General features: G+C 71.4%; 102 protein-coding genes (2 of these 102 only partly in view). 49 read left to right on the plus strand and 53 right to left on the minus strand.

Going from position 1 to position 114,974, the window contains the following annotated elements; all coding sequences use genetic code 11:
- Positions 1 to 706, minus strand: partial view of a LacI family DNA-binding transcriptional regulator gene (locus DEJ23_RS06255; RefSeq protein WP_111239414.1) — the 5' portion only. It extends 314 nt beyond the left edge of the window; only the first 706 of its 1,020 coding nucleotides appear in the window; it begins with the start codon at positions 704 to 706; its stop codon lies beyond the left edge, outside the window.
- Between the two features lie 282 nt (positions 707 to 988).
- On the opposite strand from DEJ23_RS06255, the gene DEJ23_RS06260 reads away from it, so the two are divergent.
- Positions 989 to 1,891 (plus strand): endonuclease domain-containing protein, encoded by a 903-nt coding sequence (locus tag DEJ23_RS06260; protein WP_111239415.1) that lies wholly within the window; start codon positions 989 to 991, stop codon positions 1,889 to 1,891.
- A 10-nt stretch (positions 1,892 to 1,901) separates the two neighbouring features.
- A complete protein-coding gene (locus tag DEJ23_RS06265; RefSeq protein ID WP_111239416.1) occupies positions 1,902 to 2,705 on the plus strand; it encodes an NAD(P)-dependent oxidoreductase in 804 nt (267 codons plus the stop codon).
- 176 nt (positions 2,706 to 2,881) lie between these two features.
- On the opposite strand, the gene DEJ23_RS06270 is transcribed toward DEJ23_RS06265, so the two are convergent.
- The 3 genes from DEJ23_RS06270 to DEJ23_RS06280 are packed head-to-tail and all read right to left on the minus strand — an operon-like array spanning position 2,882 to position 6,464.
- The gene (locus DEJ23_RS06270; RefSeq protein ID WP_111239417.1) at positions 2,882 to 4,951 is read right to left on the minus strand and encodes a YhgE/Pip domain-containing protein; all 2,070 of its coding nucleotides are present in this window, start codon (positions 4,949 to 4,951) and stop codon (positions 2,882 to 2,884) included.
- Positions 4,948 to 5,793 (minus strand): hypothetical protein, encoded by an 846-nt coding sequence (locus tag DEJ23_RS06275; RefSeq protein ID WP_111239418.1) that lies wholly within the window; start codon positions 5,791 to 5,793, stop codon positions 4,948 to 4,950. The genes DEJ23_RS06270 and DEJ23_RS06275 overlap by 4 nt, the downstream gene beginning before the upstream one ends.
- Positions 5,790 to 6,464 carry a TetR/AcrR family transcriptional regulator gene (locus DEJ23_RS06280; protein ID WP_111239419.1) on the minus strand — a complete coding sequence of 225 codons (675 nt, stop codon included), beginning with the start codon at positions 6,462 to 6,464 and terminating at the stop codon, positions 5,790 to 5,792. Before DEJ23_RS06280 ends, DEJ23_RS06275 begins: the two co-directional genes overlap by 4 nt.
- A gap of 158 nt (positions 6,465 to 6,622) precedes the next feature.
- On the opposite strand from DEJ23_RS06280, the gene DEJ23_RS06285 reads away from it, so the two are divergent.
- Together DEJ23_RS06285 and DEJ23_RS15640 are read left to right on the plus strand one after the other, a co-directional pair.
- The gene (locus DEJ23_RS06285) at positions 6,623 to 10,282 is read left to right on the plus strand and encodes a S8 family serine peptidase (protein ID WP_111239420.1); all 3,660 of its coding nucleotides are present in this window, start codon (positions 6,623 to 6,625) and stop codon (positions 10,280 to 10,282) included.
- 139 nt (positions 10,283 to 10,421) lie between these two features.
- A complete protein-coding gene (locus DEJ23_RS15640; protein ID WP_181429146.1) occupies positions 10,422 to 10,592 on the plus strand; it encodes a hypothetical protein in 171 nt (56 codons plus the stop codon).
- 78 nt (positions 10,593 to 10,670) lie between these two features.
- On the opposite strand, the gene DEJ23_RS06290 is transcribed toward DEJ23_RS15640, so the two are convergent.
- Positions 10,671 to 10,844 carry an antitoxin gene (locus tag DEJ23_RS06290; protein ID WP_111239421.1) on the minus strand — a complete coding sequence of 58 codons (174 nt, stop codon included), beginning with the start codon at positions 10,842 to 10,844 and terminating at the stop codon, positions 10,671 to 10,673.
- Between the two features lie 185 nt (positions 10,845 to 11,029).
- Here DEJ23_RS06290 and DEJ23_RS06295 point away from each other — a divergent pair, with 185 nt between their 5' ends.
- Entirely contained in the window at positions 11,030 to 12,334 is a 1,305-nt protein-coding gene (locus DEJ23_RS06295; protein WP_111239422.1) for an adenylosuccinate synthase, read from the plus strand.
- A 2-nt stretch (positions 12,335 to 12,336) separates the two neighbouring features.
- Positions 12,337 to 12,894, plus strand: coding sequence for a hypothetical protein (locus DEJ23_RS06300; protein ID WP_111239423.1), 558 nt, complete (start codon positions 12,337 to 12,339; stop codon positions 12,892 to 12,894).
- A gap of 57 nt (positions 12,895 to 12,951) precedes the next feature.
- Here DEJ23_RS06300 and DEJ23_RS06305 read toward each other — a convergent pair whose 3' ends face one another.
- Both DEJ23_RS06305 and DEJ23_RS06310 read right to left on the minus strand, forming a co-directional pair.
- A complete protein-coding gene (locus tag DEJ23_RS06305; RefSeq protein ID WP_111239424.1) occupies positions 12,952 to 13,950 on the minus strand; it encodes a nuclease-related domain-containing protein in 999 nt (332 codons plus the stop codon).
- Between the two features lie 171 nt (positions 13,951 to 14,121).
- On the minus strand, positions 14,122 to 14,853 hold the full coding sequence (locus DEJ23_RS06310; RefSeq protein ID WP_181429147.1) for a CPBP family intramembrane glutamic endopeptidase: 732 nt from the start codon (positions 14,851 to 14,853) through the stop codon (positions 14,122 to 14,124).
- A 152-nt stretch (positions 14,854 to 15,005) separates the two neighbouring features.
- Between DEJ23_RS06310 and DEJ23_RS06315 the strand changes: the two genes are divergently transcribed.
- From DEJ23_RS06315 to DEJ23_RS06335, 5 genes are all read left to right on the plus strand, one after another.
- A complete protein-coding gene (locus DEJ23_RS06315; protein WP_111239426.1) occupies positions 15,006 to 16,454 on the plus strand; it encodes a polysaccharide biosynthesis tyrosine autokinase in 1,449 nt (482 codons plus the stop codon).
- A gap of 92 nt (positions 16,455 to 16,546) precedes the next feature.
- Positions 16,547 to 17,416, plus strand: a complete 870-nt coding sequence (locus tag DEJ23_RS06320; protein ID WP_146240206.1) for a hypothetical protein — start codon at positions 16,547 to 16,549, stop codon at positions 17,414 to 17,416.
- A 161-nt stretch (positions 17,417 to 17,577) separates the two neighbouring features.
- A complete protein-coding gene (locus tag DEJ23_RS06325) occupies positions 17,578 to 19,014 on the plus strand; it encodes a sugar transferase (RefSeq protein WP_111239428.1) in 1,437 nt (478 codons plus the stop codon).
- Between the two features lie 31 nt (positions 19,015 to 19,045).
- The gene (locus DEJ23_RS06330) at positions 19,046 to 20,026 is read left to right on the plus strand and encodes a glycosyltransferase family 2 protein (RefSeq protein WP_181429148.1); all 981 of its coding nucleotides are present in this window, start codon (positions 19,046 to 19,048) and stop codon (positions 20,024 to 20,026) included.
- Positions 20,016 to 20,969: a glycosyltransferase family 2 protein gene (locus DEJ23_RS06335; protein ID WP_111239430.1), complete on the plus strand. Its 954-nt coding sequence runs from the start codon at positions 20,016 to 20,018 to the stop codon at positions 20,967 to 20,969. The genes DEJ23_RS06330 and DEJ23_RS06335 overlap by 11 nt, the downstream gene beginning before the upstream one ends.
- Positions 20,970 to 21,631: 662 nt before the next feature.
- Here DEJ23_RS06335 and DEJ23_RS06340 read toward each other — a convergent pair.
- From DEJ23_RS06340 to DEJ23_RS06360, 5 genes are read right to left on the minus strand one after another with little or no spacing between them, the layout of a single operon-like run.
- Entirely contained in the window at positions 21,632 to 22,720 is a 1,089-nt protein-coding gene (locus DEJ23_RS06340) for a glycosyltransferase (protein ID WP_111239431.1), read from the minus strand.
- Entirely contained in the window at positions 22,717 to 24,018 is a 1,302-nt protein-coding gene (locus DEJ23_RS06345; protein ID WP_111239432.1) for an O-antigen ligase, read from the minus strand. Before DEJ23_RS06345 ends, DEJ23_RS06340 begins: the two co-directional genes overlap by 4 nt.
- Positions 24,003 to 25,142 (minus strand): glycosyltransferase, encoded by a 1,140-nt coding sequence (locus tag DEJ23_RS06350; RefSeq protein WP_146240207.1) that lies wholly within the window; start codon positions 25,140 to 25,142, stop codon positions 24,003 to 24,005. Before DEJ23_RS06350 ends, DEJ23_RS06345 begins: the two co-directional genes overlap by 16 nt.
- Positions 25,143 to 25,147: 5 nt before the next feature.
- The gene (locus DEJ23_RS06355) at positions 25,148 to 26,629 is read right to left on the minus strand and encodes a lipopolysaccharide biosynthesis protein (protein ID WP_111239434.1); all 1,482 of its coding nucleotides are present in this window, start codon (positions 26,627 to 26,629) and stop codon (positions 25,148 to 25,150) included.
- Positions 26,626 to 27,795, minus strand: coding sequence for a polysaccharide pyruvyl transferase family protein (locus DEJ23_RS06360; protein ID WP_111239435.1), 1,170 nt, complete (start codon positions 27,793 to 27,795; stop codon positions 26,626 to 26,628). Before DEJ23_RS06360 ends, DEJ23_RS06355 begins: the two co-directional genes overlap by 4 nt.
- 634 nt (positions 27,796 to 28,429) lie before the next feature.
- Between DEJ23_RS06360 and DEJ23_RS06365 the strand changes: the two genes are divergently transcribed.
- Positions 28,430 to 29,902, plus strand: a complete 1,473-nt coding sequence (locus DEJ23_RS06365) for a DUF4012 domain-containing protein (RefSeq protein WP_181429149.1) — start codon at positions 28,430 to 28,432, stop codon at positions 29,900 to 29,902.
- Between the two features lie 440 nt (positions 29,903 to 30,342).
- Positions 30,343 to 30,912, plus strand: a complete 570-nt coding sequence (locus DEJ23_RS06370) for a hypothetical protein (RefSeq protein ID WP_111239437.1) — start codon at positions 30,343 to 30,345, stop codon at positions 30,910 to 30,912.
- Between the two features lie 79 nt (positions 30,913 to 30,991).
- Here DEJ23_RS06370 and DEJ23_RS06375 read toward each other — a convergent pair whose 3' ends face one another.
- Positions 30,992 to 31,852, minus strand: coding sequence for a VanZ family protein (locus DEJ23_RS06375; RefSeq protein WP_181429150.1), 861 nt, complete (start codon positions 31,850 to 31,852; stop codon positions 30,992 to 30,994).
- Positions 31,853 to 32,123: 271 nt separating this feature from the next.
- Between DEJ23_RS06375 and DEJ23_RS06380 the strand changes: the two genes are divergently transcribed.
- The 3 genes from DEJ23_RS06380 to DEJ23_RS06390 all read left to right on the plus strand — a co-directional run bounded on the left by DEJ23_RS06380 (position 32,124) and on the right by DEJ23_RS06390 (position 38,660).
- Entirely contained in the window at positions 32,124 to 32,453 is a 330-nt protein-coding gene (locus DEJ23_RS06380; protein WP_111239439.1) for a hypothetical protein, read from the plus strand.
- A 98-nt stretch (positions 32,454 to 32,551) separates the two neighbouring features.
- A complete protein-coding gene (locus DEJ23_RS06385; protein WP_146240208.1) occupies positions 32,552 to 32,881 on the plus strand; it encodes a hypothetical protein in 330 nt (109 codons plus the stop codon).
- Between the two features lie 247 nt (positions 32,882 to 33,128).
- Positions 33,129 to 38,660 carry an S-layer family protein gene (locus DEJ23_RS06390; RefSeq protein WP_111239441.1) on the plus strand — a complete coding sequence of 1,844 codons (5,532 nt, stop codon included), beginning with the start codon at positions 33,129 to 33,131 and terminating at the stop codon, positions 38,658 to 38,660.
- A 166-nt stretch (positions 38,661 to 38,826) separates the two neighbouring features.
- Here the strand turns inward: DEJ23_RS06390 and DEJ23_RS06395 are convergent, their stop codons facing one another.
- Both DEJ23_RS06395 and DEJ23_RS06400 read right to left on the minus strand, forming a co-directional pair.
- Positions 38,827 to 39,558, minus strand: coding sequence for an SOS response-associated peptidase (locus DEJ23_RS06395; RefSeq protein ID WP_111239442.1), 732 nt, complete (start codon positions 39,556 to 39,558; stop codon positions 38,827 to 38,829).
- Positions 39,559 to 39,739: 181 nt separating this feature from the next.
- Positions 39,740 to 40,414: a hypothetical protein gene (locus DEJ23_RS06400; RefSeq protein ID WP_111239443.1), complete on the minus strand. Its 675-nt coding sequence runs from the start codon at positions 40,412 to 40,414 to the stop codon at positions 39,740 to 39,742.
- 195 nt (positions 40,415 to 40,609) lie between these two features.
- Here DEJ23_RS06400 and DEJ23_RS06405 point away from each other — a divergent pair, with 195 nt between their 5' ends.
- Entirely contained in the window at positions 40,610 to 40,999 is a 390-nt protein-coding gene (locus DEJ23_RS06405) for a YchJ family protein (RefSeq protein ID WP_111239444.1), read from the plus strand.
- A 54-nt stretch (positions 41,000 to 41,053) separates the two neighbouring features.
- Here DEJ23_RS06405 and DEJ23_RS06410 read toward each other — a convergent pair whose 3' ends face one another.
- From DEJ23_RS06410 to DEJ23_RS15645, 4 genes are all read right to left on the minus strand, one after another.
- Positions 41,054 to 43,729: a M60 family metallopeptidase gene (locus tag DEJ23_RS06410; protein WP_111239445.1), complete on the minus strand. Its 2,676-nt coding sequence runs from the start codon at positions 43,727 to 43,729 to the stop codon at positions 41,054 to 41,056.
- A 106-nt stretch (positions 43,730 to 43,835) separates the two neighbouring features.
- Positions 43,836 to 44,486 (minus strand): response regulator transcription factor, encoded by a 651-nt coding sequence (locus tag DEJ23_RS06415; protein WP_111239446.1) that lies wholly within the window; start codon positions 44,484 to 44,486, stop codon positions 43,836 to 43,838.
- Positions 44,483 to 45,682: a sensor histidine kinase gene (locus tag DEJ23_RS06420; RefSeq protein ID WP_181429151.1), complete on the minus strand. Its 1,200-nt coding sequence runs from the start codon at positions 45,680 to 45,682 to the stop codon at positions 44,483 to 44,485. Before DEJ23_RS06420 ends, DEJ23_RS06415 begins: the two co-directional genes overlap by 4 nt.
- Positions 45,683 to 45,814: 132 nt before the next feature.
- Positions 45,815 to 46,681, minus strand: a complete 867-nt coding sequence (locus tag DEJ23_RS15645) for a shikimate dehydrogenase (protein ID WP_181429152.1) — start codon at positions 46,679 to 46,681, stop codon at positions 45,815 to 45,817.
- Between the two features lie 60 nt (positions 46,682 to 46,741).
- Here DEJ23_RS15645 and DEJ23_RS06430 point away from each other — a divergent pair, with 60 nt between their 5' ends.
- Positions 46,742 to 47,758, plus strand: coding sequence for an iron-siderophore ABC transporter substrate-binding protein (locus tag DEJ23_RS06430; protein WP_258375291.1), 1,017 nt, complete (start codon positions 46,742 to 46,744; stop codon positions 47,756 to 47,758).
- A 163-nt stretch (positions 47,759 to 47,921) separates the two neighbouring features.
- On the opposite strand, the gene DEJ23_RS06435 is transcribed toward DEJ23_RS06430, so the two are convergent.
- Positions 47,922 to 48,329 carry a DUF1304 domain-containing protein gene (locus tag DEJ23_RS06435; protein WP_181429153.1) on the minus strand — a complete coding sequence of 136 codons (408 nt, stop codon included), beginning with the start codon at positions 48,327 to 48,329 and terminating at the stop codon, positions 47,922 to 47,924.
- Between the two features lie 109 nt (positions 48,330 to 48,438).
- On the opposite strand from DEJ23_RS06435, the gene DEJ23_RS06440 reads away from it, so the two are divergent.
- The 3 genes from DEJ23_RS06440 to DEJ23_RS06450 are packed head-to-tail and all read left to right on the plus strand — an operon-like array spanning position 48,439 to position 50,359.
- Positions 48,439 to 48,762, plus strand: coding sequence for a chorismate mutase (locus DEJ23_RS06440; protein ID WP_111239449.1), 324 nt, complete (start codon positions 48,439 to 48,441; stop codon positions 48,760 to 48,762).
- A complete protein-coding gene (locus DEJ23_RS06445; RefSeq protein WP_111239450.1) occupies positions 48,759 to 49,910 on the plus strand; it encodes a beta-propeller fold lactonase family protein in 1,152 nt (383 codons plus the stop codon). The genes DEJ23_RS06440 and DEJ23_RS06445 overlap by 4 nt, the downstream gene beginning before the upstream one ends.
- Positions 49,907 to 50,359, plus strand: a complete 453-nt coding sequence (locus DEJ23_RS06450; protein WP_111239451.1) for a GNAT family N-acetyltransferase — start codon at positions 49,907 to 49,909, stop codon at positions 50,357 to 50,359. The genes DEJ23_RS06445 and DEJ23_RS06450 overlap by 4 nt, the downstream gene beginning before the upstream one ends.
- A gap of 67 nt (positions 50,360 to 50,426) precedes the next feature.
- Here the strand turns inward: DEJ23_RS06450 and DEJ23_RS06455 are convergent, their stop codons facing one another.
- From DEJ23_RS06455 to purS, 4 genes are read right to left on the minus strand one after another with little or no spacing between them, the layout of a single operon-like run.
- Positions 50,427 to 51,347: a 2-hydroxyacid dehydrogenase gene (locus tag DEJ23_RS06455; RefSeq protein ID WP_111239452.1), complete on the minus strand. Its 921-nt coding sequence runs from the start codon at positions 51,345 to 51,347 to the stop codon at positions 50,427 to 50,429.
- Positions 51,348 to 51,373: 26 nt separating this feature from the next.
- Entirely contained in the window at positions 51,374 to 53,755 is a 2,382-nt protein-coding gene (purL, locus tag DEJ23_RS06460; protein WP_258375293.1) for a phosphoribosylformylglycinamidine synthase subunit PurL, read from the minus strand.
- A 47-nt stretch (positions 53,756 to 53,802) separates the two neighbouring features.
- Complete coding sequence (gene purQ, locus DEJ23_RS06465; protein ID WP_111239559.1) at positions 53,803 to 54,498, minus strand: phosphoribosylformylglycinamidine synthase subunit PurQ; 696 nt, start codon at positions 54,496 to 54,498, stop codon at positions 53,803 to 53,805.
- A gap of 5 nt (positions 54,499 to 54,503) precedes the next feature.
- Positions 54,504 to 54,755: a phosphoribosylformylglycinamidine synthase subunit PurS gene (gene purS, locus DEJ23_RS06470; RefSeq protein ID WP_111239454.1), complete on the minus strand. Its 252-nt coding sequence runs from the start codon at positions 54,753 to 54,755 to the stop codon at positions 54,504 to 54,506.
- 147 nt (positions 54,756 to 54,902) lie between these two features.
- Here purS and DEJ23_RS06475 point away from each other — a divergent pair, with 147 nt between their 5' ends.
- Together DEJ23_RS06475 and DEJ23_RS06480 are read left to right on the plus strand one after the other, a co-directional pair.
- Positions 54,903 to 55,511 (plus strand): PadR family transcriptional regulator, encoded by a 609-nt coding sequence (locus tag DEJ23_RS06475; RefSeq protein WP_111239455.1) that lies wholly within the window; start codon positions 54,903 to 54,905, stop codon positions 55,509 to 55,511.
- Entirely contained in the window at positions 55,508 to 57,061 is a 1,554-nt protein-coding gene (locus DEJ23_RS06480; protein WP_258375295.1) for a DHA2 family efflux MFS transporter permease subunit, read from the plus strand. The genes DEJ23_RS06475 and DEJ23_RS06480 overlap by 4 nt, the downstream gene beginning before the upstream one ends.
- 143 nt (positions 57,062 to 57,204) lie before the next feature.
- On the opposite strand, the gene DEJ23_RS06485 is transcribed toward DEJ23_RS06480, so the two are convergent.
- The gene (locus DEJ23_RS06485) at positions 57,205 to 58,515 is read right to left on the minus strand and encodes an acyltransferase (protein ID WP_111239456.1); all 1,311 of its coding nucleotides are present in this window, start codon (positions 58,513 to 58,515) and stop codon (positions 57,205 to 57,207) included.
- Between the two features lie 184 nt (positions 58,516 to 58,699).
- On the opposite strand from DEJ23_RS06485, the gene DEJ23_RS06490 reads away from it, so the two are divergent.
- Complete coding sequence (locus DEJ23_RS06490; RefSeq protein ID WP_111239457.1) at positions 58,700 to 59,143, plus strand: Fur family transcriptional regulator; 444 nt, start codon at positions 58,700 to 58,702, stop codon at positions 59,141 to 59,143.
- Positions 59,144 to 59,316: 173 nt separating this feature from the next.
- Positions 59,317 to 60,843, plus strand: a complete 1,527-nt coding sequence (locus DEJ23_RS06495) for a catalase (protein ID WP_111239458.1) — start codon at positions 59,317 to 59,319, stop codon at positions 60,841 to 60,843.
- 71 nt (positions 60,844 to 60,914) lie between these two features.
- Here the strand turns inward: DEJ23_RS06495 and DEJ23_RS06500 are convergent, their stop codons facing one another.
- The 3 genes from DEJ23_RS06500 to DEJ23_RS06510 form a co-directional block, all read right to left on the minus strand.
- On the minus strand, positions 60,915 to 61,481 hold the full coding sequence (locus DEJ23_RS06500; RefSeq protein ID WP_181429155.1) for a GNAT family N-acetyltransferase: 567 nt from the start codon (positions 61,479 to 61,481) through the stop codon (positions 60,915 to 60,917).
- A 63-nt stretch (positions 61,482 to 61,544) separates the two neighbouring features.
- Positions 61,545 to 62,417 (minus strand): VOC family protein, encoded by an 873-nt coding sequence (locus DEJ23_RS06505; RefSeq protein ID WP_111239460.1) that lies wholly within the window; start codon positions 62,415 to 62,417, stop codon positions 61,545 to 61,547.
- Positions 62,418 to 62,470: 53 nt separating this feature from the next.
- The gene (locus DEJ23_RS06510; RefSeq protein WP_111239461.1) at positions 62,471 to 63,262 is read right to left on the minus strand and encodes an SDR family oxidoreductase; all 792 of its coding nucleotides are present in this window, start codon (positions 63,260 to 63,262) and stop codon (positions 62,471 to 62,473) included.
- Positions 63,263 to 63,431: 169 nt separating this feature from the next.
- Here DEJ23_RS06510 and lepB point away from each other — a divergent pair, with 169 nt between their 5' ends.
- The gene (lepB, locus tag DEJ23_RS06515; protein WP_258375297.1) at positions 63,432 to 64,061 is read left to right on the plus strand and encodes a signal peptidase I; all 630 of its coding nucleotides are present in this window, start codon (positions 63,432 to 63,434) and stop codon (positions 64,059 to 64,061) included.
- A gap of 99 nt (positions 64,062 to 64,160) precedes the next feature.
- Positions 64,161 to 65,357 (plus strand): PP2C family protein-serine/threonine phosphatase, encoded by a 1,197-nt coding sequence (locus DEJ23_RS06520; protein WP_111239463.1) that lies wholly within the window; start codon positions 64,161 to 64,163, stop codon positions 65,355 to 65,357.
- Positions 65,358 to 65,439: 82 nt separating this feature from the next.
- Here DEJ23_RS06520 and DEJ23_RS06525 read toward each other — a convergent pair whose 3' ends face one another.
- Positions 65,440 to 66,309 (minus strand): phosphoribosylaminoimidazolesuccinocarboxamide synthase, encoded by an 870-nt coding sequence (locus DEJ23_RS06525; RefSeq protein WP_111239464.1) that lies wholly within the window; start codon positions 66,307 to 66,309, stop codon positions 65,440 to 65,442.
- Positions 66,306 to 67,574 (minus strand): phosphoribosylamine--glycine ligase, encoded by a 1,269-nt coding sequence (gene purD, locus DEJ23_RS06530; RefSeq protein ID WP_111239465.1) that lies wholly within the window; start codon positions 67,572 to 67,574, stop codon positions 66,306 to 66,308. The genes DEJ23_RS06525 and purD overlap by 4 nt, the downstream gene beginning before the upstream one ends.
- A gap of 57 nt (positions 67,575 to 67,631) precedes the next feature.
- Between purD and DEJ23_RS06535 the strand changes: the two genes are divergently transcribed.
- Positions 67,632 to 67,994 carry a sterol carrier family protein gene (locus tag DEJ23_RS06535; RefSeq protein ID WP_111239561.1) on the plus strand — a complete coding sequence of 121 codons (363 nt, stop codon included), beginning with the start codon at positions 67,632 to 67,634 and terminating at the stop codon, positions 67,992 to 67,994.
- A 271-nt stretch (positions 67,995 to 68,265) separates the two neighbouring features.
- Here DEJ23_RS06535 and DEJ23_RS06540 read toward each other — a convergent pair whose 3' ends face one another.
- A complete protein-coding gene (locus DEJ23_RS06540; RefSeq protein ID WP_146240209.1) occupies positions 68,266 to 70,857 on the minus strand; it encodes a LuxR C-terminal-related transcriptional regulator in 2,592 nt (863 codons plus the stop codon).
- Positions 70,858 to 71,053: 196 nt separating this feature from the next.
- On the opposite strand from DEJ23_RS06540, the gene DEJ23_RS06545 reads away from it, so the two are divergent.
- Positions 71,054 to 71,488, plus strand: coding sequence for a hypothetical protein (locus DEJ23_RS06545; protein ID WP_111239467.1), 435 nt, complete (start codon positions 71,054 to 71,056; stop codon positions 71,486 to 71,488).
- Positions 71,489 to 71,574: 86 nt separating this feature from the next.
- Here the strand turns inward: DEJ23_RS06545 and purF are convergent, their stop codons facing one another.
- Complete coding sequence (gene purF / locus DEJ23_RS06550; protein WP_111239468.1) at positions 71,575 to 73,032, minus strand: amidophosphoribosyltransferase; 1,458 nt, start codon at positions 73,030 to 73,032, stop codon at positions 71,575 to 71,577.
- Positions 73,033 to 73,103: 71 nt separating this feature from the next.
- On the opposite strand from purF, the gene purM reads away from it, so the two are divergent.
- Complete coding sequence (gene purM, locus DEJ23_RS06555) at positions 73,104 to 74,204, plus strand: phosphoribosylformylglycinamidine cyclo-ligase (protein WP_111239469.1); 1,101 nt, start codon at positions 73,104 to 73,106, stop codon at positions 74,202 to 74,204.
- A 704-nt stretch (positions 74,205 to 74,908) separates the two neighbouring features.
- Here purM and DEJ23_RS06560 read toward each other — a convergent pair.
- The 8 genes from DEJ23_RS06560 to DEJ23_RS06595 form a co-directional block, all read right to left on the minus strand.
- Complete coding sequence (locus DEJ23_RS06560) at positions 74,909 to 75,130, minus strand: DUF3073 domain-containing protein (protein WP_111239470.1); 222 nt, start codon at positions 75,128 to 75,130, stop codon at positions 74,909 to 74,911.
- A 157-nt stretch (positions 75,131 to 75,287) separates the two neighbouring features.
- On the minus strand, positions 75,288 to 75,728 hold the full coding sequence (locus DEJ23_RS06565; RefSeq protein WP_111239471.1) for a DoxX family protein: 441 nt from the start codon (positions 75,726 to 75,728) through the stop codon (positions 75,288 to 75,290).
- Between the two features lie 118 nt (positions 75,729 to 75,846).
- The gene (locus tag DEJ23_RS06570) at positions 75,847 to 76,125 is read right to left on the minus strand and encodes a DUF3072 domain-containing protein (RefSeq protein WP_111239472.1); all 279 of its coding nucleotides are present in this window, start codon (positions 76,123 to 76,125) and stop codon (positions 75,847 to 75,849) included.
- Between the two features lie 58 nt (positions 76,126 to 76,183).
- Positions 76,184 to 76,939, minus strand: a complete 756-nt coding sequence (locus tag DEJ23_RS06575) for a hypothetical protein (RefSeq protein ID WP_111239473.1) — start codon at positions 76,937 to 76,939, stop codon at positions 76,184 to 76,186.
- A gap of 13 nt (positions 76,940 to 76,952) precedes the next feature.
- Complete coding sequence (locus tag DEJ23_RS06580) at positions 76,953 to 79,175, minus strand: APC family permease (RefSeq protein ID WP_111239474.1); 2,223 nt, start codon at positions 79,173 to 79,175, stop codon at positions 76,953 to 76,955.
- Positions 79,176 to 79,315: 140 nt separating this feature from the next.
- Positions 79,316 to 79,897 carry a PadR family transcriptional regulator gene (locus DEJ23_RS06585; protein WP_111239475.1) on the minus strand — a complete coding sequence of 194 codons (582 nt, stop codon included), beginning with the start codon at positions 79,895 to 79,897 and terminating at the stop codon, positions 79,316 to 79,318.
- Positions 79,894 to 80,745, minus strand: coding sequence for a DUF4097 family beta strand repeat-containing protein (locus DEJ23_RS06590; protein WP_111239476.1), 852 nt, complete (start codon positions 80,743 to 80,745; stop codon positions 79,894 to 79,896). Before DEJ23_RS06590 ends, DEJ23_RS06585 begins: the two co-directional genes overlap by 4 nt.
- A 40-nt stretch (positions 80,746 to 80,785) precedes the next feature.
- Positions 80,786 to 81,460: a YitT family protein gene (locus DEJ23_RS06595; RefSeq protein ID WP_111239477.1), complete on the minus strand. Its 675-nt coding sequence runs from the start codon at positions 81,458 to 81,460 to the stop codon at positions 80,786 to 80,788.
- Between the two features lie 61 nt (positions 81,461 to 81,521).
- Between DEJ23_RS06595 and DEJ23_RS06600 the strand changes: the two genes are divergently transcribed.
- The 3 genes from DEJ23_RS06600 to DEJ23_RS06610 all read left to right on the plus strand — a co-directional run bounded on the left by DEJ23_RS06600 (position 81,522) and on the right by DEJ23_RS06610 (position 87,229).
- Positions 81,522 to 82,973 carry a PLP-dependent aminotransferase family protein gene (locus DEJ23_RS06600; RefSeq protein ID WP_111239478.1) on the plus strand — a complete coding sequence of 484 codons (1,452 nt, stop codon included), beginning with the start codon at positions 81,522 to 81,524 and terminating at the stop codon, positions 82,971 to 82,973.
- An 86-nt stretch (positions 82,974 to 83,059) separates the two neighbouring features.
- A complete protein-coding gene (locus DEJ23_RS06605) occupies positions 83,060 to 83,719 on the plus strand; it encodes a DUF6518 family protein (RefSeq protein WP_111239479.1) in 660 nt (219 codons plus the stop codon).
- Positions 83,720 to 83,782: 63 nt separating this feature from the next.
- Positions 83,783 to 87,229 (plus strand): efflux RND transporter permease subunit, encoded by a 3,447-nt coding sequence (locus DEJ23_RS06610; protein WP_111239480.1) that lies wholly within the window; start codon positions 83,783 to 83,785, stop codon positions 87,227 to 87,229.
- Between the two features lie 66 nt (positions 87,230 to 87,295).
- Here DEJ23_RS06610 and DEJ23_RS06615 read toward each other — a convergent pair whose 3' ends face one another.
- Complete coding sequence (locus DEJ23_RS06615) at positions 87,296 to 88,381, minus strand: alpha/beta hydrolase (RefSeq protein WP_111239481.1); 1,086 nt, start codon at positions 88,379 to 88,381, stop codon at positions 87,296 to 87,298.
- 166 nt (positions 88,382 to 88,547) lie between these two features.
- On the opposite strand from DEJ23_RS06615, the gene DEJ23_RS06620 reads away from it, so the two are divergent.
- Together DEJ23_RS06620 and DEJ23_RS06625 are read left to right on the plus strand one after the other, a co-directional pair.
- Positions 88,548 to 89,402, plus strand: a complete 855-nt coding sequence (locus DEJ23_RS06620; RefSeq protein WP_258375300.1) for a polyphosphate kinase 2 family protein — start codon at positions 88,548 to 88,550, stop codon at positions 89,400 to 89,402.
- A gap of 267 nt (positions 89,403 to 89,669) precedes the next feature.
- Positions 89,670 to 91,757, plus strand: a complete 2,088-nt coding sequence (locus DEJ23_RS06625) for a DEAD/DEAH box helicase (protein WP_111239483.1) — start codon at positions 89,670 to 89,672, stop codon at positions 91,755 to 91,757.
- A gap of 199 nt (positions 91,758 to 91,956) precedes the next feature.
- Here DEJ23_RS06625 and DEJ23_RS06630 read toward each other — a convergent pair whose 3' ends face one another.
- Both DEJ23_RS06630 and DEJ23_RS06635 read right to left on the minus strand, forming a co-directional pair.
- On the minus strand, positions 91,957 to 92,466 hold the full coding sequence (locus DEJ23_RS06630; RefSeq protein WP_111239484.1) for a DUF664 domain-containing protein: 510 nt from the start codon (positions 92,464 to 92,466) through the stop codon (positions 91,957 to 91,959).
- Positions 92,467 to 92,502: 36 nt separating this feature from the next.
- Positions 92,503 to 93,042, minus strand: coding sequence for a MarR family winged helix-turn-helix transcriptional regulator (locus tag DEJ23_RS06635; RefSeq protein WP_111239485.1), 540 nt, complete (start codon positions 93,040 to 93,042; stop codon positions 92,503 to 92,505).
- 194 nt (positions 93,043 to 93,236) lie between these two features.
- On the opposite strand from DEJ23_RS06635, the gene DEJ23_RS06640 reads away from it, so the two are divergent.
- On the plus strand, positions 93,237 to 94,400 hold the full coding sequence (locus DEJ23_RS06640; RefSeq protein ID WP_111239486.1) for an exonuclease SbcCD subunit D: 1,164 nt from the start codon (positions 93,237 to 93,239) through the stop codon (positions 94,398 to 94,400).
- Positions 94,400 to 97,408: an AAA family ATPase gene (locus DEJ23_RS06645; protein WP_111239487.1), complete on the plus strand. Its 3,009-nt coding sequence runs from the start codon at positions 94,400 to 94,402 to the stop codon at positions 97,406 to 97,408. Before DEJ23_RS06640 ends, DEJ23_RS06645 begins: the two co-directional genes overlap by 1 nt.
- A gap of 16 nt (positions 97,409 to 97,424) precedes the next feature.
- On the opposite strand, the gene DEJ23_RS15650 is transcribed toward DEJ23_RS06645, so the two are convergent.
- Both DEJ23_RS15650 and DEJ23_RS06650 read right to left on the minus strand, forming a co-directional pair.
- Positions 97,425 to 97,601, minus strand: a complete 177-nt coding sequence (locus DEJ23_RS15650; RefSeq protein ID WP_181429164.1) for a hypothetical protein — start codon at positions 97,599 to 97,601, stop codon at positions 97,425 to 97,427.
- The gene (locus tag DEJ23_RS06650) at positions 97,598 to 98,404 is read right to left on the minus strand and encodes a class E sortase (protein ID WP_258375301.1); all 807 of its coding nucleotides are present in this window, start codon (positions 98,402 to 98,404) and stop codon (positions 97,598 to 97,600) included. The genes DEJ23_RS15650 and DEJ23_RS06650 overlap by 4 nt, the downstream gene beginning before the upstream one ends.
- Before the next feature lie 111 nt (positions 98,405 to 98,515).
- On the opposite strand from DEJ23_RS06650, the gene DEJ23_RS06655 reads away from it, so the two are divergent.
- Positions 98,516 to 99,034 carry a GNAT family acetyltransferase gene (locus DEJ23_RS06655; protein ID WP_111239488.1) on the plus strand — a complete coding sequence of 173 codons (519 nt, stop codon included), beginning with the start codon at positions 98,516 to 98,518 and terminating at the stop codon, positions 99,032 to 99,034.
- A 27-nt stretch (positions 99,035 to 99,061) separates the two neighbouring features.
- On the opposite strand, the gene DEJ23_RS06660 is transcribed toward DEJ23_RS06655, so the two are convergent.
- The gene (locus DEJ23_RS06660) at positions 99,062 to 99,970 is read right to left on the minus strand and encodes an EamA family transporter (protein WP_146240210.1); all 909 of its coding nucleotides are present in this window, start codon (positions 99,968 to 99,970) and stop codon (positions 99,062 to 99,064) included.
- A 35-nt stretch (positions 99,971 to 100,005) separates the two neighbouring features.
- Between DEJ23_RS06660 and DEJ23_RS06665 the strand changes: the two genes are divergently transcribed.
- From DEJ23_RS06665 to DEJ23_RS06680, 4 genes are all read left to right on the plus strand, one after another.
- Positions 100,006 to 101,190, plus strand: a complete 1,185-nt coding sequence (locus DEJ23_RS06665) for a CPBP family intramembrane glutamic endopeptidase (protein ID WP_111239490.1) — start codon at positions 100,006 to 100,008, stop codon at positions 101,188 to 101,190.
- Between the two features lie 9 nt (positions 101,191 to 101,199).
- Positions 101,200 to 103,056: a DNA helicase RecQ gene (gene recQ, locus DEJ23_RS06670; RefSeq protein WP_111239491.1), complete on the plus strand. Its 1,857-nt coding sequence runs from the start codon at positions 101,200 to 101,202 to the stop codon at positions 103,054 to 103,056.
- 106 nt (positions 103,057 to 103,162) lie between these two features.
- A complete protein-coding gene (locus tag DEJ23_RS06675; protein WP_258375319.1) occupies positions 103,163 to 103,876 on the plus strand; it encodes a 1-acyl-sn-glycerol-3-phosphate acyltransferase in 714 nt (237 codons plus the stop codon).
- 246 nt (positions 103,877 to 104,122) lie between these two features.
- Positions 104,123 to 104,980 carry an NAD(P)-dependent oxidoreductase gene (locus DEJ23_RS06680; RefSeq protein ID WP_111239563.1) on the plus strand — a complete coding sequence of 286 codons (858 nt, stop codon included), beginning with the start codon at positions 104,123 to 104,125 and terminating at the stop codon, positions 104,978 to 104,980.
- A gap of 7 nt (positions 104,981 to 104,987) precedes the next feature.
- Here DEJ23_RS06680 and DEJ23_RS06685 read toward each other — a convergent pair whose 3' ends face one another.
- On the minus strand, positions 104,988 to 105,212 hold the full coding sequence (locus DEJ23_RS06685; RefSeq protein ID WP_111239493.1) for a hypothetical protein: 225 nt from the start codon (positions 105,210 to 105,212) through the stop codon (positions 104,988 to 104,990).
- 9 nt (positions 105,213 to 105,221) lie between these two features.
- Positions 105,222 to 105,743: a MarR family winged helix-turn-helix transcriptional regulator gene (locus DEJ23_RS06690; RefSeq protein WP_111239494.1), complete on the minus strand. Its 522-nt coding sequence runs from the start codon at positions 105,741 to 105,743 to the stop codon at positions 105,222 to 105,224.
- A 147-nt stretch (positions 105,744 to 105,890) separates the two neighbouring features.
- Here DEJ23_RS06690 and DEJ23_RS06695 point away from each other — a divergent pair, with 147 nt between their 5' ends.
- Positions 105,891 to 106,784, plus strand: coding sequence for an alpha-E domain-containing protein (locus tag DEJ23_RS06695; RefSeq protein WP_181429156.1), 894 nt, complete (start codon positions 105,891 to 105,893; stop codon positions 106,782 to 106,784).
- A 110-nt stretch (positions 106,785 to 106,894) separates the two neighbouring features.
- On the opposite strand, the gene DEJ23_RS06700 is transcribed toward DEJ23_RS06695, so the two are convergent.
- Together DEJ23_RS06700 and DEJ23_RS06705 are read right to left on the minus strand one after the other, a co-directional pair.
- Positions 106,895 to 108,241 (minus strand): MFS transporter, encoded by a 1,347-nt coding sequence (locus tag DEJ23_RS06700; RefSeq protein ID WP_181429157.1) that lies wholly within the window; start codon positions 108,239 to 108,241, stop codon positions 106,895 to 106,897.
- On the minus strand, positions 108,238 to 108,657 hold the full coding sequence (locus tag DEJ23_RS06705; protein WP_111239496.1) for a MarR family winged helix-turn-helix transcriptional regulator: 420 nt from the start codon (positions 108,655 to 108,657) through the stop codon (positions 108,238 to 108,240). Before DEJ23_RS06705 ends, DEJ23_RS06700 begins: the two co-directional genes overlap by 4 nt.
- 97 nt (positions 108,658 to 108,754) lie before the next feature.
- On the opposite strand from DEJ23_RS06705, the gene DEJ23_RS06710 reads away from it, so the two are divergent.
- Positions 108,755 to 109,507 (plus strand): SDR family NAD(P)-dependent oxidoreductase, encoded by a 753-nt coding sequence (locus DEJ23_RS06710; RefSeq protein ID WP_111239497.1) that lies wholly within the window; start codon positions 108,755 to 108,757, stop codon positions 109,505 to 109,507.
- Positions 109,508 to 109,577: 70 nt separating this feature from the next.
- Here DEJ23_RS06710 and DEJ23_RS06715 read toward each other — a convergent pair whose 3' ends face one another.
- Both DEJ23_RS06715 and DEJ23_RS06720 read right to left on the minus strand, forming a co-directional pair.
- Positions 109,578 to 109,850, minus strand: coding sequence for a hypothetical protein (locus DEJ23_RS06715; protein WP_111239498.1), 273 nt, complete (start codon positions 109,848 to 109,850; stop codon positions 109,578 to 109,580).
- Positions 109,851 to 109,860: 10 nt separating this feature from the next.
- Positions 109,861 to 110,997: an inorganic phosphate transporter gene (locus DEJ23_RS06720; RefSeq protein WP_111239499.1), complete on the minus strand. Its 1,137-nt coding sequence runs from the start codon at positions 110,995 to 110,997 to the stop codon at positions 109,861 to 109,863.
- 99 nt (positions 110,998 to 111,096) lie between these two features.
- On the opposite strand from DEJ23_RS06720, the gene DEJ23_RS06725 reads away from it, so the two are divergent.
- The 4 genes from DEJ23_RS06725 to DEJ23_RS06740 all read left to right on the plus strand — a co-directional run bounded on the left by DEJ23_RS06725 (position 111,097) and on the right by DEJ23_RS06740 (position 114,138).
- On the plus strand, positions 111,097 to 111,966 hold the full coding sequence (locus DEJ23_RS06725) for an alpha/beta hydrolase (protein WP_111239500.1): 870 nt from the start codon (positions 111,097 to 111,099) through the stop codon (positions 111,964 to 111,966).
- Between the two features lie 109 nt (positions 111,967 to 112,075).
- A complete protein-coding gene (locus DEJ23_RS06730; RefSeq protein ID WP_111239501.1) occupies positions 112,076 to 113,125 on the plus strand; it encodes a biotin/lipoate A/B protein ligase family protein in 1,050 nt (349 codons plus the stop codon).
- A gap of 181 nt (positions 113,126 to 113,306) precedes the next feature.
- Positions 113,307 to 113,681, plus strand: a complete 375-nt coding sequence (locus DEJ23_RS06735) for a hypothetical protein (protein ID WP_111239502.1) — start codon at positions 113,307 to 113,309, stop codon at positions 113,679 to 113,681.
- A gap of 127 nt (positions 113,682 to 113,808) precedes the next feature.
- Positions 113,809 to 114,138, plus strand: a complete 330-nt coding sequence (locus DEJ23_RS06740; protein ID WP_111239503.1) for a hypothetical protein — start codon at positions 113,809 to 113,811, stop codon at positions 114,136 to 114,138.
- 21 nt (positions 114,139 to 114,159) lie between these two features.
- On the opposite strand, the gene DEJ23_RS06745 is transcribed toward DEJ23_RS06740, so the two are convergent.
- A complete protein-coding gene (locus DEJ23_RS06745; RefSeq protein ID WP_111239504.1) occupies positions 114,160 to 114,444 on the minus strand; it encodes a GNAT family N-acetyltransferase in 285 nt (94 codons plus the stop codon).
- A gap of 106 nt (positions 114,445 to 114,550) precedes the next feature.
- Here DEJ23_RS06745 and DEJ23_RS06750 point away from each other — a divergent pair, with 106 nt between their 5' ends.
- On the plus strand, positions 114,551 to 114,974 hold the beginning of the coding sequence (locus DEJ23_RS06750) for a site-specific DNA-methyltransferase (protein ID WP_111239505.1). It continues 524 nt past the right edge of the window; the window shows 424 of its 948 coding nt (coding positions 1-424); it begins with the start codon at positions 114,551 to 114,553; its stop codon lies off the right edge, out of view.

The raw sequence follows: 114,974 nt of genomic DNA on the forward strand, positions 1-114,974 counted from the left end.
CGACGGCCTCGGCGCCGGCCGCCTCGGTGGGTTCCCCGGGCATGACGCGGGTGACGAGTGAGGCGGGTGCCGTGGCGGAGGCGACCCCTGCCTCCAGGCCGGCGAGCCGTTCCGCGGAGGCGGCGGACCGTCCGCCGACGAAGCCGATGCGGGTGTGGCCGAGGGTGAGCAGGTGCTCGGCCGCCATCCGGCCGCCGGCGCGGTCGTCGTTGGCGACGGTGTCGGCGCGGGGCAGGGCCGCGCGGCCGCCGGCGACCACGACGGGCATGCTGGCCGGGATGGCGAGGTCGGTGTCCGGCTCGCCGGCGATGACGATGCCCTCGACGCGCATGGACAGGAAGCCCTCGACGGGGGAGACGTCGAGCCCGGTGTTGAGGAAGCGGTCGGCCACGACGAGGCGGTGGCCCTGGTCCTGCAGTGCCTCGCGGAGCCCGGTGAGCAGGTCGACGAACCACTGGTTCCGGAAGTCGTCGAGCACGACGCCGATCGTGCGGCTGCGGGTGCCGGCGAGCGAGACGGCAGCGGTGGACGGGCGGTAGTCGAGCTCCTGGATCGCCTGGAGGACGGCCTCGCGGCGCTGGTCGCTGACCTTCGGGGAGCGCTGCAGCACGAGCGAGACGAGGGACTTCGAGACGCCGGCGCGCGCGGCGACGTCGTAGATGGTCGCGGGCTTGCCGTCTGCGGTGGCGGGCGTGCCGTCTCCCATGATCTCCTTCGACCTGTCGTGGTGTCCCTCGATCGTAGCGGCGGCCGTGCGCCGCTGCCCTGCGGCCCTGCGGCCCTGCGGCCCTGCGGCCCTGCGCCCCGCGCTCCTGCGGCCTCGCTGCTCGCTGATGGAGCAGAAGACGTCGAGTGCCGGCACCCGACCCGACGTCTTCTGCTCCACGAACGGCGGTGCGACTCCTGCACAGGCTCACCGGACCCGGGCGTTCTGCACAGATCGGCCACGGATCGCCTCCGATCGGCCCGACTCGGCGACGCTCGGAGCATGCGCCCACGACCGCTCCCGAAGGACCTGCGCACCAGGAGCTTCGACGTCCACGCCGCGGACCGCGCGGCGGTGCACCGCGAGCGACTCCGTCGTCGTGACCTGGTCCGGCCGACGCGGTCCCTCCGGTGGCACCGACACCGACCGCTGACGGGCATCGATCGCATCCGCGCGTTCCGGCCGGTGCTCGGCCCCGGTCAGTTCATCAGCCACCTCTCGGCGGCGGTGCTGTGGGGCCTGCCCTTGCCGCGCGGTCACCCCGGTGACGATCCGGTGCACGTGACGAGTGTTCGACCGGCTGCACAGATGCGGCGCGCGGGTGTCGTCGGGCACCGGACCACCGAGGACCGCGCACGGGTCGTGACGCGGTGGGGCATGCCGACGAGCGCACCGGCGACGACATGGGTGGAGTGCGGTGCGGTCCTCGGGCTCGACGACCTCGTGGTGCTCGGGGACGCAGTGCTCGCGAGCCGCGCGTGCGCGACGTCGGTCGAGGACCTCGTGTCGGCGCTCTCCGCGCGGGGTCGGTGCCCGGGGGTGCGGGCACTCCGTGCTGCGCTGGTACTCGTGCGACCGGGGAGCGGTTCGCCGCAGGAGACCAGGGCCCGGTTGGGCATCGTCCGGGCGGGGCTCCCGGAACCCGGAGGACAGGTCGAGATCCGGGACGAACGAGGGCGGTTCGTCGGCCGCGCAGACTTCGCGTACCGCCGGGAGCGCATCGTCATCGAGTACGAGGGCGACCAGCACCGGACGGATCGTGCGCAGTGGGAGTCCGACCTGCGGCGCTACCGAGCGTTCGAGCGCCTCGGGTGGACGGTGCTGCGCTGGAGTCGGGCCGACATCACGACCCACCGCGTCGAGGCCCTCGCCGAGCTGGCAGGACTGCTGCGACGACGGGGGTAGCGTCCGGCGCATGGCGACGCTGCTGCTGACGGGTGCTGCTGGTCGGATCGGGACGGCGCTCCGTCCACGGCTCCGTGCAGCCGGCCACGACCTCGTGTTGTTCGACGAGCGGGAGCCCACGGAACCGGTCGTCGCGGGTGAGCGGCTCGTGACCGGCACCGTCGCTGACCTGGAAGCGCTCGACCTCGCGCTCGTGGGGGTCGACACGGTCGTGCACCTCGCGGGCATCCCGACCGAGGACGCCTGGGACGACCTGGTCGCGGTGAACCTGACCGGCACGAAGAACCTCCTGGAACGGGCGGCCGTCGCGGGAGTGCTGCGCGTAGTGCAGGCGAGCTCGATCCACGCGGTCGGTCGCGTGCCCGAGCCGGAGGCCGCACCAGACAGCGTCCCGGGCGACCGGCTGCCCCGTCCGGACACTTACTACGGCGTGACGAAGGCCGCGATGGAACTGCTCGGCAGTCTGTTCGCCGACCGGTTCGAGATGTCGATCGTCTCAGCGCGGATCGGAGCGTTCGGGGAGCGGCCGTCGAGTCGTCGTGCGTTGTTGATGTGGACCTCGGCCGACGACCTCGCCCGCCTCGTCGAGGCGACGGTCGCGCTCCGCGAGCCCGGGCACCACGTCGTCTGGGCGCTGTCACGCAACCAGGGGAGCCCGGCGGACCTCACTGCCGGCGAGCGGATGGGCTTCGTGCCGGTCGACGACGCGGCGACGGCCCTCGACGCCGACGAGCGCGCCGCCCTGCCCGACGAGGACATGCGCTGGCTCGGGGGAGCGCTCGCCGACGTCCCGCTCGGTCGTCGGGCGGGCTGACGCTCCCGCGACCTGGCCGCGGGCCCCGTTCATGGAGCAGAAGACGTCGAGTGCGCGGGCGCGACTCGACGTCTTCTGCTCCATGAACGGCAGCGGGGCCGGGCGCGCGGGGCCGGGTCGGTCGCGGGGCGCGGGCGCGCGACCGCGCCCGCGCCCGCACGCCCGCGCCCGGGCCGCTACCCGATCAGGCTCGGCCGCAGGTCGCGCAGCGTCCGCGAGCGGGTCTGCCGTGCCGTCACGACGAACGAGACGAGCAGCGCCCCGAGCAACCAGCACGCGAGCACCCCCGTGTCGGACCACACCGCCGCGAAGGACCCGCCGTACATCGTCTGCCGCAGTGCATCGACCGAGTACGTCATCGGCAGCGCGAAGTGCAGCGCCGCCAACGGCCCGGGGAGCGTCTGCCACGGGAAGGTCCCGCCGGCGGTCACGAGCTGCACGAGCATGAGCACCAGGCCGAGGAACTGCCCGACGGACCCGAGCAGCACGTTGAGCGCCATGATGATCGCCGCGAAGGTCGCCGACGCGAGCACCATGATCCCCACCGTGGCCCCGGCGTGCATGACGTCGAGGTCGAGCGCGAACCGCACGATCAGGAACAGCGCCGCCATCTGCACCACCCCGAGCAGCGCCGGCGTCAGCCAGCCGCCGAGCACCACCGACAGCGGCTTCCGCACCGCGGTGATCGCCCGCTTCGAGATCGGCTTGAGGATGAGGAACAGCGCGTACATGCCGATCCACGCCGCGAGCGAGATGAAGAACGGCGCGAGGCCGGCGCCGTAGTTCGACGCGGCGGCGATGTTGTCGTCGCCGACCTGCACCGGGTCCGAGATCACGGACGCCTGCGAGGAACGCTGCGACGCGGTGGACGCGGGGATCTTCGTGCGGCCCTGGTCGAGCTTCGTGGCGAGCTCCTTCGAGCCGTCCTCGAGCTGGTCCACGCCCGCCGAGAGCTGCGAGGCGCCCGACGCCGCCGACGCCGCACCGTCCGCGAGCGATGCCGCACCGGAGGACAGCGTCGGTGCGGCAGCGGCCAGCTTCGACGTGCCGGCCGCGACCTGCGACGAGCCGTCCGCGAGCTGCGACGCACCGCTCGAGGCCGACGCGATGCCGTCCGCGAGCGCGGGCGACGCCGAGGCGAGCTCGGACGTGCCGGCGGCGACCTGTGCCGAGCCGTCGCGGAGCTGGTCGACGGCCGACTTCGTCGACGCGTAGGTCTCCTTGGCCGATGCCCCGGCGCTGTTGACGTCGCCGACGGCCGTCGTGATGGCCTGCTGCTGCTCCTCCGTCAGCGTGACGCCCTCCGGCAGGTTCGCGGTGATCTGTGCGAGCACGGCCTGTGCGTCCACCGGCTGCACCGCGTCGACGTCGGCGCTGTACGAGTCGACCTCCTCGGCGAGCGCAGCGTTCCCTGCGGCCACCCGCTGCGCGCCGTCGTTCAGCTGCGCGGTCTGTGCCGGCAGCTGCGCCGTCTGCTGCTGCGCGTCCGCCAGCCCGGACGCCAGGGCCGAGGCCCCGGACGCGACCTGCTGGGCGCCGCTGTCGAGCTGCGCGGTCTGCGACGGCAGCGCTGCGGTGCCGGAGGCGAGCTGCGCGGCACCGGCCGACAGTTCCGAGGTGCCCGACGCGAGCGAGGAGGCTCCGTCCGCCGCCTCGGTCGAGCCCTTCGCCAGCTGCCCCGCTCCGTCGACGGCGTCGCCGAGGCTGTCCCGCACGTCGGCGAGCCCGACGAGCAGCGTCTTCGCGGCCTGCTTGCCGACCCGCTCGGCGACGGCGGTGCGCATGGTCTTGCCCGCCTGCTCCGCGATCGTCGACGCGAGGTACGAGTTCGTGTCCGCGGTCGTCATGACGAGTTCGGCCCGTTTCGGGTCGTCGCCCCGTGCGGACACCAACGCCTCCGAGAAGTCGTGCGGGATCGTCACGACGAAGTCGTAGGTGCCGTTCCGCACACCGGAGCGTGCGTCGGTCGCGGTCGTCTCGGTCCAGTCGAAGTCGGCGCCGTCGATCGCCTCCTTCGTGACGTCCTTGCCGTAGTCGACCCGGTCGCCGTCGAGCGTCGCGCCGGCATCCTGGTCGACGATCGCCGCCGGGATCTGGTCGAGCTTGGCGTAGGGGTCGCGGTTCGCCCAGAGGTAGGCGCCGCCGTAGAGCAGCGGCACCACCATGAGGGCGATGAACGCCAGCCGTGCGAGCGGCGTGGCGGTGAGGCGCGCCAGTTCGGCGCGGACGAGCGAGGGGATGGTCACGCGGGTGCCTCCGTCGGGACGGTTGCGGGTGCTTCGAGGTCGGACGGGAGGCGCGGCTCGCCCCCGTCGGGTGTGCCCACGCTGGCCGGTCCCGACGCACCGCGGAGCCTGCGGAGCGGTGTGGCGGTCGAGCCGGTGGGGAGGGTCGCGTCGTCGGGACCCCCGGTCTGGGTGCGGTCGGGTGCGCGGTCGGTGTCGTCGTCTGCCGTGCCGGTCGGCGGTTCGGCGCCGGGGGCGGCGACGGTGTCGAGCAGTTGCTCGACGGTGGCGGCGGCGGCCTTCGACGTCACGAGGACGACCGTGACGCCGCGCCGGGCGACGTCGCGCACCACGGCGAACCAGTCGGCCACGGCGCCCCCGTGCCGCTCGGGCGAGGTGAGCACGATGCCCGTGACCCCGTCCCGCAGCAGCGCGAGCTCCACGAGCAGCCGCACCCGGACATCGGTCGGGACCCGCTGCACGTGCGTGTCGGCGTGGTCGCGCATCCCGAGCTCGTCGAGCACGGTGTCGACGTGGTCGCGGGAGGGGCGCTGCCCGGCGAACGCGAGCTCCTCGCGCACGATCTTCCGGAGCGTCATGACGGGGAACGGCTCGGCGACCCCGGGGGTGTCCACGAGCGCGAACGTGCGGCGCACGGCCGCGGCGTCCTCGGTGCCGTCGAGCAGCACCCGACCCGTGTCGGGTCGCATCCGTCCGCCGGCGACGAGCGACGCGAGCACGGGCGCCTGCTCGGTCTCGACGGCAACCACGCCGGGGCGGCCCGGTGTGGCGACGGCGGACACGACCGGCAGTGCGGCCCCGGGCTCGTCGCCGATGCCGACGTGGTCGAGTTCGAGCGTCATGCGCGGGCCTCCGTGGGCGTCGTGACCGTGGTCGTGGGGGCGGCGGGCTCGGACAGCAGCGCGGTGCGCCAGTCGATGCCAGCGGTGCCGAGGGCCGACAGCACCACCATGCGCCGTCCGGCCTCGTCGCTCGTGCCGGAACGGGTGGCCTCGTCGAGGACGGCGATGCACGCGGCCTCGACGAGACGGGCGAGCGTGTCGGCGTCGACGTCGTCACGCATGGAGCCCTCGTCGATGCCGAGCGCGCACGCGGACCGGACCTGTGCCCGCAGCGGTGCGAACACCTCGGCCACGGACTCGGCGAACGGGCTGCGCAGGGCGACCCGGGCCATCGAGCGCACGTGGGAGACCTCGGCCCAGAGGGTCACCGCGATGGCCGCCAGCCGTGCGGCCGGGGGCAGGGCCGCGAGGTCCGAGGACGACGGCATGGCGCCGGCGATGCGGGCGGCGCCGCCGGTCACCACCTCGCGCACCAGGTCGTCGCGGGAGGGGAAGTGTCCGTAGACCGCACGGCGCGAGAGGCCCGCGGCGCTCGCGATGGTCTCGAGCGAGGCGTCGGGGTCCTGCTGCAGGACGGTGCGCGCCGCCTCGATCAGGGCGGCGCGGTTCTCGGTCGCGTCGCGCCGGGGCGCGCGTCCGGGCTGATCGCGGCTGGTCGTGGGGCTGGTCACGGGACGAGCGTAATAACCTGCACACACCTGTGCAAGTTAATAGGTGCTGTACCCCCGGACGAGGGACAGTCCTCCGAAGTGCCGACTGCGGTCCCTGTGAACGAACGCATAACTTCACAGGAATTCCCACCACGGACAGAGCCCGAGGAGTGCGCCCTGTGACACGTGCAACACCGAACCGTGCAACACCCGAACAACCATCCGCCGAGGAGCGCACCACGCGGGTCCGCGTCGCGCGGGTCCTGACCGCCGGCATCGCCGCCGTCGCCCTGACCTGCGGCGGTCTCGCCGTCGGTGGTGCGGCCAGCGCGGCCCCGAGCGGCCTGTCCGCCGCCGACCTCAAGCTCGCGGCGCCCCTGCGCGACGCGAAGCCCCAGAAGACGGTCGCCGCGTTCGTGCGCACGACCGGCCAGGGCGCGCTCGAGGTCGACGCGAAGGCGAAGGGCGGCGACCTGACGAAGTCGCGGACCCCGTCGTCGGCCGCCAGGGAACGCGTCAAGGCGATCACCTCGACCGTCGACGCGGTGCGTTCCGCCGTCAAGCGGTCCGACGCGGAGGCGACGGAGCTGTACTCGACCGAGTACACCGTCCCCGGTGTCGCGGTCGTCGCCGACGTCGACGCGCTCCGCGACGTCGCGGGCCGTTCGGACGTGGAGAGCATCATCCCGCTCACCCCGAAGAAGATCGTCGACCCGACCCCGGGTGACGCATCGGGGGCCCCGAGCGGCGTCGACCCCGACCTCGTGCAGCCGGGTGCCGACGGTGTCAGCCCGAAGAACGCGGCGAGCGACGTCTACACCCGCGCGCTCGACGCCTGGCAGCAGACCGGCCGCACCGGCGAGGGCGTCAACGTCGCCGTCCTCGACACCGGACTCGACTACACGCAGGCCGACTTCGGTGGCCCCGGCACGACGGCCGCCTACCAGGAGGCCCTGGCCAGCACGGACGCGCCGGACCCCAGCTGGTTCGACGCCGAGAAGTACCTCGGTGGCTACGACTTCGCCGGCCCGACCTACAACGCCGACACCAGCGACCCGGCCTACGACCCGACCCCGCAGCCGGACGCGAACCCGATCGACGGCAAGGGCGGCGACCACGGCACGCACGTGGCCGGCACCGCCGCGGGCTACGGCCTGACCGCGGACAAGAAGACCTTCCGCGGCGACTACACGAAGCTCACCAACCAGTCCGTTCAGGACATGTGGGTCGGTCCGGGCACCGCGCCCGACGCCGGCCTCTACGCCCTCAAGGTGTTCGGCGACCAGGGCGGCTCGACCGACCTGACCGGTGCCGCGCTCGACTGGGTCGGCCAGGCGCTGACCGAGGGCAAGGACATCAACGTCCTCAACCTGTCGCTCGGCTCCGACTACGGCGCGCCGGACGACCCCGACAACGCGAAGATCGACGCGCTCACCGCCCGCGGTGTCCTGCCGGTCATCGCCTCGGGCAACGCCGACGACTTCACCGACATCGGTGGCTCGCCGGGCAACGCCGAGGGTGCCCTGACCGTCGCCGCGAGCGCCACCGGGCAGTCGCTGTTCGACGGCGTGCAGGCGACCGCGCCGTCCGACGTCGCGGGGACCTACCGCGCGCAGTACTCGCAGAACTACCAGGGCACGCTGCCGGTCGAGGGCGACGTCGTCGTGCCGACCACGAACATCGACGGCTGCCAGGCGTTCAGTGCCGACGAGGCCGCGGACGTCAAGGGCAAGGTCGTCTGGCTGAAGTGGACCGACGGCGCCCTCGAGTGCGGGTCCGGCGTGCGCTTCAACAACGTCCAGGCCGCCGGCGGTGTCGGCGTCCTGCTCGCCGGCACGGTGACGAGCTTCGACTCCGGCGTCGCGGGGAACGCGACCATCCCGGGGGCCGAGCTGACCTCGGACAGCGTGGCGAGCCTCCAGGCCGCGGCGCAGGCCGGGACCCTGCACGTGCGGTTCGCACAGGAGCTCAAGGGCTTCCAGCTGGCGACCGACCAGGCGAACGTGAACACGCTCGCCCCGTTCACCAGCCGCGGCGTGCACGGCTCGTTCGACGACATCGTCAAGCCGGACGTCGCCGGCGCCGGGGTCAACGTGATCTCGGCGGCCAACGGCACCGGTGACGGCCGCATGTCGATGAGCGGCACCTCGATGGCGACCCCGCACGTGGCCGGCATCGTCGCGCTGACCTTCGAGTCGCACCCGTCGTGGACGGCGCCGCAGGTCAAGGCCGCCGTGATGAACACCGCGACGCACGACGTGCGTCAGGGTGACCAGGACGCGACGCTGCTCCGGCAGGGCACCGGCCGCGTCGACGCGCTGCAGGCGGTCACCGCCGGCACCACGGTGCGCAGCATCGAGAACGACCAGCTCGTCACCGCCTCGTACGGTGTCGTCGAGGTCAGCGGGAAGACCAGCGAGACCCGCACCCTGCAGATCCAGAACACGGACGGCCGCCCGCACACGTACGACGTGGCGTACCGGGCCCAGGTGGACCAGCCGGGTGTCGCGTTCTCGCTCAGCACGAAGCGGGTCACCGCTCCGCCGCACGGCACCGCGACCGTCAAGCTGACGTACACGATCGCCGACCCGACGCAGCTGCGTCGCGTCATCGACCCCACGCAGGAGTCGGTGCAGTCCGGGTACCAGCGTGAGTTCGTCGCGGCGGAGTCCGGCGTCGTGTCCTTCACGCCGACCGAGAAGAAGTACAACCCGCTGCGCCTCGGGGCGTACGTCGCGCCGAAGCCGGTCAGCGCCGTGCACGGCAAGGACATCGCGTTCTCGGGCTCGACCACGACCGCGGAGCTCACGCTCACCGGCCGCTCGGTCGACCAGGGCGACGCCGTCACCGGGTACCACTCGGTCGTCGCGCCGTTCGTGCTCGGCGGCACCGACCCGCAGGAGCCGCTGCCGGCCGGTTCGGCGAAGCAGTCCCTGCAGGCCGCGGACATCCGGGCCTACGGCGCGAACCACGACGAGGCCTCGGACACGCTGGCCTTCGGTGTGCAGACCGCCGGCGCCGACGCCAACCCGGGCGCGGTGACGAACGTCGAGGTCCTCATCGACACCGACCGTGACGGCGAGCCGGACTACCTGGTCTACGACGCCAAGTCGGCGACGGTCGACGCGACGTTCGCCACCACGGTGGACCTGGCGACCGGCGAGACCGTCGACTCGCAGCCGCTCAACGGCGGGACCGCGGGACAGGACGTCAACACGTTCGACAGCGCCGTCAAGGTGCTGACGGTGTCGGCGTCGACCATCGGTGCGACCGGTCCGTTCGACTACTCGGTCCTGACCGAGTCGGCGTACGCCCCGGCCCTCGCGACCAGCGGCTCGTACGTCGTGGACGAGACCGACCCGGCCACGTACGACCCGTCGGAGCCGGCGCTCACCTTCGCGCAGGGCGCCACCACCGGTGTGCTCTTCGCGGACCAGGGCTCGCTGCAGGTCACGCGGCAGGCGGACGCCACGAACGCCCGCGTGCTGCTGCTCCACCTCGGCAACGCGGTGGGCGACCAGGCGGACGTGCTCCAGGCGGCGCAGACCGCGCCGACGCTGGCGCTCCGCGAGGGCAGCGCCGTCACGATCTCGGGCACGCCGAAGGTCGGGAAGACGCTGAAGGCGCAGCACGGCTCGTGGGACGGCAAGAAGGTGTCGTACTCGTACCAGTGGCTCCGTGACGGCGTCGCCGTCGAGGGTGCGACCGACCAGCGGTACACGCTCGGCACCACCGACGCGGGTCACCGCTTCCAGGTGGAGGTCACCGCGTCGGCGAAGGGCTACCAGGACGGCACGGCGACGTCCGCCGCGACCGCGAAGGTCGCGCCCCGCCGGTAGACGTCGGACCCGCGATGCGCCCCGTCACCGCTCGGGTGACGGGGCGCACCGCGTTCCGCCCTGCCGCGCCCCGCGACGCCGAGTGCGGTGAGCGGACATGTAGTTAGGCGAACTAGCCAGTTGCTGGGAGCATGGCCCCATGCGAACGCACACCACCCTGATGCAGCTCCGGGCCAACCCGATGGAGTGGCGGCGCCGTGGGCTCACCCCGCCGGACGCGCTCCAGACCATGGTCGAGGAGCGCCTGGCCCAGCCGGGGCACGCCCAGCCCGTGGGGGACCCCTCCTACCAGGACTTCTTCCGCGCCTGAGCGCGGAACGTCACCCACACGGACGGGAGGCGCGGTGCCAGCTGGCACCGCGCCTCCCGTCCGTCGTCCTGGTGCGGACTACTGACCGATCTTGTCGTCCGCGGCCTGCTCGGCCTTGTCGACCTGGTCGCCGTGGCCACCGCCGGTCGCCTTGTCGGCTGCGTCGCCGGCCTTGCCGAGCCCGGCGTCGGTCGCCTTCTCGCCCTTGTCGCTGTCCGCGAAGTCCTTGGCCTTGTCACCGAGGTCACTCATGTGGTGCTCCCTTGCTCGTCGGATCTGACACGTCCGACGCTGCGCCGTCCGCGCCGGACGCGTTCCCAGGTCCGCGGGCTCGTCGTCCACGGGCAGGTGGCGCGGAGGTGACCAGTCGATAGACTCGGGTGGACCACCGGCCCAGCCCGCCGGTGCGGTCCTCCGCCAACGTGAGGAGAACCTCCATGCCCGCAGCAGTGATCATCGGTGCCCAGTGGGGTGACGAGGGCAAGGGGAAGGCAACCGACCTCCTCGGGTCCCGCATCGACTACGTCGTGAAGTTCAACGGCGGCAACAACGCCGGCCACACCGTCGTCGTCGGCGGGGAGAAGTACGCGCTGCACCTGCTGCCGTCCGGCATCCTCACGCCGGGCGTGACCCCGATCATCGGCAACGGCGTCGTCGTCGACCTCGAGGTCCTGTTCCAGGAGCTCGACGCGCTCCGCGCCCGCGGGGTCGACGTCTCGAAGCTCATGGTGTCCGCGAACGCGCACGTCATCACGCACTACCACCGCACCATCGACAAGGTGACCGAGCGGTTCCTCGGCAAGCGCCAGATCGGGACCACCGGCCGCGGCATCGGCCCGACCTACGCCGACAAGATCAACCGCGTCGGCATCCGCATCCAGGACATCTTCGACGAGAACATCCTGCGGCAGAAGGTCGAGGCAGCCCTCGACCAGAAGAACCACCTGCTCGTCAAGGTGTTCAACCGTCGCGCGATCGACGCGGACGAGGTGGTGGAGTCGCTCCTGTCCTTCGCCGACCGCCTGCGCCCGATGGTCGCCGACACCGCGCTCGAGATCCACCGGGCGCTCGAGCGGGGCGACACCGTCCTGTTCGAGGCCGGCCAGGCCACCATGCTCGACGTCGACCACGGCACCTACCCGTTCGTGACCTCGTCGTCCGCGACCGCCGGCGGCGCCGCGACCGGCTCCGGCATCGGCCCGGGCAAGCTCGAGCGCATCATCGGCATCGTCAAGGCGTACACGACCCGCGTCGGCGCCGGCCCGTTCCCGACCGAGCTGTTCGACGAGTCGGGCGAGTTCCTCCGCGCCAACGGCTTCGAGTTCGGCACGACGACCGGTCGCCCGCGTCGCTGCGGCTGGTACGACGCCCCGATCGCCCGCTACACGGCGCGCATCAACGGCGTCACCGACTTCGTGCTCACGAAGCTCGACGTGCTCACCGGCCTCGAGACCATCCCGGTCTGCGTGGCGTACGAGGTCGACGGCGTCCGCGTGGACGAGGTCCCCGTGAACCAGTCGGACTTCCACCACGCGAAGCCGATCTACGAGGAGTTCCCGGGCTGGACCGAGGACATCACCGGCGCCCGCTCGTTCGAGGACCTGCCGAAGACCGCGCAGGACTACGTGCTCGCGGTCGAGGCGATGTCCGGCGCCCGGATCTCGGCGATCGGGGTCGGCCCCGGGCGTGACGCGATCGTGGTCCGCCACGACCTGCTCGGCGCCGCGGAGCCCACCGCGTGAGCATGCGGATCCTGTTCGTCTGCAGTGGCAACATCTGCCGGTCGCCCCTCGGCGCCCAGGTGCTGACCGCCCGGCTCGGCCCCGATGCTCCGGCGTTCACGGTGGAGTCGGCCGGCACCATCGCGGACGACGGCGCCCTGATGGACGAGACGGCCGCTGCACAGTCGGCCCGTCTCGGCGGTGACCCGACCACCCACCGGTCGCGCTACCTGACCGAGCAGATCGCCGCCTCGGCCGACCTCGTGCTGACGGCTGAGCGCTCGCACCGGGCAGCCGTGGTGTCGCTCGCGCCGCGTGCCGCGAAGCGGGCGTTCACGATCAAGCAGTTCGCGCGGGTGCTCGACGGGCTCGAGCCCGGTGACCTGGCCGGCATCGAGACCGCGCAGGACCTGGTCGACCGGGTGGCCCGGCTGCGCGGGACCGTGCCGCCGCCCGCCGATCCGGCCGACGACGACGTGGACGACCCGTACCGCCGGTCGGAGTCGACGCACGTGCGGGTGGCCGACGAGATCGCCGCGGCGCTCACCCCGATCGCGGACGCCCTGCGCGCGCTGCGCTGACGCGACTGCTGCCACCGCTGCGCCGCGGCTGCCTCCGGGCGGCCGGGGCGCAGTCGCTCAGGCCTCGGGCAGCCGGTACGTGCCGATCGTGATCGTGTGCGCACCCTGGCCCGCCAGCCGCCGCACGACGGCGTCCGTGCGGGCGCGGTTCGGCACCGCGTGCTTGCCGGCGAGATCCGTGACCAGGCCGCGCAGCTCGTTGTCGTTCGTCACCACGGCGGTCGTCGCCGAGCGCCCCGTCGGGGTGGTGCTCGTGCTGCGGTCCTCGGCGTTCACGTACGCGGCGGCGTCACCCGAGTAGAACACGCACGAGTCGACCCACTGCGGGCCGTTGCCGTCCTCGTCCGCCAGGAACCGCTGCAGCCGGCGTGCCTGCTGCCGCACCTGGCGGGTCGGTGCGGTGCCGCCGGCCTGCACCCGGACCTGCCACCAGTGCTCGACCTCGTCGGCGGAGTCGAGCACGCGGCGGCTGCGCACCTGGATCGCGAACGACCCGGTCAGGGACGACTCGTCGAGCAGGTTCCGGAACGCGTGGTGCACCGAGCTCGGCTTCCGGCCGTCGAAGACGATGCCGTTCCACCGCTTGTTCTCGATGACGAGCACGTGCCCGGACTCGAGCACGAGCACGTGGTCGAGCTGTGCGGCGTAGCTGCGATCGCGGTCCCGCTCGCCCTGCGCCACCGGCACGAAGACGACGTTCGTGCAGAGTGCTCCGTTGATGCCGGCGGCCTTGCAGACGTCGAGGATGGTGCGCTGCGACGCCTCCTCCCACCGCATGCCGGTGCGGGCGAGGGCACGGGCGTGTTCGGCCTCGGTGTCCGCCTGCCGCCGAGCAGCGTCCGCGCCCGCGAGCTGTCGAGCGTGTTCGGCCTCCGCGGCAGCGGTGCGCTCGCGGTGCTCCCGTTCGAGCGTGCCGGTGCGGTGGTCGAGTCGGACCTCGGCGTCGGCGAGGGCGGAACGGCTGGTGGACTGGGTCCGCCGCAGGAGGATCACCAGGACGACCACGACGACCGCGAGCCCCCCGGCGACCAACCACGGCACGAGGTCGCTGGTCATGCGTTCACCTCACCACAGCCCGGAGCGCGCACGGTGCCCGGCTGCGGCGAGTCCGGCAGGACGTTCCGCGGACAGCGCTGCCAGGACGTTCCGCGGCCAGCGCTGCCAGGACGTTCCGCGGCCAGCGCTGCCAGGACGATCCGCGGTCAGCGCGGCCAGGGCGTTCCGTGGTCAGCGCGGCCAGGTCGCGACGACCGCGACGGCGTTGAACAGCACGTGCGCGACGATCGCACCGCCGACGCGGTTCGTAATCGCGACCAGCGTGCCGGTGAGCAGTCCGAGCACGAACGTCGTCGAGAAGACCTGGAAGCCGCCGAGCGTCGTCGTCGCCGACCCGAGGAACAGGTGCGCCAGGGCGAACAGGAACGCAGTCACGAGCACGGCCAGCCACCGGGTGCGCGGCGTGAGCTCGGCGGCGAGCAGGCGTTGGAACAGCCCGCGGAAGAACAGCTCCTCGAGCACGGGGCTCACGAGCACGATGCCGACCCCGGACACGAGCAGCAGCCCGATGTCGGGGGTGCCGAGCGTCGGAGCGGGCTGCAGACCGGTCGTCCCGGTGAAGGACAGCGCCAGCACGGCGTCGAACACCCGGGTCAGGATGACGATCCCGAGCGCGAACACCAGGTCGCCGAGCTCGATCCGGAAGCGTCCGAACAGGTCGCGGCCCGTCCGGCGCACGACCCAGATGATGCCGAACACGAGCGGGACCCACACCGCGACGTTGCCGAGCAGCACCTGCAGCACCTGCAGCACCGGCCCGGGCACGGCACCGCGCAGCGTCAGGCTGCTCACGATCCGAGCCAGCACGACCGCCACGACGAGGGCGATCAGCAGGGCGACGAGGTCACGTTGCCGGGCGCTCGAGGGGTCGGTGGCGGCGGTGGCTTCCGGCTCGGAGGTCATGGGGCGAGCGTAGAGGAACCGGTGCGCGGATCGGGGAAACAGCCGAGCAGGGCTCATCCGTGTGGCACTATTTGAATGCCGTCTGCTGGGACATGCCTCGCAGGACCTGTGTGGGACCACGGGAACGGCCAGGATCGGGGAAGGCGGGCCGCGTGGAACTGCGCGACTACATCACAGTGCTGCGGAAGGGGTGGGTCCTCATCGTCGTGCTCGCCCTGGTCGGCGTCGCGGCGGCGGCAGGGTTCTCCCTGCTGAAGAAGCCCGTGTACTCCGCCTCGGCACAGGTGTTCGTCTCGACCGAGACGTCGGGCAGTGCGAGCGACCTGGCACAGGGCAACACCTTCACGCAGCAGCGGGTGCTGACGTACTCGAACCTGGTGACGACGCCGATCGTGCTCCTGCCGGTGATCTCGTCGCTCGGGCTCGACATGAACGCGGACCAGCTGGCGACGATGGTGTCGGCGACCGCGCCGACGAGCACCACGCTCATCTCGATCACCGTCGAGGACACCGACCCGGTGCAGGCGACCGAGATCGCCAACGCCACCTCGCAGAGCCTGACCAACGTCGTGCAGGACATCGAGGCCACCGACGCGAACGGCACGAGCACGGTCAAGCTCACGCGCGTGAAGCAGGCCGACGTGCCGCTCAGCCCGGTCAGCCCGAACGTCCCCGTCAACATCGCCCTCGGCCTGCTCGTGGGTCTGGCGCTCGGCGTCGGCATCGCGGTCCTGCGCGAGACGCTCGACAACCGGGTCCGCACCGAGCAGGACGTCGAGAAGATCAGCGAGAAGCCGGTCGTCGGCGGCATCGCCTTCGACAGCAAGGCATCCGAGCGGCCGCTCATCGTGCAGGCCGACCCGCGCAGCCCGCGCGCCGAGTCGTTCCGCACGCTCCGCACGAACCTGCAGTTCCTCGACCTCGGCACCGGCTCGCGCACCTTCGTGATGACGTCGTCGATGCAGTCCGAGGGCAAGAGCACCACGGTCGCGAACCTCGCGATCGCCCTCGACAGCGCCGGCTTCAAGGTGATCCTCATCGACGCCGACCTCCGCCGCCCCCGCGTCGGCGAGTACATGGAGGTCGACAGCGCTGCCGGCCTGACCGACGTGCTCATCGGCCGCGCCACGCTCGAGGACGTCGCGCAGCCCTGGGGCCGCGGCAACCTGGTCGTACTGCCCGCCGGCCAGATCCCGCCGAACCCGTCGGAGCTCCTCGGCTCGAAGGCCATGCAGGACCTGATCACCGCGCTCGAGCAGCAGTTCGACTACGTGCTGTTCGACGCCCCGCCGCTGCTGCCCGTCACCGACGCCGCGATCCTGTCGAAGAAGGCGTCCGGCGCCATCCTCGCCGTCGCGTCCGGCAAGACCCACAAGGGCCAGCTCGCCGCCGCCGTCGCGTCGCTCGAGAACGTCGGCGCCCCGATCGCCGGCTTCGTCATCACGATGATGCCGGTCAAGGGCCCGGGCGCGTACGGCTACGGCCGCTACGGGTACGGCTACGGCTACGGCCTGGACGAGGCAGAGCCGCCCCAGCAGACCACCAAGGCACCGAAGAAGGCGCGGGGCAAGCTCGGCACGCTGCGCCGAGCCGACCGCTGAGACCGGGGGACGACATGCGTGCAGGCCGGGGGGCCCGAGGTCTCGGCGACCAGGTGAAGCGGAACACCCTGATCGGCGTCGCCGTCCTCGTGGTGCTCCTCGTCGTCGTCGACGTCGTGCTCGTCGCGATGGCGCTGGCGCGCACCACTCCGGAAGCCGTCGGCACGCCCCGTCCGGTCCCCACATTCGGCGCGTCCCCCGAGCGGACGCCGTCGGCGTCCGCCACCCCGACGTCGGGCGCGACCGCGCAGGGCGCGGTGGACGGGGAGAGCCGCCGCCTGCTGTCCGCAGTGGACGGACAGGAGGCATGGCGCGCCTCCAGTGCGACCTGTTCCGACGCGCAGGTGGTGCTGGAGCACACCGTCGACGGAGGAGCGACGTGGACGCCCGTCACCTTGGGCGACGACGTGCGCGCCGTGTGGGGCATGCGAGCAACCACCGCCGGCGTGTCAGTGGTCGCCGCCGTCGGCGACGACTGCGCGGCGACCGTCCGGACCTCCGTCGACGACGGTCTGACCTTTCGCGACGGTGACGTGAGCGCCGGCGGAGCAGGCATCACGCCGGAAGGCATCCTGCTCGGTGCCACCACCGCCGAGGCGCCGTGCCCCGAGCCCATCGACGCTTTCCAGGGCAGCACCACCGCGGTCGTCGTCTGCGACGGACAGCTTGAGTGGCGCACCGGGACCGCCGCGTGGGTGGATGTGCCCCTGTCCGGTGTCCGCGGCATCGCGGTCGATGGGACCACGTACACGTTGGCGCGGGTGGGCACCGAGACATGCGAAGGCGTACAGATCGAGACGATGCCCGCCACGGGCGTTACACCGACCACGACCACGACTCCCATCGGCTGCAACCCCGTCAACCCCGACAGCTCGATCGCACTCGACCGCGCCGGGCAGGACGTCTGGATGTGGGCGGGCGACGACGTGGCCGTGTCGGTCAACGGTGGTGCTAACTGGTGACCTGGTTATGCGACTGCTAGAGCGAGCAAGCTGCAAGGACGCGGACACCGCACTCGATAAGCTGCCTGCCGCTGCAAAGCAGGCGTCCCACATCCGGTCAGGCGAGGGGCTTCTCAATGTCAGATGAACCTTCACTCCAAATCAGACAGCCCGTTACCCTTATGCCGGGCGAGGACTGGAGGCGCAGGTACGCTTTCGGCGTTGCATTCACGGATGCACTTGTCCTGGTGTGGACCGTGTTCGGAGTGCAGATTGCATGGCTTGGGCTTTACCATCAGGCGAGCGTAGATCCAACCAGGGCTGACACTGCGGTCAGTTATACCGTCATTTCGTTGGCTCTCATCGTTGGCTGGATGCTCAGTCTCGCGGTATTCGGGACGAGAGCGCACAGGATCATCGGCGCGGGTGGCAGCGAATACAAGTATGTGATCGATGCTTCGGTGCGACTGTTCGGCGTGGTAGGCATACTCGCACTTCTCCTTAAACTAGATCTTGCGCGAGGTTATGTTCTCATTGCATTCCCGCTCGGAACGATCTTGCTCGTTGTCTCCCGATGGCTCTGGCGGCAGTGGCTCGGCGCACATCGAGAAGGAGGCCGTTACTCAGCGAAGGTGCTTCTCGTTGGGTCTGAACAGTCGGCGGCGCACATTGCGAATGAACTCGCGAGGCAGCCAAAAGCAGGGTACCGAGTCATTGCCGCTTGCGTGCCCCTCTCGTCGAACAGCACCCTCGCTGGGACGGCCGTGCCCATCATCGGCGGCGTCGATAAAATTCTCCCTGCTATGGCTCGAACGGGCGCAGACACCGTTATGATCACAAGCGCTGACGAGCTTTCGCCGGAGCGAGTCCGGCAGCTTAGCTGGGAGCTCGAACCAGGTCGTTATCATTTGGTGGTCGCACCGAGTTTGAGCGGGATCGGTGGTCCGCGTATACACACGCGTCCGCTGGTCGGACTGCCACTTGTGCATGTCGAAGCGCCTCGTTACGACGGAAGTAAGCTGTATGCGAAACGAGCCTTCGATGTGCTGCTCGCAATGCTACTGCTGATATTCGCCTCACCGGTCCTAGCCGTCACCGCCGTAGCAGTGAAGGCGACGAGTAAGGGGCCTGTGTTCTATCGTCAGGAGAGAATTGGCAAAAATGGCGCTGCGTTCCACATGCTCAAGTTCCGGTCGATGCGCGTAGGTGCCGATGACGAACTCGCGAGACTTTTAGCGGACCAAGGAACGAGTGACCGGCCACTCTTCAAGGTTCGGCACGACCCACGAGTCACGAGGGTCGGGGCAGTTATAAGGAAATACTCGATCGATGAGTTGCCGCAACTCCTCAATGTGCTGAAGGGAGACATGAGTCTTGTTGGTCCTCGACCTCAACGTGCGGGTGAGCGCGCCCTCTACGACAACCGAGCCGAACGGCGGCTGCTGGTGCAACCTGGCATGACTGGCTTGTGGCAGGTCAGCGGCCGCTCTGCGCTTTCTTGGGACGATGCCATACGTCTGGATCTCTACTATGTCGAAAACTGGTCTTTGACAGGAGACATTCTTATTCTCTTCCGTACGATCCGGGCGGTGATCGCTCCGGATGGAACTGCCTTCTGACGGCACTGCAGCTGCTAGCGCTGGGCCGTTCGTGTCCGTGGTGCTGACTTTCCACAACAACCTTGAGTTCGTCGATACCGCCCTTGAGCAGATGGGCCGCCTCACCTTCGAGAATTATGAACTGTTCATTATCGACGACGGGTCGACTGATGGCACGGACGAGGCTCTCGTGGCTTCTGTCGATCCGGACGCGAAGGTGCACTTGGTCCGGCACGGTGAGAATAAGGGGATTGCGTCTGTTCGCAATGATGCGGTAATGCGAGCCAAAGGCGAGTTTATTTGGTTCGTCGATTGCGATGACGAGTGGGAACCGCGCATTCTCGAGCGGTTGGTTGCGGCTGCTCGACAGACCGGCGCTGACTTGGTGGTGTGCGGAGCGAATGCGCGAAGGGGCCACAGGGTGCGCCCCCTCGAGCGGCCTCAAGGGCGACCGCTCGTGGACGGAGTGCAAGCTAAGAGCATGGTTTTGCGAGAAGAACTTCGCGGTTACTTGTGGAACAAATTGATCAGGCGCAGGGTGCTGTTAGCCAATCCCTTCCCGATCATGAAATCCATGTCGGATTTTGCAGGACTGACTGCCTACATTCAGTCGGTCAACCGAGTGGCATTCGTGCCGGAGGCACTGTACACGCATGTTTACCGCGCTTCGTCGATCACGAATCGCAAAGAGCGCGATTACGGGGATTTCGAGAGGTGTTGGCACCTCGGTCGGCAGATGGCCAGGACGTTGAGTCGCACCGAGCAGACGCGACGCGAAGTTCTCGCGTTCGATTATTGGGCTTATTATCTCAACGTGGTAAACACATCGCGCCGACTTGGAGCAAGCAGCGCTGAAGCGAAAGCGCGCGAGGAAGAGATTCGTAAGCTCATGAAGTGGCGCGACTTGCCACTGTTGGCGTTGATCCGCCCGAAGGTGGCTCTTCGCGCCAGTGCTTTCATCATTGCGGGCAGGAGCTACGGTAGACTGCACGGCTTTGTCACATCGCTTCGGAGGTTGCGCCATGGCGGCTGACCTTCTCATAAGTGTTGTGGTCCCTTCCACTCTGAGACCGAGCCTCGGGCGGACGTTGCAGAGCGTCGCTGCTCAAGATTGGTCTGGACGTTTAGAAGTTATTCTTGTAATCGATTTAGATGCCGAGACTCACCCCGTGGGCGTACCGAACGACTTTCCGTTCGCCATGACGATTCTCTTCACCGGCGGGCGGCGCGGTGGCGCGTCCGCGAGGAACATGGGAGTTGACGCCGCCGAGGGTGACTACATAGCGTTCCTCGACGACGACGATCTGTGGGAACCGAACAAGCTCTCATCCCAGATGAGCCTGCTCAGGGCGGAACTGCATGAAGACCGGGACCGACCGGTGATCGTTTCGAGCCAGATCAGGCACCAAAGGGATGACCTGCTCGATGATTCTGTCATTCCCAAGAGACTTATCGAGCCCGACGAGCGAGTAGAGGAGTATCTCTTCAGAGGGCGCACCCCGTCGAACCGTCGGCAGTCTCTCTACACTTCCACCCTCCTTGTCTCGGCCGAGCTCGCTCGTTCGGTGCGATGGGACGAGACGCTTACGCGGCATCAAGACTGGGACTGGCTCATCAGCGCTCAGAGGCTCGGCGGTGCGCGAATATTTCAAGTGCGGGAACCGCTCGTCCGGATCGTGGTCGGGTCCACTGGCAGCATCTCGGGCGGTTCGGACTGGGAGTCCTCGCTTGCGTGGCTCCAGCGGCAGCGCGAGTGGTCGCGACAAGCTCAGGCAGATTTCCTAGCGGCACAGACGCTGCGCTACGCGCTCCAGGCGCGATCGTGGCCGGGAGTTTTTTCGACAATCAGGGCCCTGTCGATGTCAAAGCGGCTTCCCAGCGCCGGCCCGGCGCTGATAGCCCTCGCGGGAGCACTACCCCGGCACACACTGAACAAGGTGCTCGTCAGGAACAGGCGCGCAACTTCTGTGCGTTGATGGTATAACTCCGGCATTGCAGCTGGCCCGATGCTGCGGAACTGTCGTGCGCCAGAGACTGCTTTGGGTATGGGGGGGTGCTGAAGGGTTACGCCGTCGGTTCCTTGTGAAGGGGTGTCGGCGTGGGGCAACAGTACCTGGGCGGGTTCGACCGTGAGCCGGTCGCGGTCGTGTGTCAGGGCGAGATGTAGAGGCGGCAGGTTACCGAGTAGATCAGCGCGACTGCGTCTTGTACGGACGACTGCCCGTGCCTGATGGAATGCGGCGCTGGTAAAGGGGCCACAGCATCGCTGGCAGCGAAACCGGGCGCGCATGCCGAATTGCGGCCAGCGTGGAAGTGGATCCGGTCGCTCGAGCAGTCCGTAGCGACGTCAATAGTCAAACCTCCTCTGGCCTCCCGGCAGCTATCGAATAGCTCGCTTGTACTCGCGTGTTCCGAAGAGAACGCGCGTGGGCCCGGCTCCGTTGGTTGTCACTACTGGTCGGCAGGACGTTCCGGATCCCCCAGTGCTCTGCGATGCAGACTCTTATCTGCCGCTGCGCTGCGTCAGCAGCTTTCGGTGATAGTTCCCACGAGCTGATGTCCATGTGGCGTCGTGATTTCCGTGAGCAAGCAGATCGGTCTTGTTGCGCGGCAATGTTCAGAGCCGCCGTTCAAAGCCTCAGTCCGCGTTCGCTATGGAAGTCAAGGTTTCCATCCATGATTCTCGGATCGACTGCAGGTCGATGAGCTTGCGCCTCTCACGAGCAGCTGCACGTAGCTCCTCTTCGTCGCGTGTCGTATGAAGCTCTAGGCGGAGAGCCGCTTCGAACGCTTCAGGGATCGGTTCGGACAACCGACCGGGAACCGCAACTCCTACGAAGTGCGACATGACGGCAGCGTCGACCGCTACTACCGGGACGGACGCCTCTGCTGCTTCGAAGAGTACTAGCCCAAACGTCTCACCAAGTGATGGATGTACCAGCAGATCAGTGGTTGCAAGATATTTTTGGACATCCGACGATGCCACGTGGCCTCGGAAGACGACATGGTCTTGGATGCCCAGCTCGCGTGCTAGTCCTTGGAGGTCGGCCCGCTTTGGTCCGTCTCCAAGAATAGTCAAGGTGAAGGGCCACCCAGCTAGAGCCAGTGCGCGCAGCAGAAGTTCCTGATTCTTTGTCTCCGTGAGGGAGCCGACCGCTAATAGCCGCTTTGGACCCGAGGTGCGTTCCCTGCTATTCCCAACGCGGCGCCCAATCGTCACTGGATTCGCAATCACGGCAACTCGATTGAGTCTCGAGTTGCAAAGGAAAGTCGCAACATCCTGGCTGACCGCGACGATATGCTCGGCACGCCTGTAGAGAAATCGAGCGAACCACCCCAGCACACGTAGCGGTCTCGAAGCTGCAGTCTTCGAGCCATTCAGTGAATGCTCCCAGACCACAACGCGCTGGGCGCGAGACTTGGCGACGAGGGACGGCAGAGCTGCCCAGATGCCACACAATATGAATACTTCACCCTGAGGCTCTTTGCGAAAGAATTTCCACATCCGGGCTACTGACTTCACACGGGAGAAACCTGTCAGGGCGTGACCGAGTGACAGGAGACGCACATCTACTGGGTATGCCTCGTCGGGTTCAGCTGGGCCCCCTATAGATATCACCCTCACGGAAAGGTTCTCTTCATTCAGGACGCCGACAAGGTCTCGTACACACCGCTCTAAGCCCAACTCAGGCGAGAGATGAGAGACAACGAGGTTGACACTTTTCATGAAGTTGTTTGCTCCAGCCGGATTGGTCGGGAACCTGTAGCGTCGAGATCTGGATGATGAGGAAGGTTATGGATAGGAGCACAAAGGGCGAGGCATGTCCAGAGAAGTCCGTCGAAGGCAAGGGGATTCCAGACCACTTCCGCAAGGCCGGTGCATAGGAAGACGGCAAGAAGGGATGGGGCTGCCATCACCGCAGCGGACGTCTGAGGGACGTGCCGAAGTACAGCGATGACGAGAATTATAAAACCAGCTATAGCAACAAAGCCCCCGAAGAACAGCAGGAGGACATACTCACTGTGGGGGTAATGATTAGGTAGTGTTGCGTCTGCTACTAACGCTTCCCATCGTTCAAGTCCTAGTCCCGTAGTGAAATGCCCAGAAAGCTCCCGGATCGCTCTCAACCAAATGTCACCACGATTGCTCAAGGTATTGCGCTGGGCTGTCGTGATCAGGTGTACGGCTGCGACCCCGAAGATGACGGGAATGATGAAGCGAATCAGACTCTGCACGCCGGTCACGGGCGAGGCACCGGGAGCTGTACGGCGTGCCAGATAGGTGGCGAAGTACACAGCGCAAGCTGTCAGGAAGGCAATCTGGGAAGTTCTCGACTCTGTCGCAAACAGGATGAGGACGACCAGGCCGAGGCCCGATGCCCTGAGCCATCCCCTTTGAGTCACCAACACTGCAACGCCGATGAAGGAGGCCTGGTAAGCGAGGTAGTTCTCCGACGAGAAGGGACCGCGGAGCATCCCTCCGAATACCCCGCATTTGAATTGGTCGCACGGGCGCCAAGCGCCGTCGACGAACGGCAGAGCCACACAGACCGCGCTCAAGCTCGCCAGGGCAACGATGGTCAAGGAGTTCAGCGTGAGCGGGGTCCTGCGCCACGTGAGGAGTACTGCGAGCCACAGGACTCCGGGGCCCAACCTTGACAGCAAGGCACCATCCGAGGCGGTGTAGTTTTGGACTACGTTGACGCCGAACAGCCAAGCCCAAAGCCCGAACATTATCGCGATCGCGGCAACATTCGGTTTGAGGTCCACGAGGCTTACGCCCGACGGGTAAAGGTTGCGAATACAGACGACGACCGCGAAGACCACAATCAGTGCCGCCACGAGCCACGCTCTGCCGGACAGTGCAACGGTGTCCGAAGCGATGCCCCCGCTGACCAGGAGTACTGCGGCTAGGTGGACCCCCGACCGCTGCCCGATCCGATTGTTGGTACGCACAAGCTTCCAACAACTGGCGAGCAGGATGATACCCGCCAGCGCCAGGAGCCAACTCACCGCTTCCTGCATGCTTTTCGCCTTCCTGTTGAGAATGCCTCGTGCTGATCGATCTTCTGAGCCACATTTCGTAGAACGTCATCGAACGCGGCTTCGACGAGTGCCTCTAGCTGCGTGGAGATATCAACCGAAGGTTTGGGAAGACCTTCGCGATCGAGGGTCGCTAAGACTTCGACGAGTGCTTCAGTAGGGGACTCGTCCATTCGGATCTCTATCAGTGCATCACCCGTAACGGGCCGGAGCAAGGCGAGCGCAGCGCTCTCGCGGGTCACGACTGGCCGCCCACTAGAGAGCCCTTGCCAAACCTTGTTGGCGATGACGGTAGCGGCCTTCTCGGAGGTGCCGAATATCCCTAGCACCACATCGTGCTCAGCGATGACGGGAGCAAGGTCGGGCTCGGGGACGGCGTCGAGGAACTGGCAGACTCGCTGTAGTCCCAGGCTCTCGACCAGGAACTCTGCAGCTGCTCGTCGTGGGCTGTTTCCGACTAGCGTGAGTTGCAGTCTATGGCCGGCGTCCCGACAGGAGGCCAGGGCGGCAAGGATCACGTCGATTCCGTGAAGCGGTACGTAGTTGCCGTAATAGAGCAACTTCAACGGTCGGCGCTCCAGAGCTTGACGGGTGGGTTGCGCCCACTCGGGCGAGCCAACCGGCAGGACAAGGGTTGCATCGGCACGTGACCTGAGCGAGTCCAACATCTTGGCGCGGGGGAACGTGTCCGTCAGTAGTACATGTGCGAACCGTGCGGCGAATTTGTCCGCTGCTCGGTACAGGGCCGGCTTGACCCCTCGTGGAGAGTTGCCCGGGTCGACTACCCTCGTTTCGTGTAATCCTACGAACCAATCAACGATGAAAACTGACCTAGTGAGGGCCGCAACAAATCGGAGTATCGGTGCGTACTGTAGCGCGAATTCACCCAGTACCAGGGCGTCGTATCGATTTTTTGGAGCCAGGAGGCCGGCAAGCACGAGGAGCTTTGCGCGGACGCCCATCCTGCTGTTGAGTTGCATTACCTCTACGTCCGCACCGCGCAATTCGAGAGCGGCACGAATACGGCGATTACGCGGGTAGTCGAACGTGCCACCGATCACGTAGACGACCCTACGTCCGGTCCAGTCTGATTTCAGTTCGCGCACGCTTCTCACTCCTTGTGATCCGTTTCATTCTTTACTGCACGCTCAAACTTGAGGGCTCTCGCCGCCAAGCGAATGGCAGAACGATGGGCAAAGAGCAGAACGATTGCGTATACGGCGACACCAGCACTTGTTCCGAGGACGAGGTGGGTCCAAGGTTCTTCGATCCAGAGTCCGAGGAGAAGGTAGACGGCGATGGCCCAAGCCGTTCCGTGGAGGGCCGGGATGACCGCTAGAATCTGAGCCCGGATCGGGAAATCCGCAATCCGTTTTTGCAGTACGGCGATGATTGGAGTCACCAGAAAACCCGCTAGCGTCAAACCCGCGGCAACACCTAAAATGCCGAATTGCAGCCCGATGATGATGCCAGAAATCTGGACAGTTGCAGCGACCAGGCTGAAACGAAGCGTGACGTCCGCGCGTCCCATGCCCAGCATGACGGCGGTATTGACGGTAGTCACAGACTGCCGCGCTCCACTGATCGCCAACACGGACAGCACAGGAATGACGGGCTCCCAGCTGTCACCAAGCAGCAACGGGACTGTGGTGCTGGAGGACACGGCCACGAGAGCCATAGCCGGAAAAGTGATGAGCGATATCCCCGTGATGGAGCGGGCTATCAGGGGCGCAGGGGATCGGTCGGTGTGGCGGGCCCGAGCAACGCTGGGAAAGAGCACTCTCGTGACCGCCTGCCCAATCATCTGGATCGGCGTTGTAAGTACTCGGTAACCAAGCGAGTAGTGCGCAAGGTCGACTGCGCCCATGAAGCGTCCGACGAGTACGTTGTCGATGTTTTGGACCGTGTAGGAGATGAGGCTACTGCCCAAAGCGCGAGAGCTGAATCCAAATGTCTCCTGTAGGAGTCTCAGCTGGAAATTCGGCACAGGTGGTCGAGCAAGGGCTGTCAGAAGGACCGCACTGATTGCGTCCGCGAGCAGAGTCTGTATCACGAGAGCCCAATAGTCCGCTCCGCCTAAGGCCGCGATCACCGCTACTGCACCGCCCACCGCGGCACTTGAAACGTCGACAACTGCTTGCCTGCGGAAGTTAAGCGACCGCGCAAGCAGGAGCCGCGGGACGATCGAGGCACCCTTGAAAAGCAAAGCACCAGCCAGGACCCAAAGAATGTGTGTGAGCTCAGGCGTCCTGAAAAACCCCGCCATGAGGGGTGCGGCGGCGAATGTGATCGCCCCCAGTACGGCAGCGAGGGAAAGGTTGATGGTAGCTGCTGCTCCGGCAAGTGGTCTGCTGACCGATCGCGCGCTGAGCAGGGCAGCGGAGATTCCTTGATCTAGGAGCAGCGTAGTCAGCGTCATGTAAACGGCTGCTTGCGCAACTACTCCGTACGCGTCCGGCCCAAGCATCCTGGCCAACGCGATCGAGAACGCGACAATGATCAGTTGACGGCCCGCGAGGCCGACGAAGCTCCAGACAAAGCCGCTAGAGGCGACCGGCCGAACGTTCCTGTATTCCGACGGAGAGTCCCTCATGCGAAGCGCCGTAGAAGGCGATGTGCCATCGGCTTAATCCCGCTGTCAACCGCGTTGCCAAGCGCCACCATTGACGGGGCTGCTTCGCGCTGCACTAGGCGCCGGGGCACGGTCGCTTGCGACGTGAGGGCGGCGCGCACTTGGTTCCAGTGCGCCGTCAGCCTCGTTTCGGCCAGCTTCAGATCGCGAGTATCAGCAGACCCTGGCCAATTTCCATCGGTCACTTCCTCGCGGGCGTCGGCCCATGAAGTCCGCAGGTCTCTCTCCCCGCCGACGTGTGACAAAAGCCCTGCAAATTTGTGCTGCGCCTTACCATCGGCGACGAGCAGGGCGGGTACGCCATATGCCACGGCCGTCACGTATCCATGCATGGATGAACCGATGTAACCGCTAGCGGCGGAGATTTCCCCCGCGACTTCCGCTGCGGCATGCGGAGTGCTAAGGACGATCGGATCTGTACGCATGAGACCAGCAATGTTCTCCGCGACGATGTCGTCGCCATGGCATGGTCCGATAGCTAGGAGGCAGATTCGGTCGCCGGAAGTCCGGGCAATGTCATCGAGGAGTGCGGCGATGCCGTTCTCTTCGAGGCCGATGTACCGCTCGTTCAGATGCACGACGATGCGTCCCGATGGTCTCTCGACGATGTCGCCCAAGACGCGAGGAATAGCTAGAGCGCTGTCAGGGGCCACGTGGACATCTGTGGCGCCGGCACGGCGGGCGATGTCCGCGCTGTACTCGTCACGGACGGAGAAGTAGGACGCTGTGTCGGCGAGGCCGCGGAGGAAACCTCGTGTTGCCCAACCGAACTTGCGGGGAATGCCAGGTGCGTTCAGGGCCAGGGGGATTGCTTGCTCTGCCGCCAAACGCGCAGCGGACGCCCAAAGCTGCGGGTAGGCAACTCGTGCTTTACCCGTGTACGCAGGTAGAGTAGTCGGGCGCGGATTGATGAGATTGCCGCCGCCAATCATCACCGCGTCGTATTCCTGGGTCAGGGCATCTTCGACAGCTATGCTAGCAGGGACATCCCCGTACACCTTTCCGCCTATGGGAGAGATGTGCACGATGTGGTCAAAGAGGTCGCCCAAGTGATGTTCGGCGATTAGGGGAAATAGAAGATCGCCATAGTTCGATATATCGAAGGTGCCGAAATGAGCGAGTCGCATGAGGTCCCCTCCTGATGTGGGCAAGGTTGCCCCGCGCTCGACTATCCGCTAGTACGCGCATGCCCGAGCGAAACCGTGAGATGCTGATTTGTGATTGTCCACCGCTGGATGGCGATCGGTTTGCTGAGACTTCTAGGCTCCGGATCCCGTCCCATGGATCTGAAGCGCGAAAAGGATCAAACTAAGCGCGGCCTGTATGTGATACACCAGATGACGAGCGGGTGGAACTACGCCGCGTCATCTACCGCAACCGAGGATAAGCCACTTTCGCCCCTAGGATGGTTCCATGTCCGACGAGCCCGAGTCGCCACACAGTTCAGCCGGCCGGGGAAATCTTCTCCGAACCGCGCTGTGGACCGTCGTGGTCGTCGTGTTTTTGCTGGTCGTCGCCGCCGCATGGGTGGGGATACGGGGCGTGCTCGCGAAGGGGCACCTGGAACGTGCGGTCGCCGATGTCAGCTTGTTGCGGGCGCAGGTGAGCGACGGCGATACGGAAGGTGCGCAGCGGACCGCGGGTCAACTCGAGGAGGAGGCGGCTGCTGCCCGCTCCCTCACTGGAGATCCGGTTTGGGGTGCATCTCAGTACGCGCCGTTCTTCGGGACGAACCTCCGCGCCGTCCGCGAGGTGTCAGTGGTGGTCGACGACATCGCGACGGGTGCGGTCAGCCCGGTGGCTGGTGTCATCGACGGCGTGGGGGCGGATTCGTTCGCGCCGAAGGACGGTAAGGTGAACCTTGATTCGCTCATCCGGGCGCAGCCGGCTGTCGAGCGCGCGAACGAGACGCTGGCGAAGGCGAAGCGTGACGCAGGTGCGATCGACACCAGTGGAACCCTGTCCCCGGTCACCTCTGCCGTGAACCAGCTGCGCAACGCGGTGCGGTCTGCGTCGGAGCAGGTGGAGACCGCGAACCGCGTCGTGCAGCTCGCCCCGGCGATGCTGGGCAACGACGGCGAGCGGAACTACGTCCTGCTCTTCCAGAACAACGCGGAGCTGCGCGCCGGCGGAGGCATCCCGGGCGCGGTCGCGCTGCTCAAGGTGCAGGACGGCGCGATCTCCCTCGGCGACCAGGCGGCCGGTTCGTCGTTCGGTCCCTACGACGAGTCGGTCCTGCCGCTCGAACCCGGCACGCGCAGCCTCTACGGCGAGATCACCGGCCGGTACATGCAGGACGTCACCCTGACACCCCGGTTCGACGTGTCCGCAGCGCTGGCGCGGGAGATGTGGAAGCAGAAGTTCGGCCAGCAGGTCGACGGCGTGCTCGCCATCGACCCGGTGACGCTGAGCTACATCCTGCGTACCACCGGGCCGGTGCAGCTGCCGACCGGTGACACGCTCACCTCCGACAACGCGGTGCAACTGCTCCTCAGCGATGTGTACGCCAAGTACCCGGACCCGGCGGTGCAGGACCTCTTCTTCGCGTCTGCGGCGAGTGCGGTGTTCGACAAGGTCTCGAGCGGCTCGTTCGACGCGAAGCAGTTCATCGGTGCCCTGACGCAGGGAACCCAGGAGGGGCGCCTCCGGCTGTGGAGCGCAACGAAGGCCGAACAGCAGCGACTCGCCGGCACGCCGCTCGCGGGCGAACTGCCGACGGCGACGGAGAAGACCCGCCAGTTCGGCGTCTACCTCAACGACGGCACCGCGTCGAAGATGGACTACTACCTCGAGAAGACCGTGTCCGTCGGCGCCTCGGTCTGCCGTGCGGACGGCCGTCCGACCTCTGCGGTCGAGGTCACGATCAAGAACACCGCCCCCGCCGACGCGGCGACGACCCTGCCCGCGTACGTGACCGGGGGCGGGGCGTTGCGCACGGAACCGGGCAAGATCAAGACGCTCATCGCCGTGTACGCGCCGGAGGACGCGATCTACCTCGGCTCGTCGCAGGACGGCAAGGAGGTCGGTGTGCAGACCGTGATGGACGGGGGCCACCCGGCGGTGCAGCTGCAGACGCTGCTCGCCCCGGGGGAGAGCACCACGTTCCGGGTCGCCTTCCTCGGCGACGCGAAGTACGCGAAGGCGGGCGTCGACGTCCTGTCGACGCCGGGAGTGCGGCAGAGCAAGGTCCTGCCGCTGCGCTTCGACTGCGCGGACCCGACCCCCGCTGGCTGAGCGCAAACCATAGCCCGCTGTCCGGCGCGGTACCGGGATCATCGGGCGTGTTGCGCCGGATGGCGCACTGCAGCACGTCCCCAGAACGAGGGTCACGTCAAGTTTCCTGAGTGGCTCGAACGGCTGCGGGCTGCTCGAGCAGAAGGGGCCGGACGTTCTGGCGCCGCGAGTCGGAAGCCCGTCCTGACCGGGTGTTCTCTTGTCGGGCTGGCGGCGCGGGAGTGCTCATGGCGGGTCGCCGGAGCACGCGGGGCGCTGTCCTCATCGCGTTACATCTCGCAAAACTTTCGGATCCAGTGACAACATCCTGAGGATCCGCGCTAGATTGAGGGAACTTCGCCATAGCGACCGCTTGCTCCTTCGCGGCACGTTCTGGGGGGAGTGCCAACGGGCTCTGGGCGTCAGGGTCTGCCGGATCAGATCTTTAGGGGAAACACTTCATGAAGAAGCTCATCGCCGCTGCCCTCATCGCGGGTGCGGCCTTCGTCGCGGTCCCGACCGCTGCCAACGCTGCGACCTCCGGCTACGCGCCGGAGACCGCTGGCACCGTCACGGGCGACTTCGTTGCCGGTGGCACCGCCATCGTGAACTTCAACGACAACGTCTTCGCTGCCGGCGAGACCGTCAACGTGCAGGTCACCGGTGCCGGTGCCGTCACGCTCGGCGCGCTGCCGACCACGACCGTGTCGGAGACCTACACGGCCGACGCCGAGGGTGGCCTCACCATCCGCGTCACGTTCCCGGCCGGCGGCTCGGGCACCTACAACCTGACCGCGACCGGCGCCACCTCGGGCACCGTCGGCACGGCGTTCTTCACCATCGCGCCGGCCGCCGGTGGCACCGGCACCACGGTCGGCTCGACCGGCAACACCGGCACCCCCGGTGAGCTCGCCTTCACGGGTGGCACCATCTCCACCCTCGGCCTCTGGGCTGCCGGTGGCGCGATCGTCCTCGGCGGTGGCCTCCTGGTCGTCCGCAAGTCGGTCCGTCGTCAGCACGACGCCGCCTGAGCTCAGCTCGACTGAACGGAACCCCCGGCACCTCGGTGCCGGGGGTTCCGTCTCGTCTGCGGGCAGAGTGCGCAGCACGTCAGCCGCGCCGCGCCCGCCCCAGCACCACGATCCCCACCAGCACCCCGAGCACCGCTCCCGAGGTGTTCGCCAGCACGTCGTCCACCGACGCGAACCGCGCCGGCAGGAACAGCGCCTGCACCGTCTCGATCGCGCAGCTCGCCACGAGGCCGCCCAGCATGCCGACCCACCACGCACGCGCCCCGAAGAGCAGCAGCACGAAGAACCCGAACGGCACGAAGAAGAGCACGTTCGCCGTGAACTCCACCGCGTCGTACCCGAGCCACCCCGGCGCCCCGAGTCGCTGCCCGGCCGCGATCGCCCGAACCAGCCACGGATGCACCCCGCCGTCGACCGGGGATCCCGCCGTCGCCACCAGGACCACCACGACCCCGTAGGTGGTCGCCAGGGTCCACGCCACACGCCGCGTCCGTCCGGACGCGTGCGCAGCCCGCTCCCGCGCGCCCCACGCCGCGTCGAGCAGTGCCCCCAGGGCCACGCCGACGAGTCCGGCCAGTGCCACCGAGCGGAACCGGTCACCGGGGGCGGACGCCTGGGCAGCGGCGACGCCGGCGAGCACCAGCACGACGGCACCGCTCGTGAGCGCGCGTCGCCGCACTCCGGCCGGCCGGGAGGCGCGGTTCGCCGCCGCCAGCACCAGCGGCAGCGGGGCGGTCGCCAGGCTCACCAGCATCGCCAGCACGAAGCGGTCGTCGAGTGCGAGCGTGCCGTGTCCGAGCGCGCGCAGCGCGCCGACGGCGCCCACCAGCAAGGACCGCAGCCGGTCTGCGAGGCCGGGCACGAGCAGCACCGTGACCACGATCACGACCGCAGCGGACACCACACTCCGCACGAGCGTGGTCCTCGTCGCGGTCCCCATGGGAACCAACGCTAGCGGGCCGCGCCTCCCGGCCGGTGGGCGGTTCCGCGAGCGGCGGGACGCACGACGAACCGGTTCATCCACGAAACGAGTACCCCGATCCGCGCCCTGTACCCCGTTCGTGTGTCCCCCATCCCCGGAAATCCGGGGCTGTACCCCGATGTGCATGCGCGGAAACCGTGAAAGCGCGGGCATCGCTGGCGGAGCCGGGGGACGTTCTCGTACGGTTGTCCCGTCAGCAGATGTACCCCGGATCGCGAAGGAGAGCGACATGAGCACCACGGTCAACACCGACACCCGCGCCGAGGTCACCCTCGACACCGACACCGTCGACGTCATCGCGGTCCTCGAGGCCGAGGCGGAGCACTCCGGCCGCGCCGCACGTGCCAAGACCACCTGGACGCAGGAGGACGACGGCGAGTGGGTGGCCAACTACGGCGGCTACTTCGGCGGCAGCGTCGACAAGCGCGACGGCCGGTACGTCGCCTCCGACACCTTCGGCCTCGTGGTCGGCGACTTCGCCACCCTCGAGGAGGCCCAGGCCAAGCTCGCGGACCAGCTCCACGTGATGCTGCCGTCCGTCATCCGACCGGTCGCGTAGTGCCTGACGACCATCCCGAGCCGCTCGCGGCCAGCACGACCAGCACCACCAGCTCGACCAGCACCGTCCAGTACCGCAGCAGCACGAGGAGCAACACCATGAGCACCAGCGTCACCAGCAGCCACCAGGCCGAGGTGACCGTGGACACGGCGACCATCGAGGTCATCACCGGCATCGCCGCCGGCGTCGTGTCCCCAGACGCACCGGCCCGGGCGCACGTCGTCTGGTCCGAGGCCGACACGGGGCTCTGGGCGGCCAACTACGGCGGCTACTACGGCGGCGTGATCGACCAGCAGGGCGCGCACTTCTTCGTGTCCGACACCTTCGGGCAGTACGTCGGTGACTTCCGCTCGCTGCACGAGGCGCAGGACCGCCTCGCCGAGTGCCTGCACGACCTGCTGCCGGACGTGCGCCGCACGCTCGACTGACACCGGGACCATCCAGACGGGAGGCCCGGATCACCTCCGCCACACGGCGGACGTGATCCGGGCCTCCCGTTCGTGTCCGGGGTACATCCGATGACCCCAGAACGGGTGGTCCCCCCTACTGGGGACCCGCGATGTCCCCTCCAACGCTCAGGGTTCTGCCAGGATCGAGACGACGCCAGCGACCGTCCCCCTGCACGGACCGTCCACTGAGCCTGGTGTCGGCATCGTCTCGACCCGAAAGTGACTCATGCTGCCTGTGCACCAGGGCACCGCTGTGCCCGGTGACGACCTCGCAGGTCGTCGCCCCCTGTCCGATCGCCGGCCCGGCCGCCGCCTCGTCGCGATGCTCGGCACGGCGCTGCTCGTCGGAGCCGGTGTCTCCGCGACCACCGCGGTCGTCGCCGCCGAGCCTGCTGCCGCCGTCACCGCGCTGAGCAACGGGCGCCTCGTCTGCGACCAGAACACGCTCTACGCGGTCAACGCCGCGGGCAAGGTCGTCGCCGTCGACATCACGCAGGGCTCGACCGCCGGCCAGAACGTGCCGGTCACCGACCTGGGCACCGAGGGCAACAACGGTCTCGGCATCTCCCGCGAGGGCGTCTCGATGTTCGGAGCGTCGAACGGCGGCAGTGCGACGATCAAGCAGTACGACCCGAAGACCGGACAGGTGCTCGCCACCATCCCCACCGACGGCGTCCACTCGGTCATCCGCGGTGCGGTCAACCCCGTCACCGGCATCTACTACTACGGTGACTCCACCAGGATCTGGGCGTACGACCCGACGGCGGGGAAGACCCTCGGCCAGGTCGGCACCCTGACCGGCATGACGACCACGAACTCGGCCGGTGGCACGAGCGTGAACGGCGACTTCGCGTTCAGCTCGCGCGGTCTCATGTTCGTCGTCGCCGCGCACAAGGTGTACCGCGTCGACACGACCGAGCTGCCGACGACGTCCATGCCGGTGAGCGGCCGTGCCCTCAGCACCACCGAGATCGGTCAGCTGCCGAGCGGCACGAACAGCCCCGGCATCGCGTTCTCGTCCGACGGGTACCTCTACGTCTCGTCGACGGCGACGGCCAACAACGTCAGCACGACGACCGTGTACCAGCTCGACCCGACCTCCGGCGCCGAGATCCGCCGTTTCGCCGTCTCGGGCAACTTCGGCGCGACCGACCTCGCGACCTGCAACTACGCGGACACGCTGACCGGACAGGCCTCCGTCGACGACCGGTGGAAGGACACCGACCAGTTCACCCTCGCGATCGCGGGCGACGGCATCAAGACCACGACGCCCGGCGCCTCCGGCACGACGACGGGCACCGCCACGGGCGTCCAGCCGAAGACCGCCGGCGCGCTCCTCACGACCCCGGACAAGGACTACACGGTCACGCAGGAGCCGGCCGGCACCACCGACCCGGCGCACTACCGCACGACGTGGCAGGCGGTCGACCTGTCGACCAAGCGCACCGTCGCGACCGGCAGCGGCGGCACGGCGACGTTCCGCTTCCCGCAGGCGGCGACCGCCGACGGCACCGACGTGGTCGTCACCTTCACCAACACGCTCGAGCTCACGCACGTCGCGACCAAGCCCGACTCCTACCGCACGCCGGTCGGCACACGGCTGGTCGTCCCCGCCGACGGCGTCCTCGGCAACGACTCCGGCACCGGCCTGACCGTGCAGTCCGCCGGTACCCCGGCGCACGGCTCCGTGACGACCTCGGCCGACGGCGGCTTCACCTACACGCCGGCGACGGGCTTCTCCGGGACCGACCAGTTCACCTACACCGCGGCCGACGGGTCCGGGCGGACCGCGACGAGCACCGTGACGGTGACCGTGTCGCCGACCGGCGCCGACGACGCCTTCTCGGTGCGCGCGGGGGCGACGACGACGGCGGACGCGGCCACGGGCCTCCTGGCCAACGACAGCGGCAGCGACCTGACCGTCACCGGCCACACCGACCCGGCCCACGGCACGCTCGTGCTCGGGAAGGACGGGTCGTACCGCTACACCCCGGCCCAGGGCTTCTCGGGAACCGACTCCTTCACGTACACGGCGACCGACGGCAACGGCACGACCACCACGGCGACCGTCACCGTGACGGTCCTGCCCTCGGCCGCTCCCGACACGATCACCGTCACCGCCGGCGGGCCGACCACCGCTGCGGCACCGGGCCTGCTCGGCAACGACCAGGGCAGCGGCCTGACCGTCACCGGCTCGACGCAGCCCGCACACGGCACCGTCAGCGTCGGGAAGGACGGCTCGTACACGTACACCCCGGCCGACGGCTGGTCGGGGGAGGACTCCTTCGACTACACGGTCACCGACGGCAACGGGAAGACCGACACCGTCACCGTGTCCGTGCTCGTACGCCCCGCGGCGACCGACGACACGATCACCGTGGCCGCCGGCGGCACCGCCACGGCGACGACCCGCGCGGACGGCGTCCTCGGCAACGACCGCGGCACCGACCTGACGATCCGCTCGAACACGCAGCCGACCCACGGCGCGCTGACGCTGCACCCCGACGGCACCTACACGTACGTGCCCGCGACCGGGTACTCCGGCACGGACACCTTCACGTACCAGGCCACCGACGGCGCCGGCACGGTCGTGAGCGGCACCGTCACCCTGGTGGTGATGCCCACGGCAGCCGCGGACGACGCCGTCACCACGGCGAACGAGCCCGTCGCGATCGACGTGGCCGGGAACGACACCGGCACCGACCTCACGCCGAGGGTCGCCACGGCCCCGGCCCACGGCACCGCGGTCGTGGACACCGACGGCACCGTCGGGTACACCCCGGTCCGCGACTGGTCCGGCACCGACACCTTCACGTACACGGTGACCGACGGCTCCGGCCGTACATCGGAGCCCGCGACCGTCACGGTCGCGGTCTCGCCGACCGCTCGTCCGGACGACACCGCCACGACGGCCGGCACCCCGGTCGCCGTCGCGCTGACGACCCTGACGGGCAACGACTCCGGCACCGGGCTGACCGTCACCGGCGTCGGCAGGGCCACGAACGGCACGGTCGCCCTCGACGGGGACGGCAACGCGGTCTTCACGCCCGCCGACGGCTTCTCGGGCACGGGCACCTTCTGGTACGACGTCCGTGACGCCTCCGGCCGCACCGACTCCACCTGGGTCGTCGTGGTCGTCGGCCCGCAGGCGTCCGCCGACGCCGCGTCCGTCCCGGCGTCCACCACGCTCACCGTCTCGGCGGCCGAGGGCGTGCTCGCGAACGACGAGGGCACCGGCCTGACCGCGGAGGCCGGCGAGCAGCCGCTGCACGGCACGCTCGAGCTGGCTGCGGACGGCTCGTACACGTACACGCCGGCCACCGACTGGTCCGGCACCGACCGCTTCACGTACACGGCGACGGACGCCGACGGGGAGACCTCCACCGGCCTGGTCGAGATCACCGTCACGCCCCGCACCGAGGACGACCGCATCCGCACGACGGCGGGGCAGCCCGTCACGGTGACCACGGGTGACCTGACCGGCAACGACCACGGCTCCGGCCTCGTCGTCACCGGCGTCGGCCGGCCCAGCGCGGGCACCGTCGTGCTGAACGCCGACGGCACCGTCACCTACACCCCGGCTCCGGGCACCTCGGGCGGGGCGACGTTCTCCTACGACGTCACCGGCGCCGACGGACAGCAGGCCACCGGCACCGTCACCGTGACGACCACGCCCGTGGTCGCCGCGACCGACGCCGACGCCACCGCCGACGGCACCCTCGTCGTCCCCGCGGACGAAGGCGTGCTCGAGGGCGCGACCGGCACCGACCTCGGCGTCACCGGCAACACCGAGCCGGGTCACGGCACGGTCGAGGTCGGGAAGGACGGCTCGTACACGTACACGCCCGACACCGGCTACTCCGGCAAGGACACCTTCGACGTGACGATCACCGACGGGTCGGGCGGCACCACGACCGGCACCGTCACGATCACCGTCGCGCCGAAGGCCGTCGAGGACACCGCCACCACCACGGCGGGCACCCCGGTCGACGTACCGGTGACCGCGAACGACAAGGGCAGCGCGCTCCGGGTGACCGGGGTCGGCACGGCCGCGAACGGCACCGTCCGCGTCGCCGGCACGGGCACCGACAGCACCGGTGTGACCTACACGCCCGCCGACGGCTTCTCCGGCACCGACACGTTCACCTACACGGTGACCGACGGCACCGGCTCCACCGCGACGGCCACCGTCCGCGTCACCGTCGCACCCACCGCGGCCGACGACGTGCTGCAGACCCCGTCCGGCACCGCCCTGCCGCTCGGCGGGACCGTGCTGACCGGCAACGACCGCGGCACCGGGCTCACCGTCACCGGCCACACCGCACCGCGCCGCGGCACCGTCACCACCGCGGCCGACGGCGCCCCGGTCTACACGCCGACCGCGGGATGGTCCGGCACCGACACCTTCACGTACACGGTCACCGACGCCTCCGGGCAGACCGCGACCGCGACGGTCACGGTGCTGGTCGGCAACGTCGCGACGGCCGACCGCGGCACCACCACCACGAACTCCACCCTGCGGATGTCCGCGGCCTCCGGCGTGCTGACCGACGACTCCGGCGCGGGGCTGTGGGCGAAGCCCGACCGGGAGCCGCGCCACGGCACCGTCGAGCTCGGCAAGGACGGCTCGTACGTGTACACGCCGGCGAAGGGCTTCTCGGGCACCGACACCTTCACGTACACCGCGGTCGACGCCGAAGGCTCCACGGCCACCGGTCTCGTGACCATCACCGTCACCCCGGTCGCGGCCGACGACCGCACCCACACCGCCGCCGGCACCCCGGTGACGGCGGTCGACCCGGGGGTGCTCGGCAACGACCACGGCTCCGACCTGCGGGTCGTGTCCGCCGGCACCGCGCACCACGGCACCGTGCGGATCGCCGGCGCGGGGACCTTCGTCTACACCCCGGAGCGGGGCTTCTCCGGCACGGACACGGTCACCTACCGCGACCACGACGCCGAGGGCCAGACCGCGGACGCCACCGTGTGGATCACCGTCGCGATCGACGCCGTCGACGACAGCGCACGCACGGTCGCCGGCACCGCGGTCGCCCGTGACGCCCGGCACGGTCTGCTCCGCAACGACCAGGGCGCCGGTCTGACCGCCGCCCTCGACCGGAAGCCGGCGCACGGCACGGTCTCGGTGCAGTCCGACGGCTCGTACCTGTACGAGGCCGCGGACGGGTTCACCGGCACCGACCGGTTCACCTACACGGTGACCGACGCGTCCGGCCAGGACACGACGGCCACCGCGGTCATGACGGTCGTCGCGGCCGCCACCGCCGCGGACGACTCGGCCACCGGTGCCGTGGACCACGCGGTCAGCGTCCGCCCGACCGACAACGACCACGCCAGCGGCGGCGCGCACTTCCTGCCCGCGACCCTGCACCTGGTCGACCCCGCCACCGGCGCACCGACCGACCGCGTCGTCGTCGGCGGCATGGGCACCTGGCAGGTCGAGCGAGGGCGAGTCGTCTTCACCCCCGAGCACGGCTGGGCCGCCCGCACCTCGATCGACTACACCGTCCGGGACAGCGCGGCGCAGCTGGTCCGGGCGACGATCGAGGTCTCCTACCCGACCGGGATCGCCGCGGTGGCCCACATCGCGAAGCTCGCCTTCACGGGCGCCACCGGGCTGGTCGGCCTCGGCCTGGCAGCCGCCGCGATGGTCCTCGCCGGGGCGTTCCTGGTGGTCCGGCGCCGGTCCGGCGACGGCTCCGCCGTCACGACGGGGGTGCGGCGCCGCTCCGGGTCCTGATCCGCGGGTCCCGACCCGCAGCACCGGGCGGGAGGCCCGGAGCACGTCAGCCGACAGGCGCACGTGATCCGGGCCTCCCGTCCGTCGCGCGTGGTCGCGCCCGGTGGGTTGCCGCGCGTCGCGCCGTGCTCAGGCGACCAGGGGTCGACCGCGCGTCGCGCCGTGCTCAGGCGACCGGTTCGATGAGCTGCGGGCCGTCGTTCCGGACGCTGTTCACCGCACGCGAGACCTCGTACTGCTCGAGCCCCGCCGCGACGGCGAGCGACTCGTGGTCGAGCAGGGCGAGCAGGTCGTCGGTGCCGAGGCCGCCGTCGAGCCAGTCGTCGTAGCCGTCGGGGGTGAGGAACGCCGGCATCCGGTCGTGCACCTCGCCCGGTGCCACGTGCGCATCACGCGTGATGATCGCGAGGGACAGCCGCCACTTGTCGGGGTCGTCCTCGGGCTTGGTCGGGTCCGGCCAGGCGCTCACGACGCCGGCCATCGCGAGCGCGCCGCCCGGCTCGTGGACGAAGTGGGGTTCCTTGCCGTCCTCGCGCACGACCCACTCGTAGTAGCCGAGCGCCGGCACGATGCAGCGGTTCGTCGCGAACGCGCGCTTGAACATGCCGCTCGTCGCGACCGTCTCGATGCGGGCGTTGATCGGCTTCGGGCGCTGCTTCTGGAAGTCCTTCGCCCAGCTCGGCACGAAGCCCCAGCTGATCTGCGGGAGCTCGCGCTGCCCGTGGCGCTGCCGGACGGCGTACACGGGGTCCGTCGGGGCGACGTTCCAGCTCGGAGCGAGGCCGGCGTGCACCTCGCCGGTGTCCTCGTCGACGTGCTCGGTGCGCGCGGCGAGCTCACCCACGAGCTCGGGCAGCAGATCGGCCGTGGTGTCGGAGACGACGAACCTTCCACACATGCGCCCAGTGTGCCCCGCGCGGCCGACAGTGGTGCGGGTGCGTGTGCGGGTGCGGGTGCGGGTGCGGCGCGAGCACTCTCTCACCGTGGCCCGCGCGCCGTCCATGGAGCAGAAGACGTCGGGTCCGGTCGCGCCACTCGACGTCTTCTGCTCCACGGACGCACGGCGACCGGCCCGGGAGCTACTCGGGGAGGTCCAGCTTCGAGCCGTGCGGTGTGCGGCGCCACGGAGGTCGGTGCTTCGGGGCCGGCGGATCGGTCTCGAGGGCAGAGAGCCGCGCGCGCTCCGCCCGACCGAGACGGACCACCATGTCCGGCAGCAGGAGCAGGTACACGAACGGCCACAGGACGACGAACACCTCGACCTGTCCGGCGGCCAGGCCCGCCGCGCCTCCGCTCGCCACCCCGAGCAGCAACGGCCCGAGCCGCGAGAGCCGCCGCACGAGTCCACGCTGCAGGAGCGGCACGTCGTTCAGGACGTGCTCGCGGTCCTCCGGGTCGACCGGGCGCGCTCGGCGTTCCAGGTACGGCTGGACCGACGCCCGCACGGACAGTTGCCCGTCGGGACGGATCTGACGTCCGTTGATCCGCAACTCCGGGCCGACCTCGCGCGCGGTCGGGAAGCACGAGTAGGCGATCGCCCAGACCGCGAGCGCCGAGAACGCGATCGTGAGCACGGAGCGGACGACGCCCGCTCCCGCCGAGCCGGACGGCCGGTCGACGACCGCGAGCACGACGAGCCCCGCGAGCGCCACGATGGCGATCGCTCCGGCGATCCAGGCGGCACGACGGGCACGGGCGGGGTCGACGACCTCTCCGAGGCGCCCGCACAACACCTGCCAGCCGAGCCGGAACACAGGTCCCTTCTACCCCGCACGGCTGCGAGCACCCGCCGCCCCGCCGCCCCTGCCGCCCCTGCACCCGCCCGGCCCGCTGAACATCGGTGTTCGTCGTGGGAACACCGCTTCCCGGGTGTTCGCAGCGGAAACACCGGTGTTCAGCGGGATAGGCCGCCCGGCGGGAGGGGTGCGCGCCGCTGCTAGCGTGCCGGGGTGGTCCCCGAAGACGAACAGCGCTGCCCCTGCCTGAGCGGCAACCCCTACGGCGAGTGCTGCGGGCCCCTGCACGGCGGCGCGGCAGCACCCACGGCCGAGCGGCTCATGCGCTCCCGGTTCACCGCGTTCGCCCTCGGCCTGCCCGAGTACCTGCTCCTGACCTGGCACCCGCGCACCCGCCCGGACGAGCTGACGCTCGACCCGGCCCAGCGCTGGACCCGCCTGGACATCGTGTCGACCCGGGCAGGAGGCCCGTTCGACTCCCGCGGCACCGTCGCCTTCCGCGCGTGGTGGCGCACCGACGACGAGCGCGGCACCCTCGAGGAGACCAGCGACTTCGTGCGCGAGCAGGGGCGCTGGTACTACCTGGACGGCGTCGTCGCCTGAGCGTGCCGCGGTCGTCGTCGGTCCGGTACGCCCGTCAGCGGCCGGGCACCTCGCTCAGCGGCCCGGTACCTCGCTCAGCGGGACGGGGACGAGCGCGTCGCCCTGGATCCGGAACGCCTGCTCGACGGCCGAGCTCTGCGGGATCGCGGTGTCCTCGCTCCAGCGCTGCAGGCGGTTCTGCGGCTCCCGGTGCATGAGCACGAGGTACTGCCCGTCGCGGTACTCGGTGCCGTCGAGCTCGCGAGCGAACCGGTAGCCGTACTCCTTGCCGCGGGTGGTGCTCGACGCGACCGTGGTGCCGTCCGCGGCGACGAGGTCGGCACCGAAGTAGTGGGCGTCGCCGTAGCGGCTGTGCGCAGCCGCGTGTTCGGTCACCGCCACGGAGAGCCGTGACCGTGAGGGGTCGAGTGCGAGGCCGTTGATCCAGTTGTCCGACGAGCCGAGGAACGAGACCATCGTGCCGCGGCGGACGTCCACCGCCGAGGCGTACGCGTGCACCGAGCCGTCGCGCTCGACGACCTCCGCCACGGCGCGTCCGGTACCGCGCCCGATGGTCGGCGCCACGACCGCGGTCCGCCCGCGCGAGGTCCCGTCGGCGAGCGTCACGTCGGCGTCGATGCTGTCGCCGAGGGCGTGCTGGCCCCACACCGCGGTGCCGGACGCCGTCACGGTGCTGTCGCTCACCGTCCGGGAGACGAGGTGCTCGACGCGGTCGGTCGGGCGGTGCCGGTTCGTGCTGATGTCGAACGACGGTGCCGGGTACCGCCGGAGCTGCTGCCGGGTCTCCGCGGTGAGACCGAAGCCCCACGCGTCGAAGAAGCCCGACAGGTCCTGGCCTGCGACCTGCGCGGCCCGGAGGGCGAACTGCTGCTTGCGGGCGTCCGTGTCGGTCGCGCTCGGGACCGGTGCGCCGAGCAGCCGCTCGACCCGGAACTGCTCGGCCAGGCGCGGGAAGAAGTCCTCGCCGTAGGCCCGCCGCAGCTGGTCGAACATGAGCAGGCGCACCCACTGGCCGGCTTCGTCGAACCGCCGCTGGTCGACCGGCTGCCGGAAGAAGGTCTCGATGCCGGCGGACTGCTCGTCCAACCGGTTCACCGGTCCCTGGTTGACGAGCTCCTGGTTCGCCAACGCCGGGACGTTCACGGAGACCTCCATCAGGCCCGACCAGTTCATCCAGTCCGGCTGGTACGTGTGCCCGACCTCGTGCCAGAACGCCCACTGGTCCTTCGGCGGCCGGGACAGCAGGTGTGCCATGGAGCCGGACCGGTTGTGGAAGGTGATGCGGTCGTGCGTGGCACTGGCGTAGGCGGCCCCGTCGTCGGGGTTCGTCACGAGGACGCGGTGCGGCGCTCGCCCAGCCGTGCCGGTCGCGGTCCGGTCGAGACCGAACACCGCGTCGGTCTCCGCCACGAACCGCTCGATCATCCGGATGCGTGGTGCTGCGTCGATGCCCTTGTCGATCAGGTTCCGCTGCAGCACGGGCTTCTGCACCTCGAGCATGACGTCGTCGCCGACGAGCATCGCGAACGGCGCGTCGAACTCGGCGACCTGCCGTTCGAACGTCGCCTCGTCGCTCTCGCCCTCGACGAAGGTCGCGACGGCGTCGCCGCCGGTCACGGTGACGACGGTGGTGCGGGAGCCCGCCGCCGACCGGTCGCGCAGGTACACGAAGCCGTCGATCGGCGCGGTGACGGTGTTCGTGCCGGGGTGCAGGTCGAAGGCTCGGGCGCCCGCGTTGCCGCCGCCGTTGCGACCGCTGTACGTCCCGTGGAGCGAGACGACGGCCTGGAGGCCCGTCACCCCCTCCGGCACGTCGAACCGGACCGGCGTCCCCGCCGTCACGAAGCGCCCGGTCGGGTCGGTGTTCGCGTGACGGAACTGCCGGCCCTCCGCGGCACGCGCCTGCTCGGCGTCGCCCCGGGCTTGCACCGGCGCGGTCGAGGCGTCCGCGCGGACGTCGAGGCGGGCCGGGGCGACGGGCTCGGGTGCCGTGGTGACGTCGACGGTGGTTCCAGGGCCGGTGTTGCCGGCGGCGTCGCGAGCGACCACCTCGAAGCGGTACCCGGTGCCCGGCGCCAGATCGGTGACCGTCGCCGACGTGCCGCTCGTGGTCACCGGGTCGGCGCCGCGGCGGCGGACCTCGTAGGACGAGACCGCGTGGTCGTCGGTCGCGGCGCTCCAGTCGAGACGGACCTCGGTCGTGCCGACGGAGGTGGTCCGCAGGTCGCCGACGGCGCTCGGCGCGGTGGTGTCGGCGGGCTCCTCGGGCTCACCCGGTTCGTCGGGCTCGCTCGGCTCGTCCGGGTCGTCCTCGCTGCACCCGCTGACCGCGGTGGCCTCACCGAGCGTGCACGACTCGACGCCGGGCACCGTGCTGCCGTCGCCGGTCAGCCCGAACGACACGTCGGCGGTCGCGCCGGCGGCGAGGGGCTGCGTCGAGGCGATCGTGACGCGGTCGCCGTCCTGCTCGGTCGTGGTCATCCACGACGCCCAGTTCTGGAACGACCCGCTCGGCACCCGGAAGGTCAGGCGCCAGTCGGACGCCGAACGACCCTCGTTGCGGACGACGAACCGGCCGCCGGCGTACCAGGTCGTGGCGTCGGACATCTCGAGCGACGCCGACAGCTCGGGCGTCGTGCTCGCGGCGGAGGGGGTGACGTCGGCGCAGAGCGCGGCGAACGCCAGCGCGCCGGCGGTGGCTGCGACGGCAGCCGGACGGAGTCGGGACATGGGTGCTCTCCTCGGATGACGGGGGTTCCATGCTGCGCAGCGGGTGGCGACCACCCACGTCTCCGAAGGTGGACCCGGGGACGCCCGCCGTGCCTCCCGGGCGGCGTCAGAGCAGACCGGCGCGGTGCGCGAGGATCGCCAGCTGGGTCCGGTTCTGCAGCCCGAGCTTGTCGAGCAGACGGGAGACGTACGTCTTCGCGGTCGTCGCCGTGATGCCGAGCGCAGCGGCGATCTGCGCGTTGGTGAGCCCTTCGCCGACCGCACGGCAGAGCTGTCGTTCCCGGTCGGTGAGGTCGCCGAGGTCGTCCGGTGGCAGCGGTTCCGGGTCCCGCGTCCGGGCGCGCATGGCCTCGGCGACGACCGTCGCGGTGACGGCCGGGGCGAGGACCTGTCGTCCGGCCGCGACCTCGCGGATGGCGGCGGGCAGTTCCTGCGGTCGGAAGGCCTTGAGCAGGAAGCCGGCGGCACCGGCCTCGAGCGCGCCGAGCGGCCGGTCGTCCGGCCGGAAGGCGGTGACGACGAGCACGGCCGGCGGGCGGGGCAGCGCGCGGAGACGTCGGGTGGTCTCGACACCGTCGATGCCGGGCATCTGCACGTCGACGACCGCGACGTCGACGCGGACGGCGGCGGCGACCGACACGGCGCGCTCGCCGCAGGCGGCCTCGGCGGCGACCACCATGTCGCCCTCGTGCTCGACGACGAGGCGGAGGCTCTCACGGACCTCGTCGTCGTCGTCGACGAGCAGCACCCGGATCACCGCGGCACCTCCGCGCGCAGGTCGAACCCCTCCTCGGACGGTCCCGCGGTGAGCGAGCCGCCCACGGCCGCCAGGCGCTCCGCTGCGATCGCGAGGCCGTGCCCCAGCGACGGTGCCGCCGCACCGCCCGGTCCTGGTGCGGTGTCGTCGGTTCCCGGGGCGGGAGCGCTGACCGGTCCGCTGGTCACGCGGAGGACCACCCGGTCTCCCACGGGAGCCACCGTCACCCGGACCGCTGCGCCCGGAGCGTGCTTCAGGGCGTTGTGCACCCCCTCGGCTCCCGCGGCTTCGAGCGCAGCACGTGGGGCGTCGTCCAGCTGCCCGAGCACGCCCGTGCCCTCCAGGTGCACGGGGTGTCCGCGGTGCCGGGCGTCGTCGACCTCGTCGCGGAGCAGGCGCGCGCTGACCGGTGCGCTGGCGGCAGCGCGGAGGACGCCGACGACGTACCGGAGGTCCGCGACCGCCTGGGCGGCCGCACGCGACGTCCTCGCGGCGAGCTCGGCGGTCCGGGGTTCCTTCGTGGTGGCCTCGATCGCGGCGGCGTGCAGCGCCACCCGGCTCAGGCTCCGGCCGACCAGGTCGTGCACGTCACGGCTCATCCGCAGGCGTTCCTCGATCGCGGCGGTCTCGGCCACGGCGGTCGCCCGGTCGATCTCGGCCCGGAGCCGCTGCTCGCGGGCGGCGACGACCCGGCGCGTCTCACCGACGACGGCACCGAGCGCCGCAGGCAGGGCGACGCCGAGCAGCGGGGCGGTCGCCTCCGGCAGGGTCACGTGGCCGGCGCGGTAGGCGCACGGGGTGGGAACGAACCCGAGCGGGTGCACCGCCAGGAACACCAGGAGTGCCGCCCACCACCAGCGTGGCCGACGCTCGGCGACGACGGAGCTCATCACCACGACGAAGGAGCACGACTCGGTCACCGCCCAGCAGAGCAGTGCCAGGGCGGAGGGCACGATCGGCGCCCGGCGCGCGATGACGAGCGACGACCCGGTCACGGCGAAGAGCGCGACCTCGGTCCAGGCCGGGGCACGACCGGCCGCGAGGGCGTCGTACCACGTGCTGTAGACGGTCAGGAGCGCCGGGAGTGCGATGCGTGCGGCGCGTCGGATCGTCCGGGATCGCGACGACGGGCTCTCGATCAGGCGTTCGAGCCACGGCGAGCTGGTGCGGGCGACATCGGGGGACGAGGCGAGCACCGGTCGATCATAGCGGTCGAAATACAACATTCCAGGACGGGGGCGGGCGAGCTCAGAGTGGCCCGGCCGTCCCCGTGTGCCGCGGACGGAGACGGCGTCCTCGCTCGGCGCGCGTCGACCCGGTCGACCCCGTCAGGCGGTGATCGTCTCCGGCAGTCCCACCGACAGCCGCATCGCCCGGCGCACCGCGGCCTCGTCGGGCAGCAGCGCCGTGTCGTCCCCGGTCAGGAAGAACCGGATCTGCCCGATCGCCTGCTCGGTGAGCATGTCGAGCCCGTTGAGCACCCGTCCGCCGGCAGCCGCCCACCGGCTCGCGGCAGCGGTCGGCCACGGCTCGTACGCGACGTCGAACAGCACCGCGTCCGGCCCCGACGGCAGCAGCTCGAGCGGATCGGCGGCACCCCCGGGCAGCGTCGACACGAGGAACCCGTGCCGGGTCCCCGGGAGCGAGTCCGTCGGCAGTACCTCGAGCGTCACCCCGAGGCGCACGGCCAGCTCGACGAGCGGTCCGGCCTTCGCCGTGTCGCGCAGGAACAGCCGGACGTCGACCGCGCCGAGCCGCACGGCCGCCGCGAGGGCGCTCGCCGCGGTGGCGCCCCCGCCCAGGATCGTGGCCTCGCCCGGCAGGTGCCCGAGCGCCTCGACGGGCCGGACGATCCCCTCGACGTCGGTGTTCGCGCCGGCCGTGACGATGCGGCCGCCCTCCTGCCGGAACGCGACGGTGTTCGCGACCCCGAGCTCGTCGACGAGCGGGGTGGTTCGGTCGAGCATCGGCAGCACGTCCCGCTTGAGCGGCATCGTCAGGCTCAGCCCGCGCCAGTCGGGACCCAGCCCCGCGACGAACGCGTCCAGTCCGCCGGACGCGACCTCGTGCCTCCCGTACGTGAACGGGACCCCGAGCACGTCGTAGGCCGCCGTGTGCAGCGTGGGGGAGAGCGAGTGGGCGATGGGGGAGCCGAGCACGGCCAGCTGCGTGCGGTCGGGATCGGAGTACTCCACGGGGACGGAGCCTAGCCGCTCCCCACCCCGGAAGGCGGTGATTAGGGTAGCCTTACCTGTGTGATCCGAACCTCCCCCTCTGCGCGCGGTGTCCGCCGCGTGCTCGCGGCCGCCGGCGCCGTCGTCGCCGCGTCCCTCGTCCTCGCCGGGTGCACCTCCGGCTCCTCGTCGCCCGACGCCTCCGACGACGCCTCGGGCTCGGGCGGCGCCTTCCCCGTCTCGATCGAGACCGCGCTCGGCACGACCGAGATCCCGTCGCAGCCGAAGCGCGTCGTCGCCCTCGGCTGGGGTGACGCGGAGACGGCGCTCGAGCTCGGCGTGCAGCCCGTCGGCGCCAGCGACTGGCTGGCCTTCGGCGGCGACGGCGTCGGACCCTGGCTCGAGGACGCCTACACGGAGGAGCCGACGATCATCCAGACGCTCGAGCCCAGCTACGAGCAGATCCTGAAGCTCGAGCCGGACCTGATCCTCGACACGAAGAGCTCTGGCGACAAGGACCGCTACGCGAAGCTCTCGGCGATCGCCCCGACCGTGGCGGTGCCGAAGGGCGGGGAGAACTACCTGACCACCACCGAGCAGCAGGTCGACCTGGTGTCGCGGGCGCTCGGCAAGGAGTCCGAGGGCAAGCAGCTGCTGAGCGACCTCGACGACGCCTACGCCGCGGCCAGGGATGCGCACCCGGAGTTCGACGGCAAGACCGCCGTCGTCGGGTCCTACACGGCCGACGGCTTCGGCGCGTACGCCTCGAAGGACAGCCGCTCGACGTTCATGCAGCAGCTCGGCTTCACGATCCCGGAGGCCGTCGACCAGCAGGCCGGCGACGCCTTCTCGGTCAGCCTGTCCCAGGAGAACCTCGACCTGCTCGACGCCGACCTGACGGTGGTCCTGCCGATCTACGTCGACGCGTCGAAGGCCGAGTCCGACCCGCTGTTCCAGAAGGTGCCCTCCGTGCAGGCCGGGCACTCCATCGTCGTCGACGACGCGGACGTCTCGAATGCGTTCTCGCTCGGCACGACCGCCGCGATCGAGTGGGCGCTCGACCGGCTGCCGGACGAGTTCGCGGGGAAGGTCGGCTGACCGACAGCCACAGGGGGACCACCGCTGGACGCCGGGTCGCGATCGCGACCCGGCGTCTGCTGTCGTGTGCGGCGCGGTTCCCACCAGTCGGACGGGAGGCGCGGCGCGAGCCGGCACCGCGCCTCCCGGCCCGCAGGTGGTGCGGAACGGCGTGGCGTGGCGGCTACGCGGCGGTGAACGTGGAGCCGATGAAGGCGAAGAGCAGGGCGATCAGGGGGAGCGAGCCCTGCACGAAGGCCGAGTTGAGGTAGCGGCGGCCCGTGCCGGCGAGGACGACGGCGGCGCCGAGCATGCTCGCGGTCGAGAACACGACGAGGGTCCAGCCGGTCGCGCCGTTGCCCGCGAGCACCAGGACGACGCCGAGGATCGCGCCGATCGCGAGGAACAGGTTGTAGAAGCCCTGGTTGAAGGCGAGGGAGCGGGTCGCCTGCGCCTCGGACTCCGATGCGATGCCGAAGACGCGGCGCACGCGGGGACTCGTCCATGCGACGGACTCGAGGAAGAAGATGTACACGTGCACGAGGCCCGCGAGGACCGCGCAGACGCCCGAGATCACGAGCAGGACAGACATGGGCTCCATTCTCGCAGCACCGAAGCGGTGCTCAGGTCCTCCACAGGAACGGTGCCGCCGCACGGGTCACCGACTCCCGGCGAAGGAGGGCCGCCGGTAGGCTCGCGGCATGAGTGCCGACGAGTCCACGCCCGTCCACGACGACGCAGCGGTCGCCGAGCTCGCGAGCATCCGGCAGAGCATCGACAACATCGACGCCGCCGTGATCCACATGCTCGCCGAGCGCTTCAAGTACACCCAGCAGGTCGGTTACCTCAAGGCGGCTGCCGGCATGCCGGCAGCCGACCCCCGCCGTGAGCAGGTGCAGGTCGCCCGGCTCCGGCAGCTCGCCGCGGAGTCGCACCTGGATCCCGCGTTCGCGGAGAAGTTCCTCAACTTCATCGTCGCGGAGGTCATCCACCACCACGAGCGCATCGCGGGCGGCGAGCGGTGAGCGCGGAGCACGGCGGGGCGTCGGGGCTCGGCGGGGTGTCGGAGCTCGGCGGGGTGTCGGAGCTTGACGCCCTGCACCTGCTGGTCGGGTCGTACACGGCGACCGGTGGCGGCACGGCGACCGGCATCTCGGTGGTGCACGGGACCACCGCCCGCACCGCTGCCGTGATGGACGACCCGTCGTTCCTCGCCCTCTCCGGAGACCGCGTCTACGCCGTCTCCGAGGTGGCGGACGGCAGCGTCTCGGCCTTCCGGTACGCCGGCGGCGCCCTCGAGCACCTCTGGGACGCCGACGCCGGCGGTGACGCCCCGTGCCACGTCCGCGTCGACCCGTCCGGCGCGCTGGTCGTGGCGAACTACGTCTCGGGCACCGTGACCGCGGTGTCGCTCGAGGCCGCCGAGTCGCACGCCGCCTCGATGACGGCGAGCGACGGCGTCGTCAGCGCGCACGGCAGCGGCGACCGGGTGGTCGTCCCGGAAGCCGCGATCACCACCGGCGTGCTGCCCGACGTCGATGGACCCGTCGAGGACCGGCAGGAGGGCCCCCACGCCCACCAATCGATCGCGACGCCGGACGGCACCGTGCTCGTCGCGGACCTCGGCGGCGACGCGCTGCACGAGTTCCGGGTGACCGGTGCGCCGTCCATCGACCTCGTCCGCGTGCACCACCTCGCCCCGGGCGTCGGCCCGCGCCACATGGTGTGGCTGGGCGACGGCCCGGACGCCGACCTGGTCGTGGCCGGCGAGCTCGACGGCCGCGTGCACCGCCTGCGCCGTGACCACACCGGCGTCCTCCGGCCGATCGCCTCGGCAGCGACCTTCGAGGGGCCGGTGGGGGAGTCGCTGCTCAGCCACATCGAGCTCGACACGGCGGGACGGGTCGTCGTCGCCGTGCGCGGTCGTGACCTCGTCGTGGTGCTCGACACCGCGGACGACGGGCTCTCGATCGTCGGTTCGGCGTCGTGCGGCGGGGTGTGGCCGCGGCACTTCGCACAGGTGCCCGGGTACCTGCTCGTGGCGAACCAGATGTCGGACGCGATCGCCGTGCTGCCGACCGGCGAGGACGGCGTGCCCGGGGAGGCCGTCGCACAGATCGCCGTCGGGTCGCCGACCTGCATCGTCCCCGTGCCGACCACCGCCCGCTCGTGACGACCCGGTCGTCGGCGTCCTCCGGGGCGCTCACCGACGGCTACCGCCTGGTGGTCGGGCCGCCGCCGCTCGCGGACTACCTGCGGCTGCGGCGCGACTCCGGGCTGTCGCCGAAGACCGAGGTGCAGGGGGCCGGGGCGATCTCGGGCAGCTGGTCCGCGGTCCACGTGGTCGATGCCGAGGGCGTCCCCGCGGCGATGGGTCGGACGATCGGCGACGGTGGGTGGTACTTCCACATCGCGGACATCGCCACCGACCCGGCGCACCAGCGGCGTGGGCTCGGACGGGTGGTCGTCGAGTGGCTCGTGGCGGACGTCCGGGCACGGGCGCCGGAGGGGGCGTACATCACGCTCGTCGGTGACCCGCCCGGGCAGCGGCTCTACCGGTCGCTCGGGTTCGAGGACGTGGCGCCGAGCCTCGGGATGGCGTTGCCGACCGACGCCTCCTGAAGCGCGCTCGCGCCGTCCCTGCTCGGGTCACGCCGTCCCTGCTCGGGTCGCGCCGTCCCTGCTCGGGTCAGGCGTCGACGAGGTTCTCGAAGGGGCGGCCCTCGGCCAGTGCGGCGACCTGACGACGCACGAGGTCGAGGGTCCGCGGGACGCTGAGGTCCGTGTTCCCGCCCACGTGCGGCGTCAGCACCGTGTTCGGCGTCGTCCACAGCGGGTGCCCCGCCGGGAGCGGCTCGGGGTCGGTCACGTCGAGCGCCGCCGACAGTCGCCCGCGCTGCAACTCGGCGACCAGGGCATCGGTGTCGACGACCTTGCCGCGCGCGACGTTCACCACGAGGGCGCCGTCGGGCAGGGCGGCGAGCAGGTCGGCGTCGACGAGCCGTTCGGTCTCGTCGGTCAGCGGGGTGATGAGCACGAGGACGTCGGTGCGCGCAGCGAGTGCCGGCAGGTCGCCGAACGCGTGCACGCTCCGGCCGTCCTGCTCACGGGCCGTGCGGGCGACCACGGTGACGTCGCACCGCATCGCCTCGAACCGGGTGGCGATCGCGGAGCCGATCGCCCCGTAGCCGACCACCGTGACGCGCCGGTCGGCGAGCGACCGGGTCTCGCGGGCGTCCCACACGCCCGCCGCCCGGTCGGCCTGGAACGCCGCGATCTCGCGGAGCGAGGTCAGCGCCAGACCGACCGCGAGCTCGGCGGTCTCGTCGTCGTGGATCCCGCGGCCGTTCGCCACGTGCGCGTGCTCGGGCACGTGCGGCAGCGCGTGCTCGTACCCGGCGCTCGGCAGCTGCAGGAGCTGCAGGTTCGGCAGGTCGTGCACGTACTGCCAGCGGTGCCGTCCGGCGAAGTAGAACGGCAGCAGCGTGATCGCCACGTCGTCCGGACGGGAGTACGGCCCCTCGACGTCCCACACGTCGAGCTCGACGCCGTCCGGCACGGGGCCGAAACGGTCGACGAGCTCGACGAAGGGCAGGGTGACGATCGGCATGCGGTCGGTCCTGTCCGGGTGCTCGGTCAGCTGTCGGTGCGCGGCGAGAACGCGCCGTGGTCGTCGAGCGGCCCGCGCCCGACGTAGCCCTCGACGACGTCCTCGACGATGACGTCACCGAAGCGCGCCGGGAGCGTCGCGGCGTGCGTGCCGCGCAGCTCGTCGATCGTCGCCTCGAACGCGCCCTGCACCTCGAGCGAGCCGGACGATGCGTCCGTCACGCCGATGCGCAGCACCGGGAAGCCCCGGCCGTCGCACAGGCCCTGGAAGCGCACGTCGTCCTCACGGCGGACGGTCACGATCACGCGGCCCGTCGACTCGGAGAACAGTGCAGTCGCCGTGTCGACCCCGTCGCGCTGCTCGAGCTCGTCGAGGACGACGCGGGCGCCGATGCCGAAGCGCAGCACCGACTCGGCGAGGGACTGGCCGAGGCCGCCGTCCGCCAGGTCGTGGGCGCTCGTGAGCAGCTGCTCGCTCGCGGCCGCGTGCAGCAGGTCCGCCAGCGCCTTCTCACGGTCGAGGTCCACCGCCGGCGGACGACCACCGAGGTGCCCGTGCACCGTGCCCGCCCACGCCGAACCGTCGAGTTCGAGGTTCGTCGTGCCGAGCAGGTACACGTTGTGTCCGTCGTCCTGCCAACCCGAGGGCACGCGCAGGGCGACGTCGTCGATGATGCCGAGCACGCCGACGACCGGCGTCGGGTGGATCGGGGTCGTGCCGGTCTGGTTGTAGAACGACACGTTGCCTCCCGTGACCGGGATGCCGAGCTCCATGCAGCCGTCCGCCAGGCCCTCGACGGCCTGGGAGAACTGCCACATGACCTCGGGGTTCTCCGGCGAGCCGAAGTTCAGGCAGTCGGTGACCGCGGCGGGAACGGCACCGGTGACGGCGACGTTCCGGTACGCCTCGGCCAGTGCCAGGCGTGCGCCCTGCTTCGGGTCGAGCTGGCAGTAGCGGCCGTTGGCGTCGGTCGCGACCGTGACGCCGAGCCCGGTCTCCTCGTCGACACGGATCATGCCGCCGTCGTCGGGGAAGGACAGCGCGGTGTTGCCGAGCACGTACGTGTCGTACTGGTTCGTGACCCAGTTCTTCGACGCCAGGTTCGGCGAGCCGAGCAGCTGCAGGAACTGCGCCTTCAGTGCCGGCCCGTCCGACGGGCGGTCGAGCGAGGCTGCGGTGTCCGCCTGCAGCGCGTCGATCCACGTCGGGTAGGCGACCGGGCGGTCGTACACGGGGCCGTCGACGGCGACCGTGCGCGGGTCGACGTTGACGATCTCCTGGCCCTGCCAGTCGATGACCAGACGGCCGGTGCCGGTGACCTCGCCCAGCACGCTGGTCTCGACCTCCCACTTGCCGACCACCGCGAGGAACTCGTCGAGCTTCTCGGGGCGGACGACCGCCATCATGCGCTCCTGGCTCTCCGACATGAGGATCTCCTCCGCCGTGAGCGTGGGGTCGCGGAGCAGGACGTCGTCGAGCGAGATGTGCATGCCGCCGTCGCCGTTCGACGCGAGCTCGCTCGTGGCGCACGAGATGCCCGCGGCACCGAGGTCCTGGATGCCCTCGACCAGTTCCTTCTGGAACAGCTCGAGGCAGCACTCGATGAGGACCTTCTCGGCGAACGGGTCGCCCACCTGGACGGCCGGGCGCTTCGTCGGGCCGCCCTCGGTGAAGGTGTCGGATGCCAGGATCGAGGCGCCGCCGATGCCGTCGCCACCGGTGCGGGCGCCGAAGAGCACGACCTTGTTGCCGGCACCGGACGCGTTGGCCAGGTGCAGGTCCTCGTGGCGGAGGACGCCCACCGCGAGGGCGTTGACCAGCGGGTTGCCCTGGTACACCGGGTCGAAGTAGGTCTCGCCGCCGATGTTCGGCAGGCCGAGGCAGTTGCCGTAGAACGAGATGCCGCCGACGACGCCGTGCACGACGCGCTGCGTGTCCTCGTGGTCGATCGCGCCGAAGCGGAGCTGGTCCATGACTGCGACCGGACGTGCGCCCATCGAGATGATGTCGCGGACGATGCCGCCGACACCCGTCGCGGCACCCTGGTACGGCTCGACGTACGACGGGTGGTTGTGGGACTCGACCTTGAAGGTCACCGCCCAGCCGTTGCCGACGTCGACGACACCGGCGTTCTCGCCCATGCCGACCATGAGGTTCTTCGTCATCTCCGGCGTGACCTTCTTGCCGAACTGACGCAGGTAGTTCTTGCTCGACTTGTACGAGCAGTGCTCGGACCACATCACCGAGTACATGGCGAGCTCGCCCGAGGTGGGGCGGCGACCGAGGATCTCGCGGATCTTCGCGTACTCGTCGGCCTTGAGCCCGAGTGCCTCGTACGGCTGCTCCTTGTCGGGGGTTGCGGCGGCGTCCTGGACGGTGTCGGGCTTCGGGCGAACGTGGGTCGTCACGGTGTTGTCGTTCCCTGTCACTGGAGTCGTGGTGGTCGGCGTGGTCGTCACTTGACGAGCGTCGACTCGATCACGGAGGTGAAGAAGGTGAGGCCGTCCGTACCGGAGGCCATGGCCGCGGGGGTGTCCGGGCCGAACCCGGGCTCCGTCGCGTGCTCGGGGTGCGGCATGAGCCCGACGACGTTGCCGCGCTCGTTCGAGACGCCCGCGATGTCGTCGATCGACCCGTTCGGGTTCACGCCGACGTAGCGGAACACGACCTGGCCGTTGTCCTCGATGCGCTTGATCTCGTCGGCGTCGGCCACGAAACGGCCGTCGGCGTTCTTCAGCGGGATGGTGATCTCCTGCTGCGCGGTGAACCCGGACGTCCACGCGGTGTCGGCGTTCTCGACGCGGAGCTTCTGGTCGCGGCGGATGAACTGCTGGTGGGCATTGCGGGTGTGCGCGCCCGGGACCAGGCGGGCCTCGGCCAGCATCTGGAAGCCGTTGCAGATGCCGAGCACGGGCATGCCCCTGCCGGCGGCGTCGATGACCTCGGCCATGATCGGGGCCTTCGCCGCGATCGCACCGGCGCGCAGGTAGTCGCCGTAGGAGAACCCGCCGGGGAGCACGATCGCGTCCACGCCCTGCAGGTCGTGGTCGCCGTGCCAGAGCGCGACGGGATCGGCACCCGCCAGGCGGACCGCGCGCTGGGCGTCGCGGTCGTCGAGCGAGCCCGGGAACGTGATGACGCCGATGCGCATCAGCGTCACGCGTCCTGCACGGTGACGGAGACGACGTCCTCGATCACGGCGTTCGAGAAGACGTCCGCCGCGATCTCGCGGACCTCGGCCAGCTTCGCGTCGTCGACGGGGCCGTCGACGGCGATCTCGAACCGCTTGCCGATGCGGACGGCGGTCAGGTCGTTCTTGCCGAGACGGGCGAGCGCGTTGCCCACCGCCTTGCCCTGGGGATCGAGGATCTCTGCCTTGGGCATGACCTCGACGACGATGGTTGGCACGTGTTCACTCCAGCGCTTGGGTGGGTTGGGTGGGACGGCACCAGTCTACGGGCCCGACACGGCGCGCCGGGACGGTTGTGGAGAACTCCTCGAAGGCGTATATTCCAAGTCGAATAGTCGCTCGCGAACGCCGGACAGGAGGCACGCATGGCGTCGCTCACCCCCCTCGCGTTCGCCGCGCTCGGCCTGCTCGCCGAGGCGCCGATGCACCCCTACGAGATGTTCCAGACGATGCTGCAGCGTCGTGAGGACCAGAACGTGAAGGTCCGGCCCGGCACGCTGTACCACCAGATCGGTCGGCTCGTGGACCTCGGGTTCGCCGAGGCCCTCGGCACGGCGCGCGAGGGCAACCGGCCCGAGCGCACCACCTACGCCATCACCGACCACGGCCGCGCGGAGCTGGAGGCCGGGCTGCGGCGCATGATCGCCGAGCCCGCCGACGAGTACCCGGAGTTCCAGCTCGCGCTGTCCCACGTCGACAACCTGACCGCGACCGAGGCCGTGACCGCCCTGCGCGCCCGCGCCGACGCGCTGCGGGACGAACGGGCCGGGTACGACGAAGCCGCCACGGGCCTCCAGGCCAAGCGGCTCGCCGAGCGCTACTGGCTGGACGTCTCGTACGTGCGCGACATGCTCACGGCGCAGATCGACTGGCTCACCGCGGCGGCGGACCGCATCGCGAGCGGCGACGTCCCCTGGGACGGCCCGGCCGTCCCCGACACCAGCTCCCACGAGGACAAGGAACACACTCGATGACCCCCGCACCCACCAACGCAGACCTGGAGCACGGCAGGAAGCCGTGGCCCGCCCTCTGGGCCCTCGTCGTCGGCTTCTTCATGATCCTGGTCGACTCGACCATCGTCTCCGTCGCGACCCCGACCATCGCGCAGGCGCTCGACGCCGACATCAACGCCGTCATCTGGGTGACGAGCGCCTACCTGCTCGCCTACGCGGTGCCGCTGCTCATCACGGGCCGCCTCGGGGACCGGTTCGGCCCGAAGGTGCTCTACCAGACCGGGCTCGTGGTCTTCACGCTCGCCAGCCTGTGGTGCGGCCTGGCCGGGTCCATCGAGATGCTCATCGTCGCGCGCGTCGTGCAGGGCCTCGGCGCCGCGATGATGACCCCGCAGACGATGGCGGTCATCACCCGCATCTTCCCGCCGCAGAACCGCGGTGCCGCGATGGGCCTGTGGGGCGCCGTCGCCGGTGTCGCATCGCTCGTCGGGCCGATCGTCGGCGGCCTGCTCGTCGACGGCTTCGGCTGGGAGTGGATCTTCTTCGTGAACGTCCCCGTGGGCATCGTCGCGTTCGCCCTCGCGCAGCGCTTCGTGCCGACGTTCGAGCGCCACGGCCACCGCTTCGACACCCTGGGCATCGTGCTCAGCGCCGTCGGCATGTTCCTGCTGGTGTTCGGCATCCAGGAGGGCGAGACCTACGACTGGGGCACCATCGCGGGCCCGATCTCGGTCTGGTCGCTCATCATCGCCGGGCTCGTCGTGCTCGCCGCCTTCGTGGTGTGGCAGGGCGTGCAGAAGGGCGAGCCGCTGCTGCCGCTCGGCCTCTTCAAGGACCGCAACTTCACCCTCGCCAACATCGCCATCACCGCCGTCGGCGTCGCCATCGCGTCGTTCGCGCTGCCGATCATGCTGTGGGCGCAGGACGTCCTGCGCTTCTCGCCGACCCAGGCCGCGCTGCTCCTCGTGCCGCAGGCCGTCCTGTCCGCCGCGCTCGCGCCGCTCGTCGGCAAGAACCTGAACAAGTGGAACCCCCGGTGGGTCGGCTCGTTCGGTCTCGCGTGCTTCTCCGGCGGCCTGTTCTGGTTCGGGGCCCTGCTCTGGTCGGGCGCCGACTGGGGGTGGACGCTCCTGCCGAGCGCGCTCCTCGGACTCGCGAACGCCTGCATGTGGGGTCCGCTCTCGGTGTCGGCGACGCGCAACCTGCCGCCGGCGCTCGCGGGTGCCGGATCCGGCGTCTACAACACCACCCGGCAGATCGGCGCCGTGCTCGGCTCGGCCGGCATCGCCGCGCTGATCGAGGCGCGCATCACGGCGAACTTCCCGTCGGGCACCGGCACGGGGTCGGGCGGCGGCGCCGAGCAGCAGGTCGGGGCGCTCCCCGAGTTCCTGCAGCAGCCGTTCGCCACCGCCATGGGGCAGTCGCTCGTGCTGCCCGCCGTCGTGCTCGTCGCGGCGATCGTCGCGGCGCTGTTCCTGGCGAAGCCGAAGCCGGCGCCGTGGCAGCAGCAGGCCGGGGCTCCGACGGCCACGCGGTCCGACGCCACGGAGTCCGAGGCCGCCGCGCACTGACGCCCGCCCCCGTCCGCGTTCCCGTTCCCGTCCCCGTCCCCGTTCCCGTCTCCGTTCATGGAGCAGAAAACGTCGAGTCGCGGCGACGCACTCGACGTCTTCTGCTCCATGGATGGACGACGGGCGTCGGCCGACGCCGCGGCTCAGGGCCGCGCGGACCGCGTCCGCCCGAGCAGCCACACCCCGACGGGCACGGCGGCGGCGCCGAGGACCGCGACCGGGAACGACAGGTGCCACTGCATCACGACGAACGCCGGCCCGACGGTGCACAGCGCCGCGAGCGTGACGACGGCCCACCCCGGGCGGTCGGTCCCCGGCTCGAGTCGGGGGAGCGGTCGGTCCCAGCGCCGCAGGGCCCGTGCCACGCCGATCGCCGCGGCCAGCACGACGACCAGGGCGATCGGTCGTGTCGCCCACCAGGTCCCCGACCCCGGCTCCGGGAAGGGCACCGCGAGCAGGAGCGCGACGCCGTTGAGCGCGATGTACAGCGGCAGGTGCCAGAGGTAGACGACCATGCCGTCCCGCCCGAGCACGAACACCGTGGCCCGCGCCCCACGGGTCTCCATGAGCCGGGTGAGGGGGCGGTGGACGAGTTGCACGAGGCAGACCTGCGACACGGCCAGCACCGCCAGCGGGAGCATCGGCGGGTTGAGGTCCTGCAGCATGTCCGGTGCCCAGAGCCCGACGGACGTCACGGGGACGAGGACCGCGTAGCCGGCCGCGGCGACCGCGGCGAGCAGGGCGCGTGAGCGACGGGCGAACCACCCGTCGGCCCAGAGGAACCCGAGCTGCTGGGCGAAGAGCCACACCGGACCGAGGTTGAGGAGCCCGAACTCGGCGGTGCCGGTGGCGAACCGGATCCCGTCGACGGCTCCGGAGAGCAGCAGGAGGACGCCGAGCGTGCGCCAGGGTGCCCGCTCGTGCAACCGGGCCATCACCGGGACGCAGCACTGGGTGATGCCGTAGGCGGCGAGGAACCAGAGCGGGGACCCGATGCCGAACGCCACCTCAGCCAGCAGGTCGGGTGGTGTGCCCAGCACGGTCGCGACACCGAGTCCGAGCGCGAGCACGACGAACAGGGGGACCGCGGGCCGGAAGAGCCGCACGAGCCGGGTCGCCACGAAGTCGCGGGCGCCGCCGCCCCGGGCGATCGTGCTGCCCCACCCCACGGCGCTCGCGAAACCGCCGACCGCGAAGAACAGCGGCATGACCTGTCCCACCCAGGTCGCGGGGACGTACCACCCGGCTTCCTGCAGCGGGCTCGTGACACCGATGCCGTCCGGTGAGACGGCGACACCGACCATCGTGACGTGCACGACGACGACCAGCACGACGCACGCCGTCCGGATGAGGTCGACGACCAGGTCCCGCTGCGTGATGGTCCCCCGGACGTCCTGAGCGGTCTCGGCCGGCGCGGAGACGATCCGCGACGAAGGCCCCTGCTTCGTGGACATGTGCGGACGCTAGCGCGCCGTCGCCCGTTCCAGGGGTGTCCCAGGCGATCGCAGCCGGATCGTGACCGTCGCCTCCGCGGACCGGGACGGGCGGCGACACGCGCACCCGCGCACCGCGCTGCGTGGATCGACCGGGACCGTGTACGGTTGCACTTGTCTTGATCGATGCAAGAGAGAGTGGCTGATGGACGTCGACGCGGATCTGCTCCGGGCCTCCGGCCTGCGGGTCACGGCACCGCGGCTCGCCGTGCTGCGTGCCTCGGGCGCGATGCCGCACGCGACCGCCGACGACATCCTGACCGCGGTCTCGACCGAGCTGCCGACCACGAGTCACCAGGCCGTCTACGGGGTCCTGAACGCCCTGACCGGCGTCGGGCTCGTCCGGCGCATCGAGCCAGCCGGCAGTCCGGCGCGCTACGAGCGCCGGACCGGTGACAACCACCATCACATCGTCTGCACGATGTGCGGCGCGATCGAGGACGTCGACTGCGCGGTCGGCCACGCACCCTGTCTGACGCCGTCGGAGACGCACGGCTTCGCCGTGACCACCGCCGAGGTCACCTACTGGGGCATCTGCGAGTCCTGCGCCGCGGCCGAGCGCGACGACGCCGAGGTCGTCCCGGCCTGACGCTGCCGGTCCCGGCCCGAGCGCCGGAGTCCGACGGCACGGCGCACCACCGACGCGGCGCACCACCCACGCGACGCACCACCGACGGAGTGGCGCGCCCCACGAGTGACCCGAGCACCCCGACCAACCCGAGCACCCCTGACCGAACCAACCGTTCCACCTGAGGAGGAACCGTGTCCGACCAGAACACGTCCGCCGGCCCCGCCGGTACCCCCACCACCACGACCAACTCCGGCGCCCCGGTCTCCAGCGACCAGCACTCGATGGGCGTCGGGGCCGACGGCCCCCTCGCCCTCCACGACCACTACCTGGTCGAGAAGCTCGCCCAGTTCAACCGCGAGCGCATCCCGGAGCGCGTCGTCCACGCCAAGGGCGGCGGCGCGTTCGGTACCTTCACCGTCACGCACGACGTGTCGCGGTACACCCGCGCCGCGTTCCTGCAGCCGGCCCAGAGCACCGAGATGCTCGCCCGCTTCTCGTCCGTCGCCGGCGAGCAGGGCTCCCCGGACACCTGGCGCGACCCGCGCGGCTTCGCGCTGAAGTTCTACACGAGCGAGGGCAACTACGACCTCGTCGGCAACAACACCCCCGTGTTCTTCCTCCGCGACGGCATCAAGTTCCCGGACTTCATCCGCTCGCAGAAGCGCCTGCCGGGCTCGCACCTGCGTGACCACGACATGCAGTGGGACTTCTGGACGCTCTCGCCCGAGTCGGCGCACCAGGTGACGTGGCTGATGGGCGACCGCGGCCTGCCGGCGTCGTGGCGCAACATGGACGGTTTCGGCTCGCACACGTACCAGTGGATCAACGCAGCGGGCGAGCGCTTCTGGGTGAAGTACCACTTCGAGACGCAGCAGGGCCACAAGACCCTGACGCAGGAGGACGCCGACCGCATCGCCGGTGAGGACGCCGACTTCCACATCCGCGACCTGTACGAGGCGATCGAGCGCCAGGACTTCCCGAAGTGGACCCTCAAGGTGCAGGTCATGCCCTACGAGGACGCGAAGACCTACCGCTTCAACCCGTTCGACCTGACGAAGGTGTGGCCGCACGCGGACTACCCGCTCATCGAGGTCGGCACGATGGAGCTCAACCGCAACCCGGAGAACTACTTCGCGCAGATCGAGCAGGCGACGTTCGCCCCGTCGAACTTCGTGCCCGGCATCGCGGCGAGCCCCGACAAGATGCTCCTCGCGCGCATCTTCAGCTACGCGGACGCGCACCGCTACCGCGTCGGCACGAACCACGCGCAGCTGCCGGTGAACGCCCCGAAGAACGAGGTCCACTCGTACTCGAAGGACGGCGCCATGCGCTTCGACTTCCAGAAGGCCGAGGTGCCGGTGTACGCGCCGAACTCCCTCGGTGGTGCGCACGCCGACCCGACCGCCACGGACGACGTCCCGGGCTGGGAGTCCGACGGTGCCCTGCAGCGCTCCGCGGCGACGCTCCACCCGGAGGACGACGACTTCGGCCAGGCCGGCACGCTCTACCGCGAGGTGCTCGACGACGCCGCCCGTGAGCGCCTGGTCGGCAACATCGCCGGGCACGTCTCGAAGGTGACGCGCGACGACCTGCGCGAGCGCGTGTTCGCCTACTGGACGAACGTCGACGCCGACCTGGGCGCGCGCGTGCGCGCCGCCGTCGCGCCGAGCGCGCCGGGTTCGAACGAGGACCCGGAGCAGGTCGCGGTCGAGGCGTAGTCGACCCGACGACGGACGGGAGGCCCGGTACCAGCTGGTACCGGGCCTCCCGTCCGTCGGCGTGGTGCGGTCTAGACCTGCTGGCCGTTCAGCATGACGGGTCCGTCCGGCCAGTCCTCGAGCCGGGCCTCGACCGGCAGCACCATCCACCCGCCCTGCTCGGTCTCGTTCACCCCGACCCCGTCGGCCGTGAAGGCCGAGAACGTGCCGACGGCACCGTCGACCTCGTGCCAGCCCATGTGGGCGTAGAAGGGGATGCGGTCCTCGCCGGCGCCGAGGAAGCCGTACGGCACGCGGAGCCCCTCGAGGACGGCGCGGGTCCGCACGAGCAGCTCGCGGCCGACCCCGGTGCCCTGCAGCTTCGGCGACACGGCGACGATGCCGGTGTCCCCGACCAGGACGTCCTGCCCGCCGACCGTGATGAACATCCGGCGGATCCCGACGTGCGCGAGGACCGTGCCGTCCGCGCCCCAGCCGATCACCCGGCGCTCGGGCTGCATGCCGGCGTAGTCGCGGCCGCCCACGTACCAGTGCGACCAGGTCGGGAACGCCTGCCCGAGCATCGCCGCGATCGCCTCGTGGTCGGGGAGCGTCAGCGCGCTCTCCTCGACCACCTCCCACCGGATGTCCTCAGTCACGCGTCCATCCTGCCGGGTGTGCCTGGCCGCCCGCGCGGCGGCGCGCAGCGCCACAGCCGAGCGTCAGCCGCGACCGGGCGCGGTGACCTCGATGCGGTTCGCCCACGGGTCCTCGAACGCCACCGTCCGGCCGTCGTCCGCGGTCTGCACCCCGGTGTCGTGCATGCGGGACACGAGCGCGCCGAGGTCGTCCGCGCCGGGCACCTCGATCCGCACGAGCCCGAGCCCGAGCGCCTGCTGCCGCCGCCCGGCCCCGCGGGAGTCCCACGTGTTCATCGCCATGTGGTGGTGGTAGCCGCCCGCGCTGACGAACAACGCCTGGTCGCCCATCGCCGCCGTCGTGGCGAAGCCGAGCCGGTCGACGTAGAACGCCTTCGCCGTGGCGACGTCGCCGACGGACAGGTGCACGTGCCCGACGCGACCCGGTCGTGACCGCGCCAGCGACAGGGCGTCCTGTGTCAGGTGTTCCTGCACGAAGGCGTTCGGGTCGACGAAGATCGTCGCCATGTCGACCATGCCGTGCGTCCACGACCACTCGCTGCGGTCGCGGTCCCAGTACAGCTCGACGCCGTTGCCCTCGGGGTCCGAGCAGTAGAACGCGTTGCTCACCAGGTGGTCCGCGCTGCCCGTGAAGCTCCGCGGGTACTTCGTCGCGACGGAGTACAGCGCCGCAGCCAGGTCGGCCCGTGTGTCGAACAGGATCGCCGTGTGGAAGAGCCCCGCCTCGTGCGGGGCGGCGTGCCGCATCGCGGGGGCGTGCTCGAGGACCACGATCGGCGTCGTCCCGCGGCCGAGCACCACGGTCCCGCCCGCGTCGGTGATCACGGCCAGCCCGACGCCGTCGCGGTAGTACGCGACCATCGAGTCGAGGTCGGCGACCCGGAGCGTGACGGCGCCCATCCCGGTGTCCGCGGCGAGGAGGTCCTGCGAGTGCATGCCCCCAGTGTGCGTCCGTTTGGTTGACACGTCAACCAAACAGGGGCTGAGGGCTACTTCGCGCTGAACCCGCCGTCCGTCTTGAGCAGCTGCCCGTTCACCCAGCCCCCGTCCGGACCGAGCAGGAAGCCGACGAGCGCCGCCGTGTCGGTCGGCATCGAGGGCCGCCCGAGCGGGGTCTGCGCGACCGCGGCCTCGCGGATCTCCTCGGTCATCCACCCGGTGTCGTTCGGCCCCGGGTTCACCAGGTTCGCACTGACCCGCACGTCGCCGAGCTCGATCGCCGCACCGACGACCAGCCGGTCGAGGGCGCCCTTGCTCGTGCCGTACGGCAGGTTGAAGCCGACGTGGTCGCTCGTGAGCGCGACGATGCGGCGGCGGTCCTCGGGCGCGGGCGCGCCCTCGCGGAGCCGCCGCGCGTACGCCTGCACGATGAGGAAGGGCGCGCGCACGTTCACCGCCAGGTGCCGGTCGAACGACTCGACCGTCGTCGTCGCGAAGTCCGAGTCCACCGACTCGCAGTGCGACATGACGACGGCGGTCACGGGCATGCCCGCCTCCGCTTCGGCGCGGCCGACGAGCGCGGCCGCCTGCTCCGCGTCGGCCAGGTCGACCGGGAGGCGCGTCACCCGTGCCCCCGCCCGCTCGGCCTCCGCGACCACCGCGTCCACCCCGTCGGGGTCGGCCGCGCCGTGCACACGCTCGTCGTACGGTCCCCACCAGGAGAGCGCGAGGTCCCAGCCGTCGGCCGCGAGACGTGACGCGATCGCGGCACCGATCCCGGCGCGGCGACCGACGCCGGTCACCAGGGCGAGGGGTCTGGTGGTGAGGGATCTGGCGGTCATGGGTCGTGCCTCCCGTCCGGACGGCGCCTCCGTGCGCAGCCCCGACCAGGATGGCATCGCACCCGGCGTCCTGTCGGCGGGACGCGGCGGTGCCGGGCCACAATGGGACCGTGCCCCGCTCCCACCGTCCCGACCCGTCGACGTCCCCGGTGCAGGCGGTGCCGGCGCGGTGAGTGAGCAGCCTGCGGACAGCCGGTCCGGACGACCGGGACGGTCCGGGTGGCGGTTCCTCCGCGACCTGGCGATCATCGTGGTGGTGGCGCTGCTCGCGTCGTTCCTGGTGAAGACGTACCTGGTGCGGGCGTTCTCGATCCCCTCCGGGTCGATGGAGCGCACCCTGCTCGTCGGGGACCGGGTCCTGGTGAACGAATTGGTGCCGGACGTCGTGCCGCTCCGACGCGGGGACGTCGTGGTGTTCCGCGACCCGGGCGGGTGGCTGCTGCCCGGGCAGGGCGACGACCTCATCAAGCGCGTGATCGGGCTGCCGGGTGACACGGTGTCGTGCTGCGACGCGCAGGGGCGCCTGTCGGTGAACGGGCACGCGGTGGACGAGCCCTACGTCGTGACGGCGCAGGGATCGGAGCGGGTCGCTGCCGAGGACTTCGACGTCCGGGTGCCCGCCGGCCGGATCTGGGTCATGGGGGACAACCGGTACGACTCCGCCGACTCACGGGCGCACGGCACGGTCCCGACGTCCGACGTCGTCGGCCGGGCCTTCGTGATCACGTGGCCGGTCACGCGGTGGTGTGTGCTCGGCCGCGCCGGCGAGGAGTGGGACGCGGTGCCCGACCCGCGGTGAACCCGGTGTCGGGGCGCGGTGTCGGCAGGGGGCGCGACCCGCCCGGGTCCACCGTTCTGGGGACGAACGCGTCCGTGCCGGAGCAGTACCGTGGACGGTATGCACCAGGGGACCTCACCAACCTCCGCAGGATCATCACCCGAAGCCGTCAGACGGGCCGCGCTCGTCGCCGCCCTCGACGTCGTCGAGGGCGGGCCGGAAGAGCGCTTCGAACGCATCACGCGGATCGCGCGCGAGGCGTTCGGCGTCTCCGGGTCCTTCCTCAACCTGGCGGGGACGGACCGGCTCACGATCAAGTCGCAGCAGAGCGACGACGTGTTCGGGCCGACGATCCCGCTGCAGGACACCTTCTGCGGGCGGACGCTCGATCAGCTCGGGCCCGTCGTCGTGCCGGATGCCCGCGCCGACGAGCGGTACAGCGACATGCCGATGGTGGTCGAGGACCCGAACGTCCGGTTCTACGCCGGCGTCCCGCTGCGCGTCGGTGAGGACCACGTCAAGGTCGGCACGCTCTGCCTGATCGACCCGCAGCCGCGCACGCTCGACCCCGACGACCTGGCCCTGCTCGAGGAACTCGGTGTGTGGGCCGAGCGCGAGCTCGCCGCCGGTGCCGACGAGGACCGCCTGCGCAGGGTCCTCGCCGGCCTGCAGCCCGTCCCCGTCACCGTCCCCGGGTACCGGATCGGCGGGATGTCGGTCCCGTACGGCCTCGTGTCCGGCGACCTGCACGAGTGGCACCTGGCGGGTGACGCCCTGCACCTGACGGTCGCCGACGTGATGGGGAAGGGCATGGCCGCCGGCCTCCTCGCCGCGACGATCCGCGGGGCCCTGCTCGCCCGACCCGACGAGGAACCGGACCGGGTGGTGGCCGCCCTCGACGAGCAGGTCGCTCCCGACCTCGCACGTGCCGAGTCGTTCGCGACGATGTTCCACGGCCAGCTCGACCCGGCGACCGGGCGGCTCGACTTCGTGGACGCCGGGCACGGACTCGTGCTGCAGCTGCGCGCGGACGGGACCGAGCGGACCCTGCTCTCGAGCGACCTGCCGATCGGGCTGCACCCCGCCGGGTTCGACCGCTCGTCCGGGTCGCTCGTGCTCGAGCGCGGCGACGTCCTCGTGCTCGTCAGCGACGGCGCGCTCGAGCTCTGGGACTCGACGCTGACGTCGCTGTCGCGGCTCGGGGCGCTCTGGCGCGAGGAGCCGGACATCGACGCGTTCCTCGCCCGGGTCCGCGCGCGGGCGCACGAGCACGACCCGGGCGACGACCTGACCGTCGTGGTGCTCGCGCGCGACTGACGCACACGGTGGCGGACGGGAGGCCCGTGGCGAGTCCGCCACGGGCCTCCCGTCCGCTGTGACGGAGGTCCGGAACGCGGGGTCAGGCGCCGAGGCGCTCGATGAGCTCGCGGTAGCGCGCGGCCGTGCGGTCGACGATCTCCTGCGGCAGCACCGGAGGAGTGCCCTGGCGGTCCCAGTTCGCGCTGAGCCAGTCGCGCACGATCTGCTTGTCGAACGAGTCCGTGCGGTTGCCCGAGCGGGCGTCCCAGTAACGGCTCGAGTCGCTCGTCAGGACCTCGTCCGCGATGCGGATCGTGCCGTCGGCATCGCGGCCGAACTCGAACTTCGTGTCGGCGATCACGACGTCGTGCTCGAGGGCGATCGCCGCTGCCTCGGCGTAGACGCGCAGCGACAGGTCGCGGAGGGCCTCGGCGTCCTCACGGCCGACCAGCTCGACGGTCTGCTCGAAGGAGATGTTCTCGTCGTGCTCACCCTGCGGCGCCTTGTACGCCGGCGTGTAGATCGGCTCGGGCAGTCGGTCGCCCTCGGAGAGTCCCTGGGGGAGCTCCACGCCGCAGACGCTGCTCGTCTCGCGGTACTCCGCCCAACCGCTGCCCACCAGGTGGCCGCGCACGACGCACTCCACCGGGAACATGTCGAGCGGCAGCACGTGCATCGACCGGGCGGCGACCGACTCCGGCACCGGCGTCCCGCCGGCGTCCGGCGCGACGAGGTGGTTCGGGACGTCGGCGATCCGGTCGAACCAGAAGCGGGACAGCCGCGTCAGCAGCTCGCCCTTGCCGGGGATCGGCGGTTCGAGCGCGAAGTCGTAGGCGCTTACCCGGTCGGACGCGACGAGCAGCAGCTCGGTGGCGCTCGCGACGTCGGCGGTGCCCTCCGGCACGTAGAGCTCGCGGACCTTGCCGGAGGAGACGTGGCGCCAGCCGGGCAGGTCGGGGGCGGCGGTCACCGGGCGACCTTCGCGGCGATGTCGGTCCGGTACTGCGCACCCTCGAGCGCGATGTCGCCGAGTCCGGCGTACGCACGGTCGCGAGCCTCGGCGAAGTCGGAGCCGGTCGCGACGACGCTGAGCACGCGCCCGCCCGTCGCCACGAGTCCGCCGTCGAGCGCCGCCGTGGCGGCGTGGGCGACGGACACGCCCTGGCGGGCGTTCGCCGCGTCGACACCGGTGATGACCCGGCCGGTCTGCGGGTTCTCGGGGTAGCCCTCGCTCGCGAGGACGACGGTGACCGCGACGTCCGAGCTGAACTCGGGCTGCGGCGCGCTGGCGAGCTGCCCGGTCGCGGCAGCCGTCATGAGCACGCTGAGCGGGGTGGTCAGGCGGGGGAGGACCACCTGGGTCTCCGGGTCGCCGAAGCGGGCGTTGAACTCGATGACGCGCACGCCCTGCTCGGTGACGATGAGGCCGCAGTAGAGGAGTCCGACGAAGGGCGTGCCCTCGTGCTCGAGCCGGCGGACGGTGGGCAGCGCGACGAGGTCCGTGACCTCGGCGACGAAGGCCTGCTCCGACTCCCAGCGGTCGGCGAGCCACGGCAGCGGCGAGTAGGCGCCCATGCCGCCCGTGTTCGGACCGGTGTCGCCGTCCCCGAGGCGCTTGTGGTCCTGCGCGGGGCTGAGCGGACGGACGTCGTGCCCGTCGCTGAGGAAGAACAGCGAGACCTCCTCGCCGTCGAGGTACTCCTCGACCACGACGTGCCCGTGCTGCAGCCAGTAGGTCGCGTGGTCGATCGCGGCCTGCCGGTCCTCGGTCACCAGGACGCCCTTGCCCGCGGCGAGCCCGTCGGCCTTGACGACGTACGGCGCTCCGAGCTCGTCGATCGCGGCGACCGCCTCGTCCACGGTGCCGGCGTACACCGGGCGACCGGTGGGCACGCCGGCCTCGGACATGACGCGCTTCGCGAAGGCCTTCGAGCCCTCGAGCTGCGCGGCGGCCCTGCTCGGTCCGAACACCGGGATGCCGCGGGTGCGCAGGGGGTCGGCGACGCCGGCGATCAGCGGTGCCTCGGGCCCGACGACGACGAGGTCGACGCCGTTCTCGATCGCGTACTCGGCGACCAGGTCCCCGTTGGTCGGGTCGAGCGACACGGTCTCGACGTCGGCCGCGATGCCGGCGTTGCCGGGCGCTGCCGTGATGACGTGACCGGCCCGTTCTGCGAGGAGGGCCGTGATGATCGCGTGCTCGCGGGCACCGGAACCGAGGACGAGGATTCGCACCCGATCACCCTACCGACCGCGACACGCCGCCCGCGAGGCGGCGGCTAGCCTGTGCACATGCCGCCGAAGAGGATCGAGGACGCCGACGGTCGCGCCGCACTCGCCGCCGTGCAGCGCGGGGAGCGCGCCCGGCCGGTCCTGGCGACCGCGGTGCGGTGGACCCTGCAGCGTCTGGCCGAGGACGTCCCGGGCAACAGCGTCGAGGTGCGGGTGCCCCCCTTCGCGGCCGTCCAGGCGGTGCCGGGGCCCCGCCACACCCGGGGCACGCCGCCGAACGTCGTGGAGACCGACCCGACGACGTGGCTGGCGCTGGCCACCGGGGAGCTGCGGTGGGACGACGCGGTCGCGCAGGCGCGGGTGAGCGCTTCCGGCTCGCGCGCGGACCTGACGGCGTTCCTTCCGGTCCGGACCGCGGTCTGATCCCGGGGTCCCGCCGGTCGTGCGAGCCGGCTCGCAGACTTAGGTAGGTCCTACCGATGCGTCCGCTGCCACCGTCCGCGTAGCGTGGAAGTCGCCGGGATTCGGACCCGACCCGAACGGGTCCGAACCCGGCGACAGGGTCAAAGGTACGCGACATCCGGCATGACCTGTCAACCGCTCCGGCGAGTCGTGCTGCCGAACGCAACGCTTCCGGGTCCGTCAGGGGACCTTTCCTGGCCGGTCGTCGTCTCCGGCGCGTCGCGGACGCCGCTCAGCGAGCGCCGAGCATGTCCGACAGCTCGGACCGTGCGTGCACGTCCCACTTCGAGAACACGCGCGACATGTGTGCGTCGATCGTCCGCACGCTCAGACCGAGCGTCTCCGCGATCCTCCGGTTGCTGAGGCCCCGCGCCGCGAGTTCCGCGACCTCGTACTCGCGGTTCGTCAACGGCGGACGGGCCTGCCCGGCGGTCACCGCCATCCCGCACGACGCCAGGACCCCCTGCGCCGCGACGATGCGGGGACGGTCGCCGGAACGGACCGCGTCGGCGTACTCGACGATCGCGTGCGCCAGCGGTCCGTCGACCCGGGCGGCCGCCTCACGCATGCGCCCGAGCGACGCCGACGTCTCCCGCCCCGTGGCCATGTCGCTCGCGTAGTGCAGGGTCTGCGCGTACATGACGTGCAGCCACGCGCCGCTCGCCGTCGACCGTTCGATGACCTCGTCCGCGTGCCGCAGGCCGGCCGGGTTGCCGAGCACGGCCTCGGTCCACGCGATCGACACCGCGACCTGCTCGCCGGTGATCCGCATGGCGCGGCCCGGGGTGGTGCGAGCCCGCTCGAGCGCCGCGGTCGCACGGTCGACGTGGCCCGCGTAGGCGTGTGCCAGCGCGAGCCGCGCCCAGGGGTACGCCGCGAAGCCGCCGTGGTCGGCCACGTCGTAGCGTTCGCAGGCCGCCGAGAACGCGGCGACGGCGTCGTCCCACCGACGTTGCCCGATCGCCAGGTTCCCGACGCCGATGAGCTCGAGGGTGAAGTCGTACTTCAGGAACGGGCTGGCCCGTCGTACCGGGATCTCGGTCACCAGGTCGGCCATGTCCCCCCGCCAGACCTGGAGCTGGTGCAGGACCGAGACGTTCTCGCCGACGCTCCAGGGGGCGATCTCGACGTGCTCCACCGCCGTCGCGATCGCACGGCGGGCCAGTGCCGCGGCGTCGTCCAGGCGGCCGGCGGTCGCGAGCGCCATCACCGCGCACGGGGCGACGCAGAGGAACGAGACGGGCACGGTCGGCTGCTGGAGGATCCGGGAGCGCTCGACCTCGGCGCGGACCTCACCGAACCGACCGCCCCAGCCGAGGTGTGCCAGGCGGAGCAGGCGCACGTGCTCGGCGGTGTCCGCTCCCACCAGCGGCATCGCCGCCTCGGAGAGCGCCACCGCGGCGTCGACGTCGTCGTCGTGGAACTGCCGGATGTTCGCGAGCGTCTCGCAGGCCTCGACGATCACCGCGTCGTCGACCTCGTCCGCGCGTCCGTGTGCGATCGCCCAGGCCGACTCCGCGTCGGCACGGCCGGCCTCGCGCCCGGTGCTGTAGGAGTACGCGATCGACCGCAGGCAGTGGGCCGACACCCGTTCGGTCGCGGTCAGGGTGGTCCGGAGCGCAGCGGACGCGAGCGCGATCGCGCTCTCGTGCTCCTGCAGCCGGACGGCGACCTGGGTGGCGTCGAGGAGCTGGCCGACCGGCGGCAGCACGCCGCACTCGAGCGACCAGAGCGCGGCGCGGAGCCGTGCCGCGGGTGGGGCGCCCTCGGGACGGGCGGCCCGGAAGGCGTTCGCGCGGGCGAACAGCATCGACCGCCGGGCGACCGGCACGAGCCCCCGGACGACCTCGCCGACGAGCGGGTGGGACGGCCGGACGATGCTCGTGCCGTCCTCGGTGGAGTCGATGGCGACCAGACCGAGCGCCACGACGCGGTCGACGTCGCCCCCGGACACCATGCCGAGCAGCCGCGCGAGCGGGATCGGGTCGGCGAGGGCGACGATGTCGACGACGTCGCGCAGGTCCTCGGGCAGGGAACCGAGCTCGGTGCGGTACATGTCCGCCAGGCTGTTCGAGGCGGTGATCCGCCCGCGCCAGTACCAGCCGGACGCGGTCTGCTCGAGCGCGCCCGAGGTCAGTGCGGCACGGACGACCTCGCGCAGGTACAGCGGGTTGCCCGCCGTCGCGCGGTGCACCCGTTCGGTCGAGGCCGTCTCGAGCTGCGCACCGAGCGCCTGGGCGACGACCTCCCCGGTCTCGTGCACGTCGAGGGGCGCCAGGTCGATGCGCTCGAGCAGGTCGTCCTGCCACAGCGCGCGCAGCGGGTCGGACAGGGCGGTGAAGTCGCGGCAGGTCAGCACGAGGCGCGCGCCCTGGTCGCGCACGAGCCAGGCGACGTACCGTGCGGAGATCGCGTCGAGGTGGTCGGCGTCGTCGACGCGCAGGACGACGTCGCGGTCGGCCAGGTCGTCGGTCTCACGGAGACGCTGCGCGGCCGAGGCGTCGTCGACCAGCTCGGCGAGGGCGGCCGGCAGCTCGCCGAAGCGGTCAGCCACGGCGCCGAAGGGCATCGACCGGCCGGCGGCGACCGCGGTGATCGGCACGACGACCGTCCGACCGCTCCCGTCGCGACGGGCGACGCGGTCGGTCACCCGGGCCGCGGTCGAGGTCTTGCCGAGTCCCGGAGCACCGACGATCGCGACGCTCCAGTGGTGCTCGGCGACGACGGAGACCGCGCGGTCCTCCTCGCGGCGCTGCACGATCGGCCACGGCACCCGCCCCGGCGTCCGGGGTCGGCGACGTCCGCGGATGGACTGCTCGTGCACCCCCATCACCTCCCGCTCGTGGTCGTCCGCCTGCTCCCCGTGCCGACGGATCCCGTTCCCCGGGCTCGGACGTCGTCCTCGACCGAGCGGTCGGCCCCGACGTCCTGCGCTCCGCGGACACGTAGGGACATCTTGCCCCGGACCACGTGTCGAGCAACAGGCGGGAGCACGTCCCACAGTGGGGGACAATGGACGGGTGAGCGACACCGACCGACCCGAAGACCGCCCGGCTGCGCCTGCGCCGTCGGGAGCGACACCGGCTCCGAGCGCGGTCAGCTCCCCGGACGAGGTCACCATCCGACGCGCGCCGAAGTACGGCGTCTTCATCGTCGGTGGTGCCGTGCTCGGGTTCCTCGCGACCCTCGTCGTCGTGACGCTCACCATGGACATCGACCGGGGCGACCAGCAGGACGCCAGCTTCGGCACGCTCGTCGGCTACTTCTCGCTCTGGGGCGTCACGCTCGGCGCGCTCGTCGGTTCGATCGCCGCGATCGTGCTCGACCGCGTCCTCGCCCGCCGCGCCGCCCGCCTGACGGCGGAGCGCGTCGAGGTCGAGCCGGCGGAGGAGACGGTCGACGGCGAGGTCGAGGACCACGGTGACCCGACCGCACCGGACCACACCGACCGCTGACGGTCGCCACCCCGCGACGGACGGGAGGCCCGGTACCAGCTGGTACCGGGCCTCCCGTCCGTCGCGTGGCCGCGTCGTGACGCGACTCAGCTGAGCTGGTTCGCCTCCACCCACGACAGGTACTCGGGGCTGACGGTCCCGGTGACGTACTCACCGGTGAAGCAGCTCATCTCGAGGTCGGTGACGTCCGAGCCCTCGATGATGGCGTCGCGCATGTCCGCGATCTCCTGGTAGATGAGGTGGTCGCTGCCGAGCACGCGGTTGATCTCCGGGATCTTGCGGTCGTGCGCGATGAGTTCGGCACGGGTCGGCATGTTGATGCCGTAGACGTGCGGGAACCGGACCGGGGGAGCGGCGGAGGTGAACGTCACCTCGTTCGCGCCGGCGGCACGGGCCATCTCGACGATCTCGCGGCTCGTGGTGCCGCGGACGATCGAGTCGTCGACGATCAGGATGTTCTTGCCCTTGAACTCCGACGACATCGCGTTGAGCTTCTGCCGCACCGAGCGCTTGCGCTCCGCCTGCCCCGGCATGATGAAGGTCCGGCCGACGTAGCGGTTCTTGTAGAAGCCCTCGCGGTACTCGATGCCGAGCTTCTGCGCCACCTGCATCGCGGCCGGTCGGCTCGAGTCCGGGATCGGCATGACGACGTCGATGTCACCGGTCGGGGCGTACTGCGCGATCGTGTCGGCCAGGCGGTTGCCGAGCCGGAGCCGGGCGTCGTAGACCGAGATGCCGTTCATCACCGAGTCGGGACGGGCGAGGTACACGTACTCGAACGAGCACGGCACCAGGCGCGGGTCCTTGGCGCACTGCCGGGCGTGCATCTGACCGTTCATCTCGATGAACACGGCCTCGCCCGGGGCGATGTCGCGGACGATCTCGTAGCCGCCGGACTCGAGCACGAGGGACTCGCTCGCCACGACCCACTCCGGCTGCCCGGCCTCGTCGAACCTGTGGCCGAGGATGAGCGGGCGGATGCCGTACGGGTCGCGGAACGCGAGCAGACCGTGGCCCGCGATCGTGGCGATCGTGGCGTACGAGCCCTCGACCCGCTCGTGCACGCGCTCGACGGCGTCGAACACCTGGCCGGCGTCGAGCTCGCTGCCGCGCACCTGGCCCTGGAGCTCGTGCGCCAGGACGTTCACGAGGAGCTCGGTGTCGCTCGTCGTGTTGAGGTGGCGGCGGTCGATGTCGAACAGCTCGCGGGTGAGCTCGCGGGTGTTCGTGAGGTTGCCGTTGTGCACGAGCACGATGCCGTAGGGCGCGTTCACGTAGAAGGGCTGGGCCTCTTCCTCGTTGCTCGCGGCGCCCTTCGTGGCGTACCGGACGTGCCCCAGGCCCATCGTGCCGAGCAGAGCACGCATGTCACGGGTGCGGAACGCCTCGCGCACGTGACCACGCGTCTTGTGCATGTGGTGGACGTGCCCCTCGACCGTGGCGATGCCCGTCGAGTCCTGGCCCCGGTGCTGCAGGAGCAGCAGGGCGTCGTAGATGGATTGGTTTGCAGGCCCCTGCGCAACGAGGCCGACGATGCCGCACATTCGCGGGGTGCTCCAGACCGTAGGATCGGGTGGTACCGAACAAGTCTGCCATGCTCCGCGGAGGACCACGCATGCCGAACCCGTACGCTGCCGCCGGCGTCGACACCGCCGCCGGGGACCTGGCCGTCGAGCTCATGAAGTCCGCCGTGTCGGCGACCCACAACCCCTCGGTCCTCGGGGGAGTGGGAGGGTTCGCCGGACTGTACGACGTGTCGTTCCTGCGCTCCTACGAGCGGCCGCTGCTCGCGACGTCGACCGACGGCGTCGGCACGAAGGTCGCCATCGCGCAGGCGATCGACAAGCACGACACGATCGGCCAGGACCTGGTCGGCATGGTCGTCGACGACATCGTCGTGGTCGGCGCGAAGCCGCTCTTCATGACGGACTACATCGCCTGCGGCCGCGTCGTGCCGAACCGGATCGCGGACATCGTCGCGGGCATCGCGCGGGGCTGCTCGGCCACCGGCACCGCCCTCGTCGGCGGCGAGACCGCGGAGCACCCGGGGCTGCTCGGACCGGACGACTACGACGTGGCGGGTGCTGCGACCGGTGTCGTCGAGGCCGACCGCCAGCTCGGCGCGCACCTGGTCGAGGACGGCGACGTCGTCGTGGCGATCGAGTCGTCGGGCCTGCACTCGAACGGGTACTCCCTGGTCCGGCACATCCTGTCCGGCAGGGGCGTCGGCTACACCGACCAGCTGCCGGAGTTCGGCGCCGGCGTCTCCGTCGGTGAGGCCCTGCTCGAGCCCACCCGCCTGTACACCGCGCCGCTGCTCGACCTGCTCGACGCCCGGCCCGGTGTCGTCCACTCGCTCTCCCACGTCACCGGTGGTGGCATCGCCGCCAACCTGGCGCGCGTGCTGCCCGTCGGCACGTGGGTCGAGGTCGACCGTTCGACGTGGACGCCCTCGACGGTGTTCCGGGTCCTCGCGGACATGGCGGGCACCCCGGTCGAGGACACCGAGGGCACGTGGAACCTCGGCATCGGGATGTTCGCGGTCGTCGCGGCGTCGTCGGCGTCCGCGGTGCTCGACGACCTGCGTGCCGCGGGGCTCCCGTCGTGGACCGTCGGCACGGTCTCGACCTCGGAGCGTGACCTGAGCGGATTCGAACAGGGCGCCAAGGGTGTCGACGGCGGGGCGGTCCGTCTCGTCGGTTCCTACGCGGGCTGACGCCTACCGCCTAACGCCTGCCGCCTGGCGCCGTGCTGGCGTCGTGCTCGTCGCGGAGGTGTCGGCGCGGTCGTCCTGGTCGCTCGACATGCCGTGTGCGGTCGTTCGGGTCGCGCGAACTGCCGCTGGGTCGGAAGTTGAGCGGCACGTCCTGCGACCGGAGCGTTGCGTGGCGGAGCGGCGGGAGCGGCGGGAGCGGCGGGAGCGGCGGAGCGGAGCGGCGGCGTTGGCGCGGCCGTCCTGGTCGCTCGACTCGCCGTGTGCGGTCGTTCGGGTTGCGCGAACTGCCGCTGGGGCGGAAGTTGAGCGGCACGTTGTGCGACCAGAGCGATCCGTGGTGTCCGGCCGTGCGGCGGGAGCGGCGGTGTCGGCGCGGTCGTCCTGGTCGCTCGACATGCCGTGTGTGGTCGTTCGGGTCGCGCGAACTGCCGTTGGGGCGGAAGTTGAGCGGCACGTTGTGCGACCAGAGCGATCCGTGGTGTCCGGCCGTACGGCGGGAGCGGCGGAGCAGGGAGCGGCGGGAGCGGCGGCGTTGGCGCGGCCGTCCTGGTCGCTCGACATGCCGTGTGCGGTCGTTCGGGTTGCGCGAACTGCCGCTGGGTCGGAAGTCGAGCGGCATGTTGTGCGACCAGAGCGTTGCGTGGTGTGCGCGCACGCGGAAACGCCGCGCGACCCCGGAGGGCGCGCGGCGTCGACGGTTCGGGTCAGGCGGACTTGTTCTGGTCCTGCTGGGTCTCGAGCTCGTCCCCGTCGTCGTACTGGTCATCACCGTATTGGTCTGCCCAGCGGTCGACGTAGGAGTCTTCGTCCGAGTGCTGCCCGGCGGAGAGCTCGCGTTCGAGCGCACCGTAGTTCGTCTCCGGGCTGAAGTACTTCAGCTCCCGGGCGACCTTGGTGTGCTTTGCCTTCTGACGGCCGCGCCCCATGCGTGACCCCCTCGTGATCGGCTCTGGTCCGGTCCTGGCGGGTGCAGGGTTGCCACCCGGGGAACCGAACGGTTCGTGGTTTGAAATCTGCCGATCACTCTACCATGTACCCCGTTCCCGACCTGGCCATCGCGTCCCCCGGAGTCCTGACGAGGACTCACGCCGAGACGGGCTCCGGGACACCGCGCTTCCGCCGCGAGGAGCGCAGCACGAGCGCGTCGACCGACCAGCGCCCCGGCCCGGTCAGGGCGACGGCGAGCGAGGCGACGGCGAGCACGAGCACGTACTCGAAGCCGCCGTCCTGGGCGAAGAACCCGGCGGTGGCGTGGGCGAGGAGGCCCGCGACGACCATGTCGACCGCGAGCAGCAGCCCGACGACGCGCGTGGCGACACCGAGGACGAGCAGGGCGCCCCCGACGAGCTCGAGGCCCGCGACGACGGGCGCGGCGACCTCGGCGAGCGGGACGCCCATGCCGGCGAAGCCCTGGGCGACACCGGGGATCCCCTGGGTGAACTTCTGGGCGCCGTGGGCGATGAACACCACGCCCAGGACGATGCGGAGCGCGGTCAGGCCGATGGAGGTCGATGTCGTTCGCATGGCGCCGACCGTATCGGTTGACACGTCATCGACCTGGGGGGGGGTGCGGGGGACTGCCCGGAGTTCGTCAGGAGTCCTCCAGACGCCGGTCCACCGAACGGTGGACCGGCGCACAGGTTCAGGAGTCGGTGCCGCGTCCGGTCTGCTGCTGCAGACGGTCGATGTGCTCGGACGCCTCGGCCTTCGTGAGGTCGGCGGGGAGCTCCTCGCCGGCCTCGCGGGCGAGGGTGTCCAGGTAGCTGCGCTGCGGGCCGGTCATCGGCTCGTCACCGGTGACCCACTGCTCCGGGTCCTTGCTCGCGGTCGTCGAGGGGTCGGGACGCTCGCCACCGAGGGTCTCGCCCTGGTGGGTGCCGTCCGGGGTCTGCTGCTGCTCTGCGCGATCTGCATCACTCATGGCGCCGAAGGTACGCGCGACGGCGTGGCCGACACGCAGCGAGGACGTCCCCCGGGCCTCAGGCCGGTGTCGCCGTGTAACGCACCAGGTCCGGCCCGACGCCGCTCGTCGCGATCGGCACGTCGGAGTCGCCTCGCCGGAGCCAGATCGTCGCGGCCCGTTCGTCGATGCGGACGACCTCGTGCACGGAACCGTCGAGCAGCACGGCGGCCCGGACGTCCACGTCGCCGGTGGACGGCCGCGGCGGCAGCCCGACCACGTCGGCGTCGTACGCGGCGTACCGGCCGGGGGAGAGGAACGGTGAGACCGGCGTGGTCACGACCTCGAGTCCCTCGTCGACCGCACGGACGGCGACGAGGCGCACCGCCTGGTCGGTGGGCAGCGGCACGTCGACCACGGGGGCGTCGACGGGACCGGCCAACGCGCGGAAGGCGGGCCGACCGTCGGGGGCGAGCCGCGCCTCCAGGCTGTCGATCCGGACGCGCCCGCGTCCCCGCGAGTCCGCGTACAGACCGGTCTCCAGACCGGAGCGGCGTGCCTCGAGCCGGGACACGACCACGCGGTCCGGGCGGTACCAGTCGCGGAGCGTCGCCGGGTCGACCCAGCCGATGCTCGGGACCCCGCGGGTCAGGTCGGTGCCGTCGTCGACGGGCCGCTCGTCGAGTGCGCCGAGCGGGTGCTCGCCGCGCACCGCCACCAGCCCCGCGTACGGACCGACGGCAGGCGGCTCGTGGTCGAGCACCTCGACGCGCTTCGACACCTTGCCGCCGTGGCCGTCGAAGGTCGCGAAGGTGCGCAGGTCGGAGATCGTCATGTCGCCGCCGATGTTACGACCGGCCGCCGTCGCCGCTCGGAGGTGCGGGCACGAGGACGCGCATCTCGCCGGTGCACTGGGTCTGGTCGACGCCCTCGGCGGGCCCGGCGGGACGCGACGCACGACGGGGCTGCAGGCTGTTGCGCTGGGCCGACCGGAGCAGTCGGTCCTCCTGCGCCTCGTGGTGGAACACGCCCTGCGGCGAGCGACGCAGCGCGGGGCGGACGGGCTCGCCACGGCGCTCCTGGCCCGGCAGCGGGCGGGACCGACGGCCGTACAGCAGCTCCGAGGAGTCCAGCAGCCACGGGACGAGGGCGACCGTCACGCCGTGCACGAGCAGGAGCTTCTTGCGGATCCGGCGACCACGGTGGTTGTGCAGGAACGTCTCCCACCAGTGCCCCACGACGAACACGGGCGTGTAGACGGTGACGACCTCGGACCCGTGCTCGAGCCGGTGCGCCTTGATGTACCGGATGAGCGGCATCGAGATGTCGCGGTAGGGGCTCGGCACGATGGTGAGCGGGACCTCGATGCCGTGCTCGGCCCACTGCTCCTGCAGTCGGCGGGCCTCGGCGTCGTCGATCGCGACGTGCACCGCCTCGAGCCCGGCGTGCTTCGCCGCGATCGCGTAGTCGACCGCCTTGAGCACCGGCTTCTGCAGCTTGTTCACGAGGACGATCGCGTGGTCGCCGGTCGCGCCGAACTGCGTGTCGACGTCGGCCTCGATCTCGTGCGAGACGTCGCGGTAGTAGCGGTTCACACCGAGCATGAGGACGAACAGCACCGGCATGATCACGAAGACGAGCCAGGCGCCGTGCGTGAACTTCGTGACGGTGACGATGACGAGCACGACGGAGGTGAAGGTCGCGCCGATCGCGTTGATGGTCAGCGAACGCCACACCTGTCCGCGGTCGAGCGGCTCGTCGCCGGACCCCGGCAGGCGGGAACGGTCGGATCGGAGCTGCCGCAGCCAGTGCCGCACCATGCCCGTCTGGCCGAGTGTGAACGACACGAAGACGCCGATGATGTACAGCTGGATGAGGCTCGTCACGTTCGCCCGGTAGACCACGAGCAGTGCGACCGCGACGAGCGCCAGGACGATGACGCCGTTCGAGTAGATGAGCCGGTCGCCGCGGGTCGACAGGGCCTTCGGGGCGTACGAGTCCCGTGCCAGGATCGAGCCGAGCAGCGGGAAGCCGTTGAAGGCCGTGTTCGCCGCGAGGAGCAGCACCGCGGCGGTCGTCGCCTGCACGACGAAGAACAGGACGCTGCCGCCCCCGAACGTCGCGGCGGCGATCTGCGCGATGAGCGAGCGCTGCGGCGTCGACGCGCACGCCGTGAAGCCCTGCAGGTCGCAGGCGTCCTCGGCGTAGTGCACGCGGGCGATGAGGGCCAGGGAGATGAGCCCGACGAACAGGACGATGGCGATCGACCCCATGAACACGAGCGTCATCTGCGCGTTGCGGACCTTCGGGCGGCGGAACGCCTGCACGCCGTTCGCGATGGCCTCGACGCCGGTCAGCGCCGAGCAGCCGGACGCGAAGGCGCGCAGGAGCAGCAGCACGAACGCGGCCTGGGTCGTGTGCTCGACGTTCTGCACCGTGTACGCGGCGGACTCCGCCACGGGCGCGTCCCCGGTCGCCGCCCGGACCAGCCCGACGACCACCATCACGAACACCGAGCCGACGAACAGGTAGGTCGGGACCGCGAAGGCCTTGCTGGACTCGCGGACACCGCGCAGGTTCACCCCGGCGAGCAGGACGACGAACGCCACCGCGATCTCGATGCGGAACGGGTCGAGCTCCGGCACCGCGGAGATGATGTTGTCGACGCCCGAGGCCACCGACACCGCGACCGTCATGACGTAGTCGACGAGCAGGGCGCTCGCCACGATGAGCCCCGCCTTCTCGCCGAGGTTCCGGTGCGCCACCTCGTAGTCGCCGCCGCCGGACGGGTACGCCTTGATGAGCTGCCGGTAGGACGCGACCACCACGACGAGCAGCAGCACGACGAGCGCGGCGACCCACGGCGCGAAGGTCAGGAACGCCATCCCGCCGAGCAGCAGGATCATGAGGAGCTCCTGTGGCGCGTACGCCACGCTCGACAGCGGGTCGCTCGCGAAGATCGGCAGCGCCAGGTGCTTCGGGAGGAGCTGTCCCTCGAGCTTCTCGGAGGGCAGGGGATCGCCGATCAGTCGCGCCTTGAGCGACCGGATCTCGTTCGTCACGAGCGGCAAACCTACTCAGTTGCGCGCCCGAGTCAACACTGTGCGAACGGACAGGCGCCGGAGCGCGTCCGGCGGACGCGCGGCGGGCACGCCGTCGACGGCCGGCGGACGGGAGGCGCGGATCACCACCACCCGTCCGGCGGCGGTCGTCAGACGGAGCGGCGCAGGGCCTCCAGGCCGTCCCGCAGGCGGGCCACCGTGTCGTCGGTGAGCGTGCCGCGGGTCGCGCGGCGGCGCAGGTCCGCCCGGACCTGCTGCCGGAACGACGCGATGACCATCTCGACCTCGCGCAGCGCCCGGGCGCCCTCGGTCGGGACGTCGACCGGCTCGTCGGCGGTCTGGCCGCGCGGGGCCTGCGCGCTCGCCGCGAGGTCCGCACGGAGGGACCGCATGGCCTCGCCGACCGAGGCGCGGACGCCGTCGGCCAGCGACTTCACGGTGTCGGCCACGCCGGACTGGATCGCTGCCAGCTCGTCGGCACGCGCCGCGAGCTCGGCCCGACCGGCGTCGGTGATCGCGTAGACGGTCTTGCGGCCGTCGGCGGTCTTCGTGACGAGCCCCTCGGCCTCGAGCTTCGCCAGGCGCGGGTACACCGTGCCGGCGCTCGGGACGTAGGCGCCGCCGAAGCGTTCGCCGAGGGCCTGGATGAGCTCGTAGCCGTGCATCGGGTGGTCGGCGAGCATGGACAGCAGGGACAGGCGCAGGTGACCGTGCGCGAACACGGGGCTCATTCGGGCACCACCGTCTCATCGGCGTCGCCGGCCCTGGAGGACGTCGGCGGCGCGGGCGGTGCGTGCAGGACCGCGATGTCGCCAGAGACCGAGTTCACCTTGAGGTCGAGCCACTCGCCGGACAGCTCGCCGCCCTGCTTGACGTAGGACCCGCGCACCCCGCGGATCTCGGAGTCGTCGAACTGCAGCTTGCCGGACGCCGTGCTGACCGTGCAGCGGTAGGGGACGCCGTCCTCGAGCCGGACGCTCACCGAGCCGGAGACGGTGTTCACCCGGGCGGAGTCCGGCGTGCCCTGCAGGTCGAGCACGACGTCGGCGTTCACGCCGTCGGCCGAGAAGCGCGGGATCGCCCCGGTTGCGACGACGTCGCCGGAGACGGTGCGGACGGTGAGCCCGCCGTCGAGGTCGCGGACGGTGGTGGACCCGGAGACGGCGTGCACGGCGAGGTCGCCCGCGAGGCCGTCGACGACGACGTCGCCGGACACCGTGTTCACGTTCGCGCCCCGGTTCGTGCCGGAGAGCAGTGCGCCGGCGGAGACGACGCCGACCGTGACGCGGGCGTCGCGCGGGACGAGGACGCTGACGTCGGCCGAGGCCCGGCCGCGGAACGACTTCAGGAAGCCGAGCGGGTCGTCCCAGCGGATCTGGGGGTGGTCGATCGTGAGCGTGTCGCCGTCGAGCTCGATCTTGAGCGGCTTGCCGGACACGCTGTGCACCTCCACCCGGGCGGTCGGTTCGTCGTGCGCGACGACGTCGACCTGTCCACCGGCGAGTCCGACGCGCAGGGCGCGGACGATCCCGGTGTCGATCACCTTGGGCTCCTCGACGAGCCACTTCTCCTGGGCCATGTTGCCTCCTCGAACTCGCGATGTATCGCGTTGCGTGGAATCACGCTACATCGCGAGTGGCCCCGAGGCAACGGTTCGGGCGCGAGCTTGCGGGCAGGCGGGCGTCCGACCGGGTCGGCGACCACGGCAGGCGACGGAAGAGCGGCATGAGCGGCTGCACCATCGGGCCGATCGCGAACGCGGCCACCACCGTGCCGACGCCGACGTCCCCGCCGAGCAGCCAACCGACCGCGACGACGGTGACCTCGATCACCGTGCGCGCGAGCCACAGCGGCCAGCCGAACCGCTCGTGCACGCCGACCATCAGGCCGTCGCGGGCCCCGGTGCCGAGGCCCGCACCGATGTAGCACGCGGTCGCGACCGCGAGCAGTGCCAGGCCCGCCGCGAAGAGCAGCACCCGTGCGACGAGGCCGTCCGGCTCCGGCACCAGCCAGAGGACCACGTCGGCGGAGGGGCCGATCGCCAGGACGTTGCAGAGCGTGCCGATCCCCGGCTTCTGGCGGAGCGGGACCCAGAGCAGCAGGATGACGACGCTCGACACCACGGTGATGACGCCGAACGACCACGGCAGGACGTTCTCGAGGCCCTGCGTCAGCACCGTCCACGACCCGACCCCGACGACCGCGCGCACCTGCAGGGCGGTGGAGGCGCCGTAGAGGAAGAGGCCGACGGCGAGCTGGACGAAGCGGAGCGTGCGGGCGGTGGAGCGGGACATGTGCCGATCGTCCCGCCGGATTGGCCTGGTCGTCGAGAGCCAATCCGGCTAGCGTGGACCCGTGCCCCCGGTCTCCCTCAGCGCTCGCTCCGCCGCCGTGCTCCTCTCCGACTGGCGCGGCGGGACCGACGCGCCCGCGTACGAGGCCCTCTCCGACGCGATCCGGGTCCTGGTCATCGACGGCCGGATCCCGCTCGGCGTCCGGCTGCCCGCCGAGCGAGGGCTCGCCCAGGCACTCGGGATCTCGCGCACGACGGTCGCGAACGCCTACGCCCGACTGCGGGAGGACGGCTTCGTCGTCTCGCTCCGCGGGTCGGGCAGCGTCGTGCACCTGCCGCGCGAGCTCGCGGGCCGGCCGGACCCGGAGCGGCTCGGCGGCGTCGTCGCGGGGGACGCGCTCGACCTGCGGAAGGCCGCGTTGCACGCCGCTCCGGAGGTCGCCGAGGCCGTCGAACGTGCGGTTCGGCACGTGCCGGCGGCCCTCGCCGGGATCGGGTACGACACCGTCGGCGACCCGGGGCTGCGCGCCGTGATCGCCGCTCGCTACACCGAGCGCGGACTGCCGACGGATCCGTCGCAGATCGTCGTCACGATCGGGGCGCAGCACGCGATCGCCCTGCTCGCCCGCGTGCTCGTCCGTCGCGGGGACGCCGTGCTCGTCGAGTCCCCGACCTACCCGCACGCGCACGAGGCCGTCCGGGAGGCCGGCGGCCGGCTCGTCGGCGTCCCCGTCGACGCGCGGGCGGGTTGGGACGCCGCCGCGCTCGAGACGACGCTCCGTCGGACCACGCCCGCGCTGGCCTACGTCATGCCGGAGCTGCACAACCCGACCGGGGCGACGATGACACCCGGCACGCGGGACCTGCTGCTGTCCGTCGCCGCCTCGACCGGGACCACCGTCGTGGCCGACGAGACGATGGGGGAGCTCCGCATCGACGGCGAGCCGGCGCTGCCGCTCGCCGCCGCCGACCCGACCGGCGCGTCGGTGGTGATGATCGGTTCGGCCGCCAAGGTCTTCTGGGGCGGCCTGCGGATCGGCTGGGTGCGTGCCGCACCGGAGCTGCTGCAGCGCCTGCTGCTCGCCCGCCCGACGGGCGACCTCGGCACGCCCGTGCTCGACCAGCTGGTCGCGCGCGAGCTGGTGCCGCGGACGGCGGCCGTCCTGGAGGCGCGGCGCACCTTCCTGCGCGCCGGGCGCGACGACGTCGTGGCCGCGCTCCGCACGCGGCTGCCCGAGTGGGACGTCCCCTCCCCGGCGGGCGGGTTGACGACCTGGGTCGGGCTCGGCCGACCGGTGTCGAGTGCGCTCGTGCTCGCCGCGCGCGCCGAGGGCGTGGTGCTCGCCTCCGGCGGGGTGTTCGGGCCGGACGGCGGGTTCGAGCGGTACCTGCGGGTGCCGTACACGATGGGTGCCGCGGACCGCGTGCGCCTGGTCGAGTCCCTCGAGCGTGCCTGGGCGCGCATCGGCGGCGAGGGCGCGGGTGCGCGGGGGTCACTCGCCGCCGTGGTGTAGGGGTCATCCCCGAGGAGGAGCCCGCCCGGCGCGTTCTCGCTCCCCGGGGTGACGCGGTCGGCCGCCGGTTCCGCGAGGCTCGGAGCATGACCCCGACCGTCGCCACCCACCGTCCCGTTCCCGCGTCGGCGCACCGACCGGTCCCGCGCGCCGTGCGCATCTCGATCGCCCTCACCGCGTCGGTCCTCGTCGGCGTGCTCACCTCGTTCGGGCAGGCAGTGCCGGCGCTCGCCGCGGCCGCGAACGCCGCCGGGCCGTGGTTCGTCGTCGCGGTGGCGCTCTGCGCGCTCGCCGGGGTGCGGACCGGCCGCGCCGGCCTGGCGCTCGCGGCGGTGCTCGGGGTCGCCTCGCTCGAGCTCATGCACCTCGGCTACTGGGCTGCGACGAACCTGCGCGGTCACCCGGACGTGCTGTCGATCACCAACTTCTGGGTCCTGATGGGGCTGCCCGCGGGGGTGCTCGCGGGCGCCGTCGCCGTCGGCCTGCGGACGCGGGACGACCGCTGGCGCGCCGCGGCCCTGGGCGTGGCCGCGGCGATCCTGGTCGGCGAAGGCGTCCGTGCCGTGCTGCAGGTGGCCGACGATGCGACCAGGCCCGGCTGGGTCGCCCAGATCGTGGTCGGCGTGGCGGTGCTCGTCGTCGCGACCGTGACGGCGCGGACCCCGGTGGCGCGGGTGGTCGCGCTCGGCACGGGGATCGTCGGCGCGGTCGGGGTGCTCGGAGCGTACCTGCTGATCGGCGGGTGAACGGTCCTCCACAGGTCCGCGAACACCGTCCGCTTCGCAGGTGGAACTGCGAGGATCGACCACGTGCACCTCCTCTCGGTCTTCAGCCTCCGCAACCGTGCCCTCATCGCGCTCGTCACGATCGTCGTGGCGGTGTTCGGCGGCGTCGCGCTGACGAACCTCAAGCAAGAGCTGATCCCGAGCGTCCAGTTCCCCCAGGTGGCGATCGTCAGCGCCTACCCGGGAGCGACGCCGGAGGTCGTGTCGAACGACGTGTCGACCAAGATCGAGCAGGCGATCCAGGTCGTCCCGGACCTCGAGTCGACGAGCGCGACGTCGTCGACCGGTCAGAGCGTCGTGTCGGCCTCGTTCGACTACGGCTCGAACCTCGCGAGTGCCGAGGACAAGATCCAGACCGCCGTGAACGCCCTGTCGTTGCCGGACACCGTGCAGACCCAGATCGTCACCGGGTCCTTCGACGACCTCCCCGTGCTGCAGCTCGCCGTCACCGCCTCGGGCAACCAGGAGCAGCTCGTCGACCGGCTGAACGCCACCGCGGTGCCGGACCTCGAGAAGCTCGACGGGGTCCGCCAGGCCGACGTCTTCGGCAACCCCGGACGACGCGTGGTGATCACGCCGGACACCGACGAGCTCGCGGCCCGTGGCCTCACCACGCAGTCGGTCTCGGACGCCCTCGACGACAACGGCACGCTCATCCCGGGCGGCACCATCACCGAGGACGGCAAGACGCTCTCGGTGCAGACCGGGCAGCGCATCGCCTCCCTCGACGACATCCGAGGGCTGCCGCTGACCGCGTCGAGCGGGTCGGGGTCGTCGTCCTCGGGCGCTGGCTCGGAGTCGGCGGCCGGTGGTGCGGCGACGGGGTCCGGCGCCGCCGGTGCGCCGGGCAGCACGGGGTCGACGACCGGCGGGGCCACCGGGTCCGGGGACGGGACCGCGGGAGGGTCCGCAGCGGGTCAGACCGGCACCGACGGGACTGCCACCGGCGGGGCCGGCACCGACGGGACTGCCACCGGCGGGGCGGGCGCGAGCACGGCCTCGACGCCGACCGCGCTCGGTGACGTCGCGACCGTCCGGATCGAGGAGTCGCCCCGCACGTCGATCAGCCGGGTCGACGGCAAGACGGCGCTCACCGTCGCCATCACGAAGACGCAGGAGGCGAACACCGTCGACGTCTCCGAGACGGTGAAGGACGCCCTGCCCGGCATCGAGGCGAAGGTCGCCGGCGACCCGCAGTTCACGGTGGTCTTCGACCAGGCGCCCTACATCCAGCAGTCGATCGACTCCCTGGCCGAGGAAGGGCTGCTCGGACTCGGGTTCGCCGTCGTGGTGATCCTGGTGTTCCTGCTCTCGTGGCGGTCGACGCTCGTCACCGCGATCTCCATCCCGACGTCCGTGCTGCTCGCCGCGATCGGCATGCAGGCGGCGGGCTACACGCTCAACATCATCACGCTCGCCGCGCTCACGATCGCGATCGGCCGGGTGGTGGACGACTCCATCGTGGTCATCGAGAACATCAAGCGGCACCTGCAGCCCGGCGTCGACCGCGGTCGGGCGGTGCTCGACGCGGTGCGCGAGGTCGCGGGCGCCGTCACCGCGTCGACGCTCACCACCGTGGCGGTGTTCCTGCCGGTGGCCTTCGTCGCGGAGCTCGTCGGCGAGCTGTTCCGACCGTTCGCGCTCACGGTCACCATGGCCCTGATCGCATCGCTCTTCGTGTCCCTGACGATCGTGCCCGTGCTCGCCTACTGGTGGCTCCGGGCGCCGAGGGCCGACCGGAACGCGGACCCAGCCGCGACCCGCGCGGACGCGGCAGGCGCGGGCTCGGTGTCCACGGACGCGGCGGGCGCGGGCTCGGCGTCCACGGGTGCGCTGGCGTCGGCTGACGACCTGCACGACGCCGGCACCTCCGACCGGCTGCGCCGGGGCTACCTGCCCGTCCTCCGCTGGGCGGTCGGCCGTCCGGCGCTCGTCCTCGCGCTGGCCGTGCTCGTCCTCGGCGGCACCGGTGCGGCCGTGCCGTTCGTGAAGACGAACTACCTCGGCGACTCCGGACAGAACACCTTCACCGTGACGCAGGACCTCGAGCCGGGCACGAGCCTCGACGAGCAGTCCGACGCGGCGCGTGAGGTCGAGGGCGTCCTGCGCGACGTGTCCGGCGTCGAGACCGTGCAGACCACGATCGGATCGAGCGGACAGTCCATCCAGGCCGCGTTCGGCGGCGGTGCCTCGGCGTCGGTCCAGTACAACGTCACGACCGACGCCGAGGCCGACCAGAACACGATCCAGTCGACCGTCCGCGACCGCATCGAGCAGCTCGACGGCGCCGGTGAGGTCACCATGTCGTCCGGCGGCGGTGGGTTCGGCGGCTCGAGCGACATCGAGGTCGACGTCACCGCGCCGACCCAGGCCGAGCTCGAGACCGCGGCCGCGGAGGTCCTCGACGAGATGCGCGGCGTCGAGGGCACGACCGGTGCGACGAGCAACCTGTCCGCCGCGGTGCCGTACCTCGCCGTGCAGGTCGACCGGAGTGCAGCAGCAGAGCGCGGACTCACGGAGACCCAGGTCGGCGGGATCGTCGCAGCCGCGGTCTCGCCGCGCGACACCGGGAGCGTCGAGATCGACGACGCCACGTTGGACGTGTACATCGCCGACCCGGAGCCGCCGACGACCATCGAGGCGCTCGAGTCGCTGTCGATCCCGACCGCGAGCGGCGAGGTCCCGCTCACCGACGTCGCGACCGTCGAGCAGTCCGACGGTCCGACGACGATCACCACCTCGGACGCCGTCCGCACCGCGACCATCACGGTGACCCCCGACTCGACCAACCTCGGCGCGGCGGTGCAGAACGTCACGCAGGCGGTCGACCGCCTCGACCTGCCGCAGGGCGCATCGGCATCGATCGGCGGTGTCGCATCGAGCCAGTCGTCGGCGTTCAGCCAGCTGCTCCTCGCGATCCTGGTGGCGATCCTCATCGTCTACGTGATCATGGTCGCGACCTTCCGCAGCCTGCTGCAGCCGCTCCTGCTGCTCGCCTCGGTGCCGTTCGCGGCGACCGGCGCGCTGCTGCTCCAGATCGTCACCGGCATCCCGCTCGGGGTGGCGTCGATCATCGGCCTGCTCATGCTCGTCGGCATCGTCGTGACGAACGCGATCGTCCTCATCGACCTCGTGAACCAGTACCGCCGACGCGGCCTCCGGGTGCGCGACGCACTGATCGAGGGTGCGACCCGACGGCTCCGGCCGATCCTCATGACGGCCCTCGCGACGATCTTCGCGCTGCTGCCGATGGCGATGGGCCTCACCGGCAAGTCCGGGTTCATCTCGCAGCCGCTCGCCCTCGTGGTGATCGGCGGCCTGGTGTCCTCCACGCTGCTGACGCTCGTGGTGCTGCCGGCGCTCTACTCGGTGGTCGAGGGCTTCCGGGAGCGTCGAGCCGATCGACGGGCGGCCCGGGACGCGGCCGCGGCAGGCGACGCCGGCGGGGACCGCACCGTGGCGGCCGGGTAGACGACGGGAGCGGGCGCTGGTGGTCGGCGACACCGCGGCACCGGCCGTCCAGCACACCCCGCCCGTTCAGCGCAGCCGGTCGCGCAGGAACGCCACCACGCGCTCGCTCATCGCCCGGTCGAGCTGCGCGATCGAGTGCGCCGTGCCCTCGACCGCGACGAAGGTCACCGGCACGTCGTGCTCACGAAGCGTGGCGACGAACTCCTGCGACTCCCACAGCGGGATGAACTCGTCGGTGGAGTGCCCGACGAAGAACGGCGGGGTGTCCTCGGTGACGTGGTACTCCGGCGAGGCCTGTCGCGCGGCCGGACAGTCCGCGTAGCTCCTGCACCCGAGGTAGAGCAGCTGCTTCCGCTGGAACGAGGCGGACACCCCGTCCGGTTCGGTCGATCGCGTCGTCAGGTTCGTCGGGCCGCTCAGGTCGACCACGGCCCGGACCCGGTCGCCCTCGGCCCACGCGGCGGACTCGTGGTCCGTGACGGCGAGCATGGCGGCCAGGTTCCCGCCGGCGCTCCCGCCGAACAGCCCCACCTCGTCGGGGTCGATGTCGTACGTCGCGAGGGTCGCCGGTCGGAACACCCAGTCGAGCGCCCGCCGCACGTCGTCGAGGCCCGCGGGGAAGGGGTCGGTCGGCGCCAGGCGGTAGTCCACGTTGACGGTGACGAAGCCCTCGGACGCCAGGTACTGGCAGACGGCGCGGTAGGCGGCGGTGGCCTTGTCGCCGTGCGACCAGCTCCCGCCGTGGATCATCATCACGGCGGGACGTCCACCCGTCGGGCGGTCGTCGGACGACCCGGACGAGTCGGCTCCACCGGTCACGTCGGACGGACCCGTCGAGTCGGATCCGCCGGATGCACCGGACGGGCCCGACGAGTCGGACGCGCCGCTCGGCGCCGCCGTGGGCGTCGCGGTGGTGTCCGGCGCGCTGTCCGGCGGCAGGCAGACGTCGAGTCGCTGCAGGTCGTCCGCCCCGTACGGCACGTCCTCGACGACCTCGATCCCCGGGTACCGCAGGGAGAGCGGGTAGATGACCGGGTCGGCGGTCACGACGTCGTTCCGGTCACCCGCCGGAGCCCCGCTGCACGAGACGAGCGCGCCGAGCGTCATGCCCGCGGCCAGGAGCGCGAGCAGTGTTCGTCGTCCGGACCGCATCGACGTCCACGCTAACCCGCCGTCGGGCGTGCTGCGTCCGTCGCACGGACGACGAGGGCGTCCTCCCGACGGTCGAGCCCCGCCTCCGCGCGCGCCGCCCGAGCCCACCCCGACCCCGACCCTGCCCACGGGTGCCAGGATGGGCGCGAGACCCGCAGGAGGACCCGTGAGCCGTCGCAAGGCCTGGAACACCGACCCCGAACCGCTGCTCCGCGTCGAGCAGGGCTTCCGCCTCGACCGCGTCGACCCGGACGGCACCCCGGGCTTCGCCGGCCGGAAGATCGACGGACTCGAGGCGCTCGCCGCCGGCGCCGACCGGCTCGCCGCCCTGCAAGAGCGCCTGTACGCCGCGAGCACCGCGGGCGACCAGCGCCGCGTGCTCCTCGTGCTGCAGGCGATGGACACCGCGGGCAAGGGCGGCATCGTGTCGCACGTCGTCGGGGCGGTGGACCCGAACGGTGTGCACTACGCCGGTTTCAAGGCCCCCACCGCCGAGGAGCGTGAGCACGACTTCCTCTGGCGCATCGAGCGGCAGCTCCCCGCCGCGGGTCAGCTCGGTGTGTTCGACCGCTCCCACTACGAGGACGTCCTCGTGCAGAAGGTGCACTCGTCCGCACCACCCGAGGAGATCGAGCGGCGCTACGGCGCCATCGTCGACTTCGAGGACCGCCTCGTCGCCGAGGGGACGACCATCGTCAAGGTCATGCTCCACATCTCGAAGGACGAGCAGCGCGAGCGCCTCGGCGACCGCCTGGACCGCCCCGACAAGCACTGGAAGTTCAACCCGGGCGACATCGACGAGCGCCTGCTGTGGGATGAGTACCAGGCCGCCTACCAGGCGGTCTTCGACCGGACCTCGACTGCGCGGGCGCCCTGGTACGTCGTCCCCGCGAACCGCAAGTGGTACGCCCGTCTCGCCGTCCAGCAGCTGCTGCTCCGCGCGCTCGAGGACATGCAGCTCACCTGGCCGACCGCCGACTTCGACGTGGCCGAGCAACGTCGACGGCTCGCCGAGTCCTGACCCCCTGGCCCGGACGGGAGGCACGTCCCGTCCCCGCCCCGTGGCACCAACCGGGCGCGGGGCTGGCCAGAGCACACCGAGTCGCGTAGACTCTGTCGGTCGGCTCTCGGCACCGCGGCATCGTGACCGCGGGATTCGTGTGGGTGTGTGTGCGCTCGAGGGCTGGATTCACGTCGATCCGCGACGGGAAGAACCCCCTCTCCGCCTCTGAGACCTGCGCCGATGTCGCTGCCGGGCACGCGGACGTCTGCACCCCGGAAAGTAGCAATGGCCCCGTACGACAAGGGCGCGCGTCAGCGTGCCGACGACCGTGTCCGCCACCCGAACGGCACCCCCGCCGCTCGCAGCAGCAAGCACCGCGGCTTCCGCGCCGCCGACCCGTCGCAGCCGCGACAGAAGCAGCGCTGGGACGCCGAGGAGCGTCGTGGCCGCGCAGCGCAGGGCGAGCGCCCTGCCCGCCCGAACTGGGAGCCGCGCGACGGCGGCCAGCGCCGCGACGACCGCGGACGCGGGTTCGACCGCGACCGCGGTGGGCGCGGGTACGACCGTGACGACCGTGCTCCGCGTCGCTTCGACCGTGATGACCGTGCTCCGCGTCGCGACGACGACCGTGGTGCCCGTCGCTTCGACCGGGACGACCGTGCCCCGCGCCGCTTCGACCGTGACGATCGTGCTCCGCGTCGCGACGACGACCGTGGTGGTCGCCGCTTCGACCGGGACGACCGCGCCCCGCGCCGCTTCGACCGTGACGACCGTGCTCCGCGTCGCGACGACGACCGTGGTGGTCGCCGCTTCGACCGCGACGACCGCGCCCCGCGCCGCTTCGACCGTGACGACCGTGCTCCGCGTCGTGACGACGACCGTGGTGGTCGTCGCTTCGACCGCGACGACCGTGCCCCGCGTCGCTTCGACCGTGACGACCGCGCTCCGCGTCGCTTCGACCGTGACGACCGTGCCCCGCGTCGCTTCGACCGCGACGATCGTGCCCCGCGTCGTGACGACGACCGTGGTGCTCGTCGCTTCGACCGCGACGACCGCCCGCAGCGCCGCTCCTCCGACGAGGACCGCGCTCCCCGCCGCGACCGCGACGACTCGCGTCCGGCGTACGTCCCCGCGGACGACGTCAAGCTCGAGAAGCTCCAGGCCGAGGCCACCGTCGCGGCCGACGTCGAGGGCGTGACCTTCGCCGACCTCGGCATCGGTGGCAACATCTCCCGCACCCTGGCCGAGATGGGCGCGACGAGCCCGTTCCCGATCCAGGCCGCCACGATCCCCGACGTGCTCGCGGGCAAGGACGTGCTCGGTCGCGGCCGTACCGGCTCCGGCAAGACCATCGCCTTCGGTGCGCCCCTCGTCGAGAAGCTCATGGAGCACGGCGGCGGCACGAAGCGCAAGATGGGCCGTGCGCCGCGTGCGCTCATCCTCGCGCCGACGCGTGAGCTCGCCCTGCAGATCGACCGCACGGTGCAGCCGATCGCCCGCTCGGTGGGCCTCTTCACCACGCAGATCTACGGTGGTGTGCCCTACGGTCGCCAGGAGGGCGCCCTCGAACGCGGCGTCGACATCATCGTCGGCACGCCGGGCCGGGTGCAGGACCTCGTGAACAAGGGGAAGCTCGACCTCAGCGAGGTCGTCGTCTCCGTGCTCGACGAGGCCGACCACATGTGCGACCTCGGGTTCCTCGAGCCGGTGCGCGAGATCCTCGCGGCGACCGCCGAGGTCACCCCGCACGGCGACCGTGCGCAGAAGCTCCTGTTCAGCGCCACGCTCGACGCCCAGGTCGCCTCGCTCGTCGAGGAGTTCCTGCACGAGCCGAGCGTCCACGAGGTGGCGGGTGAGGACCAGGCGTCCTCGACCATCGACCACCGCGTCCTGGTCGTCGAGCAGCGTCAGAAGGACCGCGTGCTCGAGGAGCTCGTCGCCGGCGACGGCAAGACCATCGTCTTCGCCCGGACCCGCGCGTACGCGGAGCGCCTGGCCGACCAGTTCGAGGACGCCGGCATCCGTGCGACCTCGCTCCACGGCGACCTCAACCAGTCCCGCCGCACCCGCAACCTGCAGCTGCTCACGAGCGGCCGAGTGAACGTCCTCGTCGCGACCGACGTCGCCGCGCGCGGCATCCACGTCGACGACGTGTCGCTGGTCGTGCAGGCGGACGCCCCGGACGACTACAAGGCGTACCTGCACCGCTCGGGCCGCACGGGTCGTGCCGGCAAGGAGGGCACGGTCGTCACGCTCGTGCCGCGTGGCCGTCGCCGCAAGATCGAGGGCATCCTCGAGAACGCGGAGATCGAGGCCGACCTCGTCGACGCCGCCCCCGGTGACGGCGTCGTCGCGGAGCTCGCCGCGCGCTAGTCGCACCCGCACGCACGACGACGCCCCCGTCTCGCCTCCCGGTGAGACGGGGGCGTCGTCGTGCGACGCCGCTCCCGTGCCGAGACGCCGCCACATCCCGCGGCGTCTCGCTGACCGGGCGGCGTCGGACGTCAGCGGACGTCGGACGGGAGGCGCGGTGCCAGCCGGCACCGCGCCTCCCGTCCGTCGTGGGCTCGCGTCAGCGGTTGAAGAACAGCAGGCCGCGCACGTAGCCGGCCTGGCCGGCGTGCTGCGCGCAGTCGTCGAGGATGCTGACGAGCCGGGCGCCCCGCGTCACGGGCGGGTCCCACGCGTCGTCGACGACCGGGTCGAGGTCGTCCTCGCCGAGGGTCGCGAGGTACGCCACCGTCCGCTCGTGCACCGCTCGCAGGTACCCGTTCAGCAGGTCGGCGGACGCCCGCACGCGTCCCACGTCCTCGCGGGACATGCCGTAGCCGAGCGCGTCGGCGGGGAACGGCAGACCGAAGCGCTCGACCCAGCCGTCGGCCGTCCAGACCTGCTCGCTGCCCGCGAGGTCCGCGATCTGCGTGTCCTGCCCGCGGGCGATGTGCCAGGCGAGCCAGGCGAGCGTGTTCGCGCCGGCCGCGGGTCGCGCGGCGAGCTGGTCCTCTGACAGGCCGTCGAGGGCGCGCGCGACGGTCTCGGGCACGCGGGAGAACGCTTCAGTGAGGAGTTCCGCTGGGGTCATGGTGCCGACGCTACGCGGGCCGCGACCGAGCGTCCGTCAGGGCGTCGTTGCCTGGCGGTGCCGTCGCTCGAGCGTCGCGCCGACGGCCTCGAGCGCGGCGGCGAGCGCAGTCCGGTCGGCAGGGGCGACGGCCGCACCGAAGGCATCGGCGTAGGCGTCACCGACGGCGCGCGCGACGGCCGCGCCGGACGGCGTGAGGTGCACGAGGATGCTCCGCCGGTCGCCCGGGTTGGGTCGCCGTTCGGTGTGTCCGTGCCGTTCCAGGCGGTCGAGCAGCGAGGTCATCGCGCCGGTGCTCAGTTCGAGCAGGTCGCCCGCCTGCTTCGGGGTCGTGCCCTGTCCGTCCGCGGCGGCCAGGTGCAGCAGGAACCGGGTGTCGGTGACGCCGAGCCCGCGCAGCGCGCTCTGGTACGCGAGCATCCGGGTGTGCCGCACCTGCAGGATCCGGAAGGCCTCCAGGACCCGTCGGAGTGCCGGGTCGTGCGCGGCGCCGTGCAGGTCCGTTCCCCCGACGTCGGGGGAGACGGGCGCCGGCGGCAGGGCCAGTGGTGGGAGTGCGGGGGAGGTGTCCGTCACGAAGGGCTCTTCTCGGGTGGTGGTCGCGGCGGCGATCGACGGGACGCGGGCGGTCCCGGGTCAGGTGTCCATGCAACAAGTATCTCAACGATCAAGATACCCCCAACAGTGGGGGACGTCGGTGTCGAGCGCCGTTCTCCACAGCACGGGGGAGGCGTCCCGGTGATGTCCGCGGCCGCCGCTACCGTGACGGCATGCGCATCCTGCACACCGGCGACTGGCACCTCGGCCGCACGCTGCTCGGTGCGGACCTGCTCGCGCACCAGGCGGCGTTCACCGACTTCCTCGTGGACACCGTCCGGGCCAGGGCGGTCGACCTCGTCGTCATCGCCGGCGACGTCTACGACCGAGCGATCCCGCCGGTGGACGCCGTCCGGATCCTCTCCCGCACGCTCGAGCGCCTGGCCGAGACCGCGACGGTCGTCCTGACGCCGGGCAACCACGACTCCGCGGCACGCCTCGGCTTCGGCGCCGGGGTCATGCACGACCGCGTGCGGATCCTCGCCGAACCGGCCAGCATCGGGACCCCGGTGCTCCTCGCCGACGATGCCGGGCCGGTGGCGGTGCACGGCATCCCGTACCTGCACCCCGACCTGACGCGCTACGCCCTGGCGGCGGTGCCGGACGAGCCGCTCGCGCGCTCCCACCAGGCGGTCGTGGGCGCGGCGATGGAGCGCGTCCGCGCCGACCTCGCCACCCGTCCCGGCACCCGCAGCGTCGTCGTCGCACACGCGTTCGTCGGCGGTGCCGAGCCGAGCGACAGCGAGCAGGACATCCGGGTGGGCGGCGTGGACATGGTCTCCGCCTCGGTCTTCGACGGGGTCGACTACGTCGCCCTCGGGCACCTGCACGGCCCGCAGCGCGTCGGGGGCGACGACCGCATCCGGTACGCCGGGTCGCCGCTCGCGTTCTCGTTCGGGGAGCGGCACCAGCGCAAGAGCGTGACGCTCGTCGACCTCGCCGCGGACGGCACCGTCACGGTCGAGCTGGTGCCGGCACCCGTGCCCCGCCGTCTCGTGGACGTCCGCGCGACGATCGACGCGATCGAGTCCGGTGCGCACCGGGCCGACGCGGACGCCTGGGTGCGGGTCGCCGTGACCGACACCGTGCACCCCGAACGCATGTACGCCCGCGTGAAGGACCACTTCCCGCACGCCCTCGCGATCACGCACGAACCCGCCGACCGAGCCGAGCGTGCGGCGGCCCGGACGGTGACGGCGACCTCCGACCCGGTCGAGGTGGCCGCCGACTTCGTCGCCTTCGCCACCGGTGCCGCCCCGAGCGACGACGACCGCGCGGTCCTGACCGAGGCGTACGAGGCGGCGGCGCTCGCGATGCACGACGACCGGGGGCGCTGATGTACCTGCACCGTCTCGAGCTCCGTGCGATCGGCCCCTACCCCGACCTCGTCACGATCGACTTCGCAGCGCTCGCCGCGTCGGGGGTGTTCCTGCTCGAGGGACCGACCGGCTCCGGCAAGTCGACCATCATCGACGCCGTCGTGTTCGCCCTGTACGGCGGGTTGGCGGGTGAGGGGTCGACGCACGACCGCCTGCACAGCCAGCACGCCGATCCCGGTGTCGAGCCGTTCGTCGAGCTCGTCTTCGAGACGGGTGCCGGCGTGTACCGCGTCCGCCGCACCCCGCAGTACGACCGACCGAAGCAGCGCGGCTCGGGGACCGTCCGACAGCAGGCGTCCGCGCAGCTCTTCCGGCTCGCGCACCCGGCCGACGCCGTGGGGGAGCCGGTGTCCTCACGCATCCCGGAGATCGGGCTCGAGGTCGCCAGGGTCGTCGGGCTCGACCGGGCCCAGTTCCTGCAGACCGTCGTGCTGCCGCAGGGCGAGTTCGCCCGGTTCCTGCGCTCCCCGGGCGAGGACCGCCGGAAGCTCCTGCAGTCCCTGTTCGGCACGCAGGTCTACGACCGCACGGCCGACGAACTCGCCGCCCGACGGCGTGCGGTCCAGGCCGAGGTCGACGCCGCCGACGCCAGGGTGCGCGACGCGCTGAGCCGGTTCGGCCAGGCCGCCGGGGTCGACGAGCCGGACGAGCAGTCCGTGCCGGCCACCCTCGACGGTCTCCGGGCACTCGCCGCCGAGACCGCTGTCCGACGGGCCGAGGCGGTCGCGGCCTCCGACCGAGCACGGGCGCACGAACAGGACGTGGCCGCGCGGCTCACGGCCCGAGCACGTCGTTCGGCCCTGCTCGATCGCCGCCGGGAGCTCGACGACGGCGCCGAGCGCGTCGCAGCGGCACGGGAGCGGCTCGGGCTCGCCGAACGCGCGTCCCGGGTGACGGCATCCGCCGACGGCCTCGACGCGGCGCGGGGCCGCGCGGCTGCGACGGCTCGGGCTGCCCAGGACCTCCGGGCACGGTCGGGCATCCCGGCCGACGGAGACCCGGCCGCTCGCCGTGCCCACCTCGTCGCCTGTGTCGGGGCGGTCCGACACCTCGTCGCGGTCGAGGACTCGCTGCCCGGTCGGCGCCGCGCGCTCGCGGACTCCGCAGTGCGCGCAGAGCGACTCGTCTCCCGGGTCGCCGAGCTCGACCGCGCGCTCGAGGCGCGTCCGGCGGAACGGGCCACCCTGGTCGACGAGGCCCGCGCGGCGGCGACCGCGGCCGGCGACGCCGAACCCGCCCGGGCGGAGGTCGAGCGGCTCGGCAGGCTCCGCGCCGACCTCGACGCCCGCGACGCGGCCGCGGCCGCCGTGGCCCGGGCCGAGCAGGTCGTCACCGCCCACCGCGCCCGCGCCGAGGAACTCCTCCGGACGGAGCAGACGCTGCGCACCCGTCGGATCGCCGGGCTCGCGGGGGAGCTCGGCGCCGCGCTGGGCGCCGACGACCCGTGCCCGGTCTGCGGTGCTCTCGAGCACCCGGACGTCGCCGTGCCCCAGGCCGACCACCCGGACGCCGATGCCGTCGACGCGGCCGCTGCCGCGGCGCGCGCGGCGGAGCACGCACTGGGTGACGCGGCGACGGCGCTCGCGGTCGAACGGTCAGCCCTCGACCGGCTCCGGGCCGTGGTCGGTGACACGGACGCCGACGCGCTGTCGGAGCAGGCCACGGCCGCCGCCGCGCGGGTCGAGGCGGCGCACACCGCAGCCGTCCGGGTCGCCGAGGTCGAGCGGCGACGGACCGCGCACGACGAGGAGACGCGGGCGCTCGAGCGCGAGCACAACGCGGTGCAGGCCGAACACGCCGTCCTGCTGGCCACGAGCTCGGCAGACGCCGACCGGCTCGAGCAGGACGCGGTCGCGGTGGCCGATGCCCTCGAGCGCGCCGCGGCGCTCGTGGTCGACCCGTGGTCCCAGGCTCGTGCCGAGCCGGGGCCGACGGCCCCGGCATCGCTGCACCGGGCCGTCCAGGAACTCGACGCCCTGGTCGATCGGGCAGGAGCCGTCATCACGGCCGACGAGCGGGCGGTCGCCGCCGCACAGGCCGTGGCCGAGCGCGACGCCGAGGTCGCTCGCGCCCTGGCGGACCAGGACTTCGACACGCTCGAATCCGCCCGCGCCGCGGTGCTGACGGTGGACGCGGTCTCGGCGCTCCGGACCGCGGTCGACTCGGCCGAGCGCGAGCGTGCCGTCGTCGAGGCCGGGCTGGCGGAACCGGCCGTGGTCGCCGCCGCCGAGGACACGGACGGATCGCTGGACCTCGACGCCGCCCGAGCCGCCCACGCCGCCGCGGCAGAGGCTGCCGACGCGGCCACCCGCGCGGCGGTCTCCGCGGCCGACCGCGCCGAGTCCGCCGACCGGTGCGCCACCGACCTGGCACGTGCGGTGCGGGCGCGCGACGACACCTCGGCGCGGAGCCGCGCGGTCGTCCGGCTGGCGGACGTGGCGAACGGCGTCGCGGCGGTGAACCCGACCGGCATCACCCTCGGGACCTACGTGCTCATGCGCCGGTTCGAGGACGTCGTCGCCGCCGCGAACGACCGGTTGCGCGGGATGCTCGCCGGACGGTTCACCCTCGAGACCTCGGACGAGCGCGAGACGGGGTCGCGTGCGCGACGCACGGGGCTCGCCCTCGCCGTGCACGACCACACCACGGACACCCGTCGAGCACCAGGCAGCCTGTCCGGGGGCGAGACGTTCACGGTCTCGCTCTGCCTGGCACTCGGACTCGCCGACGTCGTGCAGGCGGAGGCCGGTGGGGTGTCCCTCGGGACGCTGTTCGTGGACGAGGGCTTCGGCACGCTCGACCCGGAGACCCTCGACGACGTCATCGGTCAGCTCGCCCGGCTGACCGCCGGTGGGCGGCAGGTCGGCATCGTCAGCCACGTCGAGGAGCTCAAGCAGCGCATCCCGGAACGCATCGCCGTCCGCCGGGCTCCCGACGGCGGATCCCGCGTGACGACCACCGTCTGACCGCCCGGACCGTGGGTCAGGGGGAGGGCGAGACGTCCACGGTGCCGTCGGGCGGCGGCAGGATGTCCGCGGCGATCCACGGGAAGACCCACGTGAAGAGCGCGTACACGATCGCGGCGAGCAGCACGAGGAGCTCGAGGACCTTCAGGGCTGCGGGGCCGGGCAGGACCCGCCAGACGAACGGGAAGATCACTTCGGCGTCTCCGAGAGTTCCTTCGGGGTGCCCTCCGACACGGGCATCCAGTAGTCGAGCTTGGCGTGGGTCACGTACCGCTCCTTGGCGGACCACATCGGGTGGCACGCGGTGAGGGTCAGCCAGCGGTCGTCGGCGGTCGGGGTGACGCCCGGCTGGTTCGGCACCGGCGCGATCGTCTCGATCTTGTCCGGCGTGACGATCTGGGAGTCCGTGACCTTGTAGACGTACCAGACGTCGAAGTCCTGCTCCTCGTCGGTCACGCGGACCACGATCGAGTCGTCGATCTTGAGCTCGGCGATCTGGTTGAGCGGCTTGCCGTAGGTGACGCGGTGACCCGCGACGGCGAAGTTGCCCTCGGCGCCCGGCATCGCGGTGTCCTGGTAGTGACCGAGGCCGATCGTGTTGAGCACGCGCTCACGGTCGGTCCCCTCGCCGATGGGGCGCAGGTAGTCGGCACCGAACCGGGGGATCTGCATCGTGCCGAAGACGTCGGTGACGTTCGGCGGCTCGGCGAGGACCGGGGCCTCGTCGCGGTGCTCGGAGCCCTGGACCTCAGGTGCGGCGCGCTGGCCCAGGTCGTCGACGAGCTTCGTCTGCTCGTTCACGGCCACGACGTCCGTCCACCAGGCCGTCCACGCCACGTACAGACCGGTGCCGGCCCCGGCGATGATGAGGAGCTCGGCCAGGAGCGAGAGGAGTGCCCCGCCGGCGGTCTGACGACGACGGGCACGCCGTGGGCGCCGCGAGTCGTCGTCGAGGCGCGTGGATCCGCGCGTCTCGACGGTGTCGTGTGCGGTCACGGTGCTCCTGATCCGGAAGGGGTGGTCGGACAGGTCTATCAGACCACGGTGTCGTCCCGGTGACGAGTCCCACCGCCTGTGGATGCCGACGGTTCCCGCTAGCGTGGCCGCATGGTCCCGGTGTTCCGTCCGTTCCGTCCCGACGATACGGAGGCGGTCGTCGCCCTGTGGGACGCGTGCGGCCTGCTGCGTCCGTGGAACGACCCCCGTCGCGACATCGCCCGCAAGGTCGCCGAGCAGCCCGAGCTGTTCCTCGTCGCCGAGGCCGACGCGGGCACGGACCGCACGAGCACAGACCGCCCGGGCTCGGACCGCCCGGGCACGGACCACCCGGGCACCGACCGTCCGAGCGCCGCCGCCGGGCCCGAGATCGTGGGTGCGGGCATGGCGGGCTACGACGGGCACCGCGGCTGGGTCAACTACCTCGCCGTGCACCCCGACCAGCAGGGCTCGGGACTCGGCCGGGCCTTCATGGCCGAGTTCGAACGGCTGCTGACGGCGCGCGGCTGCCCGAAGATCAACGTGCAGGTGCGCGAGGGCAACGAGCAGGTGCTCGGTTTCTACGCCTCGCTCGGGTACGCCGAGGACCGCGCGGTCTCCCTCGGCAAGCGCCTCATCGCCGACGACTGACGTACCCCGCGCCCGACGCCGGACGCACTACGCGAGCGCCAACCCGACCGAGGCCCCGAACGCCAGCACGATCCCCGTCCACTGCACCGCGGTGAGCCGCTCGCGCAGCACCACTCCGGCGAGCACGACCGTCCCGACCGGGTAGAGCGCGTTGAGGACGCTCACCACCGGGAGCGCCGCGTCACCCTGCCCGGCGAGCAGCGCCGCCTGGATGCAGGCGTTGGCGAGCGCGTCGAGCACCCCGCACGCGGCGACCGCGACCACGAGGCGTTGCGACCAGCGCGGGGTGGAGGCGGCAGACCGCACGGGGCGGGCCGACGGGGCGGGGTCCGCCGCGCCTCCCGGCCGCACCGCGACCACGGCCGCCACAGCGCCGAGCAGCACCGCCTGCACCACCCGCGCGACCAGGAGCGACGCGACCCCGGCGTCCTCCGGCACGGCGTCGTACGCGATCACGATCCCACCGAACCCGCAGCCGGCCACCGCCGCCGTCACCACGCCGCCCACCGTGACCCGGGCGCCCGACGCTTCGCGCACCGCCGCGACGAGCACGACCGCGACCACGGCCACCACGAGCGCGGCCCAGGCACCCACCGACAGCACGGTCCCGCTCAGCAGCGCGACCGCGACCGGGGTGACCGCCGCGAACACCGCGGTCAGCGGAGAGAGCACGCTCATCGGTCCGACGGCGAGTGCGCGGTAGAGCAGCAGCACCGCGACCGACCCCGAGACCCCGGCGGCTGCTCCCACCAGCACGGCGGGACCCGAGAAGGCGGCACCCACGATGAGCGCACCGAGCAGCAGCGGCACCAGGCCGACGGCTGCGGCCGCCGCCGCGACCGTCACCGCCCGCAGCCTGCGGGCCGCGAGACCACCGAGGAAGTCCGCCGCACCGTAGACGACCGCCCCGGTCAGCGCGAGGAGGACGGTCAGCACGGCTCCCATCCTGCCCCGCCCGGTAGCCTCCGAGGGTGAGCGTTCCGTACCACCGCCTGCCCCGTGTCGATGCCCGTTGGCGCTGGTGGCGCCCGCTGGTCGCCCTGGCGTTCCTGGCCGGGTGGTACCTGGTCAGCCAGATCGTCCTCACGATCGCGTACCTGGTGCCGATCGGTGCGACGCAGGGTGCTGCGGGGCTGTCCGGGTTCCAGGAGGACCTGACCAGCGGCGCCCTCGACCCGACCGACCCGCTCATCCTGTCGCTCACCCTGGTCTCGCTGGTGGTCCTGTTGCCGGGCGTCCTGCTCGCGGTCAAGATCGCCCGGGTCGGTCCGGCCGGCACCCTGTCGTCGACGCGGTTCCGGGTGCGGTGGCGGTGGACGCTCTGGTGCCTGCTGCCCACGCTCGTCATCGCGGTGCCGATGTTCCTGCTGCAGACGTGGGGGATGTTCACGTTCGACGGCGGCTTCGGGTGGGACCACGACGCCATCGGCCAGTCGACCGTCCCACCCGGCATGCTCACCCTGACGATCGTGATGGTGCTGCTGCTCGTGCCGTTCCAGGGCGCGGCCGAGGAGTACGTCTTCCGCGGCTTCATCGTGCAGACGATCGCGTCGTGGATCCCGGTCCGCGTGGTCGGTGTGGTCCTCGCCGTGGCGGTCTCGACGGTCGTGTTCGCGGCCGGGCACATCGCGAACGGCTACAACGTCTGGGGCATCCTCGACGTGGGCTCGTTCGGCCTGGTCGCGGCGGTCATCGTGCTCCGGACCGGCGGCATGGAGGCCACCGTGCTCCAGCACGCCTTCAACAACATCATGATCTTCGTGGTGCAGGCGCCGGGCTGGTCGAAGGTCGACCTGGACTCGTCGAACAGCACGCCCGAGAGCTTCGTGGTCTCGTTCGCGACGTCGCTCGCATTCTGGGGCATGATCGAGCTCTTCGCGCGGTGGCGGAAGCTCGACCGCCGGTTCCCGGGACAGGAGGCACCGCGCTTCCGCGGGACCCCGCCCGTGTGGGCCGGTGGCCGGCAGTGGACCCGGCCGGGAGGCACGGGTTGGTCCCTCGCACCGGCCCGCGTCACCGGGACGGCCGGGACCGCGTCGTCCGAGGACCCCTCGACGGACGCGGGTGCCGACAGCGCCCCGGCTGGGGACAGCGCCTCGGCTCGGGACAGCGCCCCGGCTGGGGACAGCGCCTCGGGTGTCGCCCGTCGCCCGTAGGCTCGTCGCATGAGCACCACGCCAGCGCCCTCCGTCGCGCCGGCGCCGTCGGCGTCGCGCCAGGCGGCGCTCGACGTGCTCCACCGGGTGTGGGGCTACGACGACTTCCGCGGGCAGCAGGCCGCGATCATCGACCGGGTCGTCGCCGGCGGCGACGCCCTGGTGCTCATGCCGACCGGCGGCGGCAAGTCGCTCTGCTACCAGGTGCCGGCGCTCGTCCGCGACGGCGTCGGGGTGGTCGTCTCGCCGCTCATCGCCCTCATGCAGGACCAGGTCGACGCCCTGGCCGCCAACGGCGTCCGCGCCGCCTTCCTCAACTCGACGCAGGGCCCCGACGAGCGTGCGCGCGTCGAACGGGCCGTCGTCTCGGGTGAGGTCGACATGCTCTACCTCGCGCCCGAGCGGCTCCGGCTCGAGTCCACCCGGTCCCTGCTCGACCGGGCGCGCATCGCGCTGTTCGCCATCGACGAGGCGCACTGCGTCGCCCAGTGGGGCCACGACTTCCGGCCGGACTACCTCGAGCTGAGCGTGCTGCACGAGCGCTGGCCCACCGTGCCGCGCATCGCCCTGACCGCCACGGCGACGCCGCAGACCCACCGCGAGATCTCCGGTCGGCTCGGCCTCGACGACGCCGCGCACTTCGTGGCGGACTTCGACCGACCGAACATCCAGTACCGCATCGAGCCGAAGACCGGCGCGCTGCAGCAGCTCCTCACCTTCATCAAGACCGAGCACAGCGGCGATGCGGGCATCGTCTACTGCCTGTCGCGCAACTCCGTCGAGCGCACCGCCGCAGCCCTCGCCGACCAGGGGATCCCGGCCCTGCCGTACCACGCCGGTCTCGACGCGAAGGTCCGGGAGCGCAACCAGTCGACCTTCCTGCGCGAGGACGGCGTCGTGATGGTCGCGACGATCGCCTTCGGCATGGGCATCGACAAGCCGGACGTCCGGTTCGTCGCGCACCTCGACCTGCCGAAGTCGGTCGAGGGCTACTACCAGGAGACCGGCCGCGCGGGCCGTGACGGCCTGCCGTCGACCGCGTGGCTGGCGTACGGGTTGAACGACGTCGTGCAGCAGCGGCGGATGATCGACCAGTCCGAGGGTGACGCGGCACACCGCCGGCAGCTCAGCGCGCACCTCGACGCCATGCTCGCGCTGTGCGAGACGATCGAGTGCCGCCGTGTCCGGCTGCTCGCCTACTTCGGGCAGGAGTCCACGGCGTGCGGGAACTGCGACACGTGCATCGCCCCGCCCGAGCCGTGGGACGGCACCGTCCCCGCGCAGAAGTTCCTGTCCACCGTGGTCCGGCTCGAGCGTGAGCGGGGACAGCGGTACGGCGTCGCACACCTCGTCGACATCCTCGTCGGCAAGCAGTCGCCGCGCGTGCAGGAGCTCCGGCACGACTCCCTGGCCACGTTCGGCATCGGCAGCGACCTCGGCGAGGGGGAGTGGCGTGCGGTCGCGCGGCAGCTCCTCGCGCAGGGCTACGCGGCCGTGTCGGGCGACGGGTTCGGCACCGTCGTCCTCAGCCCGACGAGCGCCGAGGTCCTCAGCGGTCGCACCCGGGTGCTCATGCGGCGGGACCCGGTGAAGGCACCGCGGGCGTCGCGCGCACGTCGGCAGGCCGTCACCGACATGCCGCAGGAGGCACTCGGTCTGTTCGAGGCACTGCGCACCTGGCGAGCGGCACAGGCCCGCGAGCAGGGCGTGCCCGCCTACGTGGTCTTCAACGACGCCACGCTGCGCGGCATCGCGGCGGTCAAGCCGTCCGACGAGGACGCCCTGAGTGAGATCTCCGGCGTCGGCGGGGCGAAGCTCGAGCGGTACGGGCGGGCCGTCCTCGAGGTGGTCGCGGCGCACGACTGAGACGCATTCCGCAAGCGGAATGCACGGTGGCGGTCGCTCAGTACACTCGGAACCTCCCACGACGAGGAGGCCCCGAGTGACCGGTTCGACGAAGTTCGCCACCACGATGAGCCGGGCGGTGGTGACGCCCCTCGCGCGGTTGCTCTGGCGTCCGCGGATCGTCGGCCGGAAGCACGTCCCGAAGCACGGCGCGGTCATCCTCGCGAGCAACCACCGGTCGTTCATCGACTCGCCCGCGATCACCCTCATGGCTCCGCGCAAGGTGTCGTTCCTGGCGAAGCAGGAGTACTTCACCGGGACCGGTGTCCGCGGCGCCCTGTCGCGGGCCTTCTTCGGCGGCATCGGCGCGATCGGGGTCGAGCGCGGCGCCGGCGCCGCAGCCCAGCAGGCCCTCGACCTGGGGCTCGAGCGGCTCCGGGCGGGTGAGGCGTTCGCCATCTACCCCGAGGGGACCCGGTCGCTCGACGGTCGCCTGTACCGGGGCCGCACGGGTGTGGCGTGGCTCGCGCTGACGAGCGGCGCACCGGTCGTCCCCGTCGCCCTCACCGGCACCGAGGACGTGCAACCGGTGGGCTCCCGCTTCCCGAAGCTCGCGCGGGTGACGATCGAGTTCGGTGAGCCGATGGACCTGTCCCCGTTCGGCGAGGCGTCGTCGGGCCGGGCGAGGCGGCACGCGACCGACGCGGTGATGGCGGCGATCCAGGAGCTGAGCGGGCAGGAGCCCGCGAACGCGTACAACAACCCGCCCTCGACGATCGTGGAGCGTGTGAAGCAGGTCCTCCGGCGCGACGACCCCACGCAGGCGGTCGAACCGGACTAGCACCAGCGCACACTATTGCACATGCGGCATACCAGTGCTTGGATGGTCCTCGTGCCGTACGGCACGGCGCCGCGCGGATCACAGGGCCCCAGGGCTCGCCGCGTCGGTCACCCGAGCGCCGGGGCGGCGTTCTCCCCCCGCCGCCGCCCCGGTGCTCGCTCTCCGGGCAGACCTCGCCCCTCGCAGGCGTAGCGTCGGCCGTGCGGTGGCAGGGTGCCGACCGCAGGACGGAGGACACCGGTGCGCGTGACGGTGCTGGGCACGGGGACGATGGGTGCAGGGGTCGCGAGGTCCCTGCTGCGCGAGGGGCACCGGGTCACGGTCTGGAACCGCAGCGCCGACCGGGCTCGTCCCCTGTCCGACGACGGGGCATCGGTCGCGACGGACGCCGCCGAGGCCGTCGCCGACGCAGAGGTCGTCCTGCTCACCCTGTTCGACACGGACGCGGTCGTCGACGTCCTCGAGGCCGCCGCGGGCGACGCCCCGGAGGACGCCGTCTGGGTGCAGGCCTCGACGGTCGGTGTCGCGGGCACCGAGACCGTGGTGCAGTTCGCCGAGGAGTACGGCATCACCCTGGTCGAGGCGATGATGCTCGGCACGAAGGCCCCCGCCGAACAGGGCACGCTGACGATGCTCGCCGCCGGTCCGTCCGACGTGCTCGACCGGGTGGACCCGGTGCTCGACGCCATCGGGGCGAAGACGGTCCGTGCGGGCGACCGTGTCGGCGACGGCACGGCCCTCAAGCTCGCGGCGAACGCGTGGATCGCGTCGATCACCGCCGCCACCGGGCAGTCGCTCGCGATCGCCCGGGGCCTCGGGCTCGACCCGCAGCTGTTCCTCGCCGCGATCGAGGGCACGGCGAGCGACTCGCAGTACGCGCACACGAAGGGCGCGGCCATGCTCCGCGGTGACCTCGCGCCGCAGTTCGCGCTCGACGGCCTGCGGAAGGACATCGGCCTCATCGGTGACGCGGCACGGTTCGCCGGCGTGTCCACCACGCTGCTCGACGCCCTCGACCGCGTCTACGCCGAGGCGAGCGCGGCGGGGCACGGTGCGGAGGACATCGCCGCGGTCGGTACGGCGTTCCGCCGCGACGCGCGGTAGTCGCGGGTCAGGACCGGCGGAGCCACCGGCGGACGGCTCCGCCGAGCCGTCCCATGGCCTCGTCGTTCATCGTGTTCGCCAGGTCGAGTGCCTCACCCGCGGGGTCGGCGCCGTCACGGATCCGTCGGAGGGCGGCGTCGGCCCGCGCACGAGCGTCGAGTTCCGCGAGGGGCATGTCGTCCTCGGGGTCGTGCGGTGGCACCCCGGTGGGCTCGTCGGGAGCGCTGCGCATGGGACGAGGCTACGCGGACCGCTCCGTGGCGGCGAAGTCCTCGTCGTGGTCGACGACGCGGGCCATCTCCTCGAGGAACCGGACGACGACGGCCATCTCCGACTGCGGCAGGTGCTCGGCGACCTCGGTCGCGCGGGTGTCGAGCTCGTCGATCACCGGCAGCACCTGGCGCATCGAGTCACCGGACGCGGTCAGGATCACGCCGCGACGGTCGTGCGGGTCCGCGTGCCGCTCGACGTGCCCGCTCCGGACGAGACGGTCCACCAGGGCGGAGGTCGACGCGGGCGTGATCTCGAGCCGGTCGGCCAGCTCCTTGGCGTTGACGGAACGGCCCTCGGACTCGGCGTCGAGCAGGACCCGCAGCGCGAGCAGCGCGTTCTCGCCGATGCCCAGGGCGTCGCGCGCCCGCCGCTGGGCGGCGCTCTCAGCGCTCCTGTACCTGCGGAGCGCGTTCAGGACGTCCACCGCGTCGACCCTGGAACCCGCGCCGTACCAGAAGCCCGTGGTGCTGTTCGTCACCTCGGTCGTCATGCGGACAATGCTAGACGCTCTAGTTAGGTTGTCTAGCGAGTGTTGGCTGAACGGGTCCTCCGGACGGGCTTCCGCAACACCGGCGACGCGGCTCGGAAACACCGACGCAACGCCCGCTCGGTAGCTTCGCCGCATGCAGGAGCCGACGTGCTGAGCCGACTCGCGGGGAGCGTCTTCCACGTCGGGAGCGCGGTCGAGCGGGCCGACGTCGTCGCGCGGATGCTCGACGTGTACGTCGTCCGGCCCGACGCGGGCGTCGCCGACGAGGACGGAGCGGTCGGCGCTGCGCTCGGCGGTGTCGTCGGCGTCGCCGGCCCGTCGCGCGTCGAGGGCCGCTCGGCCACGGTCGACGCGCTGGCGCTCGACCGGCACGAACCGGCGTCCATCGCCCACGCGGTCGGCGTCGCACGTGACCACGCCCGGCGGGCCCGCGAGGTCGTGTCCACCGAACTCTGGGACTGCCTCGACGTCACCCGCTCCCGCATGCCCCGCAAGGTCGCCGTCGACCGGGCGCACGAGTTCCTCGGATGGGTACGGGAGCGGAGCGCGCTCGCGGTGGGTGTCGTCGAGGGGGACGCCAGCCGTGACGAGGTCTGGGAGTTCTTCACGCTCGGGCGGTCCCTGCTGCGCTGCGGCCTGACCGCGCGCCTCCTGGCGTCGACGCTGGTGGACGCGTCCTCGTCCGCGTCCTGGAACACGGCGCTCCGGGCGTGCGGTGCCGGGGAGGCCTTCCGACGCGGCCGGGACCACCACGGGGTCGAGGCGCAGGACGCCGCGCACTTCCTGCTCCACGACGTCCACAGCCCGCGGTCCCTCGCCTTCCTGGCGGCGCGGGCCGACGACTGCCTGGCGGACGTGGCACCGGGCTGCGTCGCCGACGAGGTCGGCGCCTTCCGGACGGCGCGCACCGCGATGGACCGTGTGGACCCGGCCGAACCCGGTGCACTGCGGTCGGCGGCGGACCGGATGGCGGTGGCGGTCGGCGCGGTCGTCGGAGCGCTCGACGAGCGGGTGTTCGCCGTCGCGGCACCGGCGCACTGACGGCCTCGGTGCCGACGACCGGCGTCCGGTCGGGAGGACCCGGTCACGGACGGGAGGGCCGGGGCGGGGCCGCACCGCGCCTCCCGTCCGGCGGGTGGTGGCGGAACGGCTCAGACCGCGCTGGAGCGCTCCGCCACCGCCTCGTCACGCTCGAGCTCGCGTCGCAGCGCGGCGCGCGCGCTCCGCGACCCGACGACGGGCACCGCGTGCGTCACCGCGAGGTGCAGCCGTGAGCCGGCGTCGTACCGCAGACGGAACCGCTCCCAGCGCACCAACCAGACGAGGGCGATCGCCAGGGCGACGAACCCGGACGCCGCGCCGACGACGATCGCCCACCGCGGACCCCAGGCATCGGCGACCGCGCCGACGACGGGGGCGCCGATCGGCGTGCCTCCCGCGAAGATCGCCATGTAGAGCGCCATCACGCGGCCGCGCATCGCGGGCGTCGTGGTGGTCTGCACCAGGGCGTTCGCGGTCGTCATGAAGGTCAGCGACGCCAGGCCGACGAAGACCAGGACGACCGCGAACGTCCAGTAGGTCGGGGCGACGGCCGCGGCGGTGCACGCGAGCCCGAAGCCGCCCGCGGCGACGACGAGCGTGCGCATGCGCGGGCGGTCCCGTCGCGCGGAGAGCAGGGCACCGGCGACCGAGCCGATCGCCATCACGGAGTTGAGGAGGCCGAACTCGCCGGCACCCTTGCCGAACTCGACCCGGGCCATGGTCGAGGTGAAGATCGGGAAGTTCACCCCGAACGTGCCGACGACGAAGATCATGCAGAGCACGACGACGATGTCCGGGCGGGTCCGCACGTACCGGAAGCCGGCGACGATCTGCCCCTTGCCGCGCTCCGGACGGACGCGTTCGGCGAGCTGCGCGGGGTCGACGAACCGGAGCGCCACGAGGACGGCCAGGAACGAGCCGGCGTTGATGACGAACACCCAGCCGGAGCCGATGGCGGCGATGAGCACCCCGGCGACCGCGGGCCCGATGAGTCGCGCGGCGTTGAACGACGCGGAGTTCAGTGCGACGGCGTTCGACACGTGTTCGCCCTGCACGACGTCGGAGACGAAAGCCTGGCGGATCGGGGTGTCGAACGCGGCGACGATCCCGAGCGCCAGTGCGAAGCCGTAGAGCGACCACAGCGTCGCCGTGTCGCTCAGCACCATGATCCCGAGGCCGAGCCCGAGCGCCCCCATGAGGCCCTGCGTGAGCATGAGCATCCGCCGTCGGTCGAACCGGTCCGCCGCGAGTCCGGTGAGCGGCAGCAGGAGCAGCTGTGGGCCGAACTGCAGCGCCATGGTGATGCCGACGGCGATCGCGTCGTTGTCGGAGAGCTTCGTCAGGACGAGCCAGTCCTGTGCGGTGCGCTGCATCCAGGTGCCGACGTTGGAGACCAGGGCGCCGGCGAACCAGATGCGGTAGTTGCGGGCGGACAGGGAACGGAACATGGCGGTCACTGCTGGGCCAGCCTCCTCATGATCTCGGTGGCCTCGGCCAGGGTGGCGCGCTCGGCGTGGGTGAGCTCGGCGAGGCGCGGGGTGAGCCAGTCGTCCCGGCGCCGTCGGGTCTCCTCGACGAACGCGGAGCCGGTGGGCGTCGTGCAGATCCGGACCTTGCGGCGGTCGTCGCCGTGGCCGCCCTTCGTCGCCAGCCCCCGTTCGACCAGGACCGCGACGGTCTTCGTCATGCTCGGCGGGGTGACGCCGTCCTGTCGGCTCAGCTCGGCGAGGGTCATCGCCCCGTCGCGGTGGAGCCGGGCGAGGGCGGAGAACTGGGCATCGGTCACGGTCGTGTCGGCCTTCTGGGCGCGGAGCGTCCGGGAGAGCCGGTTCACGGCGATCCGCAGGTCGGTGGAGAGGGAGCCGTCGGTCACGGATCGTTAGTCTAGCTCATTAGTTCAGCGAACGAACTGGCCTTCCGGGTGTACGCTGCCATGTAGACAACACGTGTTGCCGAGAGAGAAGGAGAACATGTCCGAGTTCGAGGGCAAGGTGGCCGTCGTCACCGGTGGCGGCAGCGGCATCGGCGAGGCGATCGCCAAGGAACTGGCCGCGGCCGGCGCGCAGGTCGTCGTCACCGACATCAAGGAGGACGCGGCCGAGCGGGTCGTGTCGGAGATCGAGGACGCGGGCGGCACGGCCACCGCGTTCGTGGCGAACTCCGCCGTCGCCGCCGACAACGAGCGCATGGTGCAGCACGCGGTCGACACCTACGGCGCACTGCACCTCGCCGTGAACAACGCCGGCATCGGTGCGGCGCCCAAGCCCATCGGCGAGTACGACGTCGAGGCGTGGGACCGCGTCCGGGCGGTCGACCTCGACGGGGTGTTCTACGGCCTCCGCTACGAGATCCCGGCGATGCTCCAGGCCGGCGGTGGCGCGATCGTGAACATGGCGTCCGTGCTCGGCTCGGTCGGGATCGCGCAGAACGCGGCGTACGTGGCGTCGAAGCACGCGCTCGTCGGACTCACGAAGGTCGCGGCGCTCGAGTACACCGCGCAGGGCGTCCGCACGAACGCGGTCGGCCCGGGCTTCATCGACACCCCGCTCGTCCGCTCGTCGCTCTCCGCGGAGGCGCTCACCGCGCTCGAGCAGGAGCACGCGGCGGGGCGGCTCGGCACCGACGCCGAGGTCGCGGCCCTCGTGCTGTTCCTGCTCAGCGACAAGGCCTCGTTCATCAGCGGCAGCTACCACCTCGTCGACGGCGGGTACAGCGCGCACTGACCGCCGACCGCGGACGGGAGGCACCGTGCGGGCGACCGACGTCGGTCACCCGGACCGCGCCTCCCGTCCGCTACTGGTGGAACTGCGGGATCGTCAGCCAGATGCCCGTCAGCACCGCCGCGGCGCAGACCGCGAAGCACAGCACCGCTCCGGCCATCGCCACCGGCGGGGTGTGCCCGGACCGCGGTGTCTCGTCCCGGTACTCCGTGCGCTCCCCGGCGGCATCGACGGGTTGCCCGGTCCCGAGCAACCGCAGGCCGAGGGTGTAGACGAGCACCACGCCGACCGCGGCGACGAACCCGACGCCCGCGACGATGCCGATGCTGCTGAGGTCGATGTCCATGCCCGGACTCCTAGGCCGAGACCGGCGCCGCCGCCGGCTGCTCGTCGTTGACGGTGTCCTTCGTGACCGGCTTCCGGCGGGCGAGGACGAAGAAGGTCAGCCCGGCGACGAGGGCGAGCACGGCGACGACCACCAGGCCGACCGTGCTCGTCGAGGCGACCAGGGTCGCGAGCGCCCCGACGACCGCGGCTGCGGGGAGGGTGACGACCCACGCGACGACGATCCGGCCGACGACCGACCAGTGCACGTCCGCGAGCTTCTTGCCGAGCCCCGAGCCGACCACGGAGCCGCTCGTCACGTGGGTCGTCGAGAGGGCGAAGCCGAGGTGCGACGACACCAGGATCGTCGTCGCCGAGCTCGTCTCCGCCGCGAAGCCCTGCGGGGACTGCACGTCGGAGATCTTCTTGCCGACGGTCCGCATGATGCGCCAACCACCCATGTACGTGCCGAGGCCGATCGCCAGCCCGCACGCCAGGACCACCCACAACGCCGGACCACTGCCGGACGGCTGGTAGTTCGCGGCGACGAGCGTCAGGGTGATGACGCCCATCGTCTTCTGCGCGTCGTTCGTGCCGTGCGCGAGCGACACGAGCGACGCCGAGATGGTCTGCCCGTGCCGGAAGCCCGTCGCGGCGCCGTGCGTGGTCGCGTTCTTCGTGAGGGTGTACGCCAGGTAGGTCGCGACGAGCGCGATGACGCCGGCGATCACGGGGGAGAGCAGCGCGGGCAGCACGACCTTCGACACGACGGTCGCCCAGTCGACCGAGTGCAGGCCGGCACCGATGATCGACGCCCCGATGAGCCCGCCGAAGAGCGCGTGCGTGGACGACGAGGGCAGGCCGGAGTACCAGGTGGCGAGGTTCCAGAGCACCGCGCCGACGAGTCCCGCGAAGATCATGGTCGGAGTGATCTGGATGCCGTCCTGGCCCTCGCGGATGATGCCCTGCGAGACCGTCTTCGCGACCTCGGTGGACAGGAACGCGCCGACCACGTTGAGGACGGCGGAGATGAGCACGGCGGTCCGGGGCTTCAGGGCTCCGGTGGCGACCGAGGTGGCCATGGCGTTCGCGGTGTCGTGGAACCCGTTCGTGAAGTCGAACACGAGGGCCACCACGATCACCAGCACGACGGTGACGAGGACGTCCATGGCGGCGACGGTAGGCCTTCCTCCTCGCCCCCTGCGTGAACGCCGGATGAACACGCCACGGAGCCCGTCGGCCGTCCGGGTGTCTGCGAGGATGCGGGGGTGCCGACCTTCTCCGCAGCCCGAGGGGACTCCTCGTTCACCGACGCGCACGGCGTCGAGATCGTCTACTCGACCTGGCGTGCGGCCCGGCCGAAGGGCATCGTGCAGATCGCGCACGGCGTCGGCGAGCACGGGCTCCGGTACGAGCCGCTGGCGCAGGACCTCGTGCGCGCCGGGTACACCGTGCACGCGAACGACCACCGCGGGCACGGGCGCACCGGTCTCGCGCAGTGGGACGGCGACCACGCGAGGCTCGGTCGGCTCGGTCCGGGGGGCCTGCGTGCCGCGATCGCCGCAGTCGAGCAGATGACCGTCGTCGCCCGCGAGCAGGACCCCGGCATCCCGCTCGTGCTCCTCGGGCACTCGTGGGGGTCGCTCATGGCGCAGCGGATCGTCAACACCTCGTCGGATCGGTACGACGGCGTCGTGCTCTCCGCGACCGCGTACCGGTTGCCCGGCTGGATGAACAGCGGCGACCTCAACGCCCGGCACGCCGGGTCCGGGCCGACGAAGTACGAGTGGATCACCCGCGACCGCGCGGTCATCGAGGCGATCGCATCGGACCCCCTGGCCGTCGAGGCGGACGTCATCAGGCTGTTCGGCGTGCGGGACGCGCTGCGGCTGCTCGGGGTGCCGCGACGCGCGATCCCGCACGACCTGCCGGTGCTGCTGCAGGTCGGGTCCGACGACACCCTCGGCGGCCCGCGGTCGGTCGAGCGGCTCGCCGAAGCGTACCGCCGGCGGGGTCGGCTGTCGGACGTGCAGGTGCACGTCTACGAGGGGGCGCGACACGAGGTCTACAACGAGACGAACCGCGACGAGGTGGTCGCCGACCTGGTCGCGTGGCTGGACCGGCACGTGGCTCGCTGACGCGATCGGCCGCGGCGCGGACAGGAGGCGCGTGGCGGGGTGGCGCCGTCCTCCCTCGCAGGCTCGGTCGGCGCGCCCGTCCGGCAGGTGGCGGGCGTAGGCTCGGCGCGTGCACGGTGAGTACAAGGTCCCCGGAGGCAAGCTGGTCGTCGTCGACCTCGAGGTCGTCGACGGGAGCATCCAGGAGTTCCGGCTGGCGGGTGACTTCTTCCTCGAGCCGGACGACGCACTGCCGCTGATCGACGACGCCGTGAACGGCCTGCCCGCGACCACGGACGCGTCCGGCATCGCCGCGGCCGTCCGCGCCGCGCTGCCCGAGGGGGCGGTGCTGCTCGGCTTCACGCCCGAGTCGGTCGGCGTCGCCGTCCGGCGCGCGCTGTCGCGGGCGTCGACGTGGCAGGAGTACGACTGGGAGATCATCCACGAGGGGCCGATCAGTCCGAACGAGCACCTCGCGCTCGACCAGGTCCTCACCGAGGAGGTGGGTGCAGGCCGTCGCGGCCCGACGCTCCGCATCTGGGAGTGGGACCAGCCGGCCGTCGTGATCGGGTCGTTCCAGTCGCTGAAGAACGAGGTCGACCCGGCCGGTGCCGCGAAGTACGGCGTCGAGGTCGTCCGTCGCATCTCGGGCGGCGGCGCCATGTTCATGGACGCCGGCGCGATCATCTCGTACTCGCTCTACGTGCCGACCGACCTGGTGCAGGGCATGACCTTCGCCGACTCGTACGCGTACCTGGACGAGTGGGTGATCGAGGCGCTCAAGTCGCTCGGCATCGAGGCGTACTACCAGCCGCTCAACGACATCTCCTCGACCAAGGGCAAGATCGGCGGCGCGGCCCAGAAGCGCCTGGGCACCGGATCGCTCCTGCACCACGCCACGATGAGCTACGACATGGACGGCCAGAAGATGGTCGAGGTGCTCCGCATCGGGCGCGAGAAGATGAGCGACAAGGGCACGACGAGTGCCGCGAAGCGCGTCGACCCGCTGCGCTCGCAGACCGGTCTGACCCGCGCCGAGATCATCGACCGGCTGATCGGCACGTTCACCAAGCTGTACGGGGCGCACGAGGGCCACGTGACCGAGGCCGAGCGGGCCCGCGCGCGGGAGCTCGTCGAGACGAAGTTCGCGACGCGGGAGTGGCTCGAGCGGGTCCCCTGATCGGGGAGGGGCCGCCGCGCACCGGTGCCCCTATGCTCGGCGCGTGCGTCGAGTCCTTCGTTCCTTGTCCGCCGTGGGCACCGCGCTGGCGGTCGTGGCCAGCGTCACCGCTTGCTCCGACCGGGCTCCCGATGAGGATGCCTCTGCGGCTCAGGCGGCCCTCTCGCGGTGGTCCTCCCTGATGCAGTCCGCGCTGCTCGACCAGGAGCACGGCTCAGGCGGTGCCGGCGGTGCGGGGAGCGGTGGGGCGGTCCTCCAAGAGGTGCCGGCCGGCGACTGGGACCTGCTCCTGGCCTGCAACGGCGTCGACGGATGGTACTTCCGCTTCGACTCCGGACCGGACGGTGACGAGACCCTCGCCCGGACCGATGCCCCGTGCGGCGCGACGACGAGGCTGTCCGTGGCGGTGCCGCCGGGAGGTGGCCTGTCGATCCGCGCGCACTCGTTGAGTGGTGCTTCGGAGGCCGTACGACGAGGCGAAACGCCGGCGTACTGGTACGTCGCGGTGGTGTCCCGCGGCTTCGAACCCGGATCAGACCGGTACGAGCTGGGCTGAGCACCGTCGATCTCCTCCGACCGTCGCCCGCTCGGGACCGGCGTCGGAGCAGGACCGGTCGTGCGGATCGCGAGGATCATCCGCGCGGCGGAGGTCCTGGCCGGTCGGCTGACGTAGCGTCGGGACCGTGAACTGGTTGATCCTCCTGGGGGCGGTGGCCGCAGCGGTCGTCGTGATGTGGGTCGCCGATCGCGTGGGGTGGATCGACCTGTCGAACAAGGCCACACGCAGCGGCGGATCCGGTGGTGTCGTGTCGATGATGGACGAGGTCTTCGCGCCCACCCGTCACGAGGCGCAGGCCGAGTACGAACGGCAGTCGCGCCTCCCGAAGGAGGCCCCGACGCCCGCCGACGACGACCACGACCTGCTCAGCGGGAACGTGCTCATCAAGGTGCCCGCGGTGCGGGGCGCCGGCCGGCACGAGGCCCGACCAGGCACCCTCGACCGCAGCTACTGACGCGGTTCCGCGCCCGTCGGGCTAGCGGGTGGTGAGCTCCTGGTAGTCGGGGTGGCGTTCGATCCACGCCTTCACGTAGCTGCACTGCGGGACGACCCGCATGGAGCCCTCGCGGACGTCGTCGAGCGCGCGCTGGACGAGGATCGACGCGTGGCCGCCGCCGCGGTGGGCGGGGTCGACCTCGGTGTGGGTGAAGCGGATCTCGTCGCCGTCGACCTCGTACGCGGCGAAGCCGATGACCTCGCCGTCCTCGACCAGGGAGTACTGCTGTGCGTCGGTGTCGTTGCGGACCTCGGGTGATGCCATGTCGAGGACCGTACGCCGTTCGTCGCACCGTGGGCTGAGCATCGTCCCTCGCACCGTGGGGTGAGCTCCGACCGTCGGGTGCGCCGGGCCGGGGGAGGATGGTCGGGTGCGCACCATCGACGACCGGAGCCCCGACCTCGTCGTGCTCGGCGACAACCTCGACGTCTTGCCGTCCCTGCCCGACGGGACCTTCACCGTCGTCTACCTCGACCCGCCGTTCAACACCGGCCGCAAGCAGCGACGCCACGCGGTGACCGCCGAACGCCGGACCGCAGGGGACGCGGGGACGATCACCGGGTTCCGCGGGCGGACCTACGAGCGCATCCGGGGCGACCTCATGCGGTTCGATGACCGCTTCGAGGACTACTGGGCCTTCCTCGAGCCCCGACTGCTCGAGGCGTGGCGGCTGCTGACCGACGACGGCACGCTCTACCTGCACCTCGACTACCGCGAGGCGCACTACGCGAAGGTGCTGCTCGACGCGCTGTTCGGCCGCGAGGCGTTCCTCAACGAGATCATCTGGGCCTACG

Origin of the sequence: Curtobacterium sp. MCSS17_008, assembly GCF_003234185.1 — a bacterium.
Classification (GTDB): Bacteria; Actinomycetota; Actinomycetes; order Actinomycetales; family Microbacteriaceae; genus Curtobacterium.

Coding starts and splice junctions, on each gene's coding strand:
- DEJ23_RS06645 (WP_111239487.1), top strand. CDS start 94,400: ATGTACCTGCACCGTCTCGAGCTCCGTGCGATCGGCCCCTACCCCGAC.
- DEJ23_RS06275 (WP_111239418.1), bottom strand. CDS start 5,793: ATGACGCTCGAACTCGACCACGTCGGCATCGGCGACGAGCCCGGGGCC.
- DEJ23_RS06265 (WP_111239416.1), top strand. CDS start 1,902: ATGGCGACGCTGCTGCTGACGGGTGCTGCTGGTCGGATCGGGACGGCG.
- DEJ23_RS06720 (WP_111239499.1), bottom strand. CDS start 110,997: ATGGACGTCCTCGTCACCGTCGTGCTGGTGATCGTGGTGGCCCTCGTG.
- DEJ23_RS06655 (WP_111239488.1), top strand. CDS start 98,516: ATGGTCCCGGTGTTCCGTCCGTTCCGTCCCGACGATACGGAGGCGGTC.
- DEJ23_RS06455 (WP_111239452.1), bottom strand. CDS start 51,347: ATGCCGATCGTCACCCTGCCCTTCGTCGAGCTCGTCGACCGTTTCGGC.
- DEJ23_RS06745 (WP_111239504.1), bottom strand. CDS start 114,444: ATGGCATCACCCGAGGTCCGCAACGACACCGACGCACAGCAGTACTCC.
- DEJ23_RS06615 (WP_111239481.1), bottom strand. CDS start 88,381: ATGCGGTCCGGACGACGAACACTGCTCGCGCTCCTGGCCGCGGGCATG.
- purQ (WP_111239559.1), bottom strand. CDS start 54,498: ATGCGCATCGGCGTCATCACGTTCCCGGGCTCGCTCGACGACCGCGAC.
- DEJ23_RS06305 (WP_111239424.1), bottom strand. CDS start 13,950: ATGACCAGCGACCTCGTGCCGTGGTTGGTCGCCGGGGGGCTCGCGGTC.
- DEJ23_RS06520 (WP_111239463.1), top strand. CDS start 64,161: ATGCACCAGGGGACCTCACCAACCTCCGCAGGATCATCACCCGAAGCC.
- DEJ23_RS06385 (WP_146240208.1), top strand. CDS start 32,552: ATGAGCACCAGCGTCACCAGCAGCCACCAGGCCGAGGTGACCGTGGAC.
- DEJ23_RS06410 (WP_111239445.1), bottom strand. CDS start 43,729: ATGTCCCGACTCCGTCCGGCTGCCGTCGCAGCCACCGCCGGCGCGCTG.
- DEJ23_RS06735 (WP_111239502.1), top strand. CDS start 113,307: ATGCAGTCCGCGCTGCTCGACCAGGAGCACGGCTCAGGCGGTGCCGGC.
- DEJ23_RS06295 (WP_111239422.1), top strand. CDS start 11,030: ATGCCCGCAGCAGTGATCATCGGTGCCCAGTGGGGTGACGAGGGCAAG.
- DEJ23_RS06590 (WP_111239476.1), bottom strand. CDS start 80,745: ATGGCCCAGGAGAAGTGGCTCGTCGAGGAGCCCAAGGTGATCGACACC.
- DEJ23_RS06480 (WP_258375295.1), top strand. CDS start 55,508: ATGACCCCCGCACCCACCAACGCAGACCTGGAGCACGGCAGGAAGCCG.
- DEJ23_RS06345 (WP_111239432.1), bottom strand. CDS start 24,018: ATGCAGGAAGCGGTGAGTTGGCTCCTGGCGCTGGCGGGTATCATCCTG.
- DEJ23_RS15640 (WP_181429146.1), top strand. CDS start 10,422: ATGCGAACGCACACCACCCTGATGCAGCTCCGGGCCAACCCGATGGAG.
- purF (WP_111239468.1), bottom strand. CDS start 73,032: ATGTGCGGCATCGTCGGCCTCGTTGCGCAGGGGCCTGCAAACCAATCC.
- DEJ23_RS06380 (WP_111239439.1), top strand. CDS start 32,124: ATGAGCACCACGGTCAACACCGACACCCGCGCCGAGGTCACCCTCGAC.
- DEJ23_RS06290 (WP_111239421.1), bottom strand. CDS start 10,844: ATGAGTGACCTCGGTGACAAGGCCAAGGACTTCGCGGACAGCGACAAG.
- DEJ23_RS06565 (WP_111239471.1), bottom strand. CDS start 75,728: ATGCGAACGACATCGACCTCCATCGGCCTGACCGCGCTCCGCATCGTC.
- DEJ23_RS06375 (WP_181429150.1), bottom strand. CDS start 31,852: ATGGGGACCGCGACGAGGACCACGCTCGTGCGGAGTGTGGTGTCCGCT.
- DEJ23_RS06360 (WP_111239435.1), bottom strand. CDS start 27,795: ATGCGACTCGCTCATTTCGGCACCTTCGATATATCGAACTATGGCGAT.
- DEJ23_RS06690 (WP_111239494.1), bottom strand. CDS start 105,743: ATGACGACCGAGGTGACGAACAGCACCACGGGCTTCTGGTACGGCGCG.
- DEJ23_RS06575 (WP_111239473.1), bottom strand. CDS start 76,939: ATGACGATCTCCGACCTGCGCACCTTCGCGACCTTCGACGGCCACGGC.
- DEJ23_RS06335 (WP_111239430.1), top strand. CDS start 20,016: ATGGCGGCTGACCTTCTCATAAGTGTTGTGGTCCCTTCCACTCTGAGA.
- DEJ23_RS06300 (WP_111239423.1), top strand. CDS start 12,337: ATGCGGATCCTGTTCGTCTGCAGTGGCAACATCTGCCGGTCGCCCCTC.
- DEJ23_RS06370 (WP_111239437.1), top strand. CDS start 30,343: ATGAAGAAGCTCATCGCCGCTGCCCTCATCGCGGGTGCGGCCTTCGTC.
- DEJ23_RS06340 (WP_111239431.1), bottom strand. CDS start 22,720: ATGAAAAGTGTCAACCTCGTTGTCTCTCATCTCTCGCCTGAGTTGGGC.
- DEJ23_RS06440 (WP_111239449.1), top strand. CDS start 48,439: ATGAGTGCCGACGAGTCCACGCCCGTCCACGACGACGCAGCGGTCGCC.
- DEJ23_RS06310 (WP_181429147.1), bottom strand. CDS start 14,853: ATGACCTCCGAGCCGGAAGCCACCGCCGCCACCGACCCCTCGAGCGCC.
- DEJ23_RS06535 (WP_111239561.1), top strand. CDS start 67,632: ATGCCGCCGAAGAGGATCGAGGACGCCGACGGTCGCGCCGCACTCGCC.
- DEJ23_RS06355 (WP_111239434.1), bottom strand. CDS start 26,629: ATGAGGGACTCTCCGTCGGAATACAGGAACGTTCGGCCGGTCGCCTCT.
- DEJ23_RS06325 (WP_111239428.1), top strand. CDS start 17,578: ATGCCGGGCGAGGACTGGAGGCGCAGGTACGCTTTCGGCGTTGCATTC.
- recQ (WP_111239491.1), top strand. CDS start 101,200: ATGAGCACCACGCCAGCGCCCTCCGTCGCGCCGGCGCCGTCGGCGTCG.
- DEJ23_RS06715 (WP_111239498.1), bottom strand. CDS start 109,850: ATGGACATCGACCTCAGCAGCATCGGCATCGTCGCGGGCGTCGGGTTC.
- DEJ23_RS06685 (WP_111239493.1), bottom strand. CDS start 105,212: ATGCGCAGCGCTCCCGACGAGCCCACCGGGGTGCCACCGCACGACCCC.
- DEJ23_RS06625 (WP_111239483.1), top strand. CDS start 89,670: ATGGCCCCGTACGACAAGGGCGCGCGTCAGCGTGCCGACGACCGTGTC.
- DEJ23_RS06560 (WP_111239470.1), bottom strand. CDS start 75,130: ATGGGGCGCGGCCGTCAGAAGGCAAAGCACACCAAGGTCGCCCGGGAG.
- DEJ23_RS06630 (WP_111239484.1), bottom strand. CDS start 92,466: ATGACCCCAGCGGAACTCCTCACTGAAGCGTTCTCCCGCGTGCCCGAG.
- DEJ23_RS06260 (WP_111239415.1), top strand. CDS start 989: ATGCGCCCACGACCGCTCCCGAAGGACCTGCGCACCAGGAGCTTCGAC.
- DEJ23_RS06485 (WP_111239456.1), bottom strand. CDS start 58,515: ATGTCCACGAAGCAGGGGCCTTCGTCGCGGATCGTCTCCGCGCCGGCC.
- DEJ23_RS06505 (WP_111239460.1), bottom strand. CDS start 62,417: ATGCACTCGCAGGACCTCCTCGCCGCGGACACCGGGATGGGCGCCGTC.
- purM (WP_111239469.1), top strand. CDS start 73,104: ATGCCGAACCCGTACGCTGCCGCCGGCGTCGACACCGCCGCCGGGGAC.
- DEJ23_RS06395 (WP_111239442.1), bottom strand. CDS start 39,558: ATGTGTGGAAGGTTCGTCGTCTCCGACACCACGGCCGATCTGCTGCCC.
- DEJ23_RS06585 (WP_111239475.1), bottom strand. CDS start 79,897: ATGAGCCCCGTGTTCGCGCACGGTCACCTGCGCCTGTCCCTGCTGTCC.
- DEJ23_RS06490 (WP_111239457.1), top strand. CDS start 58,700: ATGGACGTCGACGCGGATCTGCTCCGGGCCTCCGGCCTGCGGGTCACG.
- DEJ23_RS06710 (WP_111239497.1), top strand. CDS start 108,755: ATGTCCGAGTTCGAGGGCAAGGTGGCCGTCGTCACCGGTGGCGGCAGC.
- DEJ23_RS06570 (WP_111239472.1), bottom strand. CDS start 76,125: ATGAGTGATGCAGATCGCGCAGAGCAGCAGCAGACCCCGGACGGCACC.
- DEJ23_RS06475 (WP_111239455.1), top strand. CDS start 54,903: ATGGCGTCGCTCACCCCCCTCGCGTTCGCCGCGCTCGGCCTGCTCGCC.
- DEJ23_RS06390 (WP_111239441.1), top strand. CDS start 33,129: ATGCTGCCTGTGCACCAGGGCACCGCTGTGCCCGGTGACGACCTCGCA.
- DEJ23_RS06640 (WP_111239486.1), top strand. CDS start 93,237: ATGCGCATCCTGCACACCGGCGACTGGCACCTCGGCCGCACGCTGCTC.
- DEJ23_RS06510 (WP_111239461.1), bottom strand. CDS start 63,262: ATGACCGCCAGATCCCTCACCACCAGACCCCTCGCCCTGGTGACCGGC.
- DEJ23_RS06435 (WP_181429153.1), bottom strand. CDS start 48,329: ATGTCTGTCCTGCTCGTGATCTCGGGCGTCTGCGCGGTCCTCGCGGGC.
- DEJ23_RS06675 (WP_258375319.1), top strand. CDS start 103,163: ATGAGCCGGGCGGTGGTGACGCCCCTCGCGCGGTTGCTCTGGCGTCCG.
- DEJ23_RS06595 (WP_111239477.1), bottom strand. CDS start 81,460: ATGTCCCGCTCCACCGCCCGCACGCTCCGCTTCGTCCAGCTCGCCGTC.
- DEJ23_RS06605 (WP_111239479.1), top strand. CDS start 83,060: ATGACCCCGACCGTCGCCACCCACCGTCCCGTTCCCGCGTCGGCGCAC.